This is a genomic window from Aquibium oceanicum, from assembly GCF_001889605.1.
Lineage (GTDB): Bacteria > Pseudomonadota > Alphaproteobacteria > Rhizobiales > Rhizobiaceae > Aquibium > Aquibium oceanicum.
In genome coordinates, this window is sequence record NZ_CP018171.1 from 2249022 (window position 1) to 2363386 (window position 114365).

The window sequence follows — 114365 nt, forward strand, 5'->3', positions numbered from 1 at the left end:
TCGGCTGCTCGTTCAAGGCGGAGATGCGCGGCGAGGAAGTCGTGCGCATGGTGCCGTGGAAGGACGGCAAGGCCAATCGCGGCCACTCCTGCGTCAAGGGCCGCTTCGCCTGGGGCTATACGACCCACAAGGACCGCATCCTCAATCCCATGGTGCGCGAGAAGATCACCGATCCCTGGCGCGAGGTCACCTGGGAGGAGGCTTTCGCCCATATCGCGAGCGAATTCCGCCGCATCCAGTACCAATATGGTCGCGCTTCCATCGGCGGCATAACCTCCTCGCGCTGCACCAACGAGGAGACCTATCTCGTCCAGAAGCTGATCCGCCAGGGCTTCCGCAACAACAACGTCGACACCTGCGCCCGCGTCTGCCATTCGCCCACCGGCTACGGCCTCGGCCAGACCTACGGCACCTCGGCAGGGACGCAGGACTTCGATTCCGTCGAGCAGTCGGACGTCATCATGGTGATCGGCGCCAACCCGTCGGCGGCCCATCCGGTCTTCGCCTCGCGCATGAAGAAGCGCATCCGCCAGGGCGCGAAGCTGATCGTCCTCGATCCGCGCGAGACGGAGACCGTCAACTCCGTCCACGCGAAGGCGGACTATCACTTGCCGCTGCGGCCGGGCACCAACGTCGCGGTGGTGACGTCGCTCGCCCATGTCATCGTTACCGAAGGCCTCTTCGACGAGACCTTCGTCCGCGAACGTTGCGACTGGTCGGAGTTCGAGGACTGGGCGGCGTTTGTCGCCGAGGAACGGAATTCGCCGGAGGTCGTGGGCAAGCTGGCCGGCGTCGATCCGGAAGTGATCCGAGGTGCTGCGCGCCTCTACGCCACCGGCGGCAACGGCGCGATCTACTATGGCCTCGGGGTCACCGAGCACAGCCAGGGCTCCACGACCGTCATGGCGATCGCCAACCTCGCCATGGCGACCGGCAATCTCGGCCGGCGCGGTGTCGGCGTAAATCCCCTGCGCGGCCAGAACAATGTCCAGGGCGCCTGCGACATGGGCTCGTTCCCGCATGAATTGCCGGGCTATCGCCACATATCGGGCGAAGCGGTTCGCGATGTCTACGAGAGCCTCTGGGGCGTCAAGCTCGACGACGAGCCCGGCCTTCGCATCCCCAACATGCTGGATGCGGCCGTCGAAGGTTCGTTCAAGGGCATCTACGTCCAGGGCGAGGACATCCTCCAGTCCGATCCCGACACCAAACACGTGGCCGCGGGCCTCGCCGCGATGGAATGCGTGGTCGTGCACGACCTCTTCCTGAACGAGACCGCGAACTACGCCCACGTCTTCCTTCCGGGTTCGACCTTCTTGGAGAAGGACGGCACCTTCACCAATGCCGAGCGCCGCATCAACCGCGTGCGCAAGGTGATGGCGCCCAAGAACGGCCTGGCCGACTGGGAGGTGACGCAGCGCCTCGCGCAGGCGATGGGCCTGACCTGGGCCTACGCGCATCCGAGCGAGATCATGGCCGAGATCGCGCAGACCACGCCGGCCTTCGCCAGCGTCTCCTACGAACTCCTGGAGGAGAAGGGGTCCGTCCAGTGGCCCTGCAACGAAAAGGCGCCGGACGGCACGCCGATCATGCATGTCTACGGCTTCGTGCGCGGCAAGGGCAAGTTCATCCGCACCGAATATGTCGCGACCGACGAGAAGACGGGGCCGCGCTTCCCGCTGCTGCTCACCACCGGCCGCATCCTGTCGCAGTACAATGTCGGCGCGCAGACCAGGCGCACCGACAACGTCGTGTGGCACGGCGAGGACCGGCTGGAGATCAATCCGCACGATGCCGAACAGCGCGGCGTGCGTGACGGCGACTGGGTGCGGCTGGCGAGCCGTGCCGGCGAGACGACGCTCAGGGCGCTCATCACGGACCGCGTCGCGGCCGGCGTCGTCTATACGACCTTCCATCATCCCGACACGCAGGCCAACGTCATCACCACCGACTTCTCCGACTGGGCGACCAATTGTCCGGAGTACAAGGTGACGGCCGTGCAGGTCGCGCCGTCGAACGGCCCGAGCGACTGGCAGCGCGAATACGAGGAGCAGGCCCGCATGAGCCGCCGCATCGAAGGCCGCTTGGAAGCCGCGGAGTAGAGCACCCTTGAGAGAGCCGCTCACCTCCACCACGCGCCTCGCCAGACGGGCCGCCGGCATGCGTGCATCGGCGCGCATGCTGCCGGAGGAGACGCCCGTCGCGCTTTCCTACGCCGGGACCACGCATGCGGTGATGATGGCCTCGCCGGCCGATCTGGAGGATTTCGCGGTCGGCTTCTCGCTGACCGAGGGCGTGGTCGCGTCTCCCGGCGAGATCGAGGCAATCGGGATCGAGCAGGCCGGGGAGGGCATCGATATCCAGATCCGCCTGATCGAGGACGCCAGCACGCGCTTCCAGGCTAGGCGCCGGCGGCTGGCCGGCCCGGTCGGCTGCGGGCTTTGCGGCATCGAATCGATCGAGGAGGCCGTGCGTGCGGTGGCAGACCTGAACGGCACAAGCGCTTCCTTCTCGTCGTCGGACATTGTCCAGGCCGTCCGGCTACTCTCGAAGGCTCAGCCAATGCACGCCGAGACCGGAGCCGTCCACGCGGCCGGTTTCTATGTCCCCGGCAAGGGCATCGTCGCTGCGCGCGAGGACGTCGGCCGCCATAACGCGCTCGACAAACTGGCGGGCGCTCTCGCGCGGGCCGGCACCGACTGCGCACAAGGCGCGGTGGTGATCACCTCGCGCGTCTCGGTCGAGATGGTTCAGAAAGCCGCGGCGATGGGATCGGCCGCGATCTTCGCGGTATCCGCCCCCACTGCGCTCGCGGTGCGCACGGCTGAGCAAGCGGGCATCATGCTGGTCGCGCTGGTCCGCGGCGACGAGTTCGACGTGTTCACCCACCCCGAACGGCTCACCGGTGGAGAGGCCCAGAATGTCGCATGACAAGACCGCGCGCATGGCGAACCAGATCGCCGGCTTCTTTGCATCCAAGCCGCACGAGGAAGCCGTCGCGGGCGTTGCCGAGCACATCAACAAGTTCTGGGAGCCCCGCATGCGCGCCCGTCTGTTCTCCATCTTCAGGAGCGAACCGGAAGCGCTGCACGACCTCGTCCGCGCGGCGATGCCATCCATCCGGCCCGTGCCGGCGGAAGGCGTCAGCGGCTAGAAGTCAGCAGCAAGCGGCGCGATGCCGGTCGGTTGTCGGGTCCGGTCGAATGATGGTGGGCGATGACAGGCTCGAACTGCCGACATCTTCGGTGTAAACGAAGCGCTCTACCAACTGAGCTAATCGCCCCAAGCGCGCGATTTAAGCGGTTTGACGCCCGCGTGCAAGTCTGTCCCACACGATTGCGGCGTACCTTTAATAGGTTCCGCAGCGGTAGCGCGACCCTTGAGGCAGCGCCCGAAAACAAGTTCGCCGCGCGCCGCCAATGCGCTTGACACACAGGGTCGAAGCGCCTAATTCACCGCCCACGACGACGGGCGCGCAAGCCCCAATGTCGGTGCGCGGGTGTAGCTCAGTCGGTTAGAGTGCCGGCCTGTCACGCCGGAGGTCGCGGGTTCGAGCCCCGTCACTCGCGCCATTTCTTTTCACAGCATCGCGGTGCTTTCTCGCCCATATGTCCCGTTCGCTGCCACCAGGCTTCTCCAGCCTCCGCCGATACGCGGCCGGGGTATAGAAGGCGCCGCCGGGCATGGGTGCGAGGGTACTCTTCCGGGTTCAGCATGCTGCCTTCGCGGCTTCAAACCGCACCGGGCCGTCGCGGGACGGAGGCCGAACTGGGCCTGGCTTTCTTTCCGTCTTGCTAGAATGTCACATTTTCCTTCCCTGCGGACTCATCCACGCGTGACAGTGGACCTGAGCGGCGAATCCCGAGTATAAAATCGCGCAGAGGGGACGGCCAAACTCCGGGAGTAGTGAACTGTTTCGAACAACCGATGCCGGTTCGCTGGACCTTGAGGCGATGTTCAAGGCTTCCCCGAACGCGTACGTCATTTTCGACGAAGCCCTGAACATCGTTACCTGCAACGACGCCTATCTCTCGGCCGTGGGCCGCGGGAGCAGCGAGGAGATCGTCGGGCGTTACCTGTTCGACGCCTTCCCCAGCCCCACCGAGAGCGCGAGTTACAATCTCCTGCGCCGGTCGCTGGACAAGGTGTTGACGACGCACGAGCGCGACCACATCGCCGTCATCCCCTACGACACCTCCCAGCCCGGCGATCGACCGAACATGCGCTATTGGAGCGCCACGCACACGCCCGTCTTCGACGCGAGCGGCGTGTTCCGCTACATCCTCCAGCACACCGTCGACATCACCGAGTTGCAGAGGCTGCGCGAGCGCGGCGCGCGCGAACTGGTCGCGGAAGCGGGCGTGTTGCAGCGGGCCCGCGAGGTGCAGGCCGCCAACCAGGCGATCAGCGCCGAAAGCAAGCTGCTGCGCGACATGTTCAAGCAGGCGCCCGGCTTCATCGGCATCCTGGCGGGGCCGGGGCACCACTTCATCCTGGCGAACGACGCCTACGAGCGGCTCGTGGGTGGCCGCAGTCTGGTCGGGCTCACCGTCGCGGAGGCCCTTCCAGAGGTGGTGGACCAGGGGTTCATCGATCTCCTGGACGAAGTCTACCGCACCGGCGAGCCCTATGTTGGCACCAACATGCCCGTCTCGCTGCGGCAGCAGGACGGCGATGAGCCGGAGAAGCGCTACATCGACTTCGTCTATCAGCCGATCTTCACCGACGACGACCAGGTGAGCGGCATCTTCGTGCAGGGACATGACGTCAGCGACAAGGTGGAGGCCGAGCGCCTGCAGACGCTGCGCCGCAGGGAACTCGGCCATCGGCTGAAGAACCAGCTCGCTATGGTCCAGGCCATCGTGAACCAGACGCTTCGCTCCTCGACGGATCTGATGGCGGCGGGCAAGACGGTGTCGGAGCGGCTCCTGGCTCTGGCGGGGGCGCACGAGAGCCTGATTTCGGGGTCGAGCGGCAAGACGACGGTGGGCGAAATCGTCAGGAAGACCATGGAGGTCCATGACGATCAGCGCATGCCGCGCATCCGGGCGGAGGGGCCGCACATGCAGATCGCCTCGCGTCCCGCCCTGTCCCTGTCGCTCATCCTTCACGAGCTTTCCACCAACGCCACCAAGTACGGCGCGCTGTCGGGGGAAGGAGGCAGCGTCAGCCTGACATGGGGGAGGGAAACGGATGGCGATACGTTGCTTTTCACCATGACCTGGCGCGAGGAAGGCGGTCCGCCGGTATCGCCGCCCGGCAAGAACGGCGCGGGGACGCGGCTGATCAAGGCGGGCCTGGCCGGCACCGTGGATTCGAAAGTCGAGATTGAGTTCGAGCCGGGTGGGGTCGTGTGCCGGGTCACGGCCGAACTGGATAGCTTCGGGCGCGAGGAAGCGTGACGCTCGGGCACCGTGTGAACCTTCGATCGCCTTGTGCGTTTGTTTGCGCTCGCTCGGTTCGGGGAATGCCGAAGATCCGGGCGGACGGTAGGGCGAAACTGAAAGAACAAGAGGACGTCTTGGCGCTACCGCTGCCACTCATGGAACGGCTTCGTAAGGAGACCGCAAGCCGGCACGTGCGCCTGGAACGGGACATGGGCCTTACCCCGTACACGGTAACGCGCACCAAAATCGTTCGCCTGCTCGGCCGGTTTCACCGCTTCTATCAGGCCTGGGAGCCGTGGATGGAGGCATCGCCCGTGGAGCGCGACTTCTTCGAGCCTCGGCGCAAGCTGCATCTGGTCGAGCGCGACCTCGCAGCCATGGGCCTGGCCCCGCTACGATCAGATGGTGCCGACGAGATCATGCTCGGAGAACCGTCGCTGGAGAGCGCCTTCGGTTCGCTCTATGTGGTCGAAGGTTCGACGCTGGGCGGTCAGGTCATCAATCGCTGGCTGGAGCATAGCCCGTGGGTCCCCGATCGGGGGCTTTCGTATTTCACCAGCTACGGCCGCGACGTCGGCAGGATGTGGCGTGGTTTCCAGGCCACCATCAGCGACCGCGTGCCTGTGTCGGCTCATGACGGGGTCGTCGCGGGCGCGGTGGCGACCTTCGACCAGATGTATCTTTGTCTTTGCGGAAACGAGGAGATGGCTTGACCGATCCGAAATCCGACGATCTGGACGAGTGCGCGCGCGAGCCGATCCACATCCCCGGGGCCATCCAGCCGCACGGCGTGCTGCTCGGGCTGGAGGGCTCGGGTCTCGCGATCACGCATGCGAGTACGAATGCCGCCGCGGTACTCGGATTGCCGATCGCCAGGGGCGCGCGTCTGGCCGATGTCCTTCCCGATGTCGCTCGGGAGGTCGCGGACGCGATGGGTACGGACGAGACCGGCTTGCAGCAGCAGTTCGAGATCGGCGGCCAGGCGATGAACGCCGCCGCGCACCGTTCCGGCGAGACCATCCTTCTGGAATTCGAAACCGTTCCGGTTGGCGGAGAAAAGTCGGTGGAACGGCTCTTTCCGCGCTTGCGACGGTTCGCTGACAGCTTGGCGACGGCGCGGGACGATCACGGGATCGCCGATCTGCTGGCACGGCATGTCCGCAACCTCACCGGCTTCGACCGCGTGCTCGTCTACCGGTTCGACGAAGAGTGGAACGGCAACGTCATCGGCGAACAGGGCAACGGCACCCTGCCGTCCTATCTGGGGCTGCGGTTTCCCGCTGGCGACATACCGGCGCAGGCGCGTGAACTCTATAGGCTCAATCGGGTGCGGATCATTCCGGACGTGGACTATGCCCCGGTGCCGATCGAGCCGGACACCGATCCCCGCACCGGGCGGCCTCTTGACCTCAGTTTCTCGGTCTTGCGCAGCGTCTCTCCAGTCCATCTCGAATACATGCGCAACATGGGCACCGCTGCCTCGATGTCGATCTCGATCGTCGTCGACGGCGAACTGTGGGGCCTGGTCGCCTGCCACAGCCGCAACCCCCACATGGTGGCGCTGAACGTGCGGGATGCTTGCGATTTCGCCGTGCAGTCGGCCGCGATGCGGATCTCCGGCCAGGCCAGGGCGCGCGAGGCGGCGAAGCACATGCAACTGGGGGAAACCTCGCGCCGGCTCCTTGCCGCCATGACCTATGTCTCGGACTGGCGCAAAGGCATCATGGCGCAGGAGCAGGATCTGCTGTCGCAGGTCGGCGCCGCTGGTGCCGCGATCGTGGCGGAAGACGGATGCTGGTGCACCGGAACATGCCCCGACGAAGCGCAGATCCGGTCCATCATCGACTGGCTGGAGAAAAAGGGGACTTCGGACATCGTCTCCACCGACCGGCTCGCCGTGGATTTCCCGGACGCATCTGCGTTCACCGGCGTCGCCAGCGGCTTGATCGCGATAACGATCTCGGAGCTCTATCCGAGCTGGCTCCTGTGGTTCCGTCCCGAAGTGGTGCGGACCGTTACCTGGGGCGGCGATCCGCACGAGGTGGTGCGCGAGGCCGGACGGATCCATCCGAGAATATCCTTCGAGGAATGGAAGGAGCAGGTCCGCAACCGGTCCGAGCCCTGGAGCCAGTCCGAGATAGCTGCGGCGCGAAACCTGCGCGACTCGGTGGTCGGCATCGTGCTGCGCCGTGCCGAGGAACTGGCGCAACTGACGGAGGACCTGCAACGGTCCAACAAGGAACTGGAAGCCTTCTCCTACTCCGTCTCGCACGATCTGCGCGCACCGTTCCGCCACATCGTGGGGTTTTCCGAGCTCCTTCGTGAGCGGGAGAAGAACCTCGACCAGAAGTCGCGGCACTATTTGGATACGATCGCCGAATCGGCCGTCGCGGCGGGTCGCCTGGTCGACGACCTCCTGAACTTCTCCCACCTCGGGCGGACGGAGCTGGCGCTCAAGAAGGTCGACATGGACAAGATCGTCACAGAGGTGCGCCAGTCCATGGCCATTACGGCTAGGGAGCGTCGGATCGTCTGGCACGTGGAAAAGCTGCCCGCGGCCTGGGGTGACGCCACGCTGCTGCGGCAGGTGTGCCACAATCTCATCGAGAACGCGGTCAAATACACGCGCCCGCGGGAAGAGGCCGTCATTTCGATCAGCGGCAGGAGGGAGGGCGACGAGACCGTCTACTCCATCAGCGACAATGGCGTCGGTTTCGACATGGCATACATCGAGAAACTGTTCGGCGTATTCCAGCGATTGCAGCGCGTCGAGGACTTCGAGGGAACCGGCATCGGACTGGCATTGTCGCGCCGGGTGGTCGAGCGTCACGGCGGCCGCATTTGGGCCCAAGGTGAGGTCGACAAGGGTGCGCGCTTCCAATTCGCGCTGCCGGTGAAGGAGAAAGGAGACGACGGTGGCTGAACTTCCTCCGGTCCTCTTGGTCGAGGACAGTCCGAAGGACCTTGAATTGACATTGGCGGCGCTCGAGAAGTGCCAGCTTGCGAACGACATTGTTGTGACGCGCGACGGCGAGGAAGCGCTCGACTACCTCTACGCGCGCGGCGCTCATGCCGGACGCGACGGCGGCGATCCGACGGTCGTTCTCCTGGATCTGAAACTGCCGAAGATCGACGGGCTCGAGGTCCTTCAGCAGGTGAAGGGGGACGCGGACCTGAAGCACATCCCGGTGGTGATGCTCACTTCGTCGCGAGAGGAGCAGGATCTCGTCAGGAGCTATGCCCTCGGCGTCAACGCTTTCGTCGTGAAGCCCGTGGAATTTTCCGAATTCTTCAAGGCCATCCAGGATCTGGGGGTCTTCTGGGCAATCCTCAACGAGGCCCCCCGGAGGTTTCGCCGCACATGAAGGCAGTTTCGAATACGCCGATTACCATTCTGCTTCTCGAGGACAGCGACTTCGATACCGAACTGATTTCCGAACATGTGCGGCAGGTCTCGCCGGAGCCTGAGATCGTGCGCGCCATCGGCCGCCGGGACTATGTCGAGGCGCTAGAAAGCGGCCGCTGCGACGTCATTCTCTCGGATTACTCGCTTCCCGGCTTCGACGGCATGGCAGCGCTCGACCTCGCCATCGAGAAGGCCCCCAACACGCCCTTCATCTTCGTCTCCGGGGTGCTCGGAGAGGAGATCGCCATCGAGTCCTTCAAGAAGGGCGCGACAGACTACGTCCTGAAGCAGCGTTTGATGCGGTTGCCGGCGGCGGTCGATCGCGCTCTCGCAGAGTCGCGCGAGAGGGTGGAGAGAAGGCGCGCGGAAGAGCAGTTGAAGCTTCTGGTCGCCGAGCTCAGCCACCGGGTGAAGAACACGCTTGCCATGGTCATGTCCATCGTGCGGCGCACGGCATCGCGAAGCCGCACTGTCGACGACTACGAGGAGGCCCTGACCAGCCGGCTGCGCGCGCTCTCCGACGCGCATGCGTTGCTTTTCGAATCGAACTGGGGCGAGACCAACCTTCGGCAAGTGCTGGAACGGACCCTGCATCCGTTCCGTCCGGGGCAGGGTGGCGACATCGGCATTTCGGGGCCGGACGTCACGCTCGAGCCCAAGGCGGCGCTCGCGCTCAGTCTCATCTTTCACGAGCTTGTCACCAACGCGCTCAAGTTCGGCGCGCTGTCGACGGAAAGCGGCAAGGTGGCAATCGAGTGGAAGAAGATCACGGAAGGGGCCGGCCCGCTCATTGAGTTCGTCTGGCGCGAAAGCGGCGGTCCGCTCGTGGAGGCTCCGTCCGAAGCCGGGTTCGGTCACACGCTGATCGCGCGCAGTGCCGAATACGAACTGGACGGTGAAGCGAGGATCGGATTCGAACCGACCGGGCTGATCTGCGAGATTCAGTTCGCCGCGGCTTGAGGGCGGCGCTGTTCGCGCACGAAGGTCCGCTTCATGATCTCAAGCAGCTTGTCCGTGGCGCACGGCTTGGGCAGCATCGGAACGTCCTTCAGCCGCAGCTTGATGTCTGGAAGGTCCACGTAGCCGCTGCAAACGACGGTAGGAATGCCCTTGCCGCGCAGCTTCTCGATGAGCGGGAAGGAGTATTCTCCGCGCAGGTTCATGTCGACGATAGCCCCGTCGATCGTTTCATCGGCGGCGGCAAGCGCCTTGTCCAGCCGCTCGCATGGGCCCACGACGCGGCAGCCGAAATCCTCCAGCGTCGCTTCCATGTCCATGGCGATCAAGAGATCGTCCTCGACAACCAGAATACGGAGCCCGCTCAACGGGTTGGAATTGAGATATTGCACGCAGAAATAACCCCACCTGTCAGTTCTTGTTCCGCCCTAAGATAACGACGGATAGTTCTTTTTCCCCTAAATGAGCCAAGTCGGCAAAGGTTCCCTCCCGCGTGCGCATCATCGAGATGCGGGTTGACTGTGACGGTTATTGTCTCGACGCTCAGGCCGGCGGGACGCACCGGAAGAAAGTGACGACGGGAACGATGAGCCAGGGCGAAGCAGTTCGGGGACGGCCGGCGAACGGGGGCAAGAACTCTGCTTCCGTGGAAATCGAGCTGAAGCTCATCGTAGGACCGGACGACCTCGCCGCGCTTGCTACCTCACGGGCGATCGAGCGCTACGCGCGCAATAGCGGCGTCACACGCAATCTGCGCTCCGTCTACTACGACACGAGCGAGCGCAAGCTTTGGAACGCAGGTTGGACCTTGCGCGTACGCAAGACCGGCAGCCGTTACGTGATGACGGTCAAGTCCCTTTCAGCAGCCGGCGGCGGCGTGATCGGGCGCGGCGAATGGGAGGTCGAGGTCGCGACGATGGAGCCGGACCTTTCGGCCCTGCCGGAGGACGTGCCCCAGGCGTTCCGCGAAACGATCGAAGCGGCCGACCTCGCGCCTGTGCTGAGCACGCAGGTGAAGCGTCGCGCACGCAAGCTCGACCTGCCGGACGCCTGCATCGAACTCGCCGTCGATGCGGGCGAAGTTGTCGCGGGCGAACGGCGCGAGGCGCTCAGCGAGATCGAACTCGAACTGGTCTCGGGCAGGGTCGGCGCGCTCTACGACGTCGCGCTCGAACTGCTCGACCTGGCGCCGGTCGAAATGAGCCTCTACAGCAAGGCAGCGCGCGGCTTCGACCTCACGCTCGATCGTCCGCCGGGTTTCAAGAAGCCGGCAGGGGCAAACCTCCCTTCCGGTGTCGACCTCGACGACGCCTTTTCGGGCATGCTCGGGACGGCGCTGCGCCACTTCATCGAGAACCGGCCGCCCGCGCTCGACGGCCGTCATCCCGAAGGGGTGCATCAAGTCCGGGTCGCGCTGCGAAGGCTCCGCTCGATCCTCAACGTCATCCACAAGGCGACTGGATCGACCGAAGCCGCGGCCTTTGGCCAGGAGGCGAAGTGGATCGCGGGCGAGCAGGGGGATGCACGCAACTGGGACGTCTTCATAGGCCAGACGGTACCGCCAATCGCTGCCGGCTGCCCGGACGCAGCCGGGTTCGACCTTCTGGTCCGACAAGCCGGCGACGAACGGAAGAAAGCCTACGACAGGTCCCGCGCCGCGCTGGCCGACATGCGCGCGCTGCGGTTTTCGTTGGCGCTCGCGCGATGGATCGAGGCGCGCGGGTGGCGCGACGAATCCCATGTGGACGTCCTGGAACTGCTCGGACAGCCGGCGTCGGGCTATGCGAGCGGCGTGCTGGATCGTCAGTTCCGCAAGGTGCTCAAGCGCGGGCGCAAGTTCGCGAAGCTGAAGCCGGAAAAGCGGCACGAGCTCAGGCTCGCCGTCAAGAAGCTGCGCTATCTGACCGATTTCCTTTTGCCGCTCTGCGCGAAGAGCAAGAAGGCCGCACCCTTCGCGAAGGCGCTGTCGCGGCTCCAGGATGGCCTCGGCCGCTACAACGACATCGCGACGACCGATCTTCTCTTGGGCGGGCTGGCGGCGCCGGACCGGCCTCCGGGCTTCCACCGCGCCTGCGGCATCATCCACGGCTGGCAGGCACGCGACCTGACGATCGTCGAGGACGAACTCCGGGCCCGCTGGAAGGACTTTTCCAACCAGAAGGTCCCCTGGTCGCACTGAGCCGCGCGGATGCAGCGGCTTCGCGATATCAATCGGTTCATCCGGGAAGCAGTTTCTCCATCTCCGCCTTCACGCGCCGCACCGCCTCGTCCTTGACCGGCCCGTAGCCGCGGATCTGCATCGGCAGGCGCATGGCGTCCGTAAGCCGGGGCAGGGCATCGGGCGAGAGTTCCGCCAGCGCCCGATCGATCTTCGCCTCGTACCAGCCGATCAGGCCACGCTCCATGCGCCGTTCCGCCGTGTATCCGAACGGGTCGAACGCGGTGCCGCGAAGGCCCTTCATTCGCGCCAGGAGCCTGAACGGCGTCCTGATCCAGGGGCCGAAGGCGCGCTTCAGTGGTCGTCCGCGTGCGTCCTTGCCGCCGGGCATAAGCGGCGGGGCGAGATGGTGGACGATACGAAAATCCCCTTCGAACTCACCCTTGAGCCGTTCGGCGAACCCGGTCTGCGTATGCAGGCGCGCCACCTCGTATTCGTCCTTGTAGGCCATCAGCTTGAACAGAGAACGCGCCACGGCATCCGTCAGCGTCCCGGAACCGAGCGGCCGTTCAGCCTCGCGCACCCTGTCGACGATACGGCGGTAGCGATCGGCATAGCGCCGGTCCTGATAGTCGGTAAGGAAGGCCTCGCGCCGGATGATCGTCTGGTCCAGCGTCTCCTTCGGCTCGGGTTTGGGCCCTAACAGCTCTTCGAGTCGCTCCGGCATCGCCTGCGCGACGCGCCCGAGCAGGAAGGCGCGGTGGTTGGCTTCGATCGCCACGCCATTGAGTTCGATCGCCTGCTGCAGCGCCTGTTCCGACACCGGCACGAGCCCTTGCTGCCAGGCGAAGCCGAGCATCATGACGTTGGCGAAGACGCTGTCGCCGAAGAGTTTTTCGGCAAGCATGTTGGCATCCACGGCAGCGAGCGACCCTTCGCCGACCACGCCAGAGATGGCCGAAAGCCGCTTGTCGACCGACAGATCGGCGTCGCGGCGGCGCACGATGTCACCCGTCGGCATCTTGGCGAGGTTGACCGCCGCCTTCATTCCCGGCCGGTACGTCGCCGAGGCCTTTGGCGAAGAGGAGACGACGATGTCGCAGCCGATAAGCGCGTCGGCCGCGCCCTGATCGATCCGCACCTGGTTGATCGCCTCGGGCGAGCGAGCGATCCGCACGAAGGAGAGCACCGGTCCGAATTTCTGCGCGAAGCCGGTGAAGTCCAGCACGGACGATCCCTTGGCCTCCAGATGCGCCGCCATGGTGACCAGCGCGCCGATGGTGACGACCCCGGTCCCGCCGACGCCGGTGATCAGGAGGTCGAAGGGCTTTTCCAGCGGCGGTAGATCGGGCGAGGGGAGGTCGCTTGCCAGCTTTGCCAGGTCGAACTCGATGCCGGATTTCTTCCTGCGGGTAGCCCCTTCCACCGTCACGAAGCTCGGGCAGAAGCCGTTCACGCAGGAGAAATCCTTGTTGCAGGAGGACTGGTTGATCCGCCGCTTGCGCCCGAACTCGGTCTCCACCGGCTCGACCGACAGGCAGTTCGATTCCACCGAACAGTCGCCGCACCCCTCGCAGACGAGTTCGTTGATGACGGCGAACCTCTTGGGATCCTCCATGGTGCCGCGCTTGCGGCGGCGACGCTTTTCGGTGGCGCAGGTCTGCTCGTAGATCAGCACGGTCACGCCCGAAAGGTCCCGCAGTTCGCGCTGGACCGCGTCCATCTCCCGGCGATGGTGGATGGTGAGACCGGACGGGAAATCGCCGGCGGAGAACTTCTCCGGCTGGTCCGACACCAGCGCGATCCGCGCCACGCCCTCAGCGCGCGCGGAGTGGGCGATGCCTTGCACCGACACGGGACCGTCCACCGGCTGGCCGCCGGTCATGGCGACGGCGTCGTTGAACAGGATCTTGTAGGTGATGTTGGCTTTCGCCGCGACCGCCTGGCGGATCGCCATCGAGCCGGAATGGTACCAGGTTCCTTCGCCCAGATTCTGGAACACGTGCCCGTTGCAGGTGAACCGTGAGGAGGCCGCCCAGTTCACGCCTTCGCCGCCCATCTGGATCAGGGAGGTGGTGTCGCGGTCCATCCAGCTCGCCATGAAGTGGCAGCCGATGCCGGCGAGCGCCTTGGAGCCTTCCGGGACCTTCGTCGAGGTGTTGTGGGGACAGCCCGAGCAGAAGTAGGGCGTCCGCGTCGCGCCTTCGACACTGAGCGAGATCGCGTTTTCGCCGGTGATTTCCGCCGCGCGCGCCATGAAGCCGCGCTCCGGAAAAATGCCTTCCAGCCGCTTCGCCACGATCGGCACGAGCTGGTGCGGCGACAGTTCTCCGGTCCAGGGCACGAGCCTCTCGCCGTTCTCGTCGCGCTTGCCCACCATGACCCGCGGCTTGTGACCGGGCCAGTCGTAGAAATATTCCTTGAACTGGCTCTCGATGATGCCGCGCTTCTCCTCGACGACCAGCACCTCGTCCTTGCCGCGCACGAAGTCGAGCGCGTCGCGGCGCGCCAGCGGCCAGACCATGCCGACCTTGTATATGTCGATGCCGAGCTCCCGGCATTCGGCCTCGCCGATGCCGAGCAGGCGCAGCGCCTCCATCAGGTCGAGGTGGCCCTTGCCGGTGGTGACGATGCCGAAGCGAGCGTCCCTGACGTCGTAGATATGCCGGTCGATCGGATTGGCGTCGGCGAAGGCGAAGACGGCCTGTTTCTTGGCCTCCATCCGCTCCTCGATCTGGGGACCGGGAAGGTCGGGCCAGCGATAGTGGAGACCGTCGGGGGGAGGGGTGAAATTAGGCGCCGCGAAGATGCGGTCCGCTCTCAGCTCGACCGAGGCGGCCGATTCCACCGTCTCGGAGATCGCCTTGAAGCCGACCCACATGCCCGAGAAGCGCGACAGGGCGTAGCCCCACTCGCCGAAGGCGAGATACTCCGCCACGCTCGCCGGGTTCAGCATCGGCATGAACCAGGCCATGAAGGCGACATCGGACTGGTGCGGCATGGACGAGGAAACGCAGCCATGATCGTCGCCCGCCACGACGAGCACGCCGCCGTTCGGAGAGGAACCGTAGGCGTTGCCGTGCTTCAGCGCGTCACCCGCGCGGTCCACGCCCGGACCCTTGCCGTACCAGAGGGCGAAGACGCCATCGACCGTCTTGTCCGGATTGGTCTCGACCTGCTGGCTGCCGAGCACGGCAGTCGCGGCGAGATCCTCGTTCACCGCGGGCAGGAACTCGATACGGCTCTCCTCGACCAGCTTCTTCACGCGCCAGAGTTCGAGATCGAGGCCGCCAAGCGGCGAGCCGCGGTAGCCGGAGATGAAGCCGGCCGTGTTCCTGCCTGCCTCCCGGTCGCGCCGCGCCTGATCGAGCGCGACGCGCACCAGCGCCTGCGTGCCCGTCAGAAATACGCGGCCGGCTGTCTCGGTGTAGCGGTCCTGCAGCTTGTAGCGCGAGAAATCGCGGATGGGATCATGTGCCGTCAAGGTAACCTCCCATTGGGTCCGCCCATCATAGCTGGATCGGCTGGAATGTTTGTCCAGATTTCCGCAATGGGCGCTGGCATGCGGCAGGACTCTTCGATATCGCTTCAGTCTCCGGAAGAAATTCTCGCAGCGGGGCAGGAGTGACGAAACTGGAGGAGCAGGACCGGCGCATCCTGGCGGCGTTGCAGGCCGATAGCCGCGTTTCCAACCAGGAACTCGCCGACCGGGCAGGCATGTCGGCGTCGGCGTGCTGGCGTCGCGTGAAGGCTCTGGAGGAGGCCGGTATCATCCGCCGCTACTGCGCCATCGTGGATGCGGCGGCGGTCGGCATGGACTTCCACGCGATCGTGCACGTTTCCCTGACACGCCACGATCACAACCACGTGGATACGTTCATCGCCGAAGTGAAGCGCCGTCCGGAGGTGCTCGACTGTTTCGCCACGACGGGGGAGGCCGACTATCACCTGCGCATCGTCTGCGCGGATCTCGCCGCCTACAACGACTTCCTGGAAGGGTTCCTGTTCCGCCTGCCGGGGATATCCAACGTCCGCACGAACCTGGTGCTGAAGGACATCAAGCAGGAGACGGCGCTGGCGCTCTGATGTGGGCGTTTCGCGTCGCCACGGCCTTGCCCGGAGCGCCGCGCCTGCTTAGAAGCCGAGGAGGAGGGCCGCCGATGATCTACCGCCGCATTACCGACTGGAACGACGCCTACGCGAACGGACCGAACATTCCAGGCGGCGACCGCTGGCCCGACGCCTGGGTCGCTCCGGCGAAGGCCTATCGGGACCAGATGCAGGCCGGCGGTCGCGCGAAGCTCGGCATCCGCTACGGCGAAGCAGAGCGAAACGTCTACGACCTTTTCCTTCCCGAAGGCGCGCCGAAGGGTCTCGTGGTCTTTGTCCACGGTGGCTATTGGCTGCGTTTCGACAACAGCTTCTGGTCGCATCTTGCAAAGGGAAGCGTCGACAGCGGCTACGCCGTGGCGATGCCGTCCTACACGCTCTGCCCGGCAATCCGCATCGCCGGCATCACGCAGGAGATCGGCCGCGCGATCGAGCATGCGGCCGGCGAGATCGACGGACCGATGTTCCTGACCGGGCACTCGGCGGGCGGCCATCTGGTCTCGCGCATGGTCTGCGCCGACTCGCCGCTGTCGGAGGCGACGCGCTCGCGGCTGCGCAACGTCGTGTCGATCTCCGGCGTGCACGACCTGCGCCCGATCATGCGCATCGAACAGAACCAGACCCTGCACATCGATCATGCCGAAGCCCTTTCGGAAAGCCCGGCGCTGCTCGAACCGGCCGCGGGGGCCCGCATCTGTTGCTGGGTCGGGGCGGGAGAGCGCTCGGAGTTCATCAGGCAGAACGCGCTTCTCGCCAACGCCTGGATCGGCTGCGGCGCCGAAACCTCTTGCGTGGAAGAGCCCGACCGCCATCATTTCAACGTCATCGACGGACTGGCCGATCCGGCCCATGCGCTGACACGCACCTTGTTGACAGGCTAGGGCGCAGGGCGGAAGGTCGGCCGCGGGCCGGCCAGACCCGCAGCATGCGATAGATGGAGTGCGAATGAGAGCCGTTTTCGTCCAGGTCCAGTGCCATCCGGGGAAGACCTACGAGGTCGCGGACGCGATCTTCGAGCGCGAGATCGCGTCGGAGCTCTATTCCACCAGCGGCGACTACGACCTCCTGATGAAGCTCTACATCGAGGACAGCGTCGATATCGGCAAGTTCATCGACGAGAACGTCGCTAACGTGCCGGGCATCTTTCGGACGCTCACGACACTGACCTTCAAGGCGTTCTGATCAGGCGAAGGCCTCGCGGCGCCTGCGCGTCCGCGTCAGGATCAACAGCATCACCGACACGTTGAGCACGTTCCACCCGATGCCGTTGATGAAGGCGGCGGCGTAGGAGCCGGTGATGTCGTAGATCACGCCGGAAAGCCAGCCGCCGAGGGCCATGCCCACGATCGTCGCCATGATGACGATCCCGATGCGCTCGCCGGCCTCGCGGGGCGGCAGGTATTCCCGCACGATGATGGCATAGCACGGCACGATGCCGCCCTGCGAAAGGCCGAAGATGAACGAGACGACGTAGAGCGACACGAGGCCGTCGAAGGGAATGTAGAGCAGCAGCGATAGCCCCTGGAGCACCGAGCCGATGAGCAGCGTCTTCACCCCTCCGATACGGTCGGCCACGAAGCCGGAGGCGAGCCGGCTGACGATGCCGGCCGCGAGCATCAGCGACAGCATTTCCGCGCCTCGCGCCACGCCGTAGCCGAGATCCGCGCAGTAGGCGACGATGTGGACCTGCGGCATCGACATGGCCACGCAGCAGCCGACGCCGGCGACGATCAGCAGCCATTGCAGCGCCCGCGGCGAGAGGTCGATCTTGAACTTGGGCTGCGGTGCAGTTCCGGCACTACTGCCGTCTGTCTCCGGAGGTCGCGCCTTGAGGAAAAGCGCCAGTGGAATGATTGTCACCAGACAGAAGATGCCGATGCCGGCGCATGTGACGCGCCATCCCTGCGTCGTCATCCCCCAGGTCACGACCCAGGGCCAGATCGTGCCGGCGATATAATTGCCCGTCGCGGCCCCGGCCACCGCGATGCCGCGATGCTTGTCGAACCAGCGCGAGACGTCCGCCATCAGCGGGCCGAAGGTCGCCGCGGTGCCGATGCCGATGAGGAGTTGCGCGGCCGCCAGCATCCAGTTGCTCGGCGCGAGCCCGGCCGCGACGAAGCCAACCGCGGAAATTACCGCCGCCACCGTGATAGGAACCACCACGCCCATGCGGTCGACGAAGCGGCCGATCACCACGTTGCCGATGGCGAAGCCGACCATGGTGAGGGTGTAGGGGAGGGAGGCCTCGCCGCGGCTGACGCCGAAATCCACCTGTGCGGCGGGCAGGATAACCACGATCGCCCACATGCCGACGCTGCCGATGGTGCCAAGCAGCATGCAGATGCCGAGGCGGAACCAGGCGTGCGGTCCGTCCGGCTGATGGCCGTGTCCGGCCGCGTGCGCGGCTTTGCGGGTCAAGTGTTCCTCCCGGACGCGGAGCGCCCTCGTCGTCCAGGACGATGGAAAAGCGGGACGGCTTTATCTACCGCCAGCGGCGCAATGGTGATGGGCCAGTCCGAGGATGGACGGAATGATAAGGGGCCGCTCGTCGCGACCCCTGCTCGTCATACCTTCACGGCGACCTTCATGAAATCAGGCATGTCGTCGCCGAAACCGATGGTGCCGTCCGCCATGTCGTCGGGCTTGCGGCGACCACGGTTGGTATTGGCCGGTGCGCGTTCCTGAACCGGACGGGGTTCGGGCTGCTCCGCCGGGGCATCCTTACGGCGCGCATTCTGCGAGCGGATCGCGTCTCGGCGCTCCTTTGGGGCGGGCGGCGGCGACTGCGTCTCGGCCGCAGCGGGCTGTTCCGTTCCGGCTTCCTCGACGACTTCCGCAACCGGATTGCGGATCGGCTTTTCCGATCCCCGGGCGCGGCGGGGGCGTCCGCTCTCTTCCTTGCGCGAACCGCGCTTGGGCGCGCCACGGCCGCGCCGCGGCGCGTCGTCCTCGCCCTCGTTCTGCACCACGGTCGACAGGTCGCCGTCGTGCCATTCGATCTTGTTACCGGTCAGCTTCTCGATCGCGTCGAGATATTTGGCATCCGACTTGGTGACGATGGTGAAGGACTTTCCAAGGCGGCCGGCGCGACCCGTACGGCCGATGCGGTGGACGTAGTCCTCGGCATGGATGGGAACGTCGAAGTTGAACACGTGGCTCACATCGGGAATGTCGAGGCCGCGCGCGGCGACGTCGGATGCCACGAGGTAGCGCAGCTTGCCGTCCCGGAAGCCCGCCAGCATGGCCATGCGTGCGCGCTGGTCCATGTCGCCATGCAGCGCTCCAGCGTCGAAACCGTGGCGCACGAGCGATCGGAAGAGTTCCGAGACATCGACCTTCCGGTTGCAGAAGATGATTGCGTTCTTGAGGTTCTCGTCTTCCGCGCGCATCAGGTTCCGCAGCGCCTCGCGTTTGTCCCAGGCCTTATTGCCGGATTTCACCAGCCGCTGGGTGATGTTGGCGCCGGTCGAAGCGGCCTTGGAAACCTCCACCCGCACCGGCGCCTGCAGGAACTGCTCGGTAAGTTTGGTGATCTCCGGCGGCATGGTGGCCGAGAAGAACAGCGTCTGGCGCGTGAAGGGGATGAGCTTGCAGATGCGCTCGATGTCGGGGATGAACCCCATGTCGAGCATGCGGTCGGCCTCGTCGATCACGAGGATCTCGACGCCGGTGAGCAACAGCTTGCCGCGCTCGAAATGGTCGAGCATGCGGCCGGGCGTCGCGATCAGCACGTCGGCGCCGCGCTCCAGCTTCTTTTCCTGCTCGTCGAACGACACGCCGCCAATCAGAAGTGCGATGTTGAGCCTATGGTTCTTGCCGTACTTGATGAAATTCTCTTCGACCTGCGCGGCGAGCTCGCGCGTCGGCTCGAGGATCAGAGTTCGCGGCATGCGCGCCCTGGCGCGGCCCTTTTCGATGCGCGTGATCATCGGCAGCACGAAGGCCGCCGTCTTGCCGGTGCCGGTCTGGGCTATGCCCAGCACGTCCTTGCCCTGGACCGCATGCGGGATCGCGCCCGCCTGGATCGGCGTTGGGGTGGTGTAGCCTGCGTCGGTAACGGCGGACAATACCTTGGGGGACAGACCGAGGTCTGCGAATGTTACCGCTTCTGGAGCGTTCTGGTCGTCTGCTGACACGATCTCTCGATTATCTTTGGCTGTTCGGCGTCGCCTAGAAGGGCGCGCGTTGGGCAACGAAATGACCCTTCAATACCGTGCCGTTACGTTGCAGCGCAATAAAAGTCAACCTTCCGTGCGGGAATCGACTTGGATACGCAACGGTCTGCCCCGGATTCGGTTCCATGCGGCTGAGCGGCGATACGTTGGTCCAAAACGTAACACAGGTTAAGTCTTTTTCCGACTCTCCGGCCGAATTGGCCACCCGGTGTTGCAAGCGCGCAATAGGGTCGATGTGACAATCCTGTTATAATTCTTGCGAACAGACCCGGGGCGGGGCCGGACTGTTTGATTCGAAAACGCAGAGGATGCGACATGACTTCGAGGATGATCAGAATTTCGATGCGGATGGCAGTGCTCGGCGGCGCAGCCTTGATCGCGGCACCTGCCCTGGCGGCGGATGTCGTCGAGCCATACGTCGCGCCGGCGGCCGCGCCGGTGATCTACGACTGGACCGGGCCGTATATCGGCGTGTTCGCCGGCGGTGGCTGGGGCGACGTCGATGTCTATGACAACAACGGCTACAACATCACCGGATTCAGCCAGAACTACGATACCTCCGGCTTCCTGGGCGGTGTCCATGTCGGGTACAACTGGCAGTCCGGCGGTTTCGTCTTCGGCGGTGAAGCCGAACTCGGCTATCTCGGCCTGGACGACAGCGGGCAGTACGGACCGTATATCGGCGTGCGTCCGGGGGACAGCGTCGCTTCGGTAGAGAGCGATCTCTACGCTTCGTTGACCGCTCGGGCCGGCTATGCGTTCGACAACTTCCTCGTCTATGCCAAGGGCGGCGTTGCCGGGCTCAACACGGAAGTGTCGTTCACCGACACCAACGCAACGGGCACGACCCTCGTGTCGGGCACCACCGCGGACGAGTTCCTGTTCGGATATACCATCGGTGGCGGTGTCGAAGTGGGTCTGTCCGAGCGTCTGACCCTGAAGGCCGAGTACATGTTCATGGACTTCGAGGACATCAGCCATACGGCAGTGTCCGGAGGTGGCGCGAACTTCAACTTCACCCACGAACTCGACGAAATCCACACGGTGAAACTCGGCATCAGCTACCGCTGGTAGGAAATCCTTCGAGCCGGGCTTCGTTGCCCGGTTTCTTAAGAAGGCCCGGCATGCTTAGCGTGCCGGGTCTTTCGTTTCAGCGTCAGTAGCGGAACTGTTCGGCGAGGATCCGCTCGTCCCAGCTGTGGCTGGCATCGAACAGGATCGTCGCAGTCGCGTCGCGCGATTCGCTCACCGTCACCGCCACCACCGACTTCACCTCCGTGTGGTCCGCCACCGCATTGACCGGACGTTTCGCCGCTTCGAGGATGTCGAACCTGACGGTGGACTGGTTCGGGATCAGCGCGCCGCGCCAGCGCCTCGGTCGGAACGCGCTGACCGGCGTCAGCGCGAGCAGCGGCGCGTCGAGCGGGAGAATCGGACCCTGGGCGGATAGGTTGTAGGCGGTGGATCCCGCGGGCGTGGCGACCATAGCTCCGTCGCAGATCAACTCCTCGAGCCGCACGTTTCCGTCAATCGTGATGCGCAGCTTCGCCGCCTGATAGGACTGCCGCAGCAGGGATACTTCGTTGATCGCAAGCGCATCAACCTCCTCGCCCTGGTCGGTCACGGCATGCATCCGAAGCGGACGGATCGTCTCCGCGATAGCAGCGCCCACACGTTCCCGCAACTCGGCTTCGCGATACTCGTTCATCAGGAAACCCACGGTTCCCTGGTTCATGCCGTAGATCTTGCACCCCGCATTCATGTTCTGGTGCAGTGTCTGCAGCATGAAGCCGTCGCCGCCGAGCGCCACGATGACGTCGGCTTCCTCCGGTCGGCTCTGACCATAGAGCGCGGAGAGCCGCAGCGCGGCCTCCTGCGCCTCCTGCGTCTCGGCTGCGATGAACGACAGCTTTGGCAGCGTGTTGTGCATTCCCGCTCCGCCTTGCCCGCGGTCCCGGCGGGACGCGGCTTCCGGCGCGGGGTAGCACGCAATGGCGAGGCGGAAAAGCACGCCGCCTGTTCTCGCGTCGCGTCAGGAGGCCAGTGAAGCCTTTACTGCGCCGCTCAATATGCTAACGGAACCGCCATGCCCTTGTAGCTCAGCTGGTAGAGCAGCGGTTTTGTAAACCGAAGGTCGCGGGTTCGATTCCTGCCGGGGGCACCAAGCTTCTGCGAAAAAGTGAAGCTCTTCAAACAGCTGACTGAATGCCGCGCTGATCGGTTCCTTTCCCAATCAGGCCGTCGTTCCGCCGTATCCGCATACATCCACTTGGACGACTGCCGGTGTGGAGGAAGACGCCCGCGTCTCTCGAGCATCAGACGGATCAGCCTTCCGATCGGGCAGGCGTCTGAAGCCTTTCTGATCAGGCTGGACCTTCCCGGAAGCCTCGGTCCCGTGGGCGCTTCGGAAATCATGATCGAACCCGTCATATTCTTCCTCGGAAGATATTATTGACCGACCTTCGGAGATGTGATTATCTTCCACGGATGATACTTGAGCCGGTCACGGGAGGAAGTGCTCATGCTTACACGCGAGGAAAACGATCGCCTCACGCAGGTCGGCCCCGGTACGCCCATGGGCGAGACCATGCGGCGGTACTGGCTGCCCATCGCGACATCTGATCAACTTCCCCACCCGGACTGTGCGCCGTTGCGCAGCATGCTTCTGGGTGAACCGTTCGTCGTCTTCCGCAACACGGATGGCGAAGTGGGCGTGCTCGACGAGTTCTGCATGCACCGTCGGGTGTCGCTGGCGCTGGGACGCGTGGAAGACAACGGCATCCGCTGCCTTTACCACGGCTGGAAGTTCGCGGTGGACGGCACGATCCAGGAGACGCCGAACCACTGCAACGAGAAGTTCCGGCAGCGGCTGAAGGCTCCGGCCTTCCCCGTGCGGGAAGCGGGCGGGCTGATCTGGACCTATATCGGTCCGAAAGAGAAGCAGCCTCCCTTCCAGCACTATCTCTTCATGGAAGGGCCGAAGGAAAACCGGGTCGCCCTGAGGGTCGACACGGCAGCGAACTACCTGCAGCTTTGGGAGGGCGGCACGGACTCGTCCCACGTGGGCATCCTCCATCACGACCACGTCGCGATCGCCAAGAACAAGGACGAGGAGTTCGATCTCGGCGTCATGGCGGTGGAAGATCATGCCCCCGTGCTCGATATCGTCGATACGGAATATGGCTACCACTATGCCGCCAAACGGCGCGGCCCGGTCGATGAGAACGGAAACGAGAGTTTTAGCGTTCGCGTGACGCCGGTGATCTTTCCGACCGGGAGAATCATTCCGGCCCCGAACACCTTCCAGTACTTTTTGTTCGAGGTGCCGCAGAACGATCATGTCACGAGCACCTACATCGTCTGCCACGGTCAGAAGAAGGCGGACCGTCATGGCGTCAAGGCGATCCTCGGCCTCAACGACGAGCGCTTCTGGCGGGAGGAGGACTGCCTGTTCCGGGCTTCCTGGGAAGTGAACCGCATGAACCAGGACCGGCATCGCATGGACACCAGCTTTGCCGGCTTCAGCGGAATCGAGCAGGAGGACGCCGTTCTCGCCGTATCCATGGGGCCGATCGTCGATCGCACCAAGGAACACATGGTGCCCGCGGACCGTGCAGTCGTTCATTTGCGCGCGAGGCTCCTGGAATCGATCCGGCGCGTCGAAGAAGGCGGAGATCCGATTGGCCTCCGGGTCGAGGACTTCTCGGGCGTCCACTCGCTGATCGATACGACCGTCCGAAAGAACGAAAGCTGGCAGAGGCTGCTTCCCGGCAACATGGAACTCCTCAAAGCAGCCGAATAGAGCGCCTGCCGCTTGATGGCCGCGCTCACGCCCGGCGAGGCTGCTGGCAACCGGGGCGCGGAGTGCGATCCGCCGGATCTGGAGAGAAGAACCGTGAACATGGAGCATGGCGCCGGCTTCGACCTGGCGCCGCCTGCCACGCAGGCGGTGCGGGTCGCTCGTGTCGAAAAGCTGACGGCAGACATCGTCGGCATCGAGCTCTGCCCGGAGCACGGTCGCGAACTCCTCGCGTTCACGGCCGGGTCGCACGTCGACCTGCATCTTCCGAACGGTCTGCGGCGAAGCTATTCCCTGGTCAACGACCCTGCCGAACGGCACCGTTACAGGCTGGCCGTAAAGCGCGAACCCGCTGGCCGTGGCGGCTCCGCCCACATCCACGACCTATTGGAAGTCGGGCACCGGCTCGAAGTCAGCCGTCCACGAAACAATTTCCTTCTGGAGGAACGGGCCAGCTGTTCGGTCCTGTTCGCCGGCGGAATCGGCGTCACGCCTCTGATCTCGATGGCGCTTCGGCTATGCAGGCTCGGCCGCCCTTTCCACTTCCACTATGGTGCGCGCTCCCTCCAGGACGCCGCGTTCGTCGACGACCTGCGGAAGCTGCCGCTGCCGGAAGGTTCGACGGTCGAGTTCCACTTCGAGGACGCGGGAGGGGGTCCCATCGACTTTCGAGCCATCGCTGAGGCGGCCCCCGAGGGATCCCACTTCTACTGCTGCGGGCCGGGCCCGATGATCGCCGCCTTCGAATTTCAGTTGGCGCACATCCAACCCTCGCGGCTTCACCGGGAGCATTTCACGGGCGAGACCGTGTCCGCTCCGCAGGGCGGCTTCGAGGTGGTCCTGGCGAAGTCCGGGCGGAGCATCGTCGTGCCGGAAGGCGTCACCATTCTCGATGCGCTTCTCGATGAAGGCGTCGAAGTCGACTTTTCCTGCATGGAGGGCTTCTGCGGCTCATGCCGTGTCGCCGTGCTGGAAGGTAGTCCTACTCACCACGACACGGTGCTGAGCCCAGGCGAGCGATCGTCGGGCAAGGTCATGATGATCTGCTGCTCGACGGCGGCCGGAGAAAGGCTGGTGCTGGACATCTGAACCATCCGACGAGCCGGCGGGAGTTGATCCGGCTCGACCAACGTCATCACTGTTTGAACTCAGGGAGGAGTACCAAATGTTCGAACTGAAGAAAAAACTGGCGGCATTCGCCGCAGTCACGGCGCTCGCGGTCGGTTTGCCGGTCACCGCCGGCGCACAGGACCAGATCAAGGTCGGCATTCTGAGCCACGACACGGGTCCGTTCGCGCAGAACGGCCAGGGCTTCCATCGGGGTATCGAGGTCTATCAGGCGCTCCACGGCAAGTCAGCGGGCGGTCGCGAGATCGAATTCGTCTACCGGGACATCGGCGGCCCCAATCCCGCTGTCGGCAAGCGCCTCGCGGAGGAACTGATCGTTCGCGAAAAGGTGCAGATACTTGGCGGGTTCGCCCTGTCGTCGGAGGCGCTCGCGGTGGGTCCCATCGTCGAGCAGACGAAAACCCCCGCCATCACCTTCATCGCCTCGTCGCCGTCGGTCCTGGCCGGCTCGCAGTATTTCCTGAAGAGCGGACAGCACATCGCGCAGTCTTCGAGCGCCGGCGCGACCTTCGCACGCAAGCAGGGTGCGGAGAAGTGCTACATCGTCGTGTCCGATTATCAGCCCGGCTACGATGCCCAAAAGGCCTTCCGGAAGACTTTCGAGTCGGAAGGCGGGCAGATCGTCGGCGAGGTTCGCGTTCCGCTGAACACGGTGGACTTCGCTGCCATCGTCGAAGGCATCGCTTCGACAGAAACGGACTGCATCAACGTCTTCGTCCCGCCGGGCGCGCCGGCTATCGGGCTTCTGCGTGCGCTCGCCGAAAGGGGCCTGGTCGAGAGCAACTTCGTCGTCGGAATGGGCGAGGCCGAAGACCACATCCTGCCGCAGTATGACGACTCCGTCGTGGGCTTCAAAGGCGCGCTCTATTATGCCGAAGCCCTGGACAACGAAGAGAACAAGACGTTCATTGCGAAGCTGAAGGAACTCTACGGTCCCGATACACAGCCCGATTTCGCCAGCGCATCCGCCTATGACGGTGCGCATCTCATCTACGAGATGGTGAAATCCCAGGAAGGCAAGGACTGGAGCGGCCCGGACGCCGTAGAAGCGGTGAAGGGTCTTTCCTGGAACGGCGTGCGCGGTCCCATGAAGATCGATCCCGAGACCCGTGAGCTGGTGCAGAACATCTATCTGCGCGAAGTCCAGAAGGTGGACGGCAAGCTGCAGAACGCGATCGTCGACCAGCTGGAAGCCGTCGAGGCGCCGTCCAAGGAGTGGATGGAGAACTAGCCTGCACAGCCGGACCGTGCGCATGCGTCAAGCCTCGCGCATGGTCCGGCGCTTCTTCCCTGCGGTTGGAGTGCTTCCATGGAGCAGTTTCTCGCCTCGCTGGCGTTCATCATTCTGTACGGCGGGACATATGGTGCCGTGCTGTTCATCATCTCCGTCGGGCTGGTCATGACCATGGGGCTGATGCGCGTGCCGAACCTGGCGCACGGTGCATTCGCCGCGCTTGGCGGATATCTGACCATCCTGCTGATGAACCAGGCGGGCGCGAACTACTTCGTCGCCGTCCCCGTTGCGGTCATTCTCGTCGCGGCTCTCGGGGCGCTCGCGGAGCGCACGATCTATGTACGCCTCTACAACATCCCCGAACTGGACCAGATCCTGCTGACGGTCGGTATCGCCTTCATTTTCGTCGGAGGACTGGCGCTGACGTTCGGGCCGAACGTCTTCACCATCAGGCTGCCCGAGGTGCTGAGCGGATCGGTGGACCTGTTCGGGCGTTCGTTCCCGGTCTACCGCGTCTTCCTTCTCGCCGTCGGCGCGCTGATCATCCTCGGGTTCTGGCTCGTCTTCGACCGCACGACGCTGGGCGCGAAGCTCCGCGCGGCGGTCGACAACCGCAGCATGGCGCAGGCGACCGGCATCAATGTGGAGCGCATCGTGATGCTCGCCTTCGCGGCCGGTACCGGCCTCGCGGCACTGGGCGGCGCCATCGGTGCCGGCTTGTTTCCCCTGGAGCCGCTCTATCCGATCAAGTACCTGACCATCATCTTGATCATCGTGGCGCTATCCGGCTTCGGCAACATCAAGTCGTCGATCGTCGTCGCAATGGTGGTGGGCATCGCCGACACCGCGGCGCGCTACTACCTTCCGGAACTGGGCGGCTTCGCCATCTACGCACTCGTCATCGCGGCGGTCGCCATGCGCCCGGCCGGAATGTTCGCCAGGCAGGGATAGGCACGGATGAAGATCACTGTCTCTTCCACGGGCCTGAGTGCCCTCGACCGGCCGCGTTTGCCGATGATCGCGCTGGTCGTCTTCGCGCTGGCGCTGGCCGTCTTCTTCGTCTTTCCGGACCGCCTTTCGCTTGCCGCCTATATCGGCATATTCGCGCTGTTTGCGCTGTCGCTCGATCTGGCGCTCGGCATGGCGGGCATCGTCACGCTCGGTCATGCCGCGTTCTTCGGCGTGGGAGCCTACACCGCGGGGTGGCTGGCGCTTGCCGGCTGGCAGGAGCCGATCACCGGCGTCGTGATCTCGGGCCTCTGTGCGGCCGCGCTGGCAGGGGCGCTCGGGCCTTTCATCCTGCGCCTGACGGGTTTGCCTCTGGTCATGGTCACGCTGGCCGTCGGCGTCTTTCTGTTCGAGGCCGCGAACAAGCTCACGTGGCTGACGGGTGGAGACGACGGGCTGTACGGGATGACGTTCAGCCCGGTCCTCGGCATCTTCGAGTGGTCGATCTACGGCACGACCGACTATCTCTACGTGCTCGCCTGGCTCGCTCTGGCTTTCTACGGCTGCCACAGGCTGACGACGTCGAACTTCGGACTGGCGCTGCGCGGCGTCCGCGAGAATCGCCTTCGCATGAGCCTGCTCGGCTCGTCGGTCCTCGCGCAACTCACCCTTGCCTATGCACTCAGCGCCTTCATAGCAGGGGTTGCCGGCGCCTTGCTCGCCCAGACGTCCGAGTTCGTCGGTCTCGAAGTCCTGAGCGTCGAGAAGTCGATCGACGTAGTGGTGATACTCGTGCTCGGAGGCGTCGGCCACCTCTACGGCGCGCTTCTCGGCGCGCCGGTCTACCTGCTCATCAAGGACATGAGCAAGGAGTGGAACCCGCACGCCTGGATGATCATCATCGGGTTCATGCTGGTCTTCGTCATGCTGGTGGCGCGTGGCGGCATTCACGGCGTGCTTCACAAGGTGATCGCGCGTTCTCGAGGCAAACTCCCGAATGGAGAACCCCGGTGACCGACAACCTCCTCGAAGCGATCGGCCTGCAGAAGTCGTTCGGCGCGCTGAAGGTGGCACAGGACGTCACGCTTCGGCTTCGTGTCGGCGAACGCCACGCGCTCATCGGGCCGAACGGCGCGGGCAAGTCGACGCTGGTGGCACTGCTTTCCGGCGTCCTCGCTCTCGGCGGCGGCCGGATCCTGCTCGGGGGGCGCGACATCGGCCGGTCCTCCCCATCGCAGCGCACGCGTGAAGGGCTGGTCCGCACCTTCCAGGTGTCGAACCTCTTCGGCGGATTGACGGTGCTCGAGAACGTCTATCTTGCCGTCAGCGAACGGGCCGGCGCCAGCTTCCGGCTTTGGCGTCCGGCATACCGGAATACTGACCTGATCGACCGGGCGCATGAGATACTGGAGCAGCTCGGCCTCGGCGAAGTGGCCCGGACGCGGGTCGACCAGCTGGCCTACGGTCAGCAGAGGCTCCTCGAAATCGCCATCGCCCTGGCGCTTAGACCCAAGGTCCTGCTTCTCGACGAACCGACCGCCGGAATTCCATCGACCGAGGCCGGCATCCTCCTCGACGCGCTGGACCGGCTCCCGCCGGAGATCGCGATACTGCTCATCGAGCACGACATGCAGGTGGTCCGCCGCTTTGCCTCGACGGTCACCGTCCTGGTGGAAGGGAAGATACTGATGACCGGCAGCCCGATCGAAGTGATGAGCTCCGAGGAGGTCCGCTCGGTCTATCTGGGCAAGGCGGGACAGACGCGCTTCGCATCCGAGGTGGCACATGCTTGAGGCCGAACGTCTCACGGGAGGGTGGGGTCCCACGATCGTCGTGGAGAACGTGGACCTGAATGTCGGCGATGCCGAGTGTCTGGCGATCGTGGGGCGCAACGGCGTCGGCAAGACGACGCTCCTCGAACTCGTTGCCGGGAGGACCAGTGCGAAATCGGGTCGCCTGCGTCTCGACGGGCAGGATCTGGTGCCGCTGTCGATCTATCAGCGCGCCCGTGCCGGGCTCGGCTATGTTCCCCAGAACCGCGAGGTGTTTCCGACGCTGACCGTCCGCGAGCATCTTTCGATCGCGTCGCGGCCGGGGCGCTGGACGCGCGAGAAGGTCCTGGAACTGCTGCCCCGGCTGGGCCAGCGTCTCGACAACCTCGGCTCGCAGCTGTCCGGCGGGGAGCAACAGATGCTGGCGATCGCGCGGGCATTGCTTGGTAATCCCCGGCTGATCCTGATGGACGAACCATCGGAAGGCCTTGCGCCGGTCGTGGTCGAACATCTCATCTCCGTGCTTCGGGAGATCATTTCGGACGGGTCCCTGTCGATGATCCTCGTCGAGCAGCGGATCGATCTCGCCCTGGAGCTGTCCGACCGTTTCATCATCATGGACCGCGGGCAGATCACCTATCAGGCGAACAGCGCCGACTTCGACCTTGAGGCCGGCCGCCTGCCGGAACTCATGGGCCTCACACACTAGAAAAAACGGAAAGCACGAAGGTACGACATGGCGTTCATCCATCCGAAACTGCGTCCCCTCATCAAGGCCGCAATAGGCCAGCCGACGATCGCCGGGCTCGCCCCGTCGGACGTTCGGACCAAATCCGAGGAGAGGGCACGCGCCCGCCCCAAGGGTCCGGAAATCGACCGGGTTTGGGACCGCACGGTGACCGCCGAAGACGGACACGAGGTGCCGGTCCGCATCTATTGCCCGGCATCGGCGCAAGGGGTCGTCGTCGCCATGCATGGCGGCGGCTGGATCGCGGGCAGCATAGACACCTTCGACGACGTGTCCCGACATATCGCCAACGATTCCGGCCAGGCCGTTGTCAATGTCGGTTACAGGCTCGCCCCCGAAAACCCGTTTCCCGCCGGCCTGAACGACGTGCTGGCCGTGCTGCGCTGGGTGGCCCGCCATGGCGCGGACGAAGGCATTCCGGGCGAGAAACTGATGCTTCTGGGCGATTCCGCCGGCGCCAACCTCGCAGCCGCGGCGGCGCTGACCTTCAGGGACGCGGCGGAGCCGAACATCCTCCTGCAGGTGCTCGTCTATCCGGGCCTCGATGCACGGATGGAAAGCGAGACGCACGAGCTTTATCAGGAAGGCTACATACTGAGCAGCAACGACGTCGCCCACACGTTCCGGACCTATGGCGTGGGCCAGACGGCCGAGGCGGACGACTGGCGCGTCTCGCCCCTGCGTGCCGATGACGTGACAGGCGTCGCGCCCGCGCTGCTGATCTCGGCGGAGTGCGACCCGCTCCGCGGCGACTCGGTCGCCTATGCGCAAAAGCTGCTCGAGGCGGGCGTCCCGGCGACGCACGTCACCTATTCCGGCGTCACCCACCTGTTCTTCGGCATGCGGGCGAGCCTGGAGGCGAGCAAGATGGCGCAGTTGCAGGCGGCGGCGGCGATACGCGACGCGGTTCGAAATCCCAGCCAGGAATGATTGTGAGGCTTCCAAAAATTCCATATCAATGCAGCGACTTGGGGAAACTACGGATGCATCGTGGCTCAGAAGAATAGCGAAAGCGGTATCATCTTCGACGACATGCGGGCGTTCGCGGAACTCTGGGCTCGCGAACTTCCGAGTTCCGATCCCGAGTTGTTCGGGCTCATCGGGTCGATACTCCGTCTGGCGTCGCTGCTCGAGAACGAATTCAGAAGCTACACGCAGGCCACCTTCGACATGGGCACCGGCGACATGCGGATTCTTCTTGCCCTCCGTCGCGCAGGAGCACCCTTTGCCATGCGGCCCACGGATCTCTTCCAGTCGCTGCTGATTACCTCCGGCGCGGTCACCAAGCAGGTGGAGCGGTTGACGAGGCGCGGATTGGTCGATCGCATCCCCGACGCGAACAGGAAGCGCAGCTGGCAGATCCATCTGACCGAGAAGGGAAAGGAAGTGACGGACGTGGCCCTGGAAGCGATCGGTTCCCGCTTCGACATCGCCTCCGCGTTTCATCGCATACCGCTGTCGGAACGCAGGGCCGGCAACGAGTTCCTGGTCAAGATGATAGAAGGCTACAAGGCGTCCCCGAACGAGGCGGCAGGATGAGGCTCGCCGGCCGGACGGCGATCGTCACCGGCGGTGCCTCGGGGATCGGGTTCTCCTTCGCCGAGCGCTTCGTCGCGGAAGGAGCGAAGGTCGTCATCGCGGATGTTCGCGGCGCGGCCGCGGCGGCGGAAAAGTTGGGAGGCGAAGACACCTGCATAGGGATCGAGGCGGACGTCTCCTCCGAGGACAGCGTTGGCCGCATGATCGACGCCACGCTCGCTCAGTTCGGCCAGCTCGACATCCTGATCAACAACGCCGCGATCTCCTCGACCTTGAAGCCTACGCCTTTCGAGATGACGTCCCTTACGGAATGGGAAAACATCTTCCGGATCAACACGTTCGGAACGTTTCTATGCTGCAGGGCTGCGGCGGAGCCCATGCGCGCGGCCGGTAGCGGACGGATCATCAACATAACGTCCGGCACCGCGTTCAAGGGCACGCCCCTGATGATGCCCTATGTCGCCAGCAAGGGAGCCATCATCAGCATGACTCGCGCGCTGGCAAACGAACTCGGCCGGAACAACATCCTGGTGAATGCCATCGCGCCGGGCTTCACGGAAACTGATGCCATGAAGCAGAACACCGAATTCTATGCGGCTGCAAAGGATGTTGCCGTTTCCACTCGAGCCCTCAGGCGGGAAGCTCGTCCCGGGGATCTGGTCGGAGCCGCCGTTTTCCTGGCGAGCGATGACTCCTCCTTCATCACCGGACAGATACTCGCCGTCGACGGCGGCTCGGTCTATCACTGAAGCGCACCGACAAAGCTGCCCCAGCAAACGTGCCGCGGGTGGTTACGCGGTCACCTTGTATTCCTCCGCTCCGAGGGCGGCATCGGCCTGAACCGGCATGCCCAGTACGATCAGCGGAAAACCATCCTCGAGTTCCCGCCGGCGCGCCGCGGCCAGCATTTCATACATGTCCGGATGCACCCGGATCCCGTCAGGAAGCCTGTTCTGCTCCTCCATCCGAAGCAGTTCCGTGCTGGCGCGATCCAGGAAGTCAGCGAAACCTCGCGGGTGCATGAATTCTCCTCCATAATCTTCCTTGGAAGATGACATGGAAGCCCTATCTCGGTCAACCTTCCAGCAATTCGTGATCAGACGGACTGCCTCTGCAAGCCCGTCCGCCGACACACGAGCCGTTCGGAGGACTACGAAGCCACTTCGTCTATCGAGATCGACTTGGCACTGATCGTCCGCAGGAGTTCTGCAAAAAGGTCGATTCGTGGCACGACCGACGACAGGATGATGTGCTCGTCCAGTGTATGGGCACCGGCGCCGTCGACGCCGAGCCCGTCGAGTGTCGGCACGTCCATAGCCGCGGTGAAGTTTCCATCGCTCCCTCCGCCTGCCGAGATGCCTATGAGGTCGATCCCGAGACCGGCGGCGAGGTTGCGGGCATGCCGGAACAGCGCCCGGGAGCCTTCGCTCGCATCGAAGGGCGGCCGGTTGAGATCGCCTTCGATCGACAGAACGACGTCGGGGTCGCGGGGCCGCAGCGACCGGATGGCGGCGAGCGTCGGTTCCACGTGGTCGAGACGCTGCACACGGACGTCCACCTCGATAAGGCAGTGCGCCGCGATCGTGTTCGGGCTCGTTCCGCCGCTGATAGTCCCGACGTTGACGGTAATGCCCGCGTCAAGATCCGTCAGCGCATCGAGGGCAGGAATCTGCCTAGCGATCTCGCTGATGGCGTTGCGGCCGAGTTCGAAATTCGAGCCGGAATGAGCCGGTTTCCCGGTGGCGGTAATTACGAAGCGTGCGACGCCCTTGCGGGCCGTGACGATCTTGCCGCCGTCGCGTGCCGGTTCCACCACCAGCGTCGCGAGCGCGTTTCGGGCCTCGCTTTCGATGACCGAGCGTGAGGAGGGGCTGCCGATCTCCTCGTCGGGAGAGAAGAGGAAGGTCACCGGCACTTCGGGTGACTGCCCCGTCTCCCGGAGCCGCCGCCAGGCGGAAAGCGCCATCAACGCCGAACCCTTCATGTCGTAGATGCCCGGGCCGTACAATCGGTCTGACTCTATGCGCCACGGCAACGCGGATTCCAGCGTTCCCTCGGGATGGACCGTATCGAGATGCGCCAAGACGAGAATTCCGGGACCGGCAGTGGCGGGCCCACCGCGCGCGAGCAACGTGCGGCAGGCACCGTCACCGCCGCCAGCCCATTCGACGGCAAGACCCGCATCGGTGCAGCTCTGCGCGACCATGCGAAGCAGTCGCTCTACGGCGTCTCTGTCCCTGCTGAATGTTTCGATCGAAACCCACTGCCTCAGCTCCGCTACGTAGTCGTCGAGCCGTCGTGAATCCGTCTCCGCGCCGCTCATCAGCCCTGACCCAACGCCTTCGAGACCGCTTGCGCGGCGCCGACGACCACCGGCGCGAGTTCTGCCTCCACCCGCTCCACGGACCAGCGCGGCCAAGGCACTGCAATGTTGATGGCGGCGACGACGGCGCCGTCTTCGCCGAAGACGGGCGCGGACACGGAGATGTCTCCGATGAAGGCTTCCTGGTTCGACAGGCTGTAGCCGTGCGTGCGCACCCTGGCGCAGGCTTCCAGGATCTCGTCGGGATCGGTCTTAGTATTCGGGGTATGCGACCTGAGATCGCTCGCCGCCAGGATGCGCCGAGCTTCCTCTTCCGGAAGGTTCGCCAGGATCGCGCGACCAGGCGCGGTACAGAAGATCGGCAGCCTGGAGCCGGTCGACAGATCGACGCTTACCACGTGGCGGCTCGGGTAGCGCAACACGTAGACCACGTCCTCGCCCTCGCGCTCCGTCAGGTTCACGGTCTCCTCGCAACTGGCGTTGACTGCCTCCAGGATCGGTCCGGCGATCTCGTGCAGGCGGCTGGACGCGATGTAGGACGCGCCGAACTCGAGCATTCGCGCCGACAGGCTGTAAAGGCGGGTGGCTTCCGCTTGCCGGAGATAGCCCAATGCCCGCAGCGTGTAGAGCACGCGCTGGGCGGCACTTTTTTCGATCCCGCTCAACCGTACGACCTCGGTCAGGCTGAGCGGCTTTCGTTTCGCATTGAAGGCGGACAGCACCTGGAAGGTCTTTTCGACCGAACCGAGGAAGCGGCCGTCCATGGCCTTGTCCTTGCGGCCCGGCACGCGGTCGGCCGTGATTTCGATTGCGTCCAATGGAGCCTCCCCCCTTGACAGCGAGCGGAGCCCGTTTAGCATTGTCGCTATACGATAGCAAGTATCGCTATGCGACACGGGAAACGAGTATGACGCGCGAACGTGGCTGCCGGATCGGTTTCGACATCGGAGGAACCTTCACCGATTTCGTGCTTCTCGAAACCGATACGGGCCGGTTGCACACGCACAAGGCTCTCACCACCTCGTCCGACCCTGCCGCCGGTTCCATCGCCGGGCTCCAGGCCCTTGTCGAGAAAGCCGGCAAGACGTTCTCGCAGGTCGCCGACATCGTCCACGGGACGACCATCGTCACCAACGCCATCATCGAACGCCGGGGCGCCAGGACGGCGCTGCTGACCACCCGCGGTTTTCGGGACGTGCTCGAGATGGCTACCGAGCAGCGCTACGACGCGCACGATCTGTTCCTTCACTTCCCCAAGCCGCTGGTCGAACGATCCATGTGCTTCGAGGTCGACGAGCGCGTCGCCGCCGACGGCTCCGTGGTCGTTCCGATCGGGGCGCAGCAGGTGCGCGACCTGCTCTCCACCGCGGTGGCGGCGGGCGCCGAGGCAATTGCCGTTTCGTTCTTGCATGCCTACAGGAACGATGCGCACGAGCGCCTCGTCGCCGGCATCGCCGCTGACGAGTTCCCGGGCATTCCCGTGTCGCTGTCGAGCGAGGTCTGCGCGGAGGTGCGCGAATACGAGCGCACGACGACGACGACGGCGAACGCCTACGTCATGCCGCTGATCGATCCGTATGTCCGCAGCATCGAGGGCGCGTTGCGCGAGCGCGGGTTTTCCGGGTCGCTTTATCTGATGCAGTCGTCGGGCCAACTGGCCTCGCCCGAGATGGCGCGGCGCTTTCCTGTCCGCCTGCTGGAATCCGGTCCGGCCGGTGGTGCGATCGCGGCCGGCTATTTCGGCCGCATCGCTGGCCATGACGACGTCATCGCCTTCGACATGGGCGGGACGACCGCGAAGGTCTGCCTCATCGAACATGGTCGCGCCGACGTGGCCCCGATGATCGAGGCGGCCCGCGAGCACCGTTTCAAGCGCGGAAGCGGTTTGCCGATCAAGGCACCTGTCATCGACATGATCGAGATCGGCGCCGGCGGCGGCAGCATCGCTCATTTCGACGAACTGGGTCTGATGAAAGTCGGTCCACGCAGCGCGGGGTCTGCGCCGGGGCCCGCCTGCTACGGACGCGGCGGAGAATTTCCCACGGTCACGGACGCCAACCTGCTTCTCGGCTATCTTGACGGCGCCTCGTTCCTCGGCGGGCGGATGCCGCTCGACGACAAGGCGGCGGACGCGGCCTTCGGGCCGATCTCGGAGAGGCTATCCGACAGCAGCATCGCTGCCGCCTGGGGCGTCCTCGCTGTCGTCTGTGAAAACATGGCGGGCGCCGCGCGCGCCCACATCGTCGAGAAGGGCAGGGACCCGCGCGGCTACACGATGGTCGCATTCGGTGGCGCCGGTCCGGCCCATGCCATCCGCGTCGCCAAATCGCTCGGCATGGCGAAGGTCATCGTCCCCCAGGCGTCGGGTGTGGCGTCGGCGCTGGGGTTTCTCGGAGGACGGGTCGGTCACGACGCGGTTCGCTCGGCGCCCGGGCTATTGGCCAATCTCGATTGGGCCGCGGTAAACGACCTGCTGGGAGAACTCGAGGCTGACGGCCGGCTCCTCGTCGCAGAGGCGGGAGTCCGCCCCGATGAGATCGAGATTCGCCGGCAGGTCGAGTTGCGGCTGGCGGGGCAGGTCCACAATCTGCAAGTTGCCGTGCCGGACGGTGGCGTGGGTGCCCACAGCGTGAAGCACGTCACTGCCGCATTCGCCGAGGAGTATCGCCGGCTCTACGAGCGCGAACCGAGCCACGCCGACATCGAGGTCATCAGCTGGCGCGTAACGGCGCTCGGACCCGACCCGGAACTGTCCCTTGCCTCGCTCGCGCGCCCCGACGGCGCCGGCAGCGTGTCGAAGGGAAGCCGGCCAGTCTGGTTTCCGGAGGAGAAGGGGTTCCTCAAAACGCCAGTCTACGATCGCTACGCCCTTGTGGCGGGGCAGGGGATCGACGGACCGGCCATCATCGAGGAGGACGAATCCACGACCGTCGTGCCTCCCGGCGACCGTGTCGAGATCGACGCCGCGGGAAGCCTCGTCATCCACCTATCGCACGGCCTGGTAGCCGCGGACCGGCCGGAGGTGTCGGCGTCGCTGCCAGATCAGGTTGCGCGCCTGGAGGCGGACCCGATCGGGCTGGAAATCATGTGGAGCCGCCTGATCAGCATCTCGGAGGAGTCCTGGCTCACCGTCATCCGCACGGCCTTCTCGCTGATCATCGGCGAGATGCAGGATTTCGCCTGCGAGATCCTGGATGCCGAGGGCCAGTCGCTGGCGCACTCGCCGCGAGCCATGCCGGTGTTCAACATCACCCTGATGTCGGCCGTCCAGGCGCTCCTGCAGGAGTTTCCCGCCGAGACGCTGGAGCCGGGAGACGTCCTGGTGACCAACGATCCCTGGATCTGTGCCGGTCACCTCTTCGATGTCGGCGTGGTCACGCCGGTGTTCCGCAACGGCAAGGTCGTGGCGATGATCGGCTCGATCGGCCACGTCAGCGACATCGGTGGCACGAAGGACAGGATGCGCGCGCGGGAGATATACGAGGAAGGGATCCAGATCCCGCCCATGAAGCTCTATCGCGGCGGCAAGGCGAACGAGGATCTCTTCCGTCTCATCCGCGCCAATGTCCGCAACGCTCCGCAGGTGATCGGCGACATAGAGGCGCTGGTCGCCGCGAATGCCGTCGGCGCCCGCCGGCTGGAGGTCTTCCTCGAGGAGTACGGGCTTGAAGACCTCACGGCGCTGGCGACCGTCATCCAGTCTCGTGCCGAGCGGGCCATGCGCGATGCCATCAGGGTCATTCCGGACGGGGTCTACCGCAGCGAGATCGAACCGCTGAGCAACGGCGTGCGTCATACGTTCCCCGTGACGATCACCGTCCGCGGCGACGAGATCGAAGTGGATTACGAAGGCTCTCCACCAGAACTCCTGCAGGGCGGCCTCAACTGCACGCTCAACTTCACCCAGGCGAAGACATTCTTCGCATTGAAGTGCCTGCTCACCCCGTCGATCCGGGCGTCCGCGGGATGCTATCGGGCGCTGACGGTGAAGGCGCCGGAAGGCTCGATCGTGAACTGCAGCGCGGGCACTTCGGTCGGGCTGCGGCATCTGACGGGATCCTACCTCGTCGGCAACATCTTCCAGGCCCTGTCCACGGCGATGCCCGAGGCGGTGCAGGCCTACAGCGGGCTCCCCGCCATCGTCCACTTCTTCGGAAAGGACGAGGCCGGCCGCTCCTTCAGCGAACATCTCTATCTCGGCGGCGGTCAGGGAGCGTCGGCCGCGCAGGACGGAAAGTCCGCCGTGCTGTGGCCGACCAGCGCGTCCAACGGCTCGGTCGAGGTGCTCGAAACGCGTGCGCCCGTACTGGTGCTGGAAAAGGCCTATGTCCCCGAAAGCGCCGGGGCAGGCCGCAACCGCGCCGGTCTCGGCCAGCAATTGCGCGCGCGGCGAATCCGTTCGCGCGGTCCCCGGGTAATGGTGAACTGCTATCCCGAAGGCGTGGGCTTCAACGCGAGCGGCATGGCCGGCGGATCGTCCGGCGGCGGTGCTCATTTCCGCATGCATGGCGAAGATGGCCGCCTCCTGCAAGACTACGGAAGCGGGTCGGTCGACACGCTGACGGCAACCGACCAGATCGTCGAGGTTCGCGTCGGCGGTGGCGCCGGCTATGGCCGACCATTCGACCGGCCGGTCGAAGACGTCGTGTCAGACCTTGGCTCCGGCTACATCAGCCGCAAGCAGGCTTCCGAAATCTACGGAGTCGCTCTCGACGGCGCCGGAGCCCTCGATGCGGAAGGGACGGCCCGCCTGAGGGGCGGCGACGTCGCAAAGCGCGTTCACGCAGTCCAGCTGAAATAAACAATGGGGAACAGAAGGAGCAACCCGATGCTGCGCATGAGGTTTCTAACGACAGCTTTTACCGCGGTTCTCGCGGCGGGCGTCACGTTCGGCGTGTCCACGACGGACGGTAAAGCTTACGAGGTCGTGGACGGAAGCAAGATACTCGTCTGGGGCGGGCGAACCCCCGTCAGCAACTTCGATCCGCATCAGCGGTTCGACGCCCCGCATCACGTGTTCCAGTCGGCCATCTACGAGCCGCTGGTAAAGTACAAGGGCAATCCGTCCGAGATCGTGCCCTGGCTCGCGGAGAGCTGGGAGATGAACGACGATGCCACCGAATGGACGTTCAAGCTCGACCCGCGGGCGAAATTCCAGAACGGCGATCCCGTGGATGCGGCCGCTGTGAAATACTCCTTCGCGCGGGCGCTGAAGATCAACAAGGCGGTCGCCTGGATGCTTTCCGGCAACCTGAAGGAGGAGAACATCGAGGTCGTGGATCCGTCCACGGTCCGCTTCAACTTCGACGTGCCTTCGCCGAGCTTCATCGGCTATCTGCCGTGGTGGATGATCGTCAATCCCAAGCAGGTCGCCGAGCATGAGGTCGACGGCGACCTCGGTCAGGCGTGGATGATGACCGATACCGCCGGAAGCGGACCCTTCCGCGTCAAGCAGTTCCGGCCGGACGCTGTCTACCAGCTTGAAGCACTCGATGACTACTGGCGCGGTTGGCCGCAGGGCGACAAGCACCTTGGCGGGGTGATCTATCAGGTGATCCGGGAACCCTCGGCGCAGCGTACGGCGCTGATGACGAAGCAGGCCGACATCGTCGAGGGCCTGACCACGGCGGATTACCAGCAGGTGGCAAACGTTCCCGGCATCGTGATCGAGAACAACGTCGGTTCCAGCCCGTTCGCGATAAAGTTCAACTACCAGGACGGACCTACCAAGGACGTCAACCTCCGAAAGGCGATTGCCTACGCCTTCGACTACGAAGCACTGCCGGAGCTTTACGCGGGCGATGCGACCTTGATGACCAGCCCGTTCCCGAGCGTGCTGAAGGGCCATGTCGAGATCGACGGTTTCCCGCGCCGCGATCTGGAAAAGGCGAAGGAGTATCTGGCAAAGACCGAGTGGGCCGACGGTGGGCTCGAACTCGAATACGTCCATCAGCAGGGCAATGACGAGACGCGCCGCGTCGGCCTGATCCTGCTCAACAGCCTCAAGGATCTCGGCATCGATGTGCGTATCACGCCGCTCCTCTGGGCCAACATGGTCGCGAACGCCCAGAGCATCGAAACGGCGGCCGACATGACCGGCCTGTTCATGGCGACATACACGTCCGATCCGGACTCGGCCGCGACGCAGTATCACAAGAGCGCCTGGGGCCAGTGGTTCGGGGTGAGCCACTACGACAATCCGGAAGTGTTCGACCTGATCGAGAAGGGCCGGAAGACGGCCGCCTGGGATGAGCGTGCGCCCATCTATGCCGAGATCCAGGAAAAGATCACGGCCGATCAGCCGGAGCTGTTCGGGTACACGCCCAACGTCCGCCTCGCGCACCGCGACTACGTGAAGGGGTACGAGTACACTTCGATCAAGATGTCGGGCTTCGCCGACTTCGGCAGCCTGTGGATCGAAGACTGATCCCGCGGGCCGGGCATAGGATACCGGGACGATGACCCTCTATCTCGTCAGGCGGCTCCTCGTCCTGGGAACCATGATGTTCGGCCTGCTCTGCATCACGTTCTTCATCGCCAACATCGCTCCTGGGGATCCGGCCGCGCTCGCGGCCGGCCCCAATGCGACCAAGTCGATGGTCGAGACCATTCGGGTCGAATACGGTCTCGACAAGCCGCTGTGGGAGCAGTTCTCCCGATACGTCACGGACGTCTTCACCGGTGACCTCGGCCGCTCCATCTCGACCACGCGGCCTGTCATCGACCACATTGCCGAAGCATTTCCCGCGACGATGGAGCTGGTGCTCTTCGCGATAGGCTTCGCCGTGGTGATGGGCGTCTCGCTCGGCGTCCTGGCCGCGGTCTGGCGCGACACGTTCGTCGACCATGCGGTACGCCTGTTCGCCGTGTCGGGCATCGCACTGCCGATGTTCTGGTTCGGCCTCCTGCTCCAGCTTCTTTTCGCGGTCAAGCTCGGCTGGCTGCCCGTGAGCGGCCGCCTCGGCCTCATCACCGAACGCCCGGAGCCGATCACGCATCTGCTGATCCTGGATTCGATGCTTCGCGGCATGTGGGGGACGGCTTTCGAGGGATTGCGCTACATCGCGATGCCGGCACTGGTCCTTTCGTTTCCATGTCTGGCTTCGGTGGCACGCGTCGCCCGTTCGGAGATGATCGAGACCATGGCCTCCGACTACGTGCTCGGCGCCCGTGCGCATGGACTGGGTGCGTTCAGCATCCAGATCCGTCACGCGCTGCGCAACGCCATGCTGCCGGTGCTGGCGCTGATCGGCCTGCGCTACGGCTGGATGCTGGGCGGCACGGCGCTGGTCGAAACCGTCTTCGACTGGCCGGGGCTGGGGCTGCTGATGGTCAATTCCGTCCTGATGTCGGATTTCAAACCCGTTCTGGCGGTCACCCTGATCATCGGCTTCAACGTCATGCTGGCGAACTTTCTGGTCGACATGGCCTACGCCTGGTTCGACCCGCGACTGCGGCAGGGCTGACCATGACCGACACGACCATCGCCTCCGTGCCGGCTAGCACCGCGGACACCATGGAAGAGAAGCTCGATCGCTACCGCGAGGCGCGCCGCGCGGTCTGGCTCCTGTCGCGCAGTTTCTCGTCCATGCTGGGTCTCGCGATCGTCGTGGTGTTCATGATCCTGGCGGTCTTCGGCCCCTGGATCGCCCCATACCCGGAAGCCGCGCTCGGTAGCGTCAACATGGAGGAGATGCTTCAGCCTCCGAGCTGGCAGCACTGGTTCGGCACCGACGACATGGGAAACGACGTGCTGTCGCGCGTCATCATCGGCACGCGAATTTCGCTGCAGGTCGGCCTCATCATCACGCTGGGCGCCGCGCTGGTGGGCGTGCCGCTGGGGATCCTGGGCGGCTATCTCGGCGGGTGGGTCCGCAGCATCATCATGGCGCTGACCGATCTGTTCCTCTCGGTTCCGAGTCTGGTTCTGGCGATCGCGATCGTCGCCGTCCTCGGGCCCGGCATCGTCAACACCATGATCGCGCTCGCCGTGGTCTGGTGGCCGGGCTACGTGAGGCTGATCGACAGCAAGACGCTCGCCATCAAGGAAGAGCCCTATGTGGAAGCCGCCCGCGCGCTGGGCGCCTCCACGCCGCGCATCATCTTCCGCTATCTGCTGCCCGGCTGTGCCTCGCCTCTGATCGTGAAGGCGAGCATGGACATGGGGGCGGCGATCCTCGCTGCGGCCGGTCTCGGTTTCATCGGGCTCGGTGCCAAGGCTCCGTCGCCGGAATGGGGCGCGATGCTGAGCGTCGCCCGGGGTTACCTGCCGGAGTGGTGGTGGTTCGCCATCTTCCCGGGCATGGCGATCTACCTGAGCGTGCTCGGTTTCAACCTGCTCGGCGATGGCCTCCGCGACGTGCTCGATCCGAGGACATCGCGATGAGCGCAGCACCAGCGGAACGCACCGCGCATGGAGACGCGGCCCTGTCGATCAGCGATCTCACGCTCGATCTCGCGACCTATGACGGCGAAGTGAAGGTCCTGGACGACATCAGCCTCGATGTCGGACGCAGCGAAACGGTCGGTATCGTCGGCGAAACCGGATGCGGCAAGTCGGTCCTGGCCAAGAGTATCCTGAACCTCCTGCCGCACGGCATAGCCCGATATCGTCGGGGCGCGATCCGGTGGAAAGGCGAAAACCTTCTGGCGACCACTCGCAGGCGCCTGCGGCAGGTCCGCGGCACCGAGATCGGCATGGTTTTCCAGGATCCCATGACATTCTTCGATCCGCTCTACACCGCCGGCAGCCACATGATGGAGGCGATCGGCCATCGCGAGCAGGTCAAGGGCGGCTCGATGTCGCGCGCGCAGCGCAAGGCGGAGGCGGTCGATCTGCTGTCCCGGCTTGGCCTTTCCGATCCCGAGCGGGTCTTCGACAGCTATCCGCACCAGCTTTCCGGCGGCATGCGACAGCGCGTGCTGATAGGCGCGGCAATCGTGGGCAAGCCGGAATTCCTGATCGCGGACGAGCCGACGACGGCGCTCGACGTGACCGTCCAGGCCCAGATCCTTCATCTGCTCCAGGACATCGTGAAGGACCGCGACACGTCGATCGTATTGATCTCCCACGACCTTGGCGTCATCGCGAGCATGTGCGAACGCATCGTCGTGATGTATGCCGGAACGATCGTCGAGACGGGGACCAAGCGTCAGCTTCTGTCGAGGCCGGCGCACCCCTACACGGTCGGACTCACCTCCGCGGTTCCGCGCCTGGGCTATCCGCAGAAACAGGTGAAGGGGATCGGCGGCCACATACCCAACCTGCTCAATCCGCCGCCCGGCTGCCGTTTCGCGCCGAGATGCCCGAAGGCGACTTCGCTGTGTCGAAGCGAAAAGCCGGCTCTCGAAGCCCTTTCCGACGGTCGGCGGGCCGCATGCCACTATCCGGAGCCTGTAGCATGAGTGAAGGCCCAATCGCGGATTTCTCGGCGGTCCGCAAGGAGTTCACCGTCTCGAAAGGCCTCTTCGACAAGCGCAAGGTCGTCGCGGTCGATGGGATCGATCTCGCGCTGGAGGGCAGGGAGAGCGTCGGCATCGTGGGCGAATCCGGCTCCGGCAAGTCGACCGTCGGCCGGCTGCTGCTTGGCCTCATTGCGCCGAGCGCGGGCAAGGTGCTGATCGAAGGTCGCGATCTCGCCGCGCTTTCGCGGTCGGAAATGCGCAGCCTCCGGAGCCAAGTCCAGATCGTGTTCCAGAACCCGCACACCTCGCTGCATCCGAGGATGATGGTGTCGCGCGCGCTGGCCGAGCCGCTGCACATCCAAGGGGGCTTCGGCCGGGATGAAATCGCGGCGCGCGTGCGGCGGATGGTCGATACGATCGGTCTGCCCCAGAGCTTCCTCGGCCGCTACCCGCACGAACTCTCCGGCGGGCAGAAGCAGCGCATCTGCATCGCGAGGGCGCTCATGCTCAATCCCCGCATACTCGTGCTCGACGAGCCGACGTCGGCGCTCGACGTTTCCGTGCAGGCGCAGATCCTCGAATTCCTGCAGTCGCTCAGGGATGAGTTCGGCCTGACCTACCTTTTCATCTCGCACAATCTGGCCGTCGTGCAGGCGATCTGTTCGCGCGTTCTGGTCATGTATCGCGGAAAGATCGTCGAACAGGGGCAGACGCGGGAAATCCTGGAAACCCCCAACCACCCCTACACGAAGCGTCTGCTCGCAGCGACCCTGGAGCCTTCGCCGGAAGCGACCCTGCCGCGGATGAAGGAAGAAGAACCGGCGCCGGTCTAGACCTCAATATTCGGGAGACGGGACATTCCGCGGCCTCGCCGCGGAGGACAGAGGAGTCCTGTCTCCCATCGAAAGGGAATGGAAGCATGAACCCCAAAGGGGATGGATACCGCGACAACGAGACCATCGCGGTGATCGGCGCCGGGATAATCGGCCTGTCCGTGGCCTGGAACCTCGTCAAGCGCGGCCGGCGGGTCGTCGTGTACGACCCGAATGAACCGGGCAGTGGATGCTCGGCGGGCAGCGCGGGAGCGCTCAGCCCGGGCTCGGTGGTTCCGCTGGCCCTGCCGGGACTGCTCGCCTCGGTTCCCGGCATGATGCTCAATCCCGGGGGCGCGCTGCACATACCTGCCAGCTATTGGTTGAAGGCCGCCCCCTGGCTCGCTTCCTTCGTCAACCAGGCGCGACCCGCGCGGGTGGCAGAGATCGCGGATTCGCTGGCGCGGCTTTATCGGCCGACGCTGGAATTTCACGAGGAACTCGCCAGGGAGATAGGGGCTCCGGATCTGATACGACTGACCGGACAACTCCATCTCTACCGGACCCGGCGCCAGTTTCGGCGCAGCAAGGCCGAGTGGCTGATCCGCGCCGAGCGCGGCGTGGAATACGAAGAACTCGACAGGGCAGGGATCGAATCGCTCGAGCCGATGATCGGGCCCGATTACCGGATCGGCATCTTCATTCCCAAGGCGGGCATGAGCGTGAACCCGCTGCGATACGCCCAGACGATCGCGCAGGCGCTGGCGCGGGAGGGTGTCACCTTCTCAAGGTACGCAGTGCGTGATCTCACCGTTGATGGGCGCACGGTAAAGGGTGTGATCACGTCGGAGGGCGAACGGAGCCATTCCGCCGTGGTGCTTGCCGCCGGCGCCTGGTCGGCCCGCATCCTGCGCAAGCTCGATATCCACGTGCCTCTGGAAACCCAGCGCGGGTACCACGTGGACTTCGTAGGCTCAGGCATTTCGGTGCAGCGACCGATCGTTCCGGCCGACCGGAAAGTCTTCATCACGCCGGTGGAGACGGGGTTGCGCATCGCCGGCACGGTGGAACTCGCCGGCCTCGACGCACCGCCGACGGCGCGCCGCGCGCACCTACTGCATAACGACCTCAAAGCCGTGTTCCCCGACGTCCGCGTCGACCAGCCGGAACCGTTCTGGATGGGCCACCGCCCATGCCTGCCGGACTCGCTGCCGGTCGTCGGCAGCAGCCGCGATTGGAACTCGCTCCATTTCGCGTTCGGGCATGGACATCTGGGGCTTTCTGCATCGGCCGTCACCGGAAGCATCATCGGCAAGATCCTGTGCGGCGAACCGGCGTCGATCGACCTCGCCCCGTACAGGATCGAGCGGTTCCAGAATTCCCACTAGCCCTTTTCGCGTAACCGACGCGGAGCGGATGCGACCCGATCGTCAGTCGTTGACGCCCGAGGCGTGTCGTGCGGCGACGTAGCCGAAGGTGACGGCGGGGCCGAGCGTGATGCCGGGCAACGAGCGCTATGCGCGCACCCAGGAACGACCAAAGGTGATTCAGCGGCCGAATTCGGTCACGGGCGCCTTCAATCCATCCCCCGCACGCCGGTCGTGGAATTCCCCTGCACAGGCGTCTTCTGCACCTTTCCAGCGCGGGTTTCAGTCCGCTGACGGGGTGAGGTTGATGGGCGGTGGGGCATGTTGCCCCAGGGGGGCCACAGGGCCGACTTCTTGGCGGCTCGTGCGGACTGGGTGGGGAGCGTGGTCATACATCGTCCTCCTCTGACGCATGACCAACAAATCGCAAACGAATTCGTTCGAATTGTAACGATCACGATCACGAGTGCGCGATGGCGCTTTCGTCAGGCCGGGCGGTCGAGGAACCTCCGCGCCGCGTAGAGCGCCACCGCGGCCGCGTTGGAGACGTTGAGGGAGCGTATGGCGCCAGGCAAGTCGAGCCGTACGAGAACCGACACGGTCTCACGGGTCTTCTGGCGCAGTCCCTTGCCTTCCGCCCCCAGGACGAGCGCGATGCGATCGCCCTGGAAGGAGGTTTCGACTTGCTCCGGAGCTTCGGAATCCAGACCGACGGTCCTGAAGCCGGCCGCATGGATTTCGTCGAGTGCGGCGGCGAGGTTGCGCACCTCGATCAGGTCGATGTGTTCGAGTGCGCCGGACGCGGCCTTCGCCAGCACGCCCGATTCGGATGGGCTGTGGCGCTGGGTCGTGATGAGCGCGCCGGCTCCGAAGGCGACCGCCGAACGGATGATGGCGCCCACATTGTGCGGATCCGTGACCTGGTCGAGCACGAGCACCAGAGGGGTGCCGCCGAGCGCGCCGAGCGCCTTGGGCACCAGCGGACGAGCCTCGATCATCGCTCCCTGATGAACGGCCTCTCCGCCGAGAATCCGGTCGATCTCGCGCGGCTCGACGATCGCGACCGGGAAGGGCAGGGCGTCGGGATCCCCGGGTGCCAGCCGGTCGAGAGCGTTGCGCGTGACGACGAGGCGCGCGATCTTGCGGCGCGGGTTGTCGATCGCGGCACGCACGGTGTGAAGCCCGTAGAGGCGCACGAGGCCGTCAGGCGCGGGCTCGCCCTCGGCCGCGTTTCGCGGGCGCGGCTGCGGTCCGCGGTTCTGGTCGCGGTGCGCGCGGCGAAGCCGGGCATAGTGGCTGTCTTTCGGCGTTCCGGAGTTTTGATCGTCGCTCATGGGGGCTGTATAGCGTCGCGGCGGCCGGAAGGATACGGGGCCTGCGCCGGTTCGCGAACAGCTGGCCGAGACCGGCCGAAGAAGCGCTGCGACGGATGCCGAAATCGGGCGCGGTTCCGGTTGACACGCCCGGAGGCAGTCGCCATAAGGCCCTCGCGGAGTTCGGAGGCCATTCGATGGCCGCCCGGATTGCGGAATTGCCTCGTATGCATGGCTCCGGATCGCGTCTGGAGGGGTGTCCGAGTGGTTAAAGGAGACGGACTGTAAATCCGTTGGCTCAGCCTACGCTGGTTCGAATCCAGCCCCCTCCACCACCGCGACCTGGAAGCTGAGCAGACGACCCGGCCGGATACCGGCCGATCGGCACCTCTTACACCAAACCTGTCAGGAACGTTCGCGGTCTCGCCGGAGTGCGCGATCCCCATCCACACCGCGAGCGAACTCTTCGCCAAGACCTTCATCCGCAACGATGAACCTTTCGGTGCGGCGGCAATCGAGTGTCTTCATGGCTGCCTGCGAGGAACGGTCGAATGTCCGAAACCTCGTTAAGGATTGCTTAGAGACTCGTCTGATAGAGGTTCTACCAAGGACTCCGTCCAAGGTGCCGCAAAACCGGCCTCCTGCCGACGGAAGCGGGTGAAGCGGTACCGAACGGGAAGGTGCCGTTGCTTCAAGAGGCGGGGAAGCGGGGTGCGGCAGCGCCCCGGTCGCATGATGCTACCTCCAGCGCCCAGGCTCCTGCGAGAGGGCCATGTTCACGCAAAAATCTGTTGCGTCCGAAAGGACGCCCGAACGGTAAGCACGATTTCATCGAGGCTTCCGCGCGGATGATTTCGCCGGACGGCGCCTCGTGCGCCCGGTCTATCGGGCGGGCGCCGAACCCCCTGGGGGCCTCGCCGGCGAAGCAATGACGTGTGTCGCCGGCTCGATAAGGGTGCCCAGTATGACTTCGATCGTCTCGTCTCTGTCCGTCGCTCAGATCCGGACCCTGTCGACCTCAACCATCACATCGCTGACGCCCGAGGACATGGAGGCATTGAGTACCTCCCAGGTCGGCGCGCTCACCGCGCAGCAGGTCGCGGCGATCGAGGTGGAAGACTTCGAAGCCCTGAGCACGGACCAGCTCGGATCCATCTCGTCGAGTTCGATCAAGGGCCTCACCACCGACCAGCTCGCCGCGCTCGATACGGCGCGCATCGAGGCGCTCGGCAAGGAACAGATCGCTGCGCTGACCACCACGCAGCTCGAGGCGCTGAGCACCGACCAGATCGGCGACCTCGACGCCGAGCAGATCGGTGCGCTTGCATCGTCGCAGGTGGCAGTGCTCGGTGCCGACGACATCGCCGAATTCTCCGCCGACGAGATCGCAGCCATCAGCGTCAAGGCGATCGCCGGTCTCTCCACCGACGCCGTGGCCGCGCTGACGACCGATCAGCTCGGCGCTCTCACCACCGCCCAGGTTGCCGCCATGTCGGCCAGCCAGGTCGGCGCGCTGACGACCGACCAGATCGGAGATCTCTCGACCGACCAGATCGGCGCACTGAGCTCCGCCCAGGTCTCCGTGCTGAGCACCGACCAGATTGGCGCGCTGACGACCGACCAGGTCGCGGCACTGAGCGTCAAGGCGGTGACCGGCCTCAAGGCGACGCAGATCGAGGCTCTGAGCACCGATCAGGTCGGCGCGCTCACCGTCAACCAGGTGAAGGTGCTCGGTTCGGCCCAGGTCGCCGCACTCGGCGCCGACGACATCGCGGAATTCTCGGCCGACCAGATCGCCGCCATCAGCACCAAGGCGATTGCCGGCCTTTCCACCGATGCCGTGGCGGCATTGACGACCGACCAGCTCGGCGCGCTGTCGAAAACTCAGGTCGCGGCACTGAAGACCACGCAGGTCGCGGCGTTGACGACCGACCAGATCGGCGACCTCTCGGCCGATCAGGTCAGCGCGTTGACCTCCGCCCAGGTTTCCGCCCTAACGACGGATCAGTTAGGCGCTCTCACGACCGATCAGGTCGCGGCACTGAGCGCCAAGGCGGTGACCGGCCTCAAGACAGCGCAGATCGAGGCTCTGAGCACCGATCAGGTCGGCGCGTTGACGACCGCCCAGATCGGCGCGCTGAGCGCCACGCAAATCGGCGCGCTCGGCGCCGACGACATCGGCGAGTTCTCCACCGACCAGATCGGTGCCATCAGCGCCAAATCCATCTCGGGCCTGTCGACGGACGCCGTAGCGGCGCTGACGACCGACCAACTCGGCGCGGTGACGACCAGCCAGATCGCGCAGCTCAAGACCACGCAGGTCGCGGCATTGACGACCGACCAGATCGGTGATCTGTCGACCGACCAGATCGGCGCGATGACGGCCGCGCAGATCGGCGCATTGACGCAAGACCAGATCGGCGCGCTGACCACCGATCAGGTGGGTGCGATCGGCGCCAAGGCGGTCTCCGGCCTGACCGCGACCCAGATCGGCGCCATGAGCACCGACCAGCTCGCGGCGCTGGACACCAGCCAGGCCGGTGCCTTGAGTTCAGCCCAGATCGGCGCGCTCGGCGCCGACGACATTGCCGAGTTCTCGACGGAGGAGATCGCCGCGATCAGCACCAAGGCGATCGCCGGCCTCTCGACCGACGCAGTCGCGGCGTTGACGACCGACCAGCTCGGCGCGCTTACCAAGGGCCAGATTGCCGCCATGTCGGGCAGTCAGATCGCGGCCCTCACGACGGACCAGCTTGGCGATCTGTCGACCGACCAGATTTCCGCGCTGACGGCGACGCAGGTTTCCTCCATGACGACCGACCAGCTCGGAGCCCTGACCACCGATCAGGTTGCGGCATTGAGCGCCAAGGCGGTGACCGGCCTGACGGCCACGCAGGTCGGTGCCCTGACCACCGATCAGGTCGGCGCGCTCACCACGGCGCAGGTCGGCGCGCTGAACACGGCGCAGATCGGCGCGCTGGGCGCCGATGACATCGGAGAATTCTCCGTCGACCAGATTGCCGCCATCAGCACCAAAGCCATTGCCGGTCTGTCGACGGACGCGGTTGCCGCTTTGACGACCGACCAGCTGGGCGCGGTTTCCAAGGCCCAGGTCGCGGCGCTGAAGACGACGCAAGTCGCTGCCCTGACGACCGACCAGATCGGCGATCTCTCGACCGATCAGGTCAGTGCGCTGACGGCACCGCAGGTCGCCGTCATGACGACGGATCAGATCGGCGCACTCACGACCGACCAGGTCGCGGCGCTGAGCACCAAGGCGGTCACCGGCCTCAAGACGGCACAAATCGAGGCGCTGAGCACCGACCAGGCCGGCGCCCTCACCACGAGCCAGATCGGCGCCTTGAACTCCGCTCAACTCGGCGCGCTGGGCGCCGACGACATCGGTGGATTCTCCACTGACCAGATCGCCGCCATCAGCGCCAAGGCGATCGCCGGTCTGTCGACCGACGCGGTTGCGGCGCTGACGACTGACCAGCTCGGCGCCCTCACGAAGGGCCAGATCGCCGGCATGAAGGCAAGCCAGATCGCTGCGCTCACGACGGATCAGATCGGCGATCTCTCGACCGACCAGGTGAGCGCGCTTTCGGCCGCGCAGGCTTCCGCGCTGACGACGGACCAGATCGGTGCGTTGACGACGGATCAGGTGGCGGCTCTGAGCACCAAGGCCGTGGCCGGCCTCAAGACGGCGCAGATCGAAGCGCTGAGCACCGACCAGGCAGGGGCGCTGACGACGGGCCAGATCGGTGCGCTGAATGCCGCGCAGATCGGCGCGCTCGGGGCGGATGACATCGGTGAATTCTCCACCGACCAGATTGCCGCCATCAGCACAAAGGCGGTCGCGGGTCTGTCGACCGACGCGGTTGCCGCTTTGACGACGGACCAGCTCGGCGCACTGAGCAAGGCTCAGGTCGCGGCGCTGAAGACCACCCAGGTCGCCGCGCTGACCACTGACCAGATCGGGGATCTCTCGACCGACCAGGTGAGCGCGCTGACGGCGGCGCAGGTCTCGGCGCTGACGACGGACCAGATCGGCGCCCTGACGACCGACCAGGTCGCGGCACTGAGCTCCAAGGCCGTCACGGGCCTGACGGCCACCCAGGTCGGAGCCCTGACCACCGATCAAGCCGGCGCGCTGACGACGGCGCAGATTGGCGCGCTCAACGCCACGCAGGTGGGCGCGCTGGGCGCCGACGACATTGGTGTACTCTCCACCGACCAGATCGCGGCAATCAGCACCAAGGCGATTGCCGGCATGTCGACCGACGCGGTTGCCGCGCTGACGACAGATCAGCTCGGCGCGGTTTCCAAGGCCCAGATCGCGGCGCTGAAGACCACGCAGGTTGCCGCGCTGACGACGGACCAGATCGGCGACCTCTCCACCGATCAGGTGAGCGCGCTGACGGCGCCGCAGGTCGCGGCGCTGAGCGACGAACAGATCGGCGCCTTGACCACCGATCAGGTGGCGGCCCTGTCGACCAAGGCGGTGACCGGGCTGAAGACCACGCAGGTCGCGGCGCTCAGCGCCGACCAGGCAGCGGCGCTGACCACGAGCCAAGTTGGAGCGTTGAACGCGGCCCAGATCGGCGCACTTGGCGCCGACGACATTGGTGGATTCTCCACGGACCAGATCGCGGCCATCAGCACCAAGGCGATCGCCGGCCTTTCGACCGACGCGGTTGCCGCGCTGACGACGGATCAGCTCGGCGCATTGTCGAAAGGCCAGGTCGCGGCTCTGAAGACCACGCAGGTGGCGGCGCTGACGACGGATCAGATCGGCGATCTCTCGACCGATCAGGTGAGCGCGCTGACCTCGGCGCAAGTCGCAGCTCTCACCGACGAACAGATCGGCGCGGTGACCACCGACCAGATCGCAGCTCTGACCGCCAAGGCCATAACGGGCCTGAAGACCACGCAGGTTGCGGCGATGAGCACCGATCAGGTGGGCGCGCTGACCACCAGCCAGATCGGCGCCCTGAACGCGGCCCAGATCGGGGCGCTCGGAGCCGATGACGTCGGCGGGCTCTCAACTGATCAGATCGCCGCGATCAACAGCAAATCCGTCTCCGGCCTCTCGACCGACGCCGTTGCGGCGCTGACAACCGACCAGCTCGGCGCGGTGACGACCAGCCAGATCGCGCAGCTGAAGACGACGCAGGTGGCAGCACTCACCACCGACCAGATCGGCGATCTCTCGACCGACCAGATCGGCGCGATGACCGCCGCGCAGATCGGCGCCTTGACGGAAGACCAGATCGGTGCGCTGACCACCGACCAGGTCGGGGCGATCAGCGCCAAGGCGGTGACGGGCCTCACTGCGACCCAGATTGGCGCCATGAGCACCGACCAGCTCGCGGCGGTCGATACCAGCCAGACGGGCGCCCTGAGTTCGGTCCAGATCGGCGCGCTCGGCGCGGATGACATCGTCGAGTTCTCCACCGAGGAGATCGCAGCCATCAGCACCAAGGCAATCGCGGGCCTGACCAACGATGCCGTAGCGGCGCTGACGACCGACCAGCTCGGCGCTCTGACCACCGGCCAGATCGCGGCCATGAAGGGGTCGCAGATCGCCGCCCTGACCACCGACCAGCTCGGCGATCTCTCGACCGACCAGATCGGGGCACTGACGGCGGCGCAGGTCTCCTCCATGACGACGGACCAGATCGGGGCGCTGACGACGGACCATGTCGAAGCTCTCAGCACCAAGGCCGTGACCGGGCTGACGGCCACGCAGATCGGGGCGATGAGCACCGACCAGATGGGCGCCCTGACGGCCCAGCAGGTCGGCGCCCTGAGCGGAACGCAGATCGCCGCCATCGGGGCCGATGACATCGCGGAGTTCTCGACTGAGGACATCGCGGCCGCCAGCACCAAGGCCATCACCGGCCTGTCGACCGCCGCCGTGGCTGCTTTGACGACGGACCAAATCGGCGCGCTGACGACCGGGCAGGTCGCCGCGCTGACGGGCAACCAGGTCGCCGCGCTGACGACGGACCAGATCGGCGATCTCTCGACGGATCAGGTCGGCGCGCTGACCGCCACCCAGGTCTCGGCACTGACCACCGATCAGCTCGGTGCGCTCACCACCGATCAGGTCGCGGCTCTCAGCACCAAGGCCGTGGCCGGCCTCAAGACCGCGCAGCTCGAGGCCCTGAGCACCGACCAGGTCGGCGCCTTGACGACGGGCCAGGTCGGCGCGCTCAGCGCCTCGCAACTCGGTGCGCTCGGAGCCGATGACATCGGGGAGTTCTCCACCGATCAGATCGCCGCCATCGGTATCAAGTCGATCTCCGGCCTGTCGACCGACGCAGTCGCTGCGTTGACGACCGACCAACTCGGCGCGCTGACGACCGGGCAGGTCGCTGCGCTCACGGGCGGCCAGGTCGCGGCCCTGACGACCGACCAGATCGGAGACCTGTCGACCGACCAGGCCGGCGCTCTGACCTCAACCCAGGTCGGGGCCATGACCACAGACCAGATCGGAGCGCTCACCACCGATCAGGTGGCGGCGCTCAGCGTGAAAGCCGTGGCCGGTCTGAAAGCCGCACAGGTCGAAGCCCTTAGCACCGACCAGGTCGGCGCGCTGACGACGGCCCAGATCGGCGCGTTCAGTGCCGCCCAGATCGGAGCGCTCGGCGCCGACGACGCGGCCGAACTCTCCACCGACGCGATCGCCGCGATCAAGGCCGACGCTTTCGCCGGCCTGTCGACCGATGCTGTGGCCGCGCTGACGACCGACCAGCTCGGCGCGGTCACCGCGGCACAGGTCGGCGCCATGAAGACCACCCAGGTCGCCGCGCTGACGACGGACCAGATCGGCGCTCTCTCCGTCGGTCAGGTCGGCGCGCTGAAGGCCGCTCAGGTCGCTGCGTTGACCACCGACCAGATCGGCGCGCTGACGACAGACCATGTCGCCGCGCTGAGTTCCGCAGCGGTCACCGGCCTCACGGCGGACCAGATCACCGCCATGAGCACAGACCAGACCGAGGCCTTCACCGCTGCCCAGACCGCGGCCCTGAGCGCCACCCAGATCGCCGCGATGGAACTGGAAGACATCGAGGGCTTCTCGACCGACGACATCGCCGCGATCAGCACCAGCGCGATTTCCGGACTGTCGACGGACGATATCGGGGGGTTGAGCGAGGATCAGCTCGGGGCGCTGACGACGCCGCAACTGCAGGCCATGAGCACCGCGCAGGTGGAGGCGGTGATCGCCGCGTACCAGGCGGTCTGACGGACGGCGACCAGGCGTCCCGCCCCATTCGGGGGCGGGGCAGGGCGGCTTGCCGACATCACCCTTGACCTCTCCGGCGGGCTCGAATAGGTGTTTCCCCGCTGCGGGCATGGTGAAATGGTATCACATGAGCCTTCCAAGCTCTTGGTGCGGGTTCGATTCCCGCTGCCCGCTCCATCCCGTCTCTTCACCGCTCAGCTTTCGCAAGCCTAACCTGCGCTTCGACCGCGCGTCCCGCTTGTCTCAGTCCTCTTCCAGGTAATGATGATAGAGGGGACCTTCCGGCACCCCGGCAATGAGCGCGACCGCACTGCTCCCCACGATTGCCGACAAGAGCAGTATCAGGATCATCCGCATCAGCACCCCCTCTGAGCCGGCCGCATCCTGCATAGCCGTTACCTTGCGTCAAGGTGAGCTGGAGGGAATTGCGAGATTGCTCCGCGCGCCGCGGCCCCTTGTCTTTTCGAGCAGTAGCGGCTAATCGCCCCGCAACCGCAAACAGGCCCGTCGCGGGTCCAGGGAAAGAGATATGGCAAAAGGTAAATTCGAGCGTAACAAGCCTCATGTGAACATCGGGACGATCGGGCACGTCGACCATGGCAAGACGTCGCTGACGGCTGCGATCACGAAGTACTTCGGCGAGTACCGCGCCTACGACCAGATCGACGCGGCTCCGGAAGAGAAGGCGCGCGGCATCACGATCTCGACGGCGCACGTCGAATACGAGACCGAGGCGCGCCACTACGCCCACGTCGACTGCCCGGGCCACGCCGACTACGTCAAGAACATGATCACGGGTGCCGCGCAGATGGACGGTGCGATCCTGGTGGTTTCGGCCGCCGACGGCCCGATGCCGCAGACGCGCGAGCACATCCTGCTCGCCCGCCAGGTCGGCGTTCCGGCGATCGTGGTGTTCCTGAACAAGGTCGACCAGGTCGACGACGCCGAGCTGCTGGAGCTGGTCGAGCTCGAGGTTCGCGAGCTTCTGTCGATGTACGAGTTCCCCGGCGACGACATTCCGATCGTCAAGGGTTCGGCGCTGGCCGCTCTGGAAGACTCCAACAAGGAGATCGGCGAGGACGCGGTTCGCGAGCTGATGAAGCAGGTCGACAGCTACATCCCGACGCCCGAGCGTCCGATCGACCAGCCCTTCCTGATGCCGATCGAGGACGTGTTCTCGATCTCGGGCCGCGGCACGGTCGTGACGGGTCGCGTCGAGCGCGGCATCGTCAAGGTCGGGGAGACGGTGGAGATCGTGGGCATCCGCGACACGACCTCGACGACGGTGACGGGCGTGGAGATGTTCCGCAAGCTGCTCGACCAGGGCCAGGCGGGCGACAACATCGGCGCGCTGCTGCGCGGCGTCGACCGCGAGGGCGTCGAGCGCGGCCAGGTGCTGTGCAAGCCGGGTTCGGTGAAGCCGCACACCAAGTTCAAGGCCGAGGCCTACATCCTGACCAAGGAGGAGGGCGGCCGCCATACGCCGTTCTTCACCAACTACCGTCCGCAGTTCTACTTCCGCACGACGGACGTGACCGGCATCGTGACGCTGCCGGAAGGCACCGAGATGGTGATGCCGGGCGACAACGTGACGGTCGACGTGACGCTGATCGTGCCGATCGCCATGGAAGAGAAGCTGCGCTTCGCCATCCGCGAAGGCGGCCGCACCGTCGGCGCCGGCATCGTGGCGAGCATCGTCGAGTAAGCCACGGGCACATGGCCGAAAAAGCGAATGGCGCGCCCCCCGGGCGCGCCATTTTTCTTGGCGGGATATACTCGTTCGGCGATTCAGTGAGCGCTTCTGACACCGGCCGCTTTTCCGCTCTGGCCGGACTTGGCGCCGCTTGCCGCGTCCTTCGAGTGTGCGGCCAGCGCGGGGCCTGCGCCGCTGCTCTCGGCAGGTGAACGCCGACGCTTCAGTAATGCCCCGGCGACCTTCTTCGCCACGCCGAGAAGTATCATTTTTCTGATCATGCCCATGCTCGTGTCTCCTTTGGTTTCAACCAGACCGGAGAAACGCCCACAACCCCAAGAAGTTGCGGGATAAGGCGCATGCCTTGGCCGCCATCGGTGCTCGGGAATTCGCTTCTTCATTTCCGTTGCCCGGGTTTCGGAACCTTCGTCGCCCTTGCGCTTTTCTGCGTCCGAATGGGACGAAATGAAGAAGGATTTTGAAGATGCGTAAACAGCTTTTGACCTCGGCGGCCGCAGTCATGCTGATCTCCGGCTACGCCTACGGCCAGGAGTCGGGAACAGTTCCTCCCAACGCTCCGGCTGCAGAGCAGGCCACCCAGGACAGCAACCAAGTCGAAACCGACACCAACGCGAACATGGATGCCGGTGTCGCGGCCGGCGGGACCACGGGGGCCATCGCGGGCGCCGTGGTTGGCGGACCGGTGGGCGCGGTGATCGGTGGATTCGCGGGCGCCATGCTGGGTGCCGCGACGTCTGTGCCGGAACCGGCGGTCGAGTATGTCGTCGCCAACCCGGTTGACACCGTCATGATCGAGGGCGATCTCGCCGAAGGAACGGTCGTCCAGGCAGACGCGACGCTGACGCCAATTCCGGACTATCCCGACTACGCCTACGTCTACGCCAATGGACGTCCGGTTATCGTCCGTGTGGCATCGCGCGAAGTGGTCTACTCGCCCGGTTACGTCGTCGCACCGGGTACCGTGACGTATGTGCAGGAGAATCCGGTCGATCCGGTAACGGTCGGAAGCCTCTCTATCGGCGCCAGTGTTCCGGCAGACGTGCGACTCGTCGAAATCCCGTCGGATCCTGCTTACGCCTATGTCTACACCGACGCGGGACCGGTACTCGTGAACCGGGGCACGCGTACCGTGGTTTGGGTGAACGGCGGCTGAGGCGTCCCTATTCTTGAGATTGGAAGCCGCGCCTTCGGGTGCGGCTTCTTTTTTACAACCGCGCTTCCGACGTCATGGCCGGGATGAGGTGACACTGAGCCCGACCGGCGAAGGTGCAGCTTGCGAGGACAGCGCCTCCGGGTGCGCTGCGGCGCGACCTGGTCGAGACGCGCGACGCCAATGGGAGATGTGAATCCAGCCTGCACCAGCTTCGCAGGGAGCCTAACCTTGTGAAGCTCCTGCCGTTCTTATATGGACCGCGCTGGGAACCGAATTCTTTTGCCGTTCCATTCCGGTTCGCGTCGACAAAACTCGCCGGGACGCTCGACGCGTCTGCTGTGTCGTCGGCTATACTAGGAAGTTCATGTTTCAAGGTATCCCCTTCGTATTCATCCTCAGCTGGGAGCGGCCGATCTATACGTGGGTCTGCCTCGACAGCCTCTATCGTGCGACGAATTCCCCGGCAAAATTCGTCATCGCAGACAACGCGTCTCGCGATCCTATGGTCAAACAGGGCTGGCTCGGGAAAACTGGACACCCGGCATAAGTGGAATTTCTGCCTGAGATCGGCATGATGCCATGAACAGGAAACCATGAGCAGACGACCGCGCCGGAATGGCATCCAGGCACCGAAAGTCGCGGCCATGACCCATAGTATCGTTCATATAGGCCTCCATAAAACCGGCACGACGTCGCTCCAATTTTTTCTGAAGCATCACCGGGAGACTTTGAGGGAATGCGGGATGGCCTTTTACGAGGGCATCCATCGCGATTCCAACCATGTCGAACTACACGCCTACGCCATGCGGCTGGAGCGGACGTCGACGTTCCGCGCGAAATCGAAGTTCGTGATGGATGACGCTTACCGGAACGCCGTCGAAAAGCACGTCATCGCGTTCATGGATGCAAACCGCGATCGTATCAAGATATTCTCGGCCGAGGGACTTTCCCTTCTGTTCCATCACGACGAAGTCGAGCGTCTTCGTTCTTTGATTGGGGGACCGATCGAGATTATCGTATTTCTGCGAGACAAGAAATCGTATCTGGCGTCGCACGCAAATCAGTTCGATCATACTGGTTTGTATGATCGTAGTGACCGACATTCATTCGCATATACAGGCGAGGACTCGTGGCTGATCGACTATGAACGCCGGCTTGCCGCTTTCAGAGCCGTCCTCGGCAAAAACAACGTTCATGTTCTCGACTACGATCAAGCCGTCGAAAGAGATGGAAACGTCATACCCGCGTTCATGAACGCAATAGGCTTGGGAGAGGTCTTTCAAAAGGAGGACTGGGAGTCGATCCGCAAGAATGTCACCGCCCGGAAGTAGCCGCGCGTCCCTATTCGGGCGGGCCGGTGGTTCATCGTGCATCTCGCCGGACGATTTCCCGCCGCTCCGACGCCGGAAATATGGCGCTTAGCCCTCGAGTAGCTACCTCCCTTGTCAACGGGTGCCGATTGCTGAATCCATCAAGCGCGGGCCGTCAGCAGATACCCGCATGCGAATAGACCCGAAGCGTCTCAAACCGCATATTTGCGGGAAAATCCAGTGACTTGTGGGATCTTGCTGAGTGCGTGGATCGTAGCAAATGGCTCCCCGGGCCGGATTCGAACCAGCGACCAACCGGTTAACAGCCGGTTGCTCTACCACTGAGCTACCGGGGAACAGTGCTCTGGCGAAGTGCGGCAGCCTATAGCAAAACCCGTTCCGGATTGCCAAGCTCGTTTTCGCTTTTTTTCCCGATGGCCGCTTTTCTCCCGGTCCCGAGCAAGTCGCCGGGCTGTTTTGGATCGCCCAGGGAACCGGAAACGGATGTCGGCGCTTGAAGAACCCCGGGCGGAACTGCATCTGTCGCTGGGTTTCGGCCGCAGCGCCCTGGGCGCGCGTGGCAAGGAGAAGATCTTGGGCGAAAAGAGCATTGAGGCGGAGCGGCTGTCGCGGGCGGAAGCCGGGGAGCGCTTCGGCGGCGAGGAACGTGTTGCCAATGGCCCGTACATCCGGATTCTGGGGCGGCGCGTGCCCATGCCCCGTTCCCGGATCGCGCGGATCCCGATCGGCGCCTCGCTGATCGTGCTCGGGATATTCGGCTTCCTGCCGGTCCTCGGCTTCTGGATGATCCCGGCGGGCTTCCTCGTTCTCTCGTACGACGTGGCGATGGTGCGGCGGTGGCGGCGCAAGCTTGCCCTGCGGTGGGAGAGGCGACGCCGACCGAAAGGCGCGGGCCGCTGACGGGTTGCGGCAATTCGCCGAGGGGAGGCGATTTTGAGCGAGACCGCTTGTCGGTCCGGTGACCCTCTGTTAACAGGTCCGCCCATAGACAGCCGATGCTACGGGGCCTCGTGGCGGAGTGGTTACGCAGAGGACTGCAAATCCTTGCACCCCGGTTCGATTCCGGGCGAGGCCTCCACCGCCGGCTGTTCCCATGCGCCCGCCGGCCATGGGAAGGAATTCGCAAGAGGTTGGCGGAGGCGGACACCACACATGAGCGCTGACTATCTTCAGTTGCGAACCAAGATGGTGGACAGCCAGCTGCGCACCACCGATGTCAACCGCATCCCGATCCTCGACGCCTTCCAGGAGGTCCCGAGGGAGGCTTTCGTTCCCAGCCGCCGCAAGGCCTTCGCCTATCTCGACGAGGACATCGAGATCACGCCTCCGGGCTCCGCCGATCGCCGCTTTCTCATGGAAGCGTCTCCCTTCGCCAAGATGTTGCAGATGGCCGACATCGGCAAGGACGACCTCGTGCTGGATGTCGGCACGGGCACGGGCTATCCGGCCGCGATTCTCTCGCTCGTCGCCGGCTCCGTGATCGCGCTGGAATGCGATCCGACGCTCGCCGACGACGCGACCTCAACGCTTTCCGAGCTCGGCTACGACAACGTTGCCGTCGTGCAGGGGCCGCTGGCCGAGGGATATGCTTCCGAGGCACCTTATGACGTGATCGTTCTCGAGGGAGCTGTGGACAAGGTGCCGGAAAATCTCTTGGCCCAGTTGAAGGACGGCGGACGTCTGGTGGCGGTCGAAGGATACGGAAACGCCGGTATCGCGCGGCTTTACGTCAAGCATTCCGAGGTCGTTTCGGGCCGCCGCGGTTTCAACGCCGCGATCAAGCCGCTGCCGGGCTTCCAGAGCGAACCGGCATTCGATTTCTGAGAGGTTGCGCGGCGCGGCAAGTGGCGCCATGCTGCAACACGGAAAGACATTCGCACACCGCGTGGCGTTTTGCGTGTGCGAAGGCGGACATCGGTGTTAGGTGCACCCGTTCGCTGATTCCGCGAACTGGCGGACGAGAGCCGTTCGTATCGTGTCGAGAGGAATAGTCGTGGCGTCGATGAGCAAAAAGCTGTGTGCAGCGTTGTTGGTCTCGGCCTCTCTGGCCATTCCCGGGACCGCCAGTGCCGAGACCATTTTCGGGGCGCTGACCCGGGCCTACCAGCACAATTCGTCATTGAACTCGGCTCGGGCCGGGGTCCGCGTGACCGATGAGAACGTGCCGATCGCCAAGTCAGGCTACCGTCCCATCATCGCCGCCACCGGCTCGCTGAACTATCAGAACAGTTCCGGCACCGACCTGAGGACCGGCTCCTTCGGGGTTCAGATCAACCAGACGCTCTTCGACGGTTTCCAGACGCGCAACAACGTCCTGTCGGCCAAGTCACGCGTCTTCGCTGCGCGCGAATCGCTGCGCAACACCGAGCAGAACACCCTCTACAACGCCGCGGCGGCCTATCTGGACGTGATCCGCGACCGTCAGATCGCGGTGCTGCGCGGGCGCAATCTCGAGTTCCTCGAGGAGCAGGTCCGGGCGGCGCGGTCGCGCTTCGATGTCGGCGAGGGCACGCGTACGGACGTGGCGCAGGCCGAAGCCAGCCGCTCGTCGGCGGTCGCGCAGCTCACGGCCGCCCGCGCGCAGGCGGCGTCGAGCGCCGCGATCTATCGGCAGATCGTCGGCGACGAACCGAACGACCTTCAGCCGGTGAGGCCGCTGGCGAAACTCCTGCCGAACAATCTCGGAGCAGCGATATCGCAGGCCGTGGCCCAGCATCCGGCCATTCTCGCCACCCGTCATCTGGTGGATTCGGCCGGCTTTACGGTGAATTCGGCCGAGGGTGCGATGCTTCCCGGCGTCAGCGCCAGCGCGGGCGTGTCGAGGAGCTTCAGCGACCGTACGCCCGACATCGGCACGAACGGCGGTTCCACCGTTGGAAGCGTCGGCATCAGCCTGTCCATTCCGATCTATCAGGGCGGGCGTGCCTCCGCGCTGGTCAGGCAATCGAAGGAATCGCTCGGCCAGGCGCGGATCGAAGTCGATGTCGCGCTCGATCAGGTGCGTGCGGCAATCACGTCTGCCTGGGCGCAGTACGATGCCGGCGCTGAACTCGTGGCCGCCAATCGTGAGCTCATTTCCGCTGCCCAGCTCGCGCTCGAGGGTGTGAGCGAGGAGCGTAATGTGGGCCAGCGCACCACGCTCGACGTCCTGAACGCGCAGGCGGACGTCATCACCGCGCAGATCAACCAGGTCAGCGCCGAACACGACTACGTTCTGGCGAGCTTCGCCATTCTCTCCGCCGTGGGAGAGCTCAGCGCCGAGCGCCTCGGGCTCCAGGTCACGTCGTACCGGCCGGAAGAGCACTACGAGGCGGTCAAGGACAAGTGGTTCGGCCTGCGTACGCCGGACGGTCGCTGAGCGCGTCATCGCCTCGGGGCCAATTCACGGTCCAATCTTGTGTGAAACCATTTCTCCGTTCCCGCGGGGATTCTCTCGCGGCGTTCCCTCCGCTAGGGTTTTTGCATTGATTCGGGGGTGTGTTCCCGAGTGGAATGGAGATGCGGACCATGGCCAGCCCAGCGGCGGAACTGAAGATGCCACAGACCGGCGGCGCGCAGCGCGAGCCGTCGATGGAGGAAATCCTCGCCTCCATTCGCCGTATCATCGAAGACAGCGATCAGGTCCGTAAACCCGAACCGGAATCCGCCCCGTTCGTGGCGCAGAGCGCTCCGCGCAAGAGCGAGGTCGAGGCCTTCCGCAGGGAGTTCGACGTTCCGGCGGCCTCGAATGGCTCCGATACCGCCGTCCCGGAAGTGAAGGCGCCCGAGGCCGAGATGCGGGAACTGCCCGAACGGGCGCAGCCGGTTGAACCGGAGGCCGAAGCGGCTCCCGAAACCAGCGCCACGGCAGAGGAGCCCGCGACGGAAGAAACCGCCAATGACGAATCGGAGGCCTTCGCGGACGAGCCGGCGATCGATCTGGCCGACGATCTTCTCGGCACAATGACCGAAGAGGATGAGGTCCACGTGCCGGCCGCGGCGAATTCGGATGCCGCCGCGCCATCGGCTGCCGTTTCGCATAGTGCCGAGCAGCAACTTGTCGACAAGCCCTCGATCATTTCCGAACACACCGGTCGACAGGTCGCCGCCGCATTCGGCGAACTGTCCCAGGCCTTCATGGCAAGCCGCCAGCGCAGCTTCGACGACATGGCCGCGGAAATGATGCGGCCGATGCTGCAGGACTGGCTGGACAACAACCTGCCCACCATCGTCGAGAAGCTCGTGCGCGAGGAGATCGAGCGCGTCGCACGCGGCAGCTGATCGCCGCTCCACGACAAGCATCCGTCACCGCACAGAGCGCGCCGGGCCGGGCTTAAAACGCTCCGGCCGGTCGCGGTTGACTTGCCATGACCCTTCGGCTTTACACCGGGCTCTGAATTTCGCGAGCGCGGACACCCCGACATGCTGGACAAGACCTACGACGCCCGGAGCGTCGAGCCCAAGATAGCCCGCCGCTGGGAGGAGGAGCACGCGTTCCGCGCGGGCGCAGGCGCCGAGCATGGCGCAGAGGCGTTCACCATCGTGATCCCGCCGCCGAACGTCACCGGCTCGCTTCACATGGGCCATGCGCTCAACAATACCTTGCAGGACATCCTCGTCCGCTTCGAGCGCATGCGCGGCAAGAACGTGCTGTGGCAGCCCGGCATGGACCATGCGGGGATCGCCACGCAGATGGTCGTCGAACGCCGGCTGATGGAACAGCAGATCCACCGCCGCGACCTCACGCGCGAGGATTTCATCGATCGCGTCTGGCAGTGGAAGGCCGAATCCGGCGGCACAATCGTCAACCAGCTGAAGCGGCTCGGCGCCTCCTGCGACTGGTCGCGCGAACGTTTCACCATGGACGAGGGCCTGTCGCGCGCCGTCATCGAGGTCTTCGTCAGCCTCTACAGGCAGGGCCTGATCTTCCGCGGCAAGCGGCTGGTCAACTGGGATCCGCAATTCGAGACCGCGATCTCCGACCTCGAGGTGGAGAGCCGCGAAGTCGACGGCCACATGTGGCATTTCAAATACCCGCTGGCGGGCGGGGAGACCTATCGCTACGTCGAGAAGGACGCGGACGGAAACGTCACCTTCGAGGAAGAACGCGACTACATCTCGATCGCGACAACCCGGCCCGAGACCATGCTGGGCGACGGCGCGGTGGCGGTTCATCCGTCGGACGAGCGTTATGCGCCGATCGTCGGAAAGCTCTGCGAGATCCCCGTCGGGCCGAAGGAACATCGGCGGCTGATCCCCATCATCACCGACGAGTATCCCGATCCGGCCTTCGGCTCGGGCGCGGTCAAGATCACCGGCGCCCACGATTTCAACGACTATCAGGTGGCGCGCCGCAACGACATCCCGCTCTATCGCTTGATGGACACAAGGGCGGCCATGCGCGACGACGGAGAGCCTTACGCCGTGTGCGCGGCCAGCGCGCTGGAGATCGCGCGCAGCGGGGAACTGCCGTCCGAATCCGATGTCGATGCGCTCAACCTCGTGCCGGACGCCTACCGGGGTCTCGACCGCTACGAAGCGCGCCGGCTGATCGTGGAGGCAATCAGCGCCGAAGGTCTCGCGGTCGCTACGACGGACGCGGAGGGCAACCCGATCTCGCTGGTCGAGAGCCGGAAGATCATGCAGCCCTTCGGCGACCGTTCCGGCGTCGTCATCGAGCCGATGCTCACCGACCAGTGGTTCGCCGATGCCGAGACGCTGGCCAAGCCGGCGATCGCCTCCGTTCGCGAGGGGCGCACGAAGTTCGTGCCCAAGAACTGGGAAAAGACCTATTTCGACTGGATGGAGAACATCCAGCCCTGGTGCATTTCGCGTCAGCTCTGGTGGGGTCACCAGATTCCGGCCTGGTATGGCCCCGACGGCCATATCTTCGTCGCCAAGACCGAGAAGGAAGCGCTCGACCAGGCGGTTGAGTACTATCTCGCGGTCGACACGCCTTGGAAAGGGTGGGTCGAGGACAAGCTCGAGAACTTCGCCCCAGGCGAAATCCTGGTGCGCGACGAGGACGTGCTCGACACCTGGTTCTCCTCCGCGCTTTGGCCCTTCTCGACGCTGGGATGGCCGGACGAGACCGAGGAACTGAAAACCTACTATCCGACCTCGGTGCTGGTGACCGGCTTCGACATCATCTTCTTCTGGGTTGCCCGGATGATGATGATGGGCCTGCATTTCACCGAAGAGGAGCCTTTCCACACCGTCTACGTCCATGCGCTGGTGCGTGACAAGGACGGCGCCAAGATGTCGAAGTCCAAGGGCAACGTCATCGACCCGCTGGACCTGATCGACGAATACGGCGCCGACGCGCTGCGCTTTACGCTGGCCATCATGGCCGCGCAGGGCAGGGACGTGAAGCTCGATCCGGCACGCGTGGCCGGCTACCGCAACTTCGGCACCAAGCTGTGGAACGCGACGCGCTTTGCCGGGATGAACGGAGCTCGGCTCGATCCGTCGTTCCGCCCTGAGGACGCGAAGCTCACGGTCAACCGCTGGATCCTCACCGAACTGACGCGGGCTGCCGGCGCCGTCACGCGCGGCATCACCGGCTATCGCTTCAACGAGGCGGCGGGCGCGGCCTATTCCTTCGTGTGGAACCTCTTCTGCGACTGGTATCTCGAGCTTCTGAAACCGGTTTTTGCCGGTGATGACGAAGCCGCGAAGGCCGAGGCACGCGCATGCGTGGCTTATGTGCTCGACGAAATCTACAAGCTCCTGCACCCGATGATGCCGTTCATGACGGAAGAGCTCTGGGCGCTCACCGCGCCGGAGGGAACGCCGCGCGCGGACGTGCTCGCGCTGACCTCCTGGCCACAGCCCGACTTCGAGGACGGCGACGCGGCGGCCGAGATCAACTGGCTGGTCGAACTGGTGTCGGGGATTCGCTCGGTCCGTTCCGAGATGAACGTGCCGCCTGCCGCGCAGGCGCAACTCGTCATGGTCGGCGCGGACGCCACGACGCGCGAGCGGCTGGCGCGGCACGCGCCCGCCATCGAGCGGCTGTCCCGCGTCAGCGGGATTTCGGAGGCGGACGAGGCGCCGAGAGGCGCGGCCCAGATCGTCGTCGGGGAAGCCACGGCCTGCCTGCCGCTCGGCGGCCTGATCGATCTCACCGCCGAGGAAGCCCGCATCCGCAAGGAGATTGGCAAGACCGAAGGCGAGATCTCCCGCATCGAGAAGAAGCTCTCGAACGAGAAGTTCGTCGCCAACGCGCCGGAGGAAATCGTCGCGGCCGAACGCGAAAAGCTGGAGGAGTTCAAGGCTCTGCTTGCGCGCCTGAAGGTGGCGCTGGAGCGTGTCACGTCGGCGGGCTGACGCCCTTCCGCCCGATCGGGGCTTTCTCCGGTGCGCATTCCGGGCGGAGAAGATTAGTCCGGCCTTGCAAACCGGCGGGTTCCGGCGCACAAAGGCGCGTCACCCGGGCCGGGCCCCTCTGACAGGCGAGGCGTCGCCTGTGATGTCGGACCGATCGACAGCGCGCTGACGCGGCGCAACCTGCATCCTTTTCAATGATTCATCATGAGTGGCTTTGGCCGGGTTTCCTGGCGTTCGTCGCCGCGATCCTCTTTTTCGATCTGTTCGTCCTCCACCGCAAGGACCACGTCATCTCGAAGCGCGAAGCGCTGATCACCGTTGGCGGCTACGTAACGCTGGCGATGCTCTTTGCGGCGGGTGTCTTCTATTTCGCGGGGCGGACCCGCGGGGCGGAATTTCTCACCGGCTATCTGGTGGAGCAGGCGCTTTCGCTCGACAACATCTTCGTCATCGCGCTGATCTTCAGCTATTTTCGCGTTCCGCCCGAGGCGCAGTATCGCGTGCTCTTCTACGGCATCGTCGGCGCGATCGTCATGCGCCTCTCGCTGATCGTGCCCGGCGTGAAGATCGTCGATCAGTTCGCGGTCGTCGGAATGGCATTGGGCGCTCTGCTGGTCTTTTCCGGCTACAAGATGATGATGGCGGGGGACGAGATGATCGATCCCGGCGACAGCCGCATCGTACGCTGGCTGCAGAAGACGGGGCGCGTGACGAACGAGTACGAGGGTTCGAAATTCCTCGTCGTGCGGCAGGGACTGCTTTACATGACGCCCCTGTTCGTCGTGCTGGTGACGGTCGAGTTCACCGACCTCGTCTTCGCCATCGATTCCATCCCGGCCGTGCTGGCGATTTCGAACGATCCCTTCATCGTCTTTTCCTCCAACGTCTTCGCCATCATGGGTCTGCGGGCGCTGTTCTTCGTCCTTTCCGGCATGATGCGCGATTTCCACCACCTGAAGACCGGACTTTCGCTGGTTCTCATGTTCATCGGCGCCAAGATGCTGCTTGCGCATTTCATCAAGATCCCGTCGACGATCGCGCTTCTCGTGACGGCGCTGATCATCTTCGGCTCCGTCATCGCCTCGATCCTGACGCGCGAGAAGGAACAGGGCGACGAGCGCGGCTGAGCCGCGTCCTGTTCTTCGCGGAAGGAAATCTCATCACCGGACACAGCCGAGTGTCGATTCGGCAACACTCTTTCAACGCGGGTTGTTGTAGAAGGTAACGGGGGAGCCAATCGCCGCGATGCCGCCACAAACGGGTCGCAACTGGTTGGTTCACGGAGCGCGGCGAAAGCCGCATCTCAACAGGGTGCCTGCCGCTTCGCGGCATGAAAGACAATGAAAGTCGGAACGACATTCCGGAACTGGCAGCGGACGGCGGCACGACGCGTCGCATCTTTCGCGCTTGCGGGATCATCGGCCGGGCGAGAGAAAATTTGACGGCCATGTCCATGTCTGAGTGGACCCGCAAGGTCCTGGTCTGTGTTGCATTCGGAAGCTGCCTCTCGGTAGCCCAGAGCGCCCATGCGCTCGACCCGAACACCATGCGGGAGAGGGAAACCAGCCCCTGGGCGGTCTTCCGCAACGGGTTCTTCGCTTACAAGCAGGGGCACAAGCAGGAGGCGATCGAAGCCTACCGCTACGCCGCCGAGAACGGACAGCTCGGTGCGCGCTGGAAGCTGGCGCGCATGTATGCCGAGGGCGACGGCATCCGCCGCGACGACTACGAAGCGTTCAAGGCCTTCAGCGAGATCGTCCAGCAGGACGTCGAACCGGGCAGCCTGGAGGAGACTTATGTCTCCGACGCGCTTGTCGCCGTCGCCGGCTACCTGCGCAAGGGCATTCCCGGCTCGCCGGTGAAGGCCAACCCCATCGCCGCGCAGGACTACTACATGCGCGCGGCCGCCACCTACCGCAACCCGAACGCCCAGTACGAGATCGGCAGGATGTTCCTGACCGGCGAAGGCGTGAAGGCGAGCGTCAAGCAGGCCGGCCGCTGGCTGCAACTCGCGGCCGAAAAGGGCCATGCCGGCGCGCAGGCGACGCTCGGCAATCTCCTGTTCCAGAGCGGCAAGGTGGTCAAGGGCCTCGCCATGATGACCGCAGCGCTGGAACGCGCTCCGGCGGGAGACCAGATCTGGATCCGCGAGTTGCAGGAGGAAGCCTTCTCGCTCGCGGGCGAGTCCGACCGGCGCACGGCGATCGCACTCGCCGAGGACATCCTCCAGAAGGGCACGGCGGAGTAGCCGAGCCGGCGATCAGCTTTTGTCTTGAGGACCGGACATCGGTTTCGCCGGCGATGCCTGCCGTTCAGGCAGGCTGATCGACGAGATCGGGCAACCCTCGCCGATCTTCTGCCACGAGGTGTTGTTGAGGACTTTTCCGCAGCGCGCCAGCCACGAACCGCTGGAAAGCTTCAGGCAGACCGTCTCTCCCAGCGTGTAGCGCTGGCCGTTGGCGATGCACATGCATTCGTCCGCCGAGGCTTGTCCGGGAAGCGCGAAGCCAGCCCAGGCGATCGCCAATGACAGGATCGCAAGTCTCTTCATGGGATGACCATAGCACGTTCCGGCGTCCAAGCGCCAGAAGCCATTCTCAGGCCGCGTCCAGGGCCAGTTCCACGACAGCCGGGACATGGTCGGATGGCTTTTCCCAGGCCCGCACGTGCTTTTCCACTGACGCCGCGTCGAGGTGCCGGGCGGCTTCCGGCGACAGCATCAGGTGGTCGATCCGGATACCGTTGTTCTTCTGCCAGGCGCCCGCCTGATAGTCCCAGAACGTGTAGAGCGCCTCGTCCGTGACGGCGCGGATGCTGTCCGTGAAGCCGAGCAAGGAAAGTTGCCGGAAGGCGGAACGGCTCTCCGGCTGGTAGAGCGCGTCGTTCACCCAGACGTCCGGGTTTTTCGCGTCGATCGGCTGGGGGATGACGTTGTAGTCGCCGGCAAGCACGATCGGTTCCTCGAGCGCGAGCCGGTCTTTCGCCCACGCCTCCAGGCGCTCCATCCAGCCGAGCTTGTAGGTGAATTTCTCGGTGCCGACCGGGTTGCCGTTCGGGAGATAGAGCGACACCACCCGCAGCACGCCGGCGGACGTCGAAAACACGCCTTCGATGAAGCGCGCATGGTCGTCGCCGTCGTTGCCCGGCAGCCGGCAGGTGACCTCGTCGAAGCGCAGCTTCGACAGGATGGCCACGCCGTTGAAGCCCTTCTGGCCGTGCGTCTCGACATGATAGCCGAGCGCCTCGATCTCCAGCCGCGGAAAATTCTCGTCGACCGACTTGATCTCCTGCAGGCACACGATGTCGGGCTGGCTGTCCTTCAGCCAGGTGAGGAGATTGTCGATGCGCGCCTTGACGCCGTTGATGTTCCAGGTCGCGATCTTCATGGTCTCGAGTTCCCGCAGTGCGCACTCATCGGCTTTCTGACCATACTCATCCTTCCCGGCTCGGGCCAGCCAGGGCATGCGCGGGTCTGGCCGTCAGTTCGATGCCGAGCGCCTTCATCACCGCGATGGTTGTCTTGAGGGTAGGATTCCCTTTGTCGCTGAACGACCGGTAGAGCTGCTCGCGCGAAAGCCCCGTCTCGTTCGCGATCTGGGTCATGCCCTTCGCGCGCGCCACGACGCCAAGCGCGTGCGCGATATATCCGGCATCCTCGGAAGCGAACGCCTCCGCCATGAAGGACGCTATTGCCTCGTCGGAGGTCAGTCCCTCGGCGGGGTCGAACGTCGTCAGTACCTCGGCCACGTCATTCCTTCCATTCTTCAGCCAGACGTTTGGCGGTTCTGATGTCCTTCGCCTGTGTGCTCTTGTCGCCGCCACACAGGAGGACAATGAGGGTGCTGCCGCGCTGCTGGAGATAAACGCGGTAGCCGGGACCGTGGTGGATGCGCACCTCGCTTATGCCGCCACCCACCGGCTTGACGTCGCCTACGTGTCCGTAGGCCAGTCGGTCGAGCCGTGCGAAGATCAGACCGCGGGCACGCTCATCCTTGAGGCGCGTCCACCACTTCCTGAACGTCTCCGTCTGCTTCAGCTCGAACATGGAAGATAGTAGTTTTCGAACTACAAACCGTCAAGCGTCCGAAAGTTACGACCCACCTCGGGAGACATGCCCAGGTTGCAACGAAACGAGCCGGGGACATGCCCCGGCTCGCATCCGTTCGCTCGAACTCGGTCCGGTCAGACCGAATAGTACATGTCGAACTCGACCGGATGCGGGGTCATTTCGAAGCGCATGACCTCGTGCATCTTGAGTTCGATGTAGGCGTCGATCTGGTCGTCGTCGAAGACGCCGCCGGCCTTGAGGAAGCCGCGGTCCTTGTCGAGGCTCATCAGGGCCTCGCGCAGAGAGCCGCACACGGTCGGGATCTTCTTCAGTTCCTTCGGCGGCAGGTCGTAGAGATCCTTGTCCATCGGCTGGCCGGGGTGGATCTTGTTCTTGATGCCGTCGAGGCCGGCCATCAGCATCGCCGCGAAGCCGAGGTACGGGTTCGCGCCGGGATCCGGGAAGCGGACCTCGACGCGCTTGGCCTTCGGCGAGGAGCCGAACGGGATGCGGCAGGAGGCCGAGCGGTTGCGCGCCGAGTAGGCGAGCAGAACCGGAGCCTCGAAGCCGGGCACAAGGCGCTTGTAGGAATTGGTCAGCGGGTTGGTGAAGGCGTTGATCGCCTTGGCGTGCTTGATGATGCCGCCGATGTAGAACAGGCAGCTCTCCGACAGGCCGGCGTACTCGTTGCCCGCGAAGGTCGGCTTGCCGCCCTTCCAGATCGACTGGTGCACGTGCATGCCCGAGCCGTTGTCGCCGTAGACCGGCTTCGGCATGAAGGTGGCCGTCTTGCCGTATGCGTTCGCGACCTGGTGGATGACGTACTTGTAGATCTGCATCTTGTCGGCGTTGCGCGTGAGCGTGTCGAACTTGATGCCGAGTTCGTGCTGGGCGGCCGCGACCTCGTGGTGGTGCTTTTCGACCACCACACCCATCTCGGCCATGACGGTCAGCATCTCGGAGCGCATGTCCTGCAGCGAATCGACCGGCGGAACCGGGAAGTAGCCGCCCTTGACGCGCGGCCGGTGGCCGAGATTGCCGGTCTCGTAGTCGGTGTCGTCGTTCGACGGCAGTTCGCTCGAATCGAGCTTGAAGCCGGTGTTGTAGGGGTCGGCCTTGTACTTGACGTCGTCGAACACGAAGAACTCGGCCTCGGGACCGACATAGACGGTGTCGCCGATGCCTTCGGACTTCATGTAGGCTTCCGCCTTCTTGGCGGTTCCGCGCGGGTCGCGGTTGTAGGACTCGCCCGAGATCGGGTCGAGGATGTCGCAGACGACGGCCATGGTGGACTGTGCGAAGAAGGGGTCCATGTGCGCCGTCTCGGTGTCGGGCATCAGCACCATGTCGGACTCGTTGATCGCCTTCCAGCCCGCGATCGAGGAGCCGTCGAACATCACGCCGTCCGCGAACATGTCCTCGTCGACAGCCGCGACGTCCATGGTCACGTGCTGCATCTTGCCCTTCGGATCGGTGAAACGCAGATCGACGAACTTAACGTCGTTGTCCTTGATCTGCTTCATGATGTCGTTTGCTGTCGTCATCTTTCATCCCTTGTCTGACGGTGTTTTTTTTAAAGCGGACTTCCGTCTCAGATAGCGTCTATCCCGGTTTCGCCCGTACGGATACGGACGACTTCCTCGATGTTGGATACGAATATCTTGCCATCGCCGATCCGACCAGTCTGCGCCGCCTTGCGTATCGCTTCCAGAGCGGCTTCGACGGATTCGTCGCCAAGCACCACCTCGACCTTCACCTTGGGCAGGAAGTCCACGACGTATTCGGCTCCCCGGTACAGTTCGGTATGGCCCTTCTGGCGTCCGAAGCCCTTCGCTTCCGTCACCGTGATCCCCTGCAATCCGACTTCCTGAAGGGCTTCCTTCACCTCGTCAAGCTTGAACGGCTTGATGATCGCTTCGATTTTTTTCATTAGACGGGGGCCTCCGATGGATTGAGCGGCGATCGAACCCGCTTCGCCGACCCACAAGCACGAAGCATGCCAGACGAGGGTGGTTGAACGGGCGCGACAGCGATTCACGGGACGCCGCGATATCACTCCGGGTTTTGCGTCGCTACGCTTACGGGGGTTACACCGGGCGAGCCGAATGGCTTCCAGACCACCATGCTGCTTGCCCAAAAAATACGCAAGCCGCAAACATCATGAGCAGGAACGAAGTGTTTGCCCGCTGCCGCCCAAACCGTCTACGCTGCGCCTCGTTCGACGGGGTATTCGATGAGCTTTGAACTCCTGTCTCCGACGGAAATGTCGGAGGCCGACCGGCTGTCCATCGCGCGCGGACCCCATGACGGGCCGGCGCTGATGCGCAACGCCGGAGCGGCGGTCGCCCGCGAGGTACTTTCTCGCTATCCCCAGGCCCGAACGGTCCACGTCCTGGCGGGACCGGGCAACAATGGCGGCGACGGTTTCGCTGCGGCGCGGCTACTGGCGCAGGCGGGCGTGGATGCGCGCGTTTATTGCGAAGGGCGTCCGGTGGCGGGGAGCGATGCGGCGGGCGCGCTCGCGGACATGCGGCTGCCGCTGCTCGGCTTCGATGCGTTCGCGCCGGAAGAGACGGACGTCGTCGTCGATGCACTGTTCGGAGCCGGGCTGGCGCGTGCGATCGGCGGGGCTTATGCGCAAGCCGTCGAGAAGGCGAACGCTTCGGGCGCCTGTGTCGTGGCGGTCGATCTCCCCTCCGGTCTCTCCGGCGGATCCGGGCTCGTGCTCGGCACCGCGATCAGGGCCGGCGTCACCGTCACCTTCTTCCGCCTGAAGCCCGGACATCTGCTCTATCCCGGTCGCGCGCTGTGCGGCGACACGGTGCTCGCCGACATCGGCATTCCGGCCGACGTGCTTTCCGAGATCGGGCCGCGAACATTCCGCAACACGCCCGAACTCTGGCGCGAAACCTTTCCCTGGCCGCACAGCGGTTCGCACAAATATGCGCGCGGTCATGTCGGGGTCTTCTCCGGAGGTCCCTCCGCGAGCGGCGCGGCCCGCCTTGCCGCGATTTCGGCCGCGCGGGCCGGCGCCGGCGCCGTCACGGTCCTCTCGCCCAAGCAGGCGGTTCAGGTGAACGCCATGCACCTGACGGCGGTGATGTTGAAGTGGATCGACACACCCGAGGAAGCGGTCAACTTCGCGAAGGACAGGAAAATGTCGTCGGCCGTGATCGGACCGGGTTTCGGCGTGGGCGAGCGATGCGTGGAATTCTTGCTGGCGCTGGCCGGCCTCGGCGCGGAAAGCCCGTTCGGCCTGGTCCTCGACGCCGACGCGATTACGTCGTTCGCGGATGCTCCGGACAGGCTGTTCGAGGCGCTGGCGGCGATAGGTGCGCAGACCGGACGGGAGAGGGCGGTCCTGACCCCGCACGAAGGTGAATTCCGCCGGCTCTTCCCCGATCTTGCCGATGCTCAGGGCGTCTCCAAGCCGGAACGCGCCCGCCGCGCAGCGGAGCGCGCAAATGCGGTTGTCATCCTCAAGGGTCCCGACACCGTGATCGCCGCTCCCGACGGCCGCGCCGCGATCAACGTCAATGCGACGCCGTTCCTGGCGACGGCGGGCTCGGGCGACGTGCTGGCGGGCATCGTGGCGGGTCTGCTGGCACAGGGAATGCCGACCTTTGAAGCGGCGGCGGCCGGTGTCTGGCTGCACGCCGAGGCGGGAGCGCGCTTCGGCCCGGGTCTGATCGCGGAGGACCTGCCCGCTCTCCTGCCCGCCGCCCTTAGTGAACTTTACAACGGCGACAGAACGTCGTTCTGACCGGCCTCAGCGCTCTTCTTCGAGGCGCGTGACTTCGCGTTGGATCCGGTCGATGATGCGACCGGTGTCCTCGTGCATGCGCTTCAGGCGTTCCAGCTGCACGGTGATGGCGGCGAGCGGATCGGGGCCGATTTCGTCGGCCGGCGCATCGCCGACCCCGTGCAGCAGCCACACCAGATTGACGTTGAGGATGCCAGCCAGCAGCGACAGTCTCTCGACGCTGGGCTCCGAGCGATCACTCTCCCACTGCTCGATGGTCTTCTGCCTCACGCCGACGCGGCGCGCCAGTGCGGCGGTGGTCATTCCCTGCGCGTCGCGGATGCGCGAGAGGCGGCCTCCGAACGTGTCGGAATCGGGAAGTCGGTTGTGGATCGAGGTCACGACTGCCATGGAACGGTTTCCCTCCAGCTGCGGATCATTTTTGTCATAGATAGCTGTATTCGGCCTCCGTGTCGCCGCGACGAACGTCAGGTGACGTCGCCTTCGGGCACGCCGAGGCGTTCGCCATGCCAGCGCAGGTGGTCGTCCATGAACGTCGAGATGAAGAAATAGGAGTGGTCGTATCCGGCCTGCATGCGAAGCCTGAGCGGAATGCCGGCCTTGCGGCAGGCTTCCTCCAGCAGCCACGGCTTGAGGCCGTCTTCCAGGAAACCGTCGGCCTTGCCCTGGTCGACGAGGAATTCCGAAAAGCGGTAGCCATCCTCGATCAGCGAGCACGCGTCGTGGAGGCGCCAGTCGGCCTGGTTGGGGCCGAGATAGCGCTCGAACGCCTTGGCCGACCAGTCGGCCTGGGACGGATGCACGATCGGCGCGAAGGCGGAGCAGCTCCTGAAGCGCTTCGGGTTCCTGAGCGCGATGGTGAGCGCGCCATGCCCGCCCATGGAATGGCCGAAGATCGACTGGCGGTTCATGTCCGCGGGGAAGTTCGCCGCCACGAGGCGCGGCAGTTCATCGATGATATAGGAATACATGCGGTAGTTGGCGTCGTAGGGCGCCTCGGTGGCATCGAGGTAGAAGCCGGCGCCTGAGCCGAACTGCCAGTCGCCCTTGTCGTCCGGCACTGTCTCGCCGCGCGGGCTGGTGTCGGGACAGACCACGATAAGTCCGAGTTCGGCCGCGATGCGCCGGTACTCGCCCTTGTCCATCACGTTGGCATGGGTGCAGGTGAGGCCGGAGAGATACCACAAGACGGGGCAGGGACCCTTTACGGCTTGCGGCGGGACGAAGACGGCGAATGTCATGTCGCAACCGCAGGCTTCGGACGCGTGGCTGTAGACGCCCTGCACGCCGCCTTGGGATTTTGCTGTCGAAACGGTCTTGATGCTCATGGGTGCGCTGCCCGGCGAAAGCCGGAGATCTCTTCGTGAATGTATCTGGATCGCCCAAGGGGCGGAGGAAAGTGGATTTTCCTTAGCATGGAGGGTCCGGATCGCCAAACCGCCGGCGGGCTCCGACGCGCCCCGGCAAGCGTTCCGGGCTTACATCACCGCCGCCGCCGGCCGTTCGTCCTCCGGCGGGAGCACCGGCATCTCGCGCGACCGCCGTTCGATCTCCGCGTCGATCTCTTCGATGGAGGGGTTGCTTTCCTCGACCCATTTTTCGAGCCGGGCGAATTCGTCGTCGGCCATGGCCCGGTAGACCGTCACCTCCTGGCCCCTAGAAAGCACCTCCAGGCCGTTGATCGCCAGCGGGCTCGAGAGCGTCTTCCAGTTCGGCCCGAAAGTCTTGACCATGGTGTACATGGTCTTGGCCTTGAGCACGCCGACGCCGCCGGCCACGCATGCCTCGTAGAACATGTGGTGGGTCGCTTCGGCCGATCGCGTCCGCACGTCGCAGAAGTAGTCGTGGACGACCGACGCCCGCCGGTACTCGCCGACAAAGGGTGGACCGAAAGTCGTCCAGAATATTCGCGGGATCGACGCGCCGTTGATGACGGCGTCCTTCTTCACGGTCCATTTCAGTCCGGCCGCGTCGACGAAGGTGAAGGCCTTCGTCAGCTTCATGTCGCGATCCTCGCCCGGCTGCTCCAGCCAGATGACGGAGACGGTCCCGATGAACTGCGCTGCCATGCGATCCTTCCGTGAAGCTACGAGCCATGGCGGGGATGATATGATGGAGCGGAAGCGGATGGCGTGATCCGCTTCACATTCGCAGATGCGGGCGGCCTTGTTCAGGTCGTGAGCCATTCGCCATTCGGCAGAGGCGGACAATCAAGACTGCCCACCGGCATTCAGCGCCCGGCGCACCGTCCGGTCCAGGGCGCTGAGGAATTCGGATCGGTCGCGGGCGGCGAAGCTGCGGTTGAAGCCGCGGTCTTCGCCCGTTTCCCTCAGATGCTGCTTCAGATCGCGCATGGCCACCGCCATGCCGATGGATTCGGGCGTGAACGGCCGTCCGGTCGGGCCGATGACGTGGACGCCGGCCGGGACGAGGCGTGCTGCCAGCGGCACGTCGGCCGTCACCGCGATGTCGTTGGGCAAAGCGTTCTCGACGATCCAGTCGTCGGCCGCGTCCGCTCCCTTCGACACGACGACGTTGCGGATCATCGGATCGCGCGAGGGGCGCAGGCCGCCGTTGGAGACGAAGATGACGACGAGCCCGTGGCGTTCCGCGACCGTTATGGCCTCGTCCTTCACCGGGCAGGCGTCCGCATCGACGAGGATCTGCGGCAGGCGCGTGTCCGCCACCTCAGCCAAGGTTCTTGCGCGCCAGCGCCGCGCCTTCGCCGAGGGCCTTCAGTTTGCCCACCGCGACATCGCGCGACAGCGGCGCCAGGCCGCAGTTGGTACAGGGCTGGATGCGCTCCGCGTCGGCGTGCTTCAGCGCCTCGGAGATCGTCGATGCCACTTCGTCCGGTGTCTCGACCCGGCTCGTCGCCACGTCGATGACGCCGACGAGCAACTGCTTGTCGGGCAGGAGTTCGATCAGCGAGATCGGCACGCGGGAATTCGCGCATTCCAGCGACACCTGCTGGATGGAGGAGGCGTTGAGCGCGGGGAAGATCGCCTCGTACTGGCGCCATTCGTTGCCCAGCGTCTCCTTCCACTTCACGTTCGCCTCGATGCCGTAGCCGTAGCAGATATGGACGGCGGTGGCGCATTTCAGGCCGCGGGCGGCGCGCTCCAGCGCGGCGATGCCCCAGTCGTTCACCTCGTCCATGAAGACGTTGAAGGCCGGCTCGTCGAACTGCACGACATCGACGCCCGCCGCTTCCAGCTCCAGCGCCTCCTCGTTGAGGATGTCGGCGAAGGCCATCGCCATGTCGGCGCGGCGGCCGTAGTGCTTATCGGCCAGCGTGTCGCAGATGGTCATCGGGCCGGGCAGGGTCCATTTCAGCTTGCGGCCGGTGTGCGACCGGCAGAAGGCGGCTTCGTCGCGGTGCACGGGCCGGGTGCGCCGCAGGGCTCCCGTCACCGTCGGCACGTCGGCGACGTAGCGGTTGTTGCGGATGCCCATGGGCGTCATGAGCTCCCAGTCGATGCCTTCCACGCTCTCAAGGAAGCCGTGCACGAAGTGGCGCCGGAACTGCTCGCCATCCGAGACGATGTCGATGCCTGCGTCCTCCTGCTCCTTGATCCAGACGAGCGCGGCATCGCGCTTGGCCCGGTCGAGTTCGGCGCCTTCGAAGCGCCATTTCGGCCAGAGCTTTTCGGTCTCGGCCAGCCAGTGCGGTTTCGGCAGACTGCCGGCGATGGTGGTGGGGAAGAGCATTTTTCCTCGGGTCGGTTGATTGCGAAGGTCTCAGGCCACGAGGGCTGCGACGAGAGCCCACAAGGTCATGAAGATCAGGATGAGCGAGCCGGCTGTCCAGAGATTGGCGCGCATGTCGTGCGTCTGGGCGGTAAAATAGGCCACGAAGTGCAGGAGCCTCGAAGCGACATAGCCGTAGAGCAGCAGCCAGGCGAGCCAGAGCGGGGGTTCCGCGAGGACGAAGAGCAACCCCGCGACCAGGAAGAAGGGGATGTTCTCGAGGTCGTTCTGGTGGATGCGGCGGATGCGCTCGACGCGCTCGTTGGGTTCGATCTGCCTGGGATCCGGACTCGGGTTGAGGCGGGTCCTGCGCAGATCCTCGGGCGAGCGGTAGCCGCCCTTCTCCCGGATCATGCGCCAGACCGTCAGCCAGGACATCGATACCGCCTTCAGGATCATCAGGCAGGCAGCAATCGCATAGGTCTCCATCAGCGGGTTCTGAAGGCTGATGCCATCCACGGTCGTTCCCCCTCGATTCCGGCCGGCGGCGCGGAGGCGGGTACGCTATCACATCGTCGTTCGGAGCGCCCGCACGCTTCGACGCGCGCGCCGGCACAGGGTACGGCGCCTATCCGCCCAGATGACAGCGGACAAGCGTCGCCTGCACGGGGGTCTCGGGCGAGCCGATTTCCAGCCGATCGGCAGCGGTGAGCGACAGCCGGATCTGACGGTCCTCCGTTTCGCCTTCGGCGATGCAGGAAGCGGCAAGCGTCACGATGCCGTCGGCGAGCGGCGCCTCTTCGATGTTGCACAGGCTCTCGTAGCGGCGAATGGTGGTCGGCGTGATGACGGCCATCTGTTCCACCGGCTCCTGGTCGATGCGGCTGCACTGGGTCGCATCGCCGGCCCATACACCCACGTAGTCCGGGCCGACGCCCGCTGGCCGGGCGCGGGCGGCGGAGAGGGTGTCGACTCTGAGAAGCTCCGCTGCCGCCAGCCGCGCCTGCGGGTCGCCTTCGGGGAGTTCGGTCTCAGTCTTCGATTCCTCGATACGGCGGTTGAGGTCATCGGCGGCTTCGCGAAGCTCCACCGCTGCCCGCTCGGCAGCGCCTTTGGCGATGCGACCGAGTTCCCGGGCATAGTCCCCGGCCTTGTCGATTGCCGGACCGGCATCCTCGATCGCCTGTTCGGCTGCGTCGCGGCCTTGCTTGAGCAAGGTGCCAGCACCCTCGGCGATCGACTTCGCGCCGTCTCGAAGCTGGTTGACCGCGCGATCCCGTTCGGCCGCGTCGTCACCTCCGTCCGGGGTGGCCGGGGGCGACGGCTCCGCTGCCGTCGGCGAATCGGCGGTCGGAGGAACGGCGGCTCCATCGGCTTTCTCGTCGCTGCAGGCTGCGAGTGACAGCGCGACAACGCCGGCGAAAATGGACAGAGTGAATGGTCTCATCGTGGCTCCAGGGAACATCCGGCCGGAACGGCCGCGTCCACGGGGGAATGCTCGTGCGGCGAGCGGGTTCCGCCGGGGGGGCAGCGGAGCGCCACGCTCCTGATGCTCTCGCCCTCATGCATCAGATGGTGGGAAACAGCATTCTTCTCCTCCGGACCGCCACCCGCGTGGCGGTCCTCAAGCACGGCCGGACCGGGCCGACGGCTACTTCAACTCGTCGACCGTGTTGATCACCGATCCCAGAAGACCGTAGGCGAGCGCTTCCTCGGTGGTGAGCCAGAAATCGCGATGGATATCCTTCATGATCTTTTCCGGCGGCTGGCCGGTCGCGGTGCCGAAGAGCTTGGCGAAGCGCTCGCGCATGCGGATGACCTGTTCGGCCTGGATGGCGATGTCGGACGCCGAGCCGCGCACGCCGCCGCTCGGTTCGTGAAGAAGAAAGCGCGTGTTCGGCAGGCAGTAGCGGTTCTCGAGCTTGGCACCGACGAAGATCAGCGCGCCCGCGCTGGCCACCCAGCCGCTGCCGATCGTGCGCACGGTCGGGCGGATGAACTTGATGATGTCGTGGACCATGTCGCCCGATTCGACGTGTCCGCCGGGCGAGGAGATGAACATGTTGATCGGCGCGTCGCTGTCCTCGGCCAGCGCGAGCAGTTGCGTGACCGTCCGCTGCGCCAGCTTGTCGTTGATCTCGCCAGTGACGATCACGTTGCGGCTCTTGAAGAAGAGCGCCTCGATCGGTCCGGGCTGCTTGGGTTCTTCGCCCTTGCCGGGTTCTTCCAGAAGCCAGGTGTTCATGCGTGTGCCTTTCCTTGTCTGGGCATCAATAGACCACGACGCTGCGAATCGATTCACCCGCATGCATCAGGTCGAAGCCCTTGTTGATCTCGTCGAGCGAAAGCTTGTGGGTGATCATCGGGTCAATCTGGATCTTGCCCTCCATATACCAGTCGACGATCTTCGGCACGTCGGTTCGTCCGCGCGCGCCGCCGAAGGCGGTGCCTTTCCAGGTGCGGCCGGTGACGAGCTGGAACGGCCGCGTCGCGATCTCCTGTCCGGCGCCGGCGACGCCGATGATGATCGATTCGCCCCAGCCGCGATGGGCGCATTCGAGCGCCTGCCGCATGACCTTGACGTTGCCCGTGCAGTCGAAGGTGTAGTCGGCGCCGCCGATCTGGTCGGCCCCGCGCTTGGTCAGGTTGACGATCTCGGCGACGACGTTCTCGCAGTTTTTCGGATTGACGAAATGCGTCATGCCGAACTTCTCGCCCCATTCCTTCTTGTCGTCGTTGATGTCGACGCCGATGATCATGTCGGCGCCGGCGAGCCTCAGCCCCTGGATGACGTTGAGGCCGATGCCGCCGAGGCCGAAGACGGCCGCCGTCGACCCGATCTCAACCTTGGCGGTGTTGATGACGGCGCCGATGCCGGTGGTGACGCCGCAGCCGATGTAGCAGATCGTGTCGAAGGGCGCGTCGGGATTGACCTTCGCCACCGCGATCTCGGGCAGCACGGTGAAGTTCGAGAAGGTCGAGCAGCCCATGTAGTGGAACAGCTTTTCGCCGCCGATCGAGAAGCGGCTGGAACCGTCGGGCATGAGCCCCTGGCCCTGGGTGGAGCGGATGGCGGTGCAAAGATTGGTCTTGCGCGACAGGCAGGAGGGGCACTGTCGGCATTCGGGCGTGTAGAGCGGGATGACGTGGTCTCCCTTCTTCACCGAGGTGACGCCCGGCCCGACGTCGACGACCACGCCCGCGCCCTCGTGGCCGAGGATTGCGGGAAACAGGCCTTCGGGATCGGCACCCGATAGGGTGAATTCGTCGGTGTGGCAGATCCCGGTCGCCTTGACCTCGACCAGCACCTCGCCTTCGCGCGGCCCTTCGAGGTCCACCTCCATGATCTCCAGCGGTTTTCCGGCAGCTGTGGCGACGGCGGCGCGTGTCTTCATGGGCGGTCCCTCCTGGTCTGCGATTTGCGCGGCAAGATTTCAGGAATTCCACGGGCGGGCAAGCCCATGCCGGGGAACCAGTCCGGGGCGGCCGCGTTACGGCCGGGTTCCGGCATCAATCCGTCACCGAACGGACATCGTCGGGTCATGCGGATTGGCTAAGTCCCCCTCGGCGGGGGCGGCCCGGGAGAGACGACATGCACTGCAATACGACCATAGACGAACTGCTCAGCGAGCCCATCATCCGCAAACTCATGGCAAGCGACGGTATCAAGGCCGAGGACATCCGGTCGCTGTTGGACGAGGCAAAGGCGCGTGCCAACATCACGACATCGGCCGGCGCGATCAAGTTGCCGCGGCCGGCGACTTCCGTGATGGAAATCGCGGGCTAGCGCCCTTCGCGGTTCAGCCGCACCAGCTTTCCTTGCGGCCTCGCCATTCGTGGGCGAGGCCATCGGCGACGAGGATTTCGCCGATCGAGCGGCCGTCGCGGTGCACCGTCCGCAGTTTGCGGCCGTAGCGGTCTTCGTCGCGATCGGCGCGCCGCAGTTCGAAGGGGCCGTCGTTGAGGAGGGTCTGCAGGCGATGCGTCGCCTCGTCGGCCAGCCGCTTTTCGGAGGCGCAGGCAGGACCGCTGACCTCCGGCGTGTCGATGTCTGCAATGCGGATCTTCACCCCGTCCATCCAGAACGTGTCTCCGTCGACCACGCAATCGATCCGGGCCGCTGATCCGCAGATCGAAAACCGCTTCTCGATCAGGTGACCCGAAGGCAGGCGCGCGGTCTCCCTGTCCGGACCCCGAAGCGCGACGTCGCCGCGCAAGGGCTGCTCCGCTTTGCCCGGCTCGAAATAGCCCACCAGATCGGGCGTCGGCGCAGCACCGGCGAGAAATGGAAGCGCGGCGGCGGCGAGGATGACGGCCAGGACCAGGAAGCCGAAGGACAGCGACATTCCCGGCTTGTAGGGAGCCCGCTTGGGAGGCGCCTGCCGGGGCCGGGGCCGCGATTTGCCGGACACTCCGCCGGTCGGCCTGTCGTTCCTCGATCCGAATTTCTCGCCAGCCATCCGCGCCCTCGTTTCAGGTCGGGCGCATCCTGTCTCGTCGAAGCTAGGGATCGGTTAACGTCGGCCTAATTATTTTAGAGATCGCTGATCGAAATGGGGCAGCGAGGCCCGGGGGGAGGTCATCTTTTCGAGTCCGGCAGGAGCGAACCGCGCGAATTTCGTTCGGATTCAGTCTTTGTTGGTAATTTCCTGTTCACTTCGATGGAGAGTGCGTGCGGCGTCCGGCCCGCGTCCACCCGAACAGTGCCTGAGTCCGGGGTTTTCATGCGTACGTCTCGACTAGCGACGATCCTGCTTGCCAGCGCCATCCTGACCGGTTGCACCAGAAGCGCCGGGCTCGAAGACCTGGTTCCGCGTCCCTCGATGGAGGTGACGAATTCGATCTCCCGCCCCGACGCTCCCGTTGCCGAAGCGAACGAAACGGCGTCCCAGGATGAACCCGCCGGGACCGGTGGAGAGGCGTCCGCGCCCGTGGTGGAGGCGGCGCTGGTCGCGCCCGACAAGCCGTCCCCTGCGGCAAAGGCGCTGCTGGACGGCACGGTTCATCCGCAGCGCTTCCGCGACGCCCACCCGATCAATTTCGGCAAGGCCTCGCCGCGCAACCTCGCCGTTCACGGGGTCGATGTCTCGCGCTGGCAGGGCAACATCGACTGGCCGAAGCTGAGGACGCAAGGGGCGAACTTCGTCTGGATCAAGGCCACGGATGGCGGCGACCATCTCGATCCGATGTTCCGGCGCAACTGGAATGCCGCCGCCCTGGCCGGCGTGCCGCGCGGCGCCTACCATTTCTTCTACTGGTGCCGCACCGCATCCTCGCAGGCCGACTGGTTCATCCGCAACGTGCCGAAGACCAAGGGTGCCCTGCCGCCGGTGCTCGACGTCGAATGGAACCACCTGTCCGAATGCAAGAAGCGGCCCTCGCGCGAGCAGGTGCTGGAGAAGATGCAGGTCTTCATGGACAGGCTGGAGAAGCACTACGGGCAGCGGCCCATCATCTACACCGCGCCCGACTTCTACCGCGACAACCTGAAAGGCGCATTCCCGAACCATCCCTTCTGGCTGCGCTCGGTCGCCGCGCATCCGTCCAAGGTCTATCCAGGCCGCGACTGGGTGTTCTGGCAGTATTCGGGCTCCGGTCTGTCGCACGGGGTGGACGAGCGCATCGATTTGAACGTCTTCGTCGGCTCGGAAGGTCAGTGGCGCAAGTGGCTCGCCGCCAACGCGGGGTAGGCGGATCTCTCCGATGGGCTACGGGCGCGACTTATCGCCGCCACGCCCGCGAATGCGTCTGGCATTTGAGGTCCCATCTCCCAAGGGAGGCGGTGCGCGCGCTGGCGGACGGTCCGACAGCGCTGTTTTTCTAAAACGATGCCCGGCAGACGCGCACCGCCGACGCTGCTGCCCCCCTCTGACTCACCCTGTGCCCAAAGGCCGTGGGTCGCCAGCACCGGAGGGGCCGGGACCGTGGGGCCTTGCCGAGGCAATCCCCGACCCCGCCAACCGGACGAGGCCAATCCCGCACGCCGCCACGTCCCCCTGGTCGGCCCGGCAGCCACCCAAGGCCCGGCGGACGTGACGGAGCGCATGATGCGGCATGGCCGGGGTGCGTGGACAAGAATCTGCGAGACCGGCGGTCGGCGCCGGGGGGCCGGCAGCCGGATCAAGGGGTTGGCGCGCGGAACGACCTGGATTAGTCGCTGGTTTGTCCACGTGTCAGCTCGCGCGGCGCGCCGGGTCGGGGCCGACGATGAGCGACGCGCCCGTCACTGCACGACGAAAAACGTCCCGACGTCAGCGCAGGATGCCCCCGGCGGCCAGCCGGCGGCGCCCGTGGCTATCCCAGCCGGTAGACGCGCGCCGCTGTGTCGTGGAACAGGTTCGCCTGGTCGGCCTCGCTGAATTTTTCCGCCGCGGCGCGATGCGCCTGCATCAGGTCGGCGTAGCTGGTCCAGAGTTTCTCGATCGGGAAGTTTGAGCCGAACATCAGCCGCTCGCTGCCAAAGATTTCCATCGAAGCGTCGTAGATCGTGGAGATCAGCGCGGCGTCGTTGCCATGGACGAAGGTGCCGAGGCCGGAGAGTTTTGCGCTGAGATTGGGCGCCTGCGCCAGCGTCCGCAGCCCTTCCTTCCATTCCTCGACCGTACGGTCGTCGCTTGCGGTCAGCATGCCGACATGGGTGAGGATGAAATCGGTCTCGGGGTGTTCGCCGACGAGGTCGAGCCCATGGCGCATCTGGCCGGGGAAGAGCTGCAGGTCGAAGGACAGGCCGTAGTCCTTCAGGCGCCCGACATTCGCGCGCACCTTCGGATCGATCACCTGTCGCGCGTCCGCAGCGAAGCGGAAGGCGCTGTTTTCGTGCCAGTGCAGCTGCATGCGGATGCCGCGCAGCAGGGGGTATTTCCTCAGCCGTTCGAGTTGCGGGCGCACGTCGTCCACGGTCATGTCGGCATAGCCGACGATGGCGTGCGGCCAGCCGGTGCGATCGGCGGTCTCGCTGACGAATGCGACCTCCTTTTCGAAGTCCTCCTTCGCCCAGTTGGTCTGCACGTAGACGGCCCGGGTAACGCCGAGCCCTTCGCGGTCGGCGAGAAATTCCTCCATCGGATAGTCGCGGCGGATCGGTTCGTAGGGACCGAAGATGCGCGGCACCATCGCGCCGACGAGCCAGGGCTGGTCCGCCTGCCGCCAGATGTGGAAGTGCGAATCGATCACGTTCTGCATCACGACGCCTTTCGCCAGATCGTCTCGGCCGCCGGCGCGGGCCGGGCCAAAGAGAGGATGAAACGGGTGAGGGCCTCGAGCGAGGATCCGTCTACCAGATCGTCGAGGAAGGGCAGCACGGCCCGGAGGGCCGCCGTCTCGGGGCGGAAGCGCGGATCGGCGGCGAGCGGCGTGCAGAGCGACAGCCGGTGCGCCCGTGTCGAGAGCCGGCGCAGCGCGATTTCCATCTCGGCATGACCGCCGCGCTCCAGCCCGTCGGTCAGGAGTACGACCGACGCGCCGCGCGCGAAGGCAGCGAAGCGCGGGATGGCGAGGAAGGCGGCGAGCGCCGGCCCGATGCGCGTGCCGCCGTCCCAGTCCTCGACGAAGCCTGCGGCGCGCGCGAGCGCGGCGTCGCGGTCGGCAGCCTTGAGCGACGGCGTGATGCGGGTGAGGCGGGTGCCGATGGTGAAAATTTCGGCGCGCTCGGCGTGCCGCACGATCGTGTGGGCGAGATCGAGATGGTCCGCGGTATGCTGCTTCATCGACCCCGAGATGTCGATCAGCAGAAGCAGCTTGCGCTGCACGAGCGGGCGACGGCGCTTCGGCGGCTTCGGGATGTCGCCGTCGGTCCGCGCGATGGCTCGCAGCGAACGCCGCAGGTCCGGTTCGCCGCGCGAGCGGGTCCGCACGCTGCGTAGCGAGCGGCGCACGGGCAGGGCAGTGGGCAGTGCCCGGCCAAACGCGGCGAGCGTGGAGCCCCTGCCGGCAAAACGCCGCGCGCCCAACCGCTCGGCGCCCGAGGAGAGGGCGCCGCCCTTCTCCGACCGCGGTTCCTCCGCCTCCTGCTCGGGGGCCGCGTTGCCGTCCTTGACGCGGGTTTCATCGTCGCTGTCGCCTTCCGCCGCGAGTTCGGCGTCGCCCCAGAACCAGGCGCGGAACAGGGCGTCGAAATCGCCGCGACGATCCGGCTGCGGCGCCAGTGTCGCCAGCGCCGCCTGTCGGATATCCTCCATGGAGCGGGGGCCGAGCAGCGTCACGCCGCGCAGGAGGGCAATCGACTGCTCCGGCGCGACCGCGAAGCCGGCGGAGCGCAGCAGGCGTGCGAAGCCGAGAAGGTGATCGGCGGCTGGGGCAAGCTGGCTCACGACAGTGCGTCCTCGACGATTTTGTCGAAGTCCGGCGCCAGATAGGCGAGGTCTTCCTCGTCCTTGACGAGTACGCCGATGGCGCGGCGGAAGGCTTCGGGCCAAGGGCTGCCGCCTTTTTCCAGTACGGTGGCGGCATTGGCCCATTCGATCGCCTCGGAGATGCCCGGCGGCTTGGCGAGCGGCCGGGCGCGAATGTCGCGCACCGCGCGCGCGACGGCCCGGGCCGTCGCCTCGGCGACGTCGCCGGCGCGGAGCGCGATGATGCGGGCCTCGCGCTCGGCGTCGGGATAGCCGATCCAGTGGTACACGCAGCGCCGGCGCAGCGCCTCGGCCAGGTCGCGGGTGCGGTTGGAGGTGAGGATGACGACCGGACGCGCGGCGGCGGCGAGCGTGCCGCGCTCGGGGATGGTGATCTGGAAGTCCGACAGGAATTCCAGCAACAGCGCCTCGAACTCGTGGTCGCTGCGGTCGATCTCGTCGACCAGAAGCACGCTCGCATCGGGCTTGCGCAGCACCTTAAGCAGCGGCCGTTCGATCAGGAAACGGTCGTCGTAGATGTCGATCTCGTGCTCGCCCGCCTGCCGGATGGCGAGAAGCTGGCGCTGGTAGTTCCATTCGTAGAGTGCATGCGCGGCGTCGATGCCCTCGTAGCACTGGAGACGGACCAGCTCGGACCCGAGCATGCGGGCGATCACCTTGGCAGCTTCCGTCTTGCCGACACCGGGCGCGCCTTCGAGAAGCAGCGGCTTGCCGAGGCGTATGGCGAGGAAGATGGCGGTGGCGAGGCCTTCGTCGGCGACGTAGCGCTGCTCCGCCAGGCTTTCGGCGACGGCTTCGGGGGAGGGAGCGATGGATTCGATGCGGCTCATCTGGCGCGGACGCCGCCGAATCCCCCTCCCCCTTGAGGGGAGGGGTTAGGGGTGGGGGTCGGCAGCGCACCGGCCAGGATCGGCTGCACGTCGTCGGAGCAAACCTCGCAGGCAATCGCGCGGCAGTACCCCCACCCCTGCCGGGGCGAGCCGCTTGTCTCGCCCGTCCTTCGGACCCCCTCAAGGGAGAGGGGGGCGGGACCACCTCGCCCAGAGGGCCGCAAAAGGGAAACAACTTGTAACAAAATCGCTCCTAAACCGCCGCCCGCTGTTCCTTCAGCGCCCGCAGGATGCGTTCGGGCGTGATCGGCAGTGTATCGACGCGCACGCCGACGGCGTCGAAGATGGCGTTGGCGACGGCGGGGATCTGGGGGTTGGCGCACATCTCGCCGGGGCCTTTGGCGCCGTAGGGGCCGTCGGCGGAGGGGCGTTCGAGAACGATGATCTCGGTCTCGGCGAGGTCGCCGGGGCCGGGCATCAGGTACTGGTTGAAGTCGGTGCCGCCATGGTCGCGCGCGGGATAGTAGGGCTCCGTGGTCTCGTAGAGCGCATGCGAAATGCCCATCCAGGAGCCGCCGACGAGCTGCTGCTCGACCATTTTCGGGTTGAGCGCCCGGCCGATCTCAAACACGTTCTTCACCGTCAGCACCGTGACTTCACCCGTCTCGTCGTCGACGTCCACTTCCGCCACCGTGCAGGCGTGGGCGTAGCAGGTCGACGGCTTCATCGCGCCGGTCTCGGTCTCGGGATAGGAGCGCGGGATCAAAAACATGCCGCGGCCGGAGATCGAGCGGCCGTGCCTGAAGTGGGCCGCGAGCGCGGTGTCGAAGATCGAGATCGACTTCTGCGGCGCGCCCTTGACGTGGATCCCGCCGGCGCCGTCGAGTTCGAGGTCGGACGCGTCGACCTCCAGTTCCTCGGCAGCCACCTCCAGCATCACCTGCCGCGCTTCCGTGGCCGCCTGGATCACGGCGTTGCCGATGCGGTGTGTGCCGCGCGAGGCGAAGGTGCCCATGCAGTGCGGGCCGGTGTCGGTGTCGGCGGTGTCGATGGTCACCTGCTCGGCCGACACGCCGATGGTCTCGGCGCAGATCTGCGCCATCACCTGCTTCAGGCCCTGGCCGAGATCGACCGAGGAGAGCGTCACCATGAAGTTGCCGGTCGGCGTCGAGTGGACCAGCGCCTGGCTGGGATCGCCGCCGAGGTTCATGCCGGTCGGATAGTTGACCGCCGCCACGCCGCGGCCGCGCCGGATCGCCATCTCACTTCTCCCCGTAGGACGACATCTGCAGGTACTTTTCGGCGACCGGCCAGTTCGCGGCACGCGAGGCTTCCTGCATGCATTCGATCAGCGCCGCCCCCTCCGTCGGCTGGCGGTGCGCCTTCATGTCGCCGTCGCGATAGGCGTTGAGGAAGCGGAATTCGAGCGGGTCCATGCCGATCAGCCGCGCCAGCTTGTCCATCTGAACCTCGAGCGCAAAATCTGCGATGGTGACGCCGAAGCCGCGCATGGCGGAGGAGGGGGTGCGGTTGGTGTAGACGCAGTAGGTGTCGATCCAGACGTTCGGCACCGTGTAGGGGCCGGGATAGTGCGCCGCGCCTTTCTGAGCGCCGTAAGGCGAGTGGCGCGAATAGGCGCCGGCATCGGTGTAGCCGGTGACTTTCCGCGCCAGGATGCGGCCGTCCTTCGATATCCCGTCCTTGATGACGATCTTCTCGGCGGCGCGGGCGGAGGAGACCTGCATCTCCTCCTCACGGCTGTAGACGAAGGAGACCGGCTTGCCCGTCATCTTGGAGGCGAGAATGGCGATCGGCTCGACCGTCACGTCCACCTTGCCGCCGAAGCCGCCGCCCACCGTGCCGCCGACGAAATGCAGCTTGTGGCCGGGCATCTGGAGGATGATCGAGGTGTTGTCGAGCGTGAAGAACATCGCCTGCGTGTTGGTGTAGCAGGTAAAGCGGTCATTCCCCTCCGGCACCACGATGCAGCCGGTGGTCTCGGTCGGTGCGTGCTCGATCGGCGAGGACCAGTAGGTCTGTTCGAGGATGTGGTCGGCCTCGGCAAAGCCCTTCTCGACGTCGCCGAAGCGCACCTTGCGGTGGCTGCCGCTGTCGTAGGTGTAGTAGTTGTTGCCGTGGTACTCGTTGACCAGCGGTGCGCCGGGCGCCAGCGCCTCGTCGATGTCGAAGACGGCGGGCAGCACCTCGTAGTCTATCCTGACCTTGGCCGCCGCCTCGTTGGCCGCGCGCTCGCTGTCGGCCAGCACCGCGACCACGGCCTCGCCCTTCCAGCGCACCTTGTCGGCGGCGAGCACCTGCTCGTCCTCCGGGCCGATCTGGATCAGGATCAGGATCGTGTAGACGTTGTGCGGCACGTCCTTGTGCGTCAGCACCTTCGCCACGCCCGGGTGTTTCTCCGCCTCGGACGTGTCGATGGAGCGGATGCGGGCGTGGTGGTGCGGGCTGCGGACCATCTTCAAGTGCAGCATGCCGGGGTAGGAACGGTCGGCGAAATAGGCGGTCTTGCCCGTCACGTGGCCGGGCACGTCGGAGCGCTGCAGGCCCTGGCCGAGCTGCTTCAGGTCGTCCTGCCGCTGATCGGCGAAATAGTCCTTGGCGAGGCGGATCATCGGCGGTTCCTCATGCGGCCACATGCGAATTGGCGCGGGCGGCCGACAGCACGGCCTGGATGATCGGCTCGTAGCCGGTGCAGCGGCAGATGTTGCCTGAAATCGCCTCGACCACGTCCTCGCGGCTGGGGTTGGGGTTTTCGTCGAGCAGCGCCTTGGCCGCCATCAGCATACCGGGCGTGCAGAAGCCGCATTGCGCCGCGAATCCGTCGAGGAAGGCGCGCTGCAACGGGTGCATGACGCCGTCCTGCGACAGGCCGGCGGCGGTCGAGACGTCGCGGCCTTCGCAGGTCTCGGCAAGCGTGAGGCAGGAGAGCACCAGGTCTCCGTCGACCATGACCGAGCAGGCGCCGCATGTGCCCTGATGGCAGCCGCCCTTGGGGGAGGTGTCTCCGTGACGCTCGCGCAGGGCCTTGAGCAGCGTCGCGCCGCTCTCGACGAATTCGGCCCGCTCCTCGCCGTTGAGCGTGAACTGGACCGGAACCTTCTTTGCCATTCGTCTCCTCCCTTGCGAAACGGCTCGGTGGATATCGGGGTCAGGCGAGCATGAGCCGCCGGAAATGCACGGGCAGAACCTCGCCGCGATACCAGGCGCTGGCGACGGCATCGGTAAGCGGCGCGGTGCCCTCGCCGATGGCCGCGACGGCGTCGGCGATGCCGTCTTCCGTGAGCGTCTTGCCGACGAGCGCCTTCTCCGCCGCGGTCGCGCGCATTGGCCGGTCGCCCATGCAGCCGAGCGCGATGCGGGCGGCGCCCACCGTGCCGTCCGCGGCCTCTTCGATGACCGCGGCGATCGAGAGCACCGAGATGCCCTTCGGCTTGACGCGCGAGACCTTTGCGAAGCGGAACGCATCGGCAGCGGGGAGCTGGAAGCGGACCGATGTCACGATGCCGTCGAACGCGTCGCGGCCGGCTAGGAACTCCTCGATCAGCAGTTCGCGGCCGCCGGTATGAACCGTCGCGTCGAGCGCGAGCAGGGCCACGGAAAAATCGCCGTAGGGCGCCGGGGCGAAGAGATTGCCGCCCACGGTCGCCATGTTCCGCACCGCCGGCCCGCCGACCGCGCGGGCGGCGCTGGCGATCGTCGACAGTTCCGGGTGGCGGGCGATCTCGGCCATGGTGACGGAAGCGCCGAGCGTCGCCGTGCCGTCGGCGACAGAGATCTCGCGCAGGCTCCGGTCGGTCGCACGCACGAAGGTCTCGAACGACAGATCGCCCTCGTTGGCGGCGCGGACGACGAGGGTTCCGCCGCCCATGTAGCGCGCCGCACCGGCCGATAGCGCGGACTGCGCTTCGCCAACGGTCGGGAAACTCTGGAGCGAGAGCGGCATGGGACGCCTCCTCAGGCCTTGGCGAAATGGCTTTTCAGCGCGTCGAAGCCGCCTTGGAAGACGTTCTGACCCATGCCATTGGCGATGGTTTCCCCTTCGCCCTCCGGCGCGTCGAAGCTGGAGGTCCAGACGGCGAAGGTCCTGTCGCCGTCGGTCACGCGTTCGAGCTTCAGGGTCGCGGTGTGGTTGGAGATCGGCGCCGGGTGCTCGATGATCGAATAGGTGACGAGATGGTCGTCGTCCGAGAAGGCGAGGAGCTTCTCCCGGATCGTCGCGCCACTGCCGACCTTGAAGTTGCGCACGCAGCCGATGTCGGTTGAGGCCTTGCCGCCCTCGATGTGGCTCTCGACCATGCGCGGATGCCAGTCCGGCAGGCCGTTGAAGTCGCGGACGCGGTCCCAGACCTTCTCGATGGGCGCGTCGATGACGCTGGAGATCGTGATGGACGGCATGGCGGCTCCTCGCGCGATTCAGGGAGCCTCACTCTATTCGGATCGGGCGGGGCCGCTTATCAATGCGTCTCGGCTGCTTATCGAGGAGTATGAAAAACCGTCACGCCGCCACCCGCGCCGCCTCCCGGTAGAGTGTCGGCGGCACACCTGCGTGGTCGCGGAAGAAGCGGGTGAAGTTGCCCTGCGTCGTGAAGCCGAGATGGCAGGCGAGGTCGGTCAGCGATTCCTCCGACCCCTGCAACTGCCGCAGGGCCTCCTCCATGCGCAACGTGTTCCAGTAGACATTCGGCGTCAGCCTGGTCTCGCGCTTGAACAGCGAGAAGAAGTGCGGGCGCGACAGCCCGACGGCGCGCGCCAGTTCGTCGAGGCTCATGCGGGCGGCGAGATTGGCGCGCATCAGCGCGATCGCCTTGCGCACGCGGAAATCCAGATGCCGGTGGCGCGCGGCCTGATGCAATCCGGAGGATCGCCCGGCCCGCGAAGCCGCGACCAGTCTGTCGATCAGCCGCTCCATCTCGCAGGCCGTCAGATCGAACCGCTCCTCGCCGCCGGCAAGCTGCTGGAAGAAACCGAGCGCCATTGCGCGCAGTTCGGGCGCGAGCGGAACCGCCGGATGGCGGAAAATCGGAGCACCGACGGGAAGACCGAAACGGTCGGCCGCCCAGTCCGGCTCGATGTAGAGCGCCAGGAAAAGACCCGGTTCGCCGCCGGGAAAGCTGTGGCTGTGCGGCTCGAAGGAATTGATCCCGACCGCGAAATCGGGTCCCAGCGAAACGCTGCGCGTGCCGACCTGAATGCGGCCCGGTTCGCCGTCGAGCCACATGATGATGTGGCTTTCGGGATGGGCATGTGTCACCAGATCGCTGGCCGCGTTCAGGAACGAGAAATGCCCGAACCTGCCCCGGTAGAGCCTGATCGCGGTCATGTTTTCCTCCCACGAGCCCTTTGCCGGGCTCTTGAGCGAAGTTTGGTCCGACCAGTTCTCCGCGTCAAGGCAGCGCGTTTCGGGTGCGCGCGGGATCGGATGGGAAACCCGGGATGATTGACGTACCTCACGCGAGGCCCGATATTCGCCCTCCTGGGAGTGGTTCTTGATGCGTCCGACAGTCAACGACATCGCGAAAGCCGCGGGCGTCAGCCTCGCCACGGTCGACCGCGTCCTGAACGCCCGTTCGGGCGTGACGGAAAAGACCGTCCAGCGCGTCAACGCCGCCATCGACCAGCTCGGCTACGTGCGCGACGTGACGGCGGCGAACCTCGCGCGGCAGAGACGCTACCGGCTCGCCTTCGTGCTGCCCGAGGCGCCGGAGCTGTTTGTCGCCACCCTGCGCGAGGCGCTGTCGGAGGCGGGCAGGAGTTCCGCAGCCGACCGCACGGAGATCCGCACCCTGTCGTTTCCCGCCGGCAATCCGCATGCGCTGGTGCGCACGCTGCGCACCCTGAACGCCGGTAACACCGACGGCGTCGCGATCTTCGCGCCTGAAACGCCGCACGTCCGCGATGCCATCGCGCGCCTGAAGAGCGACGGGGTGCCGATCGTGGCGCTCGTTTCGGACCTCCCGAGCACCGGTAGAGACCATTTCGTCGGCATCGACAACATCGCCGGAGGGCGCACGGCCGGGTTCCTTATGGGCAAATTCCATGGAAAAAGCGGCGGATCCGTGATGGTTCTGGTCAGTTCCATGCAGGCTCGCGACAATGTCGAGCGACGTCTCGGCTTCGACCAGGTGATGGCCGAGAGCTTCCCCGAGATCGAGGTCCTGCCGTCGCTCGAAAGCCACGACGACGAGGAGATCACCGCCCGGGTCGTCTCGGAAGTTCTCGACGCGCGGCCGGATCTGACCGGAATCTACTCCGTCGGCCATGGCAGCCGGGCGCTCGTGGAGGTCCTGCGGACCCACCACCGCGCCCGCCAGCTGACCATCGTCGCGCACGAACTGACGAGCGTCACGCGCGAGGCGCTTAGAAGCGGTGTCATCGATGCAGTGGTCAGCCAGGACGTCGGCCATGTCGTGAGAAGCGCGCTGCGCGTCCTGCGGGCCAAGAGCGACGGGGTCGGGATCGTTCCGGCGCAGGAACGCATCCGCATCGAGATCGTCGTTCGCGAAAACCTATCCTGATTCCCCGTATCCACTGTCTCTCCAGGCATGGAAACATTCCCCTGCGGAAACGCGATTGACATGAGGTACGTACCTCATCTAGTCTCCTCTGCGTAGGCGTTGCGTTTGCACCCACTCGGGAGGATCCATCATGAAACATGCCCATCTGGCGGCAGTCGCCGCCATCTCGATCACGGCCGCGCTGTCGGCGAATTCGGCGCAAGCCGAAGACCTCACCCTCTGCTGGGCCGCCTGGGACCCGGCGAATGCCCTTGTCGAGCTTTCGAAGGATTTCGAGGCGCAGTCCGGCCACAAGATGAGCTTCGAATTCGTGCCATGGCCGAACTTTGCCGACCGTATGCTGAACGAGCTGAACTCCGGCGGCCAGCTCTGCGACCTGATGATCGGCGACAGCCAGTGGATCGGCGGCGCCGCCGAGAACGGCTGGTACGTGAAGCTGAACGACTTCTTCGATGCCAACGGCATCAAGATGGACGACTTCATCGACGCGACCGTGACCGGATACGCCGAATGGCCGAAGAACACGCCGAACTACTGGGCGCTGCCGGCCTTCGGCGACGTCGTCGGCTGGACCTACCGCAAGGACTGGTTCGAGCGCCCTGAAATCCAGACAGCCTTCAAGGAGAAGTACGGCCGCGACCTCGCGGTGCCCAAGACCTTTGCCGAACTGAAGGACATCGCAGAATTCTTCCAGAAGCGCGAGATCGACGGCAAGACCGTCTACGGTGCCTCGATCTACACGGAGCGCGGCTCGGAAGGCATCACCATGGGCGCGATGGACGTGCTCTATTCCTTCGGCTTCAAGTACGAGAACCCGGACAAGCCCTATGACATGGAAGGCTATGTCAACGGTCCGGGCGCCGTGGCGGGGCTCGAATACTACAAGGCGCTCTATGATTGCTGCGTCGCGCCGGGCACGTCAAACACCTACATGTCCGAAGGCATCGACGCCTTCAAATCGGGCCAGGTGGCGCTGCAGATGAACTTCGCCTTCACCTGGCCGGGCTTCGAGACCGACATGGACGTCGGCCGCGGCAAGACCGGGTATTTCGCCAACCCGGCCGGTCCGGACGGCGAACAGTTCGCCCAGCTCGGCGGGCAGGGCATCTCGGTCGTGGCCGCTTCCTCGAAGCAGGATGCGGCGTTGGAGTACATCAAGTGGTTCGCCCAGCCCGACGTGCAGGCCAAGTGGTGGTCGATGGGCGGCTTCTCCTGCCTGAAGGCGGTGACTCTCGCGCCCGACTTCCCGCAGAGCCAGCCCTACGCGCAGACCTTCCTCGACTCCATGGCGATCGTGAAGGACTTCTGGGCCGAGCCGTCCTATGCCACACTCCTTCAGGACGCGCAGAAGCGCTTCCACGACTACGTGGTGGCCGGGCAGGGGACGTCGCAGGAGGCGCTCGACGGCCTCGTTGCGGACTGGACCGAGACCTTCGAGGATGAAGGCAAGCTCTGACAGGACGACCAAGTCCTGAGGATACCGTCGGGTCCGCGCGCGGACCCGGCGGCCCCCGCAGAGAGACGAACATGACACACAGCCCCATCGAGCGCGTCGCCTTCGCCACACCGCCTGCCATCGCATCGCGCGCGCGGGGACTGTCGGACAGGGCGCTGGCCTGGATCTTCGTGACCCCGACCATTGCGCTGCTTCTTGCGATCAACATCTTCCCGCTGGTCTGGACCATCCGGCTGAGCCTGACCAACTACCGGGCCAACCGGGCCAATGCGGAGCTGGAATGGGTCGGCATCCGCAACTACACCCGCATTCTCACCGACGGCGACATCTGGCTGTCGATGCAGGCGACGGCGCATTTCCTGATCTGGACCATCGTCCTGCAGGTGGCGATCGGCTTCGCGCTCGCCTGGCTGATCAACCGGAAGTTCAAGGGCAACGATCTGTGGACCACGATCATCGTGCTGCCCATGATGCTGTCGCCCGCCGTGGTGGGTAACTTCTGGACCTTCCTCTACCAGCCGCAGATCGGCCTATTCAATTACGTGGTCTCCTTCTTGACCGGCATCGATCCGTCGTCTTTCTCCATGATCGGCGACGTCTCGTTGGCGCCCTGGTCCATCGTCATCGTCGACACCTGGATGTGGACGCCGTTCGTGATGCTGATCTGCCTGGCGGGCCTGCGCTCCATCCCAGACTACATCTACGAGGCCGCGGCCATCGACCGCGCCTCGCCCTGGCGCCAGTTCTGGACCATTACCGTGCCCATGGTGCTGCCCTTCCTGATGCTGGCCGTGCTCTTTCGCGGCATCGAGAACTTCAAGATGTTCGACATGGTGACGCTGCTCACCGGCGGCGGACCCGGCTCGACCACCGAACTCACCTCGATCAACCTGAAGCGCGAGGCCTTCGAGAAGTGGCGGACCGGCTATTCTTCGGCCTACGCCATCATCCTGTTCGTGACCGTCTTCGGCCTCGCCTCGATCTATGTGAAGGCGCTGAACAAGGTGAAGCAGCGATGAGCGGCTATTCCATCACGGAGGCGTCTCCGCGGCAGAAGTGGATCGCGGGCCTGCTCGTGGCTGCCTATACCATCGTGACGCTGGTCCCGCTGTTCTGGATCGTCGCCACGGGTTTCAAGTCGCCGAGCGACGCCATTGCCTATCCGCCGAAGGTCGTCTTCGAGCCGACGCTCGAGGGTTACGTCAACCTGTTCACCACGCGCACACGCATGAACCCCGACCAGCTCGAGGAACTGGGACCGCCGCAGACCTGGTACGACCGCATCGTGCGCCAGTACGACATGGTGATCTCCGGACCGTCCCGGTTCGGCGAAAGGTTCCTGAACTCCGTCATCATTGGCTTCGGCTCGACCTTCCTGTCTATCTTCCTTGGCACCTTGGCGGCCTACGCCTTCTCGCGTTTCAAGGTGCCGCTGAAGGACGACCTCCTGTTCTTCATCCTCTCCACCCGGATGATGCCGCCGATTGCCGTGGCGATCCCGATCTTTTTGATGTTCCGCACGCTCGGGCTTTCGGACACGCATCTCGGCATGATCCTGCTCTATACGGCGGTGAACATCTCGCTTGCGGTCTGGCTGCTGAAGGGGTTCATCGACGAGATCCCGCGCGAATACGAGGAGGCGGCGCTGATCGACGGCTATTCGCGTTTCCAGGCGTTCTACAAGGTCGTGCTGCCGCAGGCAGCAACCGGCATCGCCTCGACCGCGATCTTCTGCCTGATCTTCTCGTGGAACGAATACGCCTTCGCGGTGCTGCTGACCTCCGGCACGGCGCAGACCGCGCCGCCGTTCATTCCGACCATCATCGGCATCGGCAAGGACTGGCCCGCGGTCGCCGCCGGCACCACGCTGTTCCTGATCCCGGTGATGGTGTTCACCATCCTCCTGCGAAAGCACCTGCTGCGCGGCATCACATTCGGGGCGGTGCGCAAATGAGACAGCCTTTTTCCCCGGACGACACGCTGACGAAGGCGGAACGCGACGCCGAAAAGTCCCTGCCGCCGCCGGATGCGGCGGCCTCCGGCGAACGGCCAAAGGCACGCTATCGCATTCACCCGGCACAGCGGATCTTCGTTCGCGGGCCGTGGGAGATGGCGGCGTCGATCACGATCGGCGTCGGCGTGGTGATGCTGATGCAGCCATTCTTCATGTGGGCCTATTCCTGGTCCTTCCTCGTCACGCTGGTGGGCACGGTCTCGTTCATCATCGTCAGCCACTTTCCGGAGGGCGAGGGATGACCGCCGCGCCGTCCCCCGAGGTCGCGGAGGTCTTCGCGCGGATGCCCGAGCCGATCCGCGACCAGGCGCTGGCGCTGCGCGCGCTGGTGCAAGAGGCGGCGGCAAGCATTGATGGCGTGAAGCTCGTCGAGACGCTGAAATGGGGCGAGCCTGCGTATCTGCCGGGCCGCGCCGGCACCACGGTGCGGATCGGCTGGGACCGGAGCAGCGGCGACGTCCGGCTTCTGGTCAACTGCCAGACCACGCTGGTCGAGCATTGGCGGACCCGGTTCGATGGCCGGCTGGCCTTCGAAGGCAACCGCGCGGTGGTCGTGCCGGTAGCTGCACCGCTCGATGTGCCGGCCTTGCGCGCCTGCATCGCCGATGCGCTGACCTATCACGCATCGAAGCGGAGGAATTGACATGGCCCAGATCGTCATCCGCAACCTGCGCAAGGAATTCGGCGACTTCGTCGCGGTGCGGGAATCCGACTTCACCATCGAGGACGGCGAGTTCTTCATGCTGCTCGGCCCGTCGGGCTGCGGCAAGACGACGACGCTGCGCATGATCGCGGGGCTGGAGCTTCCGACCTCGGGGCAGATCCTGCTCGACGGCAAGGACGTCGCGCAGGTGCCGGCGAGCGCACGCGATATCGCCTTCGTGTTCCAGATGTTCGCGCTCTATCCGCACATGAACGTGCGGCGCAACATCTCCTATCCGCTGGTGAGCCAGGGTATGCCGCGCGCCGAGGTTCGCCGCCGCGTCGGCGAGGTGGCCGGTATCCTCGGCATCGAGGACATTCTCGACCGTCCCGTCGGCGGCCTGTCGTCGGGCGACCGCCAGCGCGTCGCGCTCGGCCGCGCGATCGTGCGCGAGCCGAAGGCCTTTCTGATGGACGAGCCGCTCGGCGCGCTCGACGCCGAGTTCCGCGAGCGCATGGCCGAGGAACTGCGTGCCCTGCACGACCGCATGGGCGCCACGACGGTCTACGTGACCCACGACCAGCTCGAAGCCATGCAGATGGGCGACAAGATCGTCGTGATGAACCGGGGCGTGGTCGAACAATGGGGCACGCCGCAGGACATCTACGATTTTCCCGCGACCATGTTCGTGGCCGACTTCATCGGCTCGCCACCCATGAACTTTTTGCGCTTCGACGAGCGGGTAGCGTTGGGTGCCCGGGCGGTGCGGCTCTCGGGCGTGGAGGTTCCGGTGCCTCAGGTGCTGGAGGCGACGAGCGGCGCGCGGGCAGCGCTGGGCGTGCGGCCGGAGCACGTCCGGCTCAACGACGACGGCGCCTATCGGGGCGAGGTGGTCGCGGTGGAGTATCTCGGCACGACGCAGATCGTCACCCTCGACACCCCGAACGGCGACCTGAAGGCCCGCATCGCCTCCTCCGATGTGGTCAAGGTGGGAGAACGGGTGGGCCTCTCCTTCGTGACGCAGACGCTGTCGCTGTTCGACGCCGAAACCGGCCGGGCGCTGGCCCTCGATCGCGAGCCGGTGCGCGGGCGCGAAACCTCGGAGCAGGCGCATGGCTGACGTCGTGCTCTCCTCCGTCTCCAAGCGGTTCGGCGACACGCTTGCGGTCGACGGCATGGACCTCTCGGTGCCCGACGGCGCCTTCGTCGTCCTGTTGGGTCCGACCGGCGCCGGCAAGACGACGACGCTGCGCCTCATCGCCGGGCTGGAACAACCGGACACGGGCGACATCCTGATCGACGGGCGCAGCGTGCTGGCCGACAGCCCGGCGCAGCGCAACATCGCCATGGTTTTCCAGCAGTATTCGCTCTATCCGCACCTGACGGTGCGCCAGAACCTCGAATTCCCGCTGAAATCGCCGATCCTGAACACGCCGCCGGCGCAGATCGCGCGGCGCGTCGCCGAGGTGGCCGAGGTTCTGCAGATCGCCCACAAGCTCGACAACAAGGCGACCGCGCTCTCCGGCGGCGAGATGCAGCGCGTCTCGATCGGCCGCGCGCTGGTGCGCAAGCCGCAGGTCTTCCTGATGGACGAGCCGTTGAGTTCGCTCGACGCGAAGCTGCGCGCCGACCTGCGCGTGGAACTGAAGCGCATCCAGTCCGACCTCGGCTCGACGCTCGTCTACGTCACCCACGACCAGATCGAGGCCATGACGATGGCGACCCATGTCGGCGTGCTCGACGCCGGTCGGCTGGTCCAGTTCGGCACGCCGCGCGAGATCTACGAAAACCCGGTCAGCGTCTACGTGGCGACCCGGCTCGGCCAGCCGCGCATCAACACGCTGCCGGCGGGACTGTTCGGAGCCGCACCCGCGGGCGCGCAATGGATCGGCCTGAGACCCGAGCATATCCGCGAAGGCGAGGGGCGGCAGGCCCGCGTCACGCGCGTCGAACATCTCGGCGACCAGACGCGGCTTCACCTTGCCATCGAGGGCCATCCGCTGGTCACGCTCGCCGATCCGCACACGCCGCTCAGGGGCGGCGACGTGATCTCGCTGAGGCCAGAAGAGCCGCTCTATTTCGACGCCCATGGCGACCGTGTCATCTGAGGAGGGATGCATGACGCAGTTCATCAACAGCAAGGAAGCCCTGGTCGTCGAGGCGATCGACGGCCTCCTGCGCGGCTCGGGCGGGCGGCTCGCCCGGCTCGACGGCTATCCGCACATCAAGGTGGTGTTGCGCACCGACTGGGACAGGTCGAAGGTGGCGATCGTGTCGGGGGGCGGCTCCGGCCACGAGCCCGCCCATGCCGGCTTCGTGGGGCAGGGTATGCTGACGGCGGCGGTCTGCGGCGACGTCTTCGCCTCGCCATCGGTCGACGCGGTGCTCGCCGCCATCCTGAGCGTCACCGGCAAGGCGGGCTGCCTGCTGATCGTGAAGAACTATACGGGTGACCGGCTGAATTTCGGGCTCGCGGCCGAGCGCGCCCGCGCCTTCGGGCTTGCCGTCAACATGGTGATCGTCGACGACGACGTGGCGCTGCCCGACCTGCCGCAGGCGCGCGGCGTGGCCGGCACGCTGTTCGTGCACAAGGTCGCCGGTGCGCTGGCCGAGGCCGGCGAGAGCCTGGAGGCCGTGACGGCGGCCGCGAAACGCGTCATCGATGGCGTCGTCTCGATCGGCATGTCGCTCGATACCTGCACCATCCCCGGTTCGCCGAAGGACGAGCGCATCCGCTCCGGCTTCGCGGAACTCGGCCTCGGCATCCACGGCGAGGCGGGCGCCGAACAGGTGAGCTTCGAGGATGCCAGGCAGGCGATGGAAACGGTGATCGGCCGGCTGGCGCCGCGCATGAAGCCCGGCCCGCACGTCGCGCTGCTCAACAATCTCGGCGGCGCCACGCATCTGGAAATGTCGGTGCTGGCCGAGGAACTGGCGCGCTCTACCATCGCCGGGCAGATCCGCTGGATCGTCGGGCCGGCCGCGATGATGACCTCGCTCGACATGCAGGGGTTCTCGCTGTCGCTCCTGCCGCTGTCGAAGGAGGCCGAGACGGCGCTGCTGGCGCCGGTGGTGCCGTGGGCCTGGCCGGGGCTCGCCTCGTTCGGCCGGGTGGAGATCCTGCCGCTGCCGGACGGGCTGACGCCGATCCAGCCGATGCCGTCGGCCAACGCGGCCAAGCGGGAACTCATCAAGGCCTGCTGCGACATCCTGATCGCCGCCGAGGCGGATCTCAACGCGCTCGACGTGCGGGCCGGCGACGGCGACACGGGCTCGACGCTCGCCACGGCCGCGCGCGCGCTGGTCGCCGCGCTCGACCGGCTGCCGCTGGCCGACCTCACCCAGCTCTACCGCGCGGTCGGCATGGAACTCAGCCAGACCATGGGCGGATCGTCGGGCGTGCTGCTGGCGATTTTCTTCACCGCGGCCGGCGACGCCTCGGCCGGCGGCAAGGACTGGATCTCCGCGCTCGGCGCCGGGCTCGACCGGATACGCCAGGTGGGTGGCGCCGGCCCCGGCGACCGCACCATGGTGGATGCGCTGATGCCGGCGCTGGCAGCACTCCCCGAGGGGCTCGGCGCGGCGGCCGTGGCGGCCCGGCAGGGGGCGGACGCCACCGGTTCGATGAAGAAGGCCAAGGCCGGCCGCGCCAGCTACATCTCGCAGGATCGGCTCGCCGGCGTCAACGACCCGGGAGCCGAGGCGGTCGCCCGGCTGTTCGAGCGGCTGCACAAGGCAAGGCAGGTCGGAGAGGCCGCCGAGTAGGACCGATATGTAACCTACGGCTTACCGATCGGATGCCGCCGCGGTGGCACCTTGCCGACCGCGCAGGCTTCGACCTGCGTCAGAAGCAGCCGTAGTCGGTGCCCGGACCTTAGCAGAGGCCGCGCGAGGCTTCGCCCTCGATCATGTCGTGCGTCGCCTCTTTCCGCGTCGTCATCCTCGGCCGACCGGAGCGCAGCGCAGGGAGAGCCGAGGATCCATGCCTGAGAGGTAGTGACGGGTGGGGTGTCGGAGAGGGCGCGCTTCCTGCGCCGTCTCACGCTCCCGCGATTCTCAGGTCTGGATCCCAGGGTCTGCGCCTCCGCTAACGCTTGGCTTCGCCCTGGGATGACGAAGGGGGTGCGGATTGCGCTCGCATGCGGTTCCGCTACGCTTCTCATATGACCGGCTACGTCTACATGACCGCGAGCCAGAAGCGCGGGACGATCTACATCGGCGTGACCAGCGATCTCGGACGCCGTATCCCGGAGCACAAGTCCGGCGAGGGATCGCGTTTCACCGGGAAGTACCGGGTCACGCGGCTTGTCTGGTACGAGGAACACTTCGACATCCGCGACGCCATCCAGCGCGAGAAGTCGCTGAAGCGGTGGCGCCGCGACTGGAAGATCGCGCTGATCGAGAGCATGAACCCGCACTGGGAAGAACTGTTTCGCGGGACGGGCTGGTAGCAGCCATGGTCGGCTTGCTGCTGGCAACGGCGTCTCCCTCGACTTCGTCATCCTCGGCCGACCGGAGCGAAGCGAAGGGAGAGCCGGGGATCCAGGCCTGAGAGGTGAAGAAGGTGAGGTGGCGGAGATGTCGGTTTCCTGCTCCGCCCCACGCTGCCGCGATTCTCAGGAATGGATCCCGGGTCTGCGCCTCCGCTTCGCTCCGGCTCCGCCCAGGATGACGAAGGTGGGGGTGCGGGCGCTAACCTTGGTCCATCTCCCTCCGCTTAGTCATCCTCGGCCGACCGTAGCGCAGCGGAGGGAGAGCCGAGGATCCAGGCCTGAGAGGTGAAGAAGGTGAGGTGGCGGAGATGTCGGTTTCCTGCTCCGCCCCACGCTGCCGCGATTCTCAGGAATGGATCCCGGGTCTGCGCCTCCGCTTCGCTCCGGCTCCGCCCAGGATGACGAAGGTCGGGGTGGCGGCGCCAACCTTGGTCCATCTCTCTCCGCGTCGTCATCCTCGGCCGACCGGAGCGCAGCGGAGGGAGAGGTTCCAGGCCTGCGAGGTGAAGAAGGTGAGGTGGCGGTTTCCTGCACCCTCTCGCGCTGCCGCGATTCTCAGGAATGGATCCCGGGTCTGCGCCTCCGCTTCGCTCCGGCTCCGCCCAGGATGACGAAGGTCGGGGTGGCGGCGCTAACCTTGTTCCATCTCCCTCCGCTTAGTCATCCTCGGCCGACCGTAGCGAAGCGAAGGGAGAGCCGAGGATCCAGGCCTGGGAGCTGGTTACGGGTGAGGTGGCGGAGATGTCGGTTTCCTGCACCGTCTCACGCGCCCGCGATTTTCAGGCCTGGATCCCAGGGTCTGCGCCTCCGCTAACGCTCCGGCTTCGCCCTGGGATGACGAAAAGTGGGGTGCTTCGCTAACTGTGGTCACCTTCCTCTGCTTCGTCATCCCAAACGACAGAAAAGCCGGCCACGGTGGCGCGGCCGGCTTTCGTGTTGGTTGATACTGGCAGTGGCTGCCTTGCGTGCAGACTGTTTCCAGCCATCGGCTTACGGCAGGCGAACTTCGTCGCGAGCCGTGAGCCGAGGCCGTAGGTCAGGTCACGAGCACCCGCTCGTGCTCCCGCACGTGTCGCACTTCTCGCAGGTGCCGTTGCGCACCATGGTGAAGTTCTGGCATTCCGAGCACATGTTGCCGGTGTAGCCCTGCATGACAGCCTTGGCGCGGCGTTCGGCGGCGAGTGCCTTGGCTTCGGCGGCTTCCTTGGCTGCGGCGTCGGTGAAGAGTTCGCCGGTGGCGGATGCCGCGTTGGCGGTTTCCTCGAAGGCGACGTCCTCGGCGAGTTCCTTCGCCCGCTCCTCGTAGTCGCGCTTGAAGGCGACGGCCTCCTCGCGCAGTTCCGAGATCGTCGGCTTCAGCGCGGTGACGGTGGCCGCGGCCGACGAGATCGCCCTCACGTTGGAGCCGGAGAACGCAGTCGGCGCGACGCGGAGCGGCTGGGGGGACGGGGCGGCCGAGCCTTTCGGATCGGTCGCGGCGGAGCCGCCCGAGACGAGCTTCACCGGCGAGGCGCCGCGCGTCAGGCCCTTGGAGAAGGGCGTCGACTTGCCTTCCGAAATCCCCTTGCCGAGCGCGGTGTTGGAGAAGTCGGACATGTCGACATGCGCGAGGTCGTGGCGCGACAGGTAGGAGACGGCCAGTTCGCGGAACACGTAGTCGAGGATCGACGTGGCGTTCTTGATGGCGTCGTTGCCCTGCACCATGCCGGCCGGCTCGAACTTGGTGAAGGTGAAGGCCTCGACATATTCCTCCAGCGGCACGCCATATTGCAGGCCGAGCGAGATCGCGATGGCGAAGTTGTTCATCATCGCGCGGAAGGCGGCGCCCTCCTTGTGCATGTCGATGAAGATCTCGCCGAGCCGTCCGTCGTCGAATTCGCCGGTGCGCAGATAGACCTTGTGGCCGCCCACGACCGCCTTCTGGGTGTAGCCCTTGCGGCGGTTGGGCAGCTTTTCGCGGTCGCGCACCACCTTCTCGATGATGCGCTCGACGATCTTCTCGGTGACCATGGCCGCGCGCGCGGCGGTCGGCGCCGCGACGAGTTCCTCGACCAGATCCTCCTCGTCGTCATCGTCGGCGATGAGCGAGGAATTCAGCGGCTGCGAGAGCTTGGAGCCGTCGCGGTAGAGCGCATTGGCCTTCAGCGCCAGCTTCCACGACAGCATGTAGGCCGACTTGCAGTCGTCGACGGTCGCGTCGTTGGGCATGTTGATGGTCTTGGAGATGGCGCCCGAGATGAAGGGCTGCGCGGCGGCCATCATGCGGATGTGGCTGTCGACCGACAGGAAGCGCTTGCCGACCTTGCCGCAGGGGTTGGCGCAGTCGAACACCGGCAGGTGCTCCGCCTTGAGGTGCGGCGCACCTTCCAACGTCATCGCCCCGCAGACGTGGATGTTTGCGGCCTCGATGTCCTTGCGCGAGAAGCCGAGGGCCGCCAGCATCTCGAAGGAGACGTCGGAAAGCTGCTCGTCGGTGAAGCCGAAGGTCTCCTTCACCCAGTCGGCGCCGAGCGTCCACTGGTTGAAGACGAACTTGATGTCGAAGGCGCTCTTGAGCGCGCCGTTTAGCGCCGCGATCTTCTCGTCGGTGAAGCCTTTTGCCTTGAGAGACGAGGGGTTTACGGCCGGAGCCTGATTCAGATTGCCATGGCCGACGGCATAGGCCTCGATCTCGGCGATCTGGCTTTCGGAATATCCGAGCGTGCGCAGGGCTTCGGGAACCGCGCGGTTGATGATCTTGAAGTAGCCGCCGCCGGCGAGCTTCTTGAACTTCACAAGCGCGAAGTCGGGCTCGATGCCGGTGGTGTCGCAGTCCATGACCAGCCCGATCGTGCCGGTGGGCGCGACGACCGTCGCCTGGGCGTTGCGGTAGCCGTGCTCCTCGCCGAGCTCGATGGCGCGGTCCCAGGCGGCTTTCGCGTGCTCGACCAGCGCCGGCTGCTTGAGGTCGGAGGCGACGAGCGGGACGGGGTGGACCGACAGCTTCTCGTAGCCGTCGCGTTCGCCATAGGCAGCCCGGCGGTGGTTGCGCATGACGCGCAGCATGTTCTGCGCATTGCGGTCGTAGTCCGGGAAGGCACCGAGCTGGCCGGCCATCTCCGCCGAGGTGGCGTAGGCGACGCCGGTCATCAGCGCGGTGAGCGCCGCGCAGATGCCGCGACCCTCGTCCGAATCATAGGGAATGCCGGAGGTCATCAGGAGCCCGCCGATGTTGGCATAGCCGAGGCCAAGCGTGCGGTACTCGTAAGAGAGTCTTGCGATCTCCTTCGACGGGAACTGCGCCATCATGACCGAGATCTCAAGCACGATGGTCCACAGGCGAACCGTGTGCTCGTAGGCCGCGATGTCGATGTCGCCGCCATGCTGCCGGTAGGGCAGGAGGTTGATGGAGGCGAGGTTGCAGGCCGTGTCGTCGAGGAACATGTATTCCGAGCACGGGTTCGACGCGCGGATGGCGCCCGCCGACGCGCAGGTATGCCAGTCGTTCATGGTGGTGTTGAAGTGCAGGCCCGGATCGGCCGAGGCCCAGGCGGCATAGCCGATCTTCTCCCACAGGTCGCGGGCTTTGAGCGTCTTCATCACCTTGCCGTCCTTGCGGGCGGTCAGGTTCCAGTCGCCGTCGGCTTCCACCGCGCGCAGGAAGTCGTCCTTGAGCGAGACGGAGTTGTTGGAGTTCTGGCCGGAGACCGTCAGGTAGGCTTCCGAGTCCCAGTCGGTGTCGTAGGTCTTGAACTCGATGGCCGTGTAGCCCTGCCGCGCAAACTGGATGACGCGCTGGACGTAGTTTTCCGGCACGCCGTCGCGCTTGGCATCCTTGATGGCGCGCTTCAGCGCCGGGTTGCGGTTGGGATCGTAGCAGTCGCCGTCCGGCCCCTCGCAATTGATGCAGGCCTTCATGACCGCGGACATGTGCTTCTTGACGATCTTGGAGCCGGTGACGAGCGAGGCGACCTTCTGCTCCTCGCGCACCTTCCAGTCGATGTAGTCCTCGATGTCGGGATGGTCGATGTCGACCACGACCATCTTGGCGGCGCGGCGCGTGGTGCCGCCCGACTTGATGGCTCCGGCCGCACGGTCGCCGATCTTGAGGAAGGACATGAGGCCGGACGAGCGGCCGCCGCCCGAAAGCTTCTCGCCTTCGCCGCGCAGGTGGGAAAAGTTGGAGCCGGTGCCCGAGCCGTACTTGAACAGGCGCGCCTCGCGCACCCACAGGTCCATGATGCCGCCCTCGTTGACGAGGTCGTCGGCGACCGACTGGATGAAGCAGGCATGCGGCTGCGGGTGCTCGTAGGCCGACTTGGACTTGGTCAGCTTGCCGGTGAAGGGATCGACGTAGAAGTGGCCCTGGCCGGGACCGTCGATGCCGTAGGCCCAGTGCAGGCCGGTGTTGAACCACTGCGGCGAGTTGGGCGCGACGCGCTGGGTGGCGAGCATGTAGGCGAGTTCGTCGCGGAAGGCGCGGGCGTCTTCCTCGGTGTCGAAGTAGCCGCCCTTCCAGCCCCAGTAGGTCCAGGTGCCGGCGAGCCGGTCGAAGACCTGGCGCGCGTCGGTCTCGGACACGTAGCGCTCGTCCTCCGGCAGCTTGGCGAGTTCGGCCTCGTCGGCGACGGAGCGCCACAGGAAGGAGGGGACGGAGGTCTCCTCGACCTTCTTCAGGCGCGCAGGGACGCCGGCCTTGCGGAAATATTTCTGCGCCAGCACGTCGGTCGCCACCTGGCTGAACTGTGCCGGGACGTCGATGTCCGCGAGCCGGAAGACGATCGAGCCGTCCGGGTTGCGGATTTCGCTGACCGCCTTGCGGAATGCGATTTCCGCATAGGCCGCCCGCTCGCCATGACCTTCCTTCGTGAACCGCCGTTCGATGCGCATCTGAAGTCCCTCTGATCCCTAAATATAGAGCCTTTTCCACAGGCCATCCATGGCCGTCTCGAAGGCAAATGTCCGCCGCATCCGGGCCTCCCGCGGGACGCCCGGCTCTCCTTCCGCAGTTTGTCGCCTGATGGACATGGACACCGCCGTTACGCTGGCACCGCCCCGGTCTCCGACGAACCCCTCGCGGGTTCCGATCTCACGCTCGACACGAGTCCCCTCTTCAAGCGAAAGAAGCCGTATCTAGTACCAAGGGTGGGCGCAAACACTAAATATAGTGTTAACAAGAGATTTACGCCACCTCTAAAATTTGTCGCTCGTCCCCACGAGCCAGACAAAGCCGCCATCTCTCCGCCAGCCTCGCAACAGGCGGAAAACGGACCCCACGCACCAAAATCAGGAAAAATGACCAGTCTTCAACGCACCGGCCGCGCCCTCGAAACGCGAGCGCATGACCTATAAAAAGCGACTCGCCCGAAGGCGTCAAGGGCTCGTTTCGCGACAGCTTCGTGACGCTAGATGTTGTGGGCTGAGGTGTGGATAGCGGGGATGCGCTCACCGGGACGGTTGCGGTTCCGGAAGGGCAAGCGGCGCGCCGCCCGGCGCCTCTATCGGCCCTCGAAACGGGGCGGTCGCTTCTGCCGGAAGGCTTCCCGGCCCTCGCCGTAGTCGCGGCTGTCGAAGGTGAGGGTGCCGAGTTCCTCCGCACGCTTCCTGTCGGCCGGCTCGTTCGTCAGCACGGCCCGGATGGCTGCCTTGGAGGCGCGCACGGACAGCGGCGCGTTTTGCGCGATCTTGCCGGCGATCTCTCCGGCCCGGGTTTCGAGTGCTGCGAGATCGGCAACGACCTCCAGGAGGAGGCCGGCCTGCCTGGCCTCCCGTGCGCCGAGGCGGTCGGTGGAATAGGCGAGATAGCGCGCCATCTGGATGCCGGCCGAATGCACGATGTCCTGCATGGCGTCGACCGGATAGGCGAGGCCGAGCCGGGCGGCGGGCACACAGAAAAGCGCGTCCTCCGTCGCGATGCGGATGTCGCAGGCCGCCGCGATACCGAAGCCGCCGCCAAAGCAGATGCCCGAGATCGCCGCGATGGTGGGAACGGGCGCATTGCGGATGGCGGCGAAGGCGGCCGAATTCGCCGCCTCGTAGCGGCGCGCGGTGTCGGCATCGGCGCGCAGTTCGGAGAATTCGCCGATATCGGCTCCGGCGGAGAAATCTCGGCCGGCACCGCGCAGCACGATCGCCCGTGTCGCCGCATCCTCGCCCGCAGCACAGACCGCGGCGGCCAGCGCCCGCCACATGTCGAACGTCAGCGCGTTCTTCTTTTCCGGCCTGTCGATCGTTATGGTAACAACACCGTCATCGTTGCGGGCTACCGCTATGCGGCGTTCCAGTGCGGCTTGATTCTCGGCCATTTCAATCCAATTGAAGAAGCGTTGAGGAAATTGCAGTTCTATGGCGAGCGGTTCTGGCGTAAGTTCCGCGCCTCGACAAGCCGGGAGCGAAGGGAGCGAAGGCATGAGCACACGCAGCATCCGGTCCAGCGAGATCCATCCCGTCGATCCCATCTGGGATTCGGTGCGCCAGGAGGCCGAGGCCACCGTCCAGCGCGACCCGCTGATGGCCGCTTTCCTCTATTCGACGATTCTCAATCATGATTCCCTCGAGGGCGCGGTCATCCACCGCATCGCCGAGAGGCTGGGGCACAACGACCTGCCGGCCAACCTGATCGGCCAGACGTTCGAGACCATGCATCGCGCCAATCCCGGCTGGAGCGCAGTGGTGCGGGTCGACATCCAGGCCTACTACGATCGCGACCCGGCCTGCGACCGGTTCATCATGCCCGTGCTCTACTTCAAGGGCTTCCACGCCATCCAGACGCATCGCCTGGCGCACTGGCTGTGGAACGAGGGTCGCCGGGACTTCGCGCTCTATCTGCAGAGCCGTTCGTCGGCCGTCTTCCAGACCGACATCAACCCAGCGGCGAAGCTGGGCAAGGGCATCTTCATCGACCATGCCACCGGCCTGGTGATCGGAGAGACGGCGGTCGTGGAAGACAACGTCTCGATGCTCCATGGCGTGACGCTGGGCGGCACCGGCAAGGCGGGGGGCGATCGGCATCCCAAGATCAGGCACGGCGTCCTCATCGGTGCGGGGGCCAAGATCCTCGGCAACATCGAGATCGGCCATTGCACGAAGGTTGCCGCCGGTTCGGTCGTTCTCAAGTCCGTGCCGAACAACAAGACGGTTGCCGGGGTGCCGGCGCGCATCGTCGGGGACGCCGGCTGCAACGAGCCTTCCCGCGCGATGGATCAGTTGCTCAGCGGCGAGGAGTGATCCGCCGAGTGAACCTCGGGCCTTTCGGGGCGTTCGGGGTTTACATCCGCGAGGTGCGCGTGTCAGAAGCGCCGCCAATGCGGCGCGACGCCGCGCAGCCCCAGCGACCGGGAGAAGTCGATTGAAAGCCGAAGAAATCAGGAAGCTAGACGCCTATTTCAAACGCACGTTCCAGAATCCCACCCTCGAGGTGAAGGCGCGCCCGCGCAAGGACGATTCCTGCGAACTCTACGTCGGCGACGAATTCCTCGGCATCATCTTCAAGGATGAAGAGGAAGGCGAGCTCTCCTACAATTTCTCGATGGCGATCCTCGACGTCGACCTGCAGTGAGGTCGACCCGGATCAGGGTCCGGTCCTGATCGTTGCCTTCGAAAAGGCCATGATGGCGGCGTCGATCCTCCGCCAGTCCGCGAGCAGGCTGGACGGAAAGCGGTAGACCAGCGCGAGATCGTCGCCCACGAAAATGTCGCGCTCGCAGCCGGCCAGCGACTGCTCCGCCGCCGCCCCCGTCAGGCATCGCGCCGTGAAGGTTCCTGAGCCCGGCGCTTCCGGACCGACGACCAGCATCTCGTCCATGTAGCCCGACTTCTCGATGAAGTCGTAGAACGTCAGCCCGGCGGGTCCCGCCCTGCCGGGAGTACGCACGAGCGACCTGTAGATCGGTTCCAGCCGGCCGCTCATGTCGCGCGACATCATCCTCGGTTCGAACGTCAGGAACAGGATGTTGCGGGCACCGCCCACATTGTTGAAGTCGTCGCGCAAATCGGCGCGGTATCCCTTCATTTCCGGCCATTTCAGGTAGAGGTGCAACCCCGCCGCCACGCCGTCGCGCCTTTCGCTCTCGAAGCGGATTGCGTTGGACTGCACGACCAGGACGTTGTTGCCGATCACGATCTCGCGCAGCGTCTGGTCTTCGGAGTGACCGCCGAGAGCGATCGAGCCCCCGACATATCGGCCGCCGATGCTGATCAGGGCCGACAGGACGGCCATCGCGGCGAAGACCGCGAACACCTTCAGGACGAAACCTTCGCCGAAAGCGGCTGTGGATTGCGTGTCGGAAGCGGCTGTCGGCAACTTGGCTTTCCCGAGCGATTTTGCGAGTGCCGATCCGGGACAGCCCGGCGGCATGGATCTTGCGAGTCGCCTGACCTTGGGACTACTATGGTAAAGGGACGGTAAAAATGGTGGGCATCTGGCTGGTCTCCTTCGTGTTCCTCTCCGGCCTGGTGTTCTCCGGGATCGGCGGGACCGTGCTCGAGATGTGGGGCGGCCGCAGGCTTGCCTTCTCCGATCCATTCGTGTCTCGCGAACACGTGGTGCGGTCGCTCTGGATGACCGCCGTGACCGGACCCTTCATGCTGGTCAACGAGGCGGCATCGGCGTTGCGCGAGCGGCGGATCGGCGTTCCCTCCCTCTTCAGCTGCGTCCTGCTTTCGCTGACCTGGGTCTTTCTGACCGGCATCGTCGTGCTGGACGTTGCATTCTTCCTGTCCGATCTGCTCTTTAAGGCCTGACATTCGCGGAAGACGGGAGAAGGCTGAATGCCGATCTATGCACTCGACGGAAACTCTCCGGAGTTCGACGACCGGGCATCCAACTGGATCGCGCCGGACGCGACGCTGGTGGGAAAGGTCAGGCTCGGCCGCAACGCCGGCATCTGGTTCGGCGCGGTGCTGCGCGGCGACAACGAGGACATCGAGATCGGCGAAGACAGCAACGTGCAGGAACACACGGTGATGCACACCGACCTGGGATTTCCGCTCGTGGTGGGCAAGGGATGCACCATCGGCCACCGCGCCATGCTGCACGGCTGCACCATCGGCGACAACAGCCTGATCGGCATGGGCGCCATCGTGCTCAATGGCGCCCGCATCGCGGAAGATTCGCTGGTGGGGGCTGGCGCACTCGTCACGGAAGGCAAGGTGTTTCCGCCGCGCTCGCTGATCGTCGGCTCGCCCGCCAAGGCTATCCGCGAACTCGACGACAAGGCCGTCGAACTGCTGCGCTGGTCTGCGGCCCACTACGTCGAGAACGGCCGTCGTTTCCTGAAGGGCCTCACCGCCGTCTGAAGCTCCCCCAAAAAAGTTGGAGCCGGCCCTGGGGACAAAGGGCCGGCTCCGTGTGCCCGGTCGTTGGGGACGGGGAGGGTGGGGACTCGACCGGGAACCTCTACTGAACGCTGGCGACCGACGTGCTGCGGCCGTCCTGTATGGAAACCCACTCGCCGGAATTGCGCGAGGACTGACGTTTGAGAAAACTGTAGTTCGTCTCGGACCAGGGCAGGACGAGCGCTTCGAGATTGTCGAGGACGAAGTCCCCGAGATGCGTCTCGACCGTCAGGACCGCATGGCCGTCGCCGTTCGGCTGGCGCACGACCGTGACCAGCAGATTGGACGCGGGCACGCCTATCGCCATCAGTCGGCGCCGCTTTTCGAGGACGTAGTCCTCGCAGTCGCCGACGGTATCGGGATAGGACCAGAATTCCTCGCGGCCCCACATCTCGTAGTCCGTCAGCGGCGCGACCTGGGTGTTGACCGCATGGTTGATCTGGATGATTTCCTTCCAGAGCTTCCGCGACAGTTCCACCGGATGCGGCCGTGCGGTGCGTACCGTGCATTCGGCCGGCAGCCGGCGGCAGAATTCGTAGTGGCCGACCGGCTGGGTCGTGCGGCCGCCGATGGCCATGAAGGGTTCGCTCGCAACCGCGCCGAAGCTTCCCGCAATCATCAGCGCTGCCGTCCAGAGCGCCAGCCTTTGTCCCCGCATTCCCATTGCGATTTCTCCCCGTTCCGAGAGTAGAATGGCAGAGACCGATTTATTTCAGGCGAAGTGGAGCGTGCGAATTTAAGTAAAGACCTGTTCTGATCTGATAGAAACAAGAATAAAACTGTAATTCAATTTATCTAAAATTTGATCGTTTCGCGGGCGAAGCCGGCTGCCGCTACAGGACGCGCTATCCTTATCGCCGGCGACACCCGGGGCGGAGCGCAAGAGGAAGAGCGGGCAAGGGGATGCGATCGCGGCTTTCGGCGCGACGCAGGTACAGGAGCAGCCGAGAGGCCTACTGGTGTACGGGAGGGCTGAGATCCGTCTCGATCGTGTCGGGACGCTGGAGGGAGGCGAACTCCACGGCGACGCCGTCCTCGAAGTGACGGACGACGCGTCCGCGCATCGTGCCCAGGGTGACCGGCGTTCCGAGGGCCGGTTTCACGTCGATCTCGATGGCGGCGCCGGAAAGCGACAGGTCGACGATGCGGCAAGGGTAGTTGCGCCCATCCGTGAGATGCAGTTCGCTCATAGGATTGCGCGGCAGGACGCGTTCGTGGCGACGGTCCTCTGGCAGGTCGAGTTCGTGCTTGTTGGCAAGCCACGTCAATTGCGCGGCCAGCTTGTCCTTCTTGCGGTCGGAGGCGATGATGGTCATGGCGAAGCCGTCGTCGACCTGCCGCGTGACCACCCCTTCGATCCGCCCGATGTGATCGATGTAGGCGATGATCCTTTCGCCGAGGTCACCCATGCGGTCCGCACGCAGCAGGGCATTGCCCGGCGACATGTCGATCACCTGACAGGGATGTTCGGTGCGGTCCTCCAGCATGAAGCGCCCGTATACCTTGACGCGCACACGCTGGAAATAGCGCCTTTCGGCCCTGGACGGCGTGATGTCTGTCGCCGCTAACGTCATCTCGATTATCGCTTACCTGTTCCGCTGTGCCCGGTCGAGAAAGGCTACCTTCACCGTATCGCCGCAGGAGTTAACAGTCGGTAAGCCGGGAAGGGAAAATCTGAACAAACAAACGGAACATTAGCCATCAAACCTATTCGCCCCGACCCCCGTCGATGACGACGAGATGACGGAACCTTCGGCGCCGCGCGCCCTCCTGCGAGGCGAGGTTTTCGTCGCTCGGAACGAGGGGAGGGGCGGCCAGCAGCGCTTCTGTCGGGAGGAAGGCGGCCTCCCGCGCGGGATCGATCACCCTGGTGGTGGCGATCGCGCATTCCACGACCGGATCGGCGCCCAGCCAGAACGGCTTGTCAAACGGACAGATCGAACCGAGCGCGCGCGGGCTCTCGCTGCCGCTGTCCAGCGGCAGGAGCAAGAGTTCGAACTCCAGGGTGCGTCCCTGCCTGGTCATGCCCTGGACGATGGCGACCGACACGGCCTTCCTGGCGAACCCGCCCCGCGCGAGCTCGGCCGCCATGCCCTGGTCGGCATGGCCGAACAGCGATGCGAACGCAAAGCCCTTCAGTTCCCGGCCGAAGGCGGCACACAGCCGCGTCCCGGCCAGACGGAACACCGCGTCCCCACGCAGGTCCCGTTCAAGGATGAACGTGTCGGCCAGCATCGTCTTGATGTCGGCCGGCTCGATCTCGGTTCTTTTCGGAGCGGTTCGTCCGCTGCGCAACCTGTCCCAGTACTGGAACAGGGCAACCGTGGATTTCTGTTTCATACGTCCCCACTCATGCCTGCATTCGCTTTTTTGTCTCATCTGCGCACAACGGGGCGACCTCCGGAGTGCTACATGCCGGACGGAGCAGGTTGCATGCCAGCGGCATTAACGATTGTTCACGGATCGGAGCCGTTAAGGTTAACGAAGCGTTTCGATTGATCGCGGACGCGCATCGTGCCACAAGAGGCGGACTGCAGAAGTCACTGTTTCAAAGCAGAATTTCGGCTTGGGACTATCTCGGGGACTTGGGTAGGGACTCGGCCGGCCGTTCAGGGGAAACCCTGGACGGCCCTTTTTTGTTAACGATCTGCGCGCATGTCCGGCATTGGAGCGGCAGCCTTGCCGACCCTATATGGCGGCCAGACGCGGAGCATCGACAGTGACAGCCAATCCCCTCGAAGACACGAGCCAAAGGGACGAACCGGGAGGTCCGCCGCCGCCGCGCCCGCGCGAGCCGGCCTTCAACATCCCGCGCGTCGTGCTCGCCTTCATCGCCGTGTGCGCCGGGCTCCATCTCCTGCGGCTCTACGTGCTATCGCCGCAGCAGGATCTGGAACTGATCATCGCGGGCGCATTCATACCCGTCCGCTACTCGGGCCAGTACCTGTTCGAGATCTGGGCCGTGACGAGCCCGCTGACCTATTCCTTGCTTCACGGCAGCGTGGCGCATCTCGTCATCAACATGATCTGGCTCGCCGCCTTCGGGTCGCCGCTGGCGACGCGGCTGGGGGCGGGGCGGTTCGTCCTGTTCTGGTGCGCGACGTCTCTGGCCGCCGTCACGCTGCACTACGTGCTGCACATGGACAGCCAGGCGCCGCTGGTCGGCGCCTCGGGCGCGATCTCCGGCATGATGGGCGCCGCCGCGCGTTTCGGATTCAGAACCGAGCGAGGGAGAGGAAAGTCGACTTTCTCCGGGCCGCTCCTGTCGATCGGCGAGACCTTCCGCACCCGCGCGGTGGTGACCTTTCTCGCGGTCTGGATGATCGTGAACCTGGCGACGGGGCTCGCCAGCGGCATTCCGGGCGCCGAGGGCGTGATCGCGTGGGAAGCGCATATCGGCGGCTTCCTTGCGGGCTTCCTCGGGATCAGGCTTTTCGACCGGCGGGGTGGTTGGGGCTGAAACGGCCTTGCATTGGCGGAATTACGATAGCACCATCCTTGAAGCGGCGGACGGTCGAAAGGGGGCGGCCTGCCGATCCGCGATCCAAGGAGGACGCGCATGCTGGTCAAGAACATTCTCGCCGAAAAGGGCAGCGAAGTCGTAACGATCGCGCCGGACAGCTCGCTGGCGGAGGCCGTGAGCCTTCTGGCGGACAAGCGCATCGGCGCGGTCGTCGTCACGAAGGGAGAGGGACGCATCGCCGGTATTCTCTCCGAACGCGACATCGTGCGCATGCTGGGCGCGGAGGGGCCCTCGATGCTCCAGAAGCCTCTTTCTTCCGCGATGACTTCGAAGGTGAAGGTCTGTCACGAGGACAACACCATCAACCAGGTCATGGAAATCATGACCGCGGGGCGCTTCCGGCATCTCCCGGTGGAACGCGACGGCA

Annotated in this window: 101 protein-coding genes and 7 tRNA genes (2 of these 108 cut by a window edge); 65 read left to right on the plus strand and 43 right to left on the minus strand. The window is 65.3% G+C overall.

The annotated features are described in order from the left end of the window. The 3 genes in view from fdhF to BSQ44_RS11160 are tightly spaced (at most 58 nt apart) and all read left to right on the plus strand, a layout consistent with a single transcriptional unit that may run on beyond the window. On the plus strand, positions 1-2102 hold the 3' portion of the coding sequence (fdhF, locus tag BSQ44_RS11150) for a formate dehydrogenase subunit alpha (RefSeq protein WP_072604067.1). It extends 784 nt beyond the left edge of the window; only the last 2102 of its 2886 coding nucleotides appear in the window; its start codon lies off the left edge, out of view; the stop codon is at positions 2100-2102. Positions 2103-2160: 58 nt separating this feature from the next. Continuing rightward, positions 2161-2931 carry a formate dehydrogenase accessory sulfurtransferase FdhD gene (fdhD, locus tag BSQ44_RS11155; protein WP_072608000.1) on the plus strand — a complete coding sequence of 257 codons (771 nt, stop codon included), beginning with the start codon at positions 2161-2163 and terminating at the stop codon, positions 2929-2931. Next, positions 2921-3154 (plus strand): formate dehydrogenase subunit delta, encoded by a 234-nt coding sequence (locus tag BSQ44_RS11160; protein ID WP_072604069.1) that lies wholly within the window; start codon positions 2921-2923, stop codon positions 3152-3154. Before fdhD ends, BSQ44_RS11160 begins: the two co-directional genes overlap by 11 nt. Positions 3155-3207: 53 nt before the next feature. On the opposite strand, the gene BSQ44_RS11165 is transcribed toward BSQ44_RS11160, so the two are convergent. Continuing rightward, a tRNA-Val gene (locus tag BSQ44_RS11165) sits at positions 3208-3283 on the minus strand. 212 nt (positions 3284-3495) lie between these two features. Here BSQ44_RS11165 and BSQ44_RS11170 point away from each other — a divergent pair. The 6 genes from BSQ44_RS11170 (at position 3496) to BSQ44_RS11195 (ending at position 9753) form a co-directional block, all read left to right on the plus strand. Further along, positions 3496-3572, plus strand: a tRNA-Asp gene (locus BSQ44_RS11170). 381 nt (positions 3573-3953) lie between these two features. Beyond that, a complete protein-coding gene (locus tag BSQ44_RS11175) occupies positions 3954-5402 on the plus strand; it encodes a sensor histidine kinase (protein ID WP_072604071.1) in 1449 nt (482 codons plus the stop codon). 194 nt (positions 5403-5596) lie between these two features. Next, complete coding sequence (locus tag BSQ44_RS11180) at positions 5597-6100, plus strand: biliverdin-producing heme oxygenase (RefSeq protein ID WP_072604073.1); 504 nt, start codon at positions 5597-5599, stop codon at positions 6098-6100. Beyond that, a complete protein-coding gene (locus BSQ44_RS11185) occupies positions 6097-8310 on the plus strand; it encodes an ATP-binding protein (RefSeq protein ID WP_072604076.1) in 2214 nt (737 codons plus the stop codon). The genes BSQ44_RS11180 and BSQ44_RS11185 overlap by 4 nt, the downstream gene beginning before the upstream one ends. After that, the gene (locus BSQ44_RS11190) at positions 8303-8752 is read left to right on the plus strand and encodes a response regulator (protein ID WP_072604078.1); all 450 of its coding nucleotides are present in this window, start codon (positions 8303-8305) and stop codon (positions 8750-8752) included. Before BSQ44_RS11185 ends, BSQ44_RS11190 begins: the two co-directional genes overlap by 8 nt. Continuing rightward, positions 8749-9753: an HWE histidine kinase domain-containing protein gene (locus tag BSQ44_RS11195; RefSeq protein WP_072604080.1), complete on the plus strand. Its 1005-nt coding sequence runs from the start codon at positions 8749-8751 to the stop codon at positions 9751-9753. Before BSQ44_RS11190 ends, BSQ44_RS11195 begins: the two co-directional genes overlap by 4 nt. On the opposite strand, the gene BSQ44_RS11200 is transcribed toward BSQ44_RS11195, so the two are convergent. After that, entirely contained in the window at positions 9735-10142 is a 408-nt protein-coding gene (locus BSQ44_RS11200; RefSeq protein WP_072604082.1) for a response regulator, read from the minus strand. The two genes, BSQ44_RS11195 and BSQ44_RS11200, sit on opposite strands and share 19 nt — an antisense overlap. A gap of 179 nt (positions 10143-10321) precedes the next feature. Here BSQ44_RS11200 and BSQ44_RS11205 point away from each other — a divergent pair, with 179 nt between their 5' ends. Then, positions 10322-11929 (plus strand): CYTH and CHAD domain-containing protein, encoded by a 1608-nt coding sequence (locus BSQ44_RS11205; RefSeq protein WP_162276739.1) that lies wholly within the window; start codon positions 10322-10324, stop codon positions 11927-11929. 37 nt (positions 11930-11966) lie between these two features. On the opposite strand, the gene BSQ44_RS11210 is transcribed toward BSQ44_RS11205, so the two are convergent. Beyond that, complete coding sequence (locus tag BSQ44_RS11210) at positions 11967-15392, minus strand: indolepyruvate ferredoxin oxidoreductase family protein (protein WP_235633387.1); 3426 nt, start codon at positions 15390-15392, stop codon at positions 11967-11969. 149 nt (positions 15393-15541) lie between these two features. Between BSQ44_RS11210 and BSQ44_RS11215 the strand changes: the two genes are divergently transcribed. The 3 genes from BSQ44_RS11215 to BSQ44_RS11225 all read left to right on the plus strand — a co-directional run bounded on the left by BSQ44_RS11215 (position 15542) and on the right by BSQ44_RS11225 (position 17200). Then, positions 15542-15994: an Lrp/AsnC family transcriptional regulator gene (locus BSQ44_RS11215; RefSeq protein ID WP_072608002.1), complete on the plus strand. Its 453-nt coding sequence runs from the start codon at positions 15542-15544 to the stop codon at positions 15992-15994. Between the two features lie 74 nt (positions 15995-16068). After that, positions 16069-16899 carry an alpha/beta hydrolase gene (locus BSQ44_RS11220; RefSeq protein ID WP_072604085.1) on the plus strand — a complete coding sequence of 277 codons (831 nt, stop codon included), beginning with the start codon at positions 16069-16071 and terminating at the stop codon, positions 16897-16899. Positions 16900-16963: 64 nt separating this feature from the next. Further along, positions 16964-17200 (plus strand): Lrp/AsnC ligand binding domain-containing protein, encoded by a 237-nt coding sequence (locus BSQ44_RS11225; RefSeq protein WP_072604086.1) that lies wholly within the window; start codon positions 16964-16966, stop codon positions 17198-17200. Here the strand turns inward: BSQ44_RS11225 and BSQ44_RS11230 are convergent, their stop codons facing one another. Both BSQ44_RS11230 and BSQ44_RS11235 read right to left on the minus strand, forming a co-directional pair. Further along, the gene (locus tag BSQ44_RS11230) at positions 17201-18436 is read right to left on the minus strand and encodes an MFS transporter (RefSeq protein WP_072604088.1); all 1236 of its coding nucleotides are present in this window, start codon (positions 18434-18436) and stop codon (positions 17201-17203) included. 146 nt (positions 18437-18582) lie between these two features. After that, on the minus strand, positions 18583-20154 hold the full coding sequence (locus BSQ44_RS11235; protein WP_072604090.1) for a DEAD/DEAH box helicase: 1572 nt from the start codon (positions 20152-20154) through the stop codon (positions 18583-18585). A 387-nt stretch (positions 20155-20541) separates the two neighbouring features. Here BSQ44_RS11235 and BSQ44_RS11240 point away from each other — a divergent pair, with 387 nt between their 5' ends. Beyond that, a complete protein-coding gene (locus tag BSQ44_RS11240; protein WP_157894582.1) occupies positions 20542-21267 on the plus strand; it encodes an outer membrane protein in 726 nt (241 codons plus the stop codon). Positions 21268-21349: 82 nt separating this feature from the next. Here BSQ44_RS11240 and BSQ44_RS11245 read toward each other — a convergent pair whose 3' ends face one another. Next, positions 21350-22123: an NAD kinase gene (locus BSQ44_RS11245; RefSeq protein WP_072604094.1), complete on the minus strand. Its 774-nt coding sequence runs from the start codon at positions 22121-22123 to the stop codon at positions 21350-21352. A 158-nt stretch (positions 22124-22281) separates the two neighbouring features. On the opposite strand from BSQ44_RS11245, the gene BSQ44_RS11250 reads away from it, so the two are divergent. The 11 genes from BSQ44_RS11250 (at position 22282) to BSQ44_RS11300 (ending at position 32110) form a co-directional block, all read left to right on the plus strand. Continuing rightward, positions 22282-22357 (plus strand) — tRNA-Thr (locus BSQ44_RS11250). Positions 22358-22714: 357 nt separating this feature from the next. Continuing rightward, positions 22715-23995, plus strand: a complete 1281-nt coding sequence (locus BSQ44_RS11255) for a Rieske 2Fe-2S domain-containing protein (protein WP_072604096.1) — start codon at positions 22715-22717, stop codon at positions 23993-23995. A 99-nt stretch (positions 23996-24094) separates the two neighbouring features. Next, on the plus strand, positions 24095-25081 hold the full coding sequence (locus tag BSQ44_RS11260; protein WP_083534986.1) for a PDR/VanB family oxidoreductase: 987 nt from the start codon (positions 24095-24097) through the stop codon (positions 25079-25081). A 76-nt stretch (positions 25082-25157) separates the two neighbouring features. Continuing rightward, positions 25158-26351, plus strand: coding sequence for an ABC transporter substrate-binding protein (locus BSQ44_RS11265; RefSeq protein WP_072604099.1), 1194 nt, complete (start codon positions 25158-25160; stop codon positions 26349-26351). A gap of 78 nt (positions 26352-26429) precedes the next feature. Next, positions 26430-27305, plus strand: a complete 876-nt coding sequence (locus tag BSQ44_RS11270) for a branched-chain amino acid ABC transporter permease (protein ID WP_072604101.1) — start codon at positions 26430-26432, stop codon at positions 27303-27305. Between the two features lie 6 nt (positions 27306-27311). Continuing rightward, positions 27312-28316: a branched-chain amino acid ABC transporter permease gene (locus BSQ44_RS11275; protein ID WP_072604102.1), complete on the plus strand. Its 1005-nt coding sequence runs from the start codon at positions 27312-27314 to the stop codon at positions 28314-28316. Continuing rightward, positions 28313-29095 (plus strand): ABC transporter ATP-binding protein, encoded by a 783-nt coding sequence (locus tag BSQ44_RS11280; RefSeq protein ID WP_072604104.1) that lies wholly within the window; start codon positions 28313-28315, stop codon positions 29093-29095. Before BSQ44_RS11275 ends, BSQ44_RS11280 begins: the two co-directional genes overlap by 4 nt. Beyond that, positions 29088-29783: an ABC transporter ATP-binding protein gene (locus BSQ44_RS11285; protein WP_072604106.1), complete on the plus strand. Its 696-nt coding sequence runs from the start codon at positions 29088-29090 to the stop codon at positions 29781-29783. Before BSQ44_RS11280 ends, BSQ44_RS11285 begins: the two co-directional genes overlap by 8 nt. 27 nt (positions 29784-29810) lie before the next feature. Further along, positions 29811-30752: an alpha/beta hydrolase gene (locus BSQ44_RS11290; protein ID WP_083534697.1), complete on the plus strand. Its 942-nt coding sequence runs from the start codon at positions 29811-29813 to the stop codon at positions 30750-30752. A 60-nt stretch (positions 30753-30812) separates the two neighbouring features. Beyond that, positions 30813-31361 carry a MarR family winged helix-turn-helix transcriptional regulator gene (locus BSQ44_RS11295; RefSeq protein ID WP_072604108.1) on the plus strand — a complete coding sequence of 183 codons (549 nt, stop codon included), beginning with the start codon at positions 30813-30815 and terminating at the stop codon, positions 31359-31361. Further along, entirely contained in the window at positions 31358-32110 is a 753-nt protein-coding gene (locus tag BSQ44_RS11300; RefSeq protein WP_072604110.1) for an SDR family NAD(P)-dependent oxidoreductase, read from the plus strand. The genes BSQ44_RS11295 and BSQ44_RS11300 overlap by 4 nt, the downstream gene beginning before the upstream one ends. 42 nt (positions 32111-32152) lie before the next feature. Here the strand turns inward: BSQ44_RS11300 and BSQ44_RS11305 are convergent, their stop codons facing one another. The 3 genes from BSQ44_RS11305 to BSQ44_RS11315 form a co-directional block, all read right to left on the minus strand. Continuing rightward, on the minus strand, positions 32153-32326 hold the full coding sequence (locus BSQ44_RS11305; protein WP_157894583.1) for a hypothetical protein: 174 nt from the start codon (positions 32324-32326) through the stop codon (positions 32153-32155). 185 nt (positions 32327-32511) lie between these two features. Then, on the minus strand, positions 32512-33684 hold the full coding sequence (locus BSQ44_RS11310; protein WP_072604112.1) for a M20 family metallopeptidase: 1173 nt from the start codon (positions 33682-33684) through the stop codon (positions 32512-32514). Then, on the minus strand, positions 33684-34502 hold the full coding sequence (locus tag BSQ44_RS11315; protein ID WP_162276740.1) for an IclR family transcriptional regulator: 819 nt from the start codon (positions 34500-34502) through the stop codon (positions 33684-33686). The genes BSQ44_RS11310 and BSQ44_RS11315 overlap by 1 nt, the downstream gene beginning before the upstream one ends. An 89-nt stretch (positions 34503-34591) precedes the next feature. Here BSQ44_RS11315 and BSQ44_RS11320 point away from each other — a divergent pair, with 89 nt between their 5' ends. From BSQ44_RS11320 to BSQ44_RS11350, 7 genes are all read left to right on the plus strand, one after another. Next, positions 34592-38485: a hydantoinase B/oxoprolinase family protein gene (locus tag BSQ44_RS11320; RefSeq protein WP_072604115.1), complete on the plus strand. Its 3894-nt coding sequence runs from the start codon at positions 34592-34594 to the stop codon at positions 38483-38485. A 27-nt stretch (positions 38486-38512) separates the two neighbouring features. Then, positions 38513-40111 carry an ABC transporter substrate-binding protein gene (locus BSQ44_RS11325; RefSeq protein ID WP_157894584.1) on the plus strand — a complete coding sequence of 533 codons (1599 nt, stop codon included), beginning with the start codon at positions 38513-38515 and terminating at the stop codon, positions 40109-40111. 31 nt (positions 40112-40142) lie between these two features. Further along, on the plus strand, positions 40143-41150 hold the full coding sequence (locus BSQ44_RS11330) for an ABC transporter permease (RefSeq protein ID WP_072604117.1): 1008 nt from the start codon (positions 40143-40145) through the stop codon (positions 41148-41150). A 2-nt stretch (positions 41151-41152) separates the two neighbouring features. Continuing rightward, positions 41153-42070, plus strand: coding sequence for an ABC transporter permease (locus BSQ44_RS11335; protein WP_072604120.1), 918 nt, complete (start codon positions 41153-41155; stop codon positions 42068-42070). After that, entirely contained in the window at positions 42067-43089 is a 1023-nt protein-coding gene (locus tag BSQ44_RS11340) for an ABC transporter ATP-binding protein (protein ID WP_083534699.1), read from the plus strand. Before BSQ44_RS11335 ends, BSQ44_RS11340 begins: the two co-directional genes overlap by 4 nt. After that, the gene (locus BSQ44_RS11345) at positions 43086-43922 is read left to right on the plus strand and encodes an ATP-binding cassette domain-containing protein (protein ID WP_072604122.1); all 837 of its coding nucleotides are present in this window, start codon (positions 43086-43088) and stop codon (positions 43920-43922) included. The genes BSQ44_RS11340 and BSQ44_RS11345 overlap by 4 nt, the downstream gene beginning before the upstream one ends. A gap of 86 nt (positions 43923-44008) precedes the next feature. Continuing rightward, on the plus strand, positions 44009-45289 hold the full coding sequence (locus BSQ44_RS11350; protein ID WP_072604125.1) for an NAD(P)/FAD-dependent oxidoreductase: 1281 nt from the start codon (positions 44009-44011) through the stop codon (positions 45287-45289). 464 nt (positions 45290-45753) lie between these two features. Here the strand turns inward: BSQ44_RS11350 and BSQ44_RS11355 are convergent, their stop codons facing one another. After that, positions 45754-46602, minus strand: coding sequence for a TrmH family RNA methyltransferase (locus tag BSQ44_RS11355; RefSeq protein ID WP_072604128.1), 849 nt, complete (start codon positions 46600-46602; stop codon positions 45754-45756). Between the two features lie 229 nt (positions 46603-46831). Between BSQ44_RS11355 and BSQ44_RS11360 the strand changes: the two genes are divergently transcribed. The 4 genes from BSQ44_RS11360 to tuf all read left to right on the plus strand — a co-directional run bounded on the left by BSQ44_RS11360 (position 46832) and on the right by tuf (position 55538). After that, positions 46832-46916, plus strand: a tRNA-Tyr gene (locus BSQ44_RS11360). 629 nt (positions 46917-47545) lie between these two features. Beyond that, a complete protein-coding gene (locus tag BSQ44_RS11365) occupies positions 47546-53833 on the plus strand; it encodes a beta strand repeat-containing protein (RefSeq protein ID WP_114579957.1) in 6288 nt (2095 codons plus the stop codon). Between the two features lie 103 nt (positions 53834-53936). Continuing rightward, positions 53937-54010 (plus strand) — tRNA-Gly (locus BSQ44_RS11370). A gap of 352 nt (positions 54011-54362) precedes the next feature. Next, positions 54363-55538, plus strand: a complete 1176-nt coding sequence (tuf, locus tag BSQ44_RS11375) for an elongation factor Tu (protein WP_072604130.1) — start codon at positions 54363-54365, stop codon at positions 55536-55538. Between the two features lie 83 nt (positions 55539-55621). Here the strand turns inward: tuf and BSQ44_RS11380 are convergent, their stop codons facing one another. After that, the gene (locus BSQ44_RS11380) at positions 55622-55813 is read right to left on the minus strand and encodes a hypothetical protein (protein ID WP_072604133.1); all 192 of its coding nucleotides are present in this window, start codon (positions 55811-55813) and stop codon (positions 55622-55624) included. 197 nt (positions 55814-56010) lie between these two features. Between BSQ44_RS11380 and BSQ44_RS11385 the strand changes: the two genes are divergently transcribed. Both BSQ44_RS11385 and BSQ44_RS11395 read left to right on the plus strand, forming a co-directional pair. Beyond that, the gene (locus tag BSQ44_RS11385) at positions 56011-56700 is read left to right on the plus strand and encodes a DUF1236 domain-containing protein (protein WP_157894585.1); all 690 of its coding nucleotides are present in this window, start codon (positions 56011-56013) and stop codon (positions 56698-56700) included. A 593-nt stretch (positions 56701-57293) separates the two neighbouring features. Next, the gene (locus BSQ44_RS11395; protein ID WP_157894586.1) at positions 57294-58031 is read left to right on the plus strand and encodes a hypothetical protein; all 738 of its coding nucleotides are present in this window, start codon (positions 57294-57296) and stop codon (positions 58029-58031) included. Between the two features lie 260 nt (positions 58032-58291). Here the strand turns inward: BSQ44_RS11395 and BSQ44_RS11400 are convergent. Beyond that, positions 58292-58366 (minus strand) — tRNA-Asn (locus BSQ44_RS11400). A gap of 331 nt (positions 58367-58697) precedes the next feature. On the opposite strand from BSQ44_RS11400, the gene BSQ44_RS11405 reads away from it, so the two are divergent. The 8 genes from BSQ44_RS11405 (at position 58698) to BSQ44_RS11440 (ending at position 67587) form a co-directional block, all read left to right on the plus strand. Continuing rightward, a complete protein-coding gene (locus tag BSQ44_RS11405; protein ID WP_072608008.1) occupies positions 58698-58931 on the plus strand; it encodes a hypothetical protein in 234 nt (77 codons plus the stop codon). Positions 58932-59035: 104 nt separating this feature from the next. Continuing rightward, positions 59036-59109 (plus strand) — tRNA-Cys (locus tag BSQ44_RS11410). A 74-nt stretch (positions 59110-59183) separates the two neighbouring features. Next, on the plus strand, positions 59184-59855 hold the full coding sequence (locus BSQ44_RS11415; RefSeq protein WP_072604142.1) for a protein-L-isoaspartate O-methyltransferase family protein: 672 nt from the start codon (positions 59184-59186) through the stop codon (positions 59853-59855). Between the two features lie 178 nt (positions 59856-60033). Next, positions 60034-61389 (plus strand): TolC family outer membrane protein, encoded by a 1356-nt coding sequence (locus BSQ44_RS11420; protein WP_157894587.1) that lies wholly within the window; start codon positions 60034-60036, stop codon positions 61387-61389. A 149-nt stretch (positions 61390-61538) separates the two neighbouring features. Further along, positions 61539-62291 (plus strand): PopZ family protein, encoded by a 753-nt coding sequence (locus tag BSQ44_RS11425; RefSeq protein ID WP_235633388.1) that lies wholly within the window; start codon positions 61539-61541, stop codon positions 62289-62291. A 141-nt stretch (positions 62292-62432) separates the two neighbouring features. After that, positions 62433-65339, plus strand: a complete 2907-nt coding sequence (locus BSQ44_RS11430) for a valine--tRNA ligase (protein WP_072604146.1) — start codon at positions 62433-62435, stop codon at positions 65337-65339. A 194-nt stretch (positions 65340-65533) separates the two neighbouring features. After that, a complete protein-coding gene (locus BSQ44_RS11435) occupies positions 65534-66466 on the plus strand; it encodes a TerC family protein (RefSeq protein WP_072604148.1) in 933 nt (310 codons plus the stop codon). A 320-nt stretch (positions 66467-66786) separates the two neighbouring features. Further along, positions 66787-67587: a tetratricopeptide repeat protein gene (locus BSQ44_RS11440; protein ID WP_072608010.1), complete on the plus strand. Its 801-nt coding sequence runs from the start codon at positions 66787-66789 to the stop codon at positions 67585-67587. 12 nt (positions 67588-67599) lie between these two features. Here the strand turns inward: BSQ44_RS11440 and BSQ44_RS11445 are convergent, their stop codons facing one another. The 6 genes from BSQ44_RS11445 to BSQ44_RS11470 form a co-directional block, all read right to left on the minus strand. Then, complete coding sequence (locus tag BSQ44_RS11445) at positions 67600-67890, minus strand: hypothetical protein (protein ID WP_072608011.1); 291 nt, start codon at positions 67888-67890, stop codon at positions 67600-67602. Positions 67891-67936: 46 nt separating this feature from the next. After that, the gene (xth, locus tag BSQ44_RS11450; protein ID WP_072604150.1) at positions 67937-68725 is read right to left on the minus strand and encodes an exodeoxyribonuclease III; all 789 of its coding nucleotides are present in this window, start codon (positions 68723-68725) and stop codon (positions 67937-67939) included. 46 nt (positions 68726-68771) lie between these two features. Next, the gene (locus BSQ44_RS11455; protein WP_072604152.1) at positions 68772-69086 is read right to left on the minus strand and encodes an addiction module antidote protein; all 315 of its coding nucleotides are present in this window, start codon (positions 69084-69086) and stop codon (positions 68772-68774) included. Between the two features lies 1 nt (position 69087). Beyond that, complete coding sequence (locus tag BSQ44_RS11460; protein WP_072604154.1) at positions 69088-69384, minus strand: type II toxin-antitoxin system RelE/ParE family toxin; 297 nt, start codon at positions 69382-69384, stop codon at positions 69088-69090. A gap of 137 nt (positions 69385-69521) precedes the next feature. Then, on the minus strand, positions 69522-70931 hold the full coding sequence (gene glnA / locus BSQ44_RS11465) for a type I glutamate--ammonia ligase (protein WP_072604156.1): 1410 nt from the start codon (positions 70929-70931) through the stop codon (positions 69522-69524). Between the two features lie 47 nt (positions 70932-70978). After that, positions 70979-71317 (minus strand): P-II family nitrogen regulator, encoded by a 339-nt coding sequence (locus BSQ44_RS11470; RefSeq protein WP_072604158.1) that lies wholly within the window; start codon positions 71315-71317, stop codon positions 70979-70981. 303 nt (positions 71318-71620) lie between these two features. On the opposite strand from BSQ44_RS11470, the gene BSQ44_RS11475 reads away from it, so the two are divergent. Beyond that, entirely contained in the window at positions 71621-73150 is a 1530-nt protein-coding gene (locus BSQ44_RS11475) for a bifunctional ADP-dependent NAD(P)H-hydrate dehydratase/NAD(P)H-hydrate epimerase (protein WP_072604161.1), read from the plus strand. Between the two features lie 6 nt (positions 73151-73156). On the opposite strand, the gene BSQ44_RS11480 is transcribed toward BSQ44_RS11475, so the two are convergent. The 9 genes from BSQ44_RS11480 to BSQ44_RS11520 all read right to left on the minus strand — a co-directional run bounded on the left by BSQ44_RS11480 (position 73157) and on the right by BSQ44_RS11520 (position 80235). Beyond that, positions 73157-73540, minus strand: coding sequence for a helix-turn-helix domain-containing protein (locus BSQ44_RS11480; protein ID WP_072604164.1), 384 nt, complete (start codon positions 73538-73540; stop codon positions 73157-73159). 77 nt (positions 73541-73617) lie between these two features. Next, positions 73618-74478: an S-formylglutathione hydrolase gene (gene fghA, locus BSQ44_RS11485; protein WP_072604166.1), complete on the minus strand. Its 861-nt coding sequence runs from the start codon at positions 74476-74478 to the stop codon at positions 73618-73620. Between the two features lie 150 nt (positions 74479-74628). Continuing rightward, the gene (locus BSQ44_RS11490; protein WP_072604168.1) at positions 74629-75219 is read right to left on the minus strand and encodes a DUF1353 domain-containing protein; all 591 of its coding nucleotides are present in this window, start codon (positions 75217-75219) and stop codon (positions 74629-74631) included. A 141-nt stretch (positions 75220-75360) separates the two neighbouring features. Then, positions 75361-75822, minus strand: coding sequence for a YaiI/YqxD family protein (locus BSQ44_RS11495; protein ID WP_072608012.1), 462 nt, complete (start codon positions 75820-75822; stop codon positions 75361-75363). 16 nt (positions 75823-75838) lie between these two features. Further along, a complete protein-coding gene (locus BSQ44_RS11500) occupies positions 75839-76861 on the minus strand; it encodes a methionine synthase (RefSeq protein WP_072604170.1) in 1023 nt (340 codons plus the stop codon). Positions 76862-76891: 30 nt separating this feature from the next. Then, positions 76892-77359 carry an MAPEG family protein gene (locus BSQ44_RS11505; RefSeq protein ID WP_072604172.1) on the minus strand — a complete coding sequence of 156 codons (468 nt, stop codon included), beginning with the start codon at positions 77357-77359 and terminating at the stop codon, positions 76892-76894. Positions 77360-77468: 109 nt separating this feature from the next. After that, the gene (locus tag BSQ44_RS11510) at positions 77469-78287 is read right to left on the minus strand and encodes a hypothetical protein (RefSeq protein WP_072604174.1); all 819 of its coding nucleotides are present in this window, start codon (positions 78285-78287) and stop codon (positions 77469-77471) included. 204 nt (positions 78288-78491) lie between these two features. Further along, complete coding sequence (locus BSQ44_RS11515) at positions 78492-79085, minus strand: ATP-dependent Clp protease proteolytic subunit (RefSeq protein ID WP_083534707.1); 594 nt, start codon at positions 79083-79085, stop codon at positions 78492-78494. Positions 79086-79110: 25 nt separating this feature from the next. Beyond that, positions 79111-80235, minus strand: a complete 1125-nt coding sequence (locus tag BSQ44_RS11520; protein ID WP_072604177.1) for an S-(hydroxymethyl)glutathione dehydrogenase/class III alcohol dehydrogenase — start codon at positions 80233-80235, stop codon at positions 79111-79113. Positions 80236-80432: 197 nt separating this feature from the next. Here BSQ44_RS11520 and BSQ44_RS11525 point away from each other — a divergent pair, with 197 nt between their 5' ends. Next, entirely contained in the window at positions 80433-80627 is a 195-nt protein-coding gene (locus tag BSQ44_RS11525; protein ID WP_072604180.1) for a hypothetical protein, read from the plus strand. A 13-nt stretch (positions 80628-80640) separates the two neighbouring features. Here BSQ44_RS11525 and BSQ44_RS11530 read toward each other — a convergent pair whose 3' ends face one another. After that, positions 80641-81300, minus strand: a complete 660-nt coding sequence (locus BSQ44_RS11530; protein WP_072604183.1) for a thermonuclease family protein — start codon at positions 81298-81300, stop codon at positions 80641-80643. A gap of 264 nt (positions 81301-81564) precedes the next feature. Here BSQ44_RS11530 and BSQ44_RS11535 point away from each other — a divergent pair, with 264 nt between their 5' ends. Continuing rightward, on the plus strand, positions 81565-82530 hold the full coding sequence (locus tag BSQ44_RS11535) for a glycoside hydrolase family 25 protein (RefSeq protein ID WP_072604186.1): 966 nt from the start codon (positions 81565-81567) through the stop codon (positions 82528-82530). Positions 82531-83134: 604 nt separating this feature from the next. On the opposite strand, the gene BSQ44_RS11540 is transcribed toward BSQ44_RS11535, so the two are convergent. From BSQ44_RS11540 to BSQ44_RS11580, 9 genes are all read right to left on the minus strand, one after another. Further along, complete coding sequence (locus BSQ44_RS11540; protein WP_072604188.1) at positions 83135-84022, minus strand: amidohydrolase family protein; 888 nt, start codon at positions 84020-84022, stop codon at positions 83135-83137. Next, positions 84022-85149 carry a vWA domain-containing protein gene (locus BSQ44_RS11545; protein ID WP_072604191.1) on the minus strand — a complete coding sequence of 376 codons (1128 nt, stop codon included), beginning with the start codon at positions 85147-85149 and terminating at the stop codon, positions 84022-84024. Before BSQ44_RS11545 ends, BSQ44_RS11540 begins: the two co-directional genes overlap by 1 nt. Continuing rightward, positions 85146-86021, minus strand: coding sequence for an AAA family ATPase (locus tag BSQ44_RS11550; protein WP_072604194.1), 876 nt, complete (start codon positions 86019-86021; stop codon positions 85146-85148). The genes BSQ44_RS11545 and BSQ44_RS11550 overlap by 4 nt, the downstream gene beginning before the upstream one ends. Positions 86022-86274: 253 nt before the next feature. Next, complete coding sequence (locus BSQ44_RS27725) at positions 86275-87282, minus strand: xanthine dehydrogenase family protein molybdopterin-binding subunit (protein WP_072604196.1); 1008 nt, start codon at positions 87280-87282, stop codon at positions 86275-86277. A 1-nt stretch (position 87283) separates the two neighbouring features. Next, the gene (locus BSQ44_RS27730; protein WP_250637824.1) at positions 87284-88651 is read right to left on the minus strand and encodes a xanthine dehydrogenase family protein molybdopterin-binding subunit; all 1368 of its coding nucleotides are present in this window, start codon (positions 88649-88651) and stop codon (positions 87284-87286) included. 10 nt (positions 88652-88661) lie between these two features. Further along, positions 88662-89147, minus strand: coding sequence for a (2Fe-2S)-binding protein (locus BSQ44_RS11565; RefSeq protein ID WP_072604198.1), 486 nt, complete (start codon positions 89145-89147; stop codon positions 88662-88664). 40 nt (positions 89148-89187) lie between these two features. After that, complete coding sequence (locus BSQ44_RS11570) at positions 89188-89982, minus strand: FAD binding domain-containing protein (RefSeq protein WP_072604201.1); 795 nt, start codon at positions 89980-89982, stop codon at positions 89188-89190. Positions 89983-89993: 11 nt separating this feature from the next. After that, entirely contained in the window at positions 89994-90434 is a 441-nt protein-coding gene (locus BSQ44_RS11575; protein WP_072604204.1) for an SRPBCC family protein, read from the minus strand. A 100-nt stretch (positions 90435-90534) separates the two neighbouring features. After that, entirely contained in the window at positions 90535-91359 is an 825-nt protein-coding gene (locus BSQ44_RS11580; protein WP_072604206.1) for an AraC family transcriptional regulator, read from the minus strand. A gap of 169 nt (positions 91360-91528) precedes the next feature. Here BSQ44_RS11580 and BSQ44_RS11585 point away from each other — a divergent pair, with 169 nt between their 5' ends. The 10 genes from BSQ44_RS11585 to BSQ44_RS11630 all read left to right on the plus strand — a co-directional run bounded on the left by BSQ44_RS11585 (position 91529) and on the right by BSQ44_RS11630 (position 101118). Next, positions 91529-92554, plus strand: a complete 1026-nt coding sequence (locus BSQ44_RS11585) for a LacI family DNA-binding transcriptional regulator (protein WP_072604209.1) — start codon at positions 91529-91531, stop codon at positions 92552-92554. 130 nt (positions 92555-92684) lie between these two features. Then, positions 92685-94010, plus strand: coding sequence for an ABC transporter substrate-binding protein (locus BSQ44_RS11590; protein WP_072604212.1), 1326 nt, complete (start codon positions 92685-92687; stop codon positions 94008-94010). A gap of 71 nt (positions 94011-94081) precedes the next feature. Then, on the plus strand, positions 94082-95029 hold the full coding sequence (locus tag BSQ44_RS11595) for a carbohydrate ABC transporter permease (protein WP_072604215.1): 948 nt from the start codon (positions 94082-94084) through the stop codon (positions 95027-95029). Beyond that, complete coding sequence (locus BSQ44_RS11600) at positions 95026-95964, plus strand: carbohydrate ABC transporter permease (protein ID WP_072604217.1); 939 nt, start codon at positions 95026-95028, stop codon at positions 95962-95964. The genes BSQ44_RS11595 and BSQ44_RS11600 overlap by 4 nt, the downstream gene beginning before the upstream one ends. Continuing rightward, positions 95961-96266 (plus strand): hypothetical protein, encoded by a 306-nt coding sequence (locus tag BSQ44_RS11605; RefSeq protein ID WP_072604219.1) that lies wholly within the window; start codon positions 95961-95963, stop codon positions 96264-96266. The genes BSQ44_RS11600 and BSQ44_RS11605 overlap by 4 nt, the downstream gene beginning before the upstream one ends. Next, positions 96263-96667, plus strand: a complete 405-nt coding sequence (locus BSQ44_RS11610; protein WP_072604221.1) for a DUF1801 domain-containing protein — start codon at positions 96263-96265, stop codon at positions 96665-96667. Before BSQ44_RS11605 ends, BSQ44_RS11610 begins: the two co-directional genes overlap by 4 nt. Position 96668: 1 nt before the next feature. Beyond that, positions 96669-97787: an ABC transporter ATP-binding protein gene (locus BSQ44_RS11615; RefSeq protein ID WP_072604223.1), complete on the plus strand. Its 1119-nt coding sequence runs from the start codon at positions 96669-96671 to the stop codon at positions 97785-97787. Further along, positions 97780-98775 (plus strand): ABC transporter ATP-binding protein, encoded by a 996-nt coding sequence (locus tag BSQ44_RS11620; protein ID WP_072604226.1) that lies wholly within the window; start codon positions 97780-97782, stop codon positions 98773-98775. Before BSQ44_RS11615 ends, BSQ44_RS11620 begins: the two co-directional genes overlap by 8 nt. Before the next feature lie 10 nt (positions 98776-98785). Beyond that, positions 98786-100432, plus strand: coding sequence for a dihydroxyacetone kinase subunit DhaK (locus BSQ44_RS11625; protein ID WP_072604228.1), 1647 nt, complete (start codon positions 98786-98788; stop codon positions 100430-100432). Between the two features lie 398 nt (positions 100433-100830). After that, the gene (locus BSQ44_RS11630; RefSeq protein ID WP_072608015.1) at positions 100831-101118 is read left to right on the plus strand and encodes a GIY-YIG nuclease family protein; all 288 of its coding nucleotides are present in this window, start codon (positions 100831-100833) and stop codon (positions 101116-101118) included. A 1083-nt stretch (positions 101119-102201) separates the two neighbouring features. Here BSQ44_RS11630 and BSQ44_RS11635 read toward each other — a convergent pair. Together BSQ44_RS11635 and BSQ44_RS11640 are read right to left on the minus strand one after the other, a co-directional pair. Further along, a complete protein-coding gene (locus BSQ44_RS11635) occupies positions 102202-106029 on the minus strand; it encodes a vitamin B12-dependent ribonucleotide reductase (protein WP_072604231.1) in 3828 nt (1275 codons plus the stop codon). Positions 106030-106637: 608 nt separating this feature from the next. Further along, positions 106638-107444, minus strand: a complete 807-nt coding sequence (locus BSQ44_RS11640; protein WP_072604233.1) for an enoyl-CoA hydratase-related protein — start codon at positions 107442-107444, stop codon at positions 106638-106640. 103 nt (positions 107445-107547) lie between these two features. Between BSQ44_RS11640 and cysE the strand changes: the two genes are divergently transcribed. Next, positions 107548-108366, plus strand: a complete 819-nt coding sequence (gene cysE / locus BSQ44_RS11645; RefSeq protein ID WP_072604236.1) for a serine O-acetyltransferase — start codon at positions 107548-107550, stop codon at positions 108364-108366. Positions 108367-108487: 121 nt separating this feature from the next. Next, positions 108488-108697 (plus strand): DUF3126 family protein, encoded by a 210-nt coding sequence (locus BSQ44_RS11650; protein WP_072604239.1) that lies wholly within the window; start codon positions 108488-108490, stop codon positions 108695-108697. Positions 108698-108709: 12 nt separating this feature from the next. On the opposite strand, the gene BSQ44_RS11655 is transcribed toward BSQ44_RS11650, so the two are convergent. Then, positions 108710-109441, minus strand: a complete 732-nt coding sequence (locus BSQ44_RS11655; protein WP_072604242.1) for a hypothetical protein — start codon at positions 109439-109441, stop codon at positions 108710-108712. A 107-nt stretch (positions 109442-109548) separates the two neighbouring features. Between BSQ44_RS11655 and BSQ44_RS11660 the strand changes: the two genes are divergently transcribed. Further along, positions 109549-109881, plus strand: a complete 333-nt coding sequence (locus BSQ44_RS11660) for a DUF6949 family protein (protein ID WP_072604245.1) — start codon at positions 109549-109551, stop codon at positions 109879-109881. A gap of 27 nt (positions 109882-109908) precedes the next feature. Continuing rightward, the gene (locus BSQ44_RS11665) at positions 109909-110436 is read left to right on the plus strand and encodes a gamma carbonic anhydrase family protein (protein WP_072604247.1); all 528 of its coding nucleotides are present in this window, start codon (positions 109909-109911) and stop codon (positions 110434-110436) included. 100 nt (positions 110437-110536) lie between these two features. On the opposite strand, the gene BSQ44_RS11670 is transcribed toward BSQ44_RS11665, so the two are convergent. The 3 genes from BSQ44_RS11670 to BSQ44_RS11680 all read right to left on the minus strand — a co-directional run bounded on the left by BSQ44_RS11670 (position 110537) and on the right by BSQ44_RS11680 (position 112815). Beyond that, a complete protein-coding gene (locus BSQ44_RS11670; protein WP_235633422.1) occupies positions 110537-111094 on the minus strand; it encodes a transglutaminase-like cysteine peptidase in 558 nt (185 codons plus the stop codon). A gap of 334 nt (positions 111095-111428) precedes the next feature. After that, positions 111429-112049, minus strand: coding sequence for a PilZ domain-containing protein (locus BSQ44_RS11675; RefSeq protein WP_072604251.1), 621 nt, complete (start codon positions 112047-112049; stop codon positions 111429-111431). A gap of 133 nt (positions 112050-112182) precedes the next feature. Next, positions 112183-112815 (minus strand): PAS domain-containing protein, encoded by a 633-nt coding sequence (locus tag BSQ44_RS11680; RefSeq protein ID WP_072604254.1) that lies wholly within the window; start codon positions 112813-112815, stop codon positions 112183-112185. Between the two features lie 379 nt (positions 112816-113194). On the opposite strand from BSQ44_RS11680, the gene BSQ44_RS11685 reads away from it, so the two are divergent. Further along, positions 113195-113935, plus strand: a complete 741-nt coding sequence (locus BSQ44_RS11685) for a rhomboid family intramembrane serine protease (RefSeq protein ID WP_072604257.1) — start codon at positions 113195-113197, stop codon at positions 113933-113935. Positions 113936-114034: 99 nt separating this feature from the next. Continuing rightward, on the plus strand, positions 114035-114365 hold the 5' portion of the coding sequence (locus tag BSQ44_RS11690) for a CBS domain-containing protein (RefSeq protein WP_072604259.1). It continues 101 nt past the right edge of the window; 331 of the gene's 432 nt are visible here — the first part of the coding sequence; it begins with the start codon at positions 114035-114037; its stop codon lies beyond the right edge, outside the window.

What these genes read in the sequence shown, in the direction of transcription:
- fdhD (WP_072608000.1), top strand. Translation starts at nt 2,161, where the DNA reads ATGCGTGCATCGGCGCGCATGCTGCCGGAGGAGACGCCCGTCGCGCTT.
- BSQ44_RS11160 (WP_072604069.1), top strand. Translation starts at nt 2,921, where the DNA reads ATGTCGCATGACAAGACCGCGCGCATGGCGAACCAGATCGCCGGCTTC.
- BSQ44_RS11175 (WP_072604071.1), top strand. Translation starts at nt 3,954, where the DNA reads ATGTTCAAGGCTTCCCCGAACGCGTACGTCATTTTCGACGAAGCCCTG.
- BSQ44_RS11180 (WP_072604073.1), top strand. Translation starts at nt 5,597, where the DNA reads ATGGGCCTTACCCCGTACACGGTAACGCGCACCAAAATCGTTCGCCTG.
- BSQ44_RS11195 (WP_072604080.1), top strand. Translation starts at nt 8,749, where the DNA reads ATGAAGGCAGTTTCGAATACGCCGATTACCATTCTGCTTCTCGAGGAC.
- BSQ44_RS11220 (WP_072604085.1), top strand. Translation starts at nt 16,069, where the DNA reads ATGATCTACCGCCGCATTACCGACTGGAACGACGCCTACGCGAACGGA.
- BSQ44_RS11225 (WP_072604086.1), top strand. Translation starts at nt 16,964, where the DNA reads ATGAGAGCCGTTTTCGTCCAGGTCCAGTGCCATCCGGGGAAGACCTAC.
- BSQ44_RS11240 (WP_157894582.1), top strand. Translation starts at nt 20,542, where the DNA reads ATGGCAGTGCTCGGCGGCGCAGCCTTGATCGCGGCACCTGCCCTGGCG.
- BSQ44_RS11245 (WP_072604094.1), bottom strand. Translation starts at nt 22,123, where the DNA reads ATGCACAACACGCTGCCAAAGCTGTCGTTCATCGCAGCCGAGACGCAG.
- BSQ44_RS11255 (WP_072604096.1), top strand. Translation starts at nt 22,715, where the DNA reads ATGCTTACACGCGAGGAAAACGATCGCCTCACGCAGGTCGGCCCCGGT.
- BSQ44_RS11260 (WP_083534986.1), top strand. Translation starts at nt 24,095, where the DNA reads ATGGAGCATGGCGCCGGCTTCGACCTGGCGCCGCCTGCCACGCAGGCG.
- BSQ44_RS11265 (WP_072604099.1), top strand. Translation starts at nt 25,158, where the DNA reads ATGTTCGAACTGAAGAAAAAACTGGCGGCATTCGCCGCAGTCACGGCG.
- BSQ44_RS11270 (WP_072604101.1), top strand. Translation starts at nt 26,430, where the DNA reads ATGGAGCAGTTTCTCGCCTCGCTGGCGTTCATCATTCTGTACGGCGGG.
- BSQ44_RS11275 (WP_072604102.1), top strand. Translation starts at nt 27,312, where the DNA reads ATGAAGATCACTGTCTCTTCCACGGGCCTGAGTGCCCTCGACCGGCCG.
- BSQ44_RS11285 (WP_072604106.1), top strand. Translation starts at nt 29,088, where the DNA reads ATGCTTGAGGCCGAACGTCTCACGGGAGGGTGGGGTCCCACGATCGTC.
- BSQ44_RS11290 (WP_083534697.1), top strand. Translation starts at nt 29,811, where the DNA reads ATGGCGTTCATCCATCCGAAACTGCGTCCCCTCATCAAGGCCGCAATA.
- BSQ44_RS11300 (WP_072604110.1), top strand. Translation starts at nt 31,358, where the DNA reads ATGAGGCTCGCCGGCCGGACGGCGATCGTCACCGGCGGTGCCTCGGGG.
- BSQ44_RS11305 (WP_157894583.1), bottom strand. Translation starts at nt 32,326, where the DNA reads ATGGAGGAGCAGAACAGGCTTCCTGACGGGATCCGGGTGCATCCGGAC.
- BSQ44_RS11310 (WP_072604112.1), bottom strand. Translation starts at nt 33,684, where the DNA reads ATGAGCGGCGCGGAGACGGATTCACGACGGCTCGACGACTACGTAGCG.
- BSQ44_RS11320 (WP_072604115.1), top strand. Translation starts at nt 34,592, where the DNA reads ATGACGCGCGAACGTGGCTGCCGGATCGGTTTCGACATCGGAGGAACC.
- BSQ44_RS11325 (WP_157894584.1), top strand. Translation starts at nt 38,513, where the DNA reads ATGCTGCGCATGAGGTTTCTAACGACAGCTTTTACCGCGGTTCTCGCG.
- BSQ44_RS11330 (WP_072604117.1), top strand. Translation starts at nt 40,143, where the DNA reads ATGACCCTCTATCTCGTCAGGCGGCTCCTCGTCCTGGGAACCATGATG.
- BSQ44_RS11335 (WP_072604120.1), top strand. Translation starts at nt 41,153, where the DNA reads ATGACCGACACGACCATCGCCTCCGTGCCGGCTAGCACCGCGGACACC.
- BSQ44_RS11340 (WP_083534699.1), top strand. Translation starts at nt 42,067, where the DNA reads ATGAGCGCAGCACCAGCGGAACGCACCGCGCATGGAGACGCGGCCCTG.
- BSQ44_RS11345 (WP_072604122.1), top strand. Translation starts at nt 43,086, where the DNA reads ATGAGTGAAGGCCCAATCGCGGATTTCTCGGCGGTCCGCAAGGAGTTC.
- BSQ44_RS11350 (WP_072604125.1), top strand. Translation starts at nt 44,009, where the DNA reads ATGAACCCCAAAGGGGATGGATACCGCGACAACGAGACCATCGCGGTG.
- BSQ44_RS11355 (WP_072604128.1), bottom strand. Translation starts at nt 46,602, where the DNA reads ATGAGCGACGATCAAAACTCCGGAACGCCGAAAGACAGCCACTATGCC.
- BSQ44_RS11365 (WP_114579957.1), top strand. Translation starts at nt 47,546, where the DNA reads ATGACTTCGATCGTCTCGTCTCTGTCCGTCGCTCAGATCCGGACCCTG.
- tuf (WP_072604130.1), top strand. Translation starts at nt 54,363, where the DNA reads ATGGCAAAAGGTAAATTCGAGCGTAACAAGCCTCATGTGAACATCGGG.
- BSQ44_RS11380 (WP_072604133.1), bottom strand. Translation starts at nt 55,813, where the DNA reads ATGGGCATGATCAGAAAAATGATACTTCTCGGCGTGGCGAAGAAGGTC.
- BSQ44_RS11385 (WP_157894585.1), top strand. Translation starts at nt 56,011, where the DNA reads ATGCGTAAACAGCTTTTGACCTCGGCGGCCGCAGTCATGCTGATCTCC.
- BSQ44_RS11395 (WP_157894586.1), top strand. Translation starts at nt 57,294, where the DNA reads ATGAGCAGACGACCGCGCCGGAATGGCATCCAGGCACCGAAAGTCGCG.
- BSQ44_RS11415 (WP_072604142.1), top strand. Translation starts at nt 59,184, where the DNA reads ATGAGCGCTGACTATCTTCAGTTGCGAACCAAGATGGTGGACAGCCAG.
- BSQ44_RS11420 (WP_157894587.1), top strand. Translation starts at nt 60,034, where the DNA reads ATGAGCAAAAAGCTGTGTGCAGCGTTGTTGGTCTCGGCCTCTCTGGCC.
- BSQ44_RS11425 (WP_235633388.1), top strand. Translation starts at nt 61,539, where the DNA reads ATGGCCAGCCCAGCGGCGGAACTGAAGATGCCACAGACCGGCGGCGCG.
- BSQ44_RS11430 (WP_072604146.1), top strand. Translation starts at nt 62,433, where the DNA reads ATGCTGGACAAGACCTACGACGCCCGGAGCGTCGAGCCCAAGATAGCC.
- BSQ44_RS11435 (WP_072604148.1), top strand. Translation starts at nt 65,534, where the DNA reads ATGATTCATCATGAGTGGCTTTGGCCGGGTTTCCTGGCGTTCGTCGCC.
- BSQ44_RS11440 (WP_072608010.1), top strand. Translation starts at nt 66,787, where the DNA reads ATGTCCATGTCTGAGTGGACCCGCAAGGTCCTGGTCTGTGTTGCATTC.
- BSQ44_RS11445 (WP_072608011.1), bottom strand. Translation starts at nt 67,890, where the DNA reads ATGAAGAGACTTGCGATCCTGTCATTGGCGATCGCCTGGGCTGGCTTC.
- xth (WP_072604150.1), bottom strand. Translation starts at nt 68,725, where the DNA reads ATGAAGATCGCGACCTGGAACATCAACGGCGTCAAGGCGCGCATCGAC.
- BSQ44_RS11460 (WP_072604154.1), bottom strand. Translation starts at nt 69,384, where the DNA reads ATGTTCGAGCTGAAGCAGACGGAGACGTTCAGGAAGTGGTGGACGCGC.
- glnA (WP_072604156.1), bottom strand. Translation starts at nt 70,931, where the DNA reads ATGACGACAGCAAACGACATCATGAAGCAGATCAAGGACAACGACGTT.
- BSQ44_RS11470 (WP_072604158.1), bottom strand. Translation starts at nt 71,317, where the DNA reads ATGAAAAAAATCGAAGCGATCATCAAGCCGTTCAAGCTTGACGAGGTG.
- BSQ44_RS11475 (WP_072604161.1), top strand. Translation starts at nt 71,621, where the DNA reads ATGAGCTTTGAACTCCTGTCTCCGACGGAAATGTCGGAGGCCGACCGG.
- BSQ44_RS11480 (WP_072604164.1), bottom strand. Translation starts at nt 73,540, where the DNA reads ATGGCAGTCGTGACCTCGATCCACAACCGACTTCCCGATTCCGACACG.
- fghA (WP_072604166.1), bottom strand. Translation starts at nt 74,478, where the DNA reads ATGAGCATCAAGACCGTTTCGACAGCAAAATCCCAAGGCGGCGTGCAG.
- BSQ44_RS11490 (WP_072604168.1), bottom strand. Translation starts at nt 75,219, where the DNA reads ATGGCAGCGCAGTTCATCGGGACCGTCTCCGTCATCTGGCTGGAGCAG.
- BSQ44_RS11500 (WP_072604170.1), bottom strand. Translation starts at nt 76,861, where the DNA reads ATGCTCTTCCCCACCACCATCGCCGGCAGTCTGCCGAAACCGCACTGG.
- BSQ44_RS11510 (WP_072604174.1), bottom strand. Translation starts at nt 78,287, where the DNA reads ATGAGACCATTCACTCTGTCCATTTTCGCCGGCGTTGTCGCGCTGTCA.
- BSQ44_RS11515 (WP_083534707.1), bottom strand. Translation starts at nt 79,085, where the DNA reads ATGAACACCTGGCTTCTGGAAGAACCCGGCAAGGGCGAAGAACCCAAG.
- BSQ44_RS11520 (WP_072604177.1), bottom strand. Translation starts at nt 80,235, where the DNA reads ATGAAGACACGCGCCGCCGTCGCCACAGCTGCCGGAAAACCGCTGGAG.
- BSQ44_RS11525 (WP_072604180.1), top strand. Translation starts at nt 80,433, where the DNA reads ATGCACTGCAATACGACCATAGACGAACTGCTCAGCGAGCCCATCATC.
- BSQ44_RS11530 (WP_072604183.1), bottom strand. Translation starts at nt 81,300, where the DNA reads ATGGCTGGCGAGAAATTCGGATCGAGGAACGACAGGCCGACCGGCGGA.
- BSQ44_RS11535 (WP_072604186.1), top strand. Translation starts at nt 81,565, where the DNA reads ATGCGTACGTCTCGACTAGCGACGATCCTGCTTGCCAGCGCCATCCTG.
- BSQ44_RS11540 (WP_072604188.1), bottom strand. Translation starts at nt 84,022, where the DNA reads ATGCAGAACGTGATCGATTCGCACTTCCACATCTGGCGGCAGGCGGAC.
- BSQ44_RS11550 (WP_072604194.1), bottom strand. Translation starts at nt 86,021, where the DNA reads ATGAGCCGCATCGAATCCATCGCTCCCTCCCCCGAAGCCGTCGCCGAA.
- BSQ44_RS27725 (WP_072604196.1), bottom strand. Translation starts at nt 87,282, where the DNA reads ATGGCGATCCGGCGCGGCCGCGGCGTGGCGGCGGTCAACTATCCGACC.
- BSQ44_RS27730 (WP_250637824.1), bottom strand. Translation starts at nt 88,651, where the DNA reads ATGATCCGCCTCGCCAAGGACTATTTCGCCGATCAGCGGCAGGACGAC.
- BSQ44_RS11565 (WP_072604198.1), bottom strand. Translation starts at nt 89,147, where the DNA reads ATGGCAAAGAAGGTTCCGGTCCAGTTCACGCTCAACGGCGAGGAGCGG.
- BSQ44_RS11570 (WP_072604201.1), bottom strand. Translation starts at nt 89,982, where the DNA reads ATGCCGCTCTCGCTCCAGAGTTTCCCGACCGTTGGCGAAGCGCAGTCC.
- BSQ44_RS11575 (WP_072604204.1), bottom strand. Translation starts at nt 90,434, where the DNA reads ATGCCGTCCATCACGATCTCCAGCGTCATCGACGCGCCCATCGAGAAG.
- BSQ44_RS11580 (WP_072604206.1), bottom strand. Translation starts at nt 91,359, where the DNA reads ATGACCGCGATCAGGCTCTACCGGGGCAGGTTCGGGCATTTCTCGTTC.
- BSQ44_RS11585 (WP_072604209.1), top strand. Translation starts at nt 91,529, where the DNA reads ATGCGTCCGACAGTCAACGACATCGCGAAAGCCGCGGGCGTCAGCCTC.
- BSQ44_RS11590 (WP_072604212.1), top strand. Translation starts at nt 92,685, where the DNA reads ATGAAACATGCCCATCTGGCGGCAGTCGCCGCCATCTCGATCACGGCC.
- BSQ44_RS11595 (WP_072604215.1), top strand. Translation starts at nt 94,082, where the DNA reads ATGACACACAGCCCCATCGAGCGCGTCGCCTTCGCCACACCGCCTGCC.
- BSQ44_RS11600 (WP_072604217.1), top strand. Translation starts at nt 95,026, where the DNA reads ATGAGCGGCTATTCCATCACGGAGGCGTCTCCGCGGCAGAAGTGGATC.
- BSQ44_RS11605 (WP_072604219.1), top strand. Translation starts at nt 95,961, where the DNA reads ATGAGACAGCCTTTTTCCCCGGACGACACGCTGACGAAGGCGGAACGC.
- BSQ44_RS11610 (WP_072604221.1), top strand. Translation starts at nt 96,263, where the DNA reads ATGACCGCCGCGCCGTCCCCCGAGGTCGCGGAGGTCTTCGCGCGGATG.
- BSQ44_RS11615 (WP_072604223.1), top strand. Translation starts at nt 96,669, where the DNA reads ATGGCCCAGATCGTCATCCGCAACCTGCGCAAGGAATTCGGCGACTTC.
- BSQ44_RS11620 (WP_072604226.1), top strand. Translation starts at nt 97,780, where the DNA reads ATGGCTGACGTCGTGCTCTCCTCCGTCTCCAAGCGGTTCGGCGACACG.
- BSQ44_RS11625 (WP_072604228.1), top strand. Translation starts at nt 98,786, where the DNA reads ATGACGCAGTTCATCAACAGCAAGGAAGCCCTGGTCGTCGAGGCGATC.
- BSQ44_RS11630 (WP_072608015.1), top strand. Translation starts at nt 100,831, where the DNA reads ATGACCGGCTACGTCTACATGACCGCGAGCCAGAAGCGCGGGACGATC.
- BSQ44_RS11635 (WP_072604231.1), bottom strand. Translation starts at nt 106,029, where the DNA reads ATGCGCATCGAACGGCGGTTCACGAAGGAAGGTCATGGCGAGCGGGCG.
- BSQ44_RS11640 (WP_072604233.1), bottom strand. Translation starts at nt 107,444, where the DNA reads ATGGCCGAGAATCAAGCCGCACTGGAACGCCGCATAGCGGTAGCCCGC.
- cysE (WP_072604236.1), top strand. Translation starts at nt 107,548, where the DNA reads ATGAGCACACGCAGCATCCGGTCCAGCGAGATCCATCCCGTCGATCCC.
- BSQ44_RS11660 (WP_072604245.1), top strand. Translation starts at nt 109,549, where the DNA reads ATGGTGGGCATCTGGCTGGTCTCCTTCGTGTTCCTCTCCGGCCTGGTG.
- BSQ44_RS11665 (WP_072604247.1), top strand. Translation starts at nt 109,909, where the DNA reads ATGCCGATCTATGCACTCGACGGAAACTCTCCGGAGTTCGACGACCGG.
- BSQ44_RS11670 (WP_235633422.1), bottom strand. Translation starts at nt 111,094, where the DNA reads ATGATTGCGGGAAGCTTCGGCGCGGTTGCGAGCGAACCCTTCATGGCC.
- BSQ44_RS11675 (WP_072604251.1), bottom strand. Translation starts at nt 112,049, where the DNA reads ATGACGTTAGCGGCGACAGACATCACGCCGTCCAGGGCCGAAAGGCGC.
- BSQ44_RS11680 (WP_072604254.1), bottom strand. Translation starts at nt 112,815, where the DNA reads ATGAAACAGAAATCCACGGTTGCCCTGTTCCAGTACTGGGACAGGTTG.